The sequence below is a fragment of the Flavobacterium rhamnosi genome (assembly GCF_048286515.1).
Lineage (GTDB): Bacteria > Bacteroidota > Bacteroidia > Flavobacteriales > Flavobacteriaceae > Flavobacterium.
In genome coordinates this window covers 1-107737 of record NZ_JBLVPS010000014.1, presented here as the reverse complement: position 1 = coordinate 107737, position 107737 = coordinate 1, and the positions used below count along the sequence as shown (strand labels likewise).

At 33.6% G+C, this 107737-nt stretch carries 74 protein-coding genes and 2 pseudogenes; 29 read left to right on the top strand and 47 right to left on the bottom strand.

Annotated elements, in window-relative coordinates:
- Window positions 1-127: 127 nt before the first annotated feature.
- On the bottom strand, window positions 128-1564 hold the full coding sequence (locus ACNQGN_RS12460) for a hypothetical protein (RefSeq protein WP_417988158.1): 1437 nt from the start codon (window positions 1562-1564) through the stop codon (window positions 128-130).
- Window positions 1565-2487: 923 nt separating this feature from the next.
- On the opposite strand from ACNQGN_RS12460, the gene ACNQGN_RS12455 reads away from it, so the two are divergent.
- Window positions 2488-6654, top strand: coding sequence for a hybrid sensor histidine kinase/response regulator transcription factor (locus ACNQGN_RS12455; RefSeq protein ID WP_417988157.1), 4167 nt, complete (start codon window positions 2488-2490; stop codon window positions 6652-6654).
- A 126-nt stretch (window positions 6655-6780) separates the two neighbouring features.
- Here ACNQGN_RS12455 and ACNQGN_RS12450 read toward each other — a convergent pair.
- Window positions 6781-7474, bottom strand: a pseudogene (locus ACNQGN_RS12450) (transposase); the annotation flags it as partial.
- A 383-nt stretch (window positions 7475-7857) separates the two neighbouring features.
- On the opposite strand from ACNQGN_RS12450, the gene ACNQGN_RS12445 reads away from it, so the two are divergent.
- On the top strand, window positions 7858-10881 hold the full coding sequence (locus ACNQGN_RS12445; RefSeq protein WP_417988156.1) for a SusC/RagA family TonB-linked outer membrane protein: 3024 nt from the start codon (window positions 7858-7860) through the stop codon (window positions 10879-10881).
- Between the two features lie 18 nt (window positions 10882-10899).
- Complete coding sequence (locus ACNQGN_RS12440) at window positions 10900-12426, top strand: RagB/SusD family nutrient uptake outer membrane protein (protein ID WP_417988155.1); 1527 nt, start codon at window positions 10900-10902, stop codon at window positions 12424-12426.
- 702 nt (window positions 12427-13128) lie between these two features.
- Here the strand turns inward: ACNQGN_RS12440 and rhuM are convergent.
- The 15 genes and pseudogenes from rhuM to ACNQGN_RS12370 form a co-directional block, all read right to left on the bottom strand.
- Window positions 13129-13224: pseudogene (gene rhuM, locus ACNQGN_RS18930) on the bottom strand (RhuM family protein); the annotation flags it as partial.
- Between the two features lie 136 nt (window positions 13225-13360).
- Window positions 13361-15562 (bottom strand): alpha-galactosidase, encoded by a 2202-nt coding sequence (locus ACNQGN_RS12435; protein WP_417988154.1) that lies wholly within the window; start codon window positions 15560-15562, stop codon window positions 13361-13363.
- 57 nt (window positions 15563-15619) lie between these two features.
- The gene (locus tag ACNQGN_RS12430; RefSeq protein ID WP_417988153.1) at window positions 15620-16972 is read right to left on the bottom strand and encodes a DUF6055 domain-containing protein; all 1353 of its coding nucleotides are present in this window, start codon (window positions 16970-16972) and stop codon (window positions 15620-15622) included.
- Between the two features lie 103 nt (window positions 16973-17075).
- Window positions 17076-18287, bottom strand: a complete 1212-nt coding sequence (locus ACNQGN_RS12425) for a M24 family metallopeptidase (RefSeq protein ID WP_417988152.1) — start codon at window positions 18285-18287, stop codon at window positions 17076-17078.
- A 48-nt stretch (window positions 18288-18335) separates the two neighbouring features.
- Window positions 18336-20477 (bottom strand): family 43 glycosylhydrolase, encoded by a 2142-nt coding sequence (locus tag ACNQGN_RS12420; RefSeq protein ID WP_417988151.1) that lies wholly within the window; start codon window positions 20475-20477, stop codon window positions 18336-18338.
- A gap of 6 nt (window positions 20478-20483) precedes the next feature.
- On the bottom strand, window positions 20484-23174 hold the full coding sequence (locus ACNQGN_RS12415; RefSeq protein ID WP_417988150.1) for a DUF5695 domain-containing protein: 2691 nt from the start codon (window positions 23172-23174) through the stop codon (window positions 20484-20486).
- Between the two features lie 92 nt (window positions 23175-23266).
- A complete protein-coding gene (locus ACNQGN_RS12410; RefSeq protein ID WP_417988149.1) occupies window positions 23267-24958 on the bottom strand; it encodes a DUF885 family protein in 1692 nt (563 codons plus the stop codon).
- Window positions 24959-24996: 38 nt separating this feature from the next.
- Window positions 24997-28053, bottom strand: coding sequence for a beta-L-arabinofuranosidase domain-containing protein (locus tag ACNQGN_RS12405; RefSeq protein WP_417988148.1), 3057 nt, complete (start codon window positions 28051-28053; stop codon window positions 24997-24999).
- Between the two features lie 62 nt (window positions 28054-28115).
- Entirely contained in the window at window positions 28116-30368 is a 2253-nt protein-coding gene (locus ACNQGN_RS12400) for a S9 family peptidase (protein ID WP_417988147.1), read from the bottom strand.
- Window positions 30369-30705: 337 nt separating this feature from the next.
- Window positions 30706-32115, bottom strand: coding sequence for an APC family permease (locus tag ACNQGN_RS12395; RefSeq protein ID WP_417988146.1), 1410 nt, complete (start codon window positions 32113-32115; stop codon window positions 30706-30708).
- A gap of 102 nt (window positions 32116-32217) precedes the next feature.
- Entirely contained in the window at window positions 32218-34377 is a 2160-nt protein-coding gene (locus tag ACNQGN_RS12390) for a S9 family peptidase (RefSeq protein WP_417988145.1), read from the bottom strand.
- 266 nt (window positions 34378-34643) lie between these two features.
- Window positions 34644-35879 (bottom strand): NAD(P)/FAD-dependent oxidoreductase, encoded by a 1236-nt coding sequence (locus ACNQGN_RS12385; RefSeq protein ID WP_417988144.1) that lies wholly within the window; start codon window positions 35877-35879, stop codon window positions 34644-34646.
- A 75-nt stretch (window positions 35880-35954) separates the two neighbouring features.
- Window positions 35955-36965 carry a 4-hydroxyproline epimerase gene (locus ACNQGN_RS12380; protein WP_417988143.1) on the bottom strand — a complete coding sequence of 337 codons (1011 nt, stop codon included), beginning with the start codon at window positions 36963-36965 and terminating at the stop codon, window positions 35955-35957.
- Window positions 36966-36968: 3 nt separating this feature from the next.
- Complete coding sequence (locus ACNQGN_RS12375) at window positions 36969-38537, bottom strand: aldehyde dehydrogenase (NADP(+)) (protein ID WP_417988142.1); 1569 nt, start codon at window positions 38535-38537, stop codon at window positions 36969-36971.
- A 20-nt stretch (window positions 38538-38557) separates the two neighbouring features.
- Window positions 38558-39472 (bottom strand): dihydrodipicolinate synthase family protein, encoded by a 915-nt coding sequence (locus ACNQGN_RS12370; RefSeq protein ID WP_417988160.1) that lies wholly within the window; start codon window positions 39470-39472, stop codon window positions 38558-38560.
- Window positions 39473-39614: 142 nt separating this feature from the next.
- On the opposite strand from ACNQGN_RS12370, the gene ACNQGN_RS12365 reads away from it, so the two are divergent.
- Entirely contained in the window at window positions 39615-40457 is an 843-nt protein-coding gene (locus ACNQGN_RS12365) for an AraC family transcriptional regulator (protein WP_417988141.1), read from the top strand.
- Window positions 40458-40467: 10 nt separating this feature from the next.
- Here ACNQGN_RS12365 and ACNQGN_RS12360 read toward each other — a convergent pair whose 3' ends face one another.
- The 11 genes from ACNQGN_RS12360 to ACNQGN_RS12310 all read right to left on the bottom strand — a co-directional run bounded on the left by ACNQGN_RS12360 (window position 40468) and on the right by ACNQGN_RS12310 (window position 57395).
- Complete coding sequence (locus ACNQGN_RS12360) at window positions 40468-42063, bottom strand: M61 family metallopeptidase (protein ID WP_417988140.1); 1596 nt, start codon at window positions 42061-42063, stop codon at window positions 40468-40470.
- Window positions 42064-42289: 226 nt separating this feature from the next.
- Entirely contained in the window at window positions 42290-43579 is a 1290-nt protein-coding gene (locus ACNQGN_RS12355) for a BT_3987 domain-containing protein (protein WP_417988139.1), read from the bottom strand.
- A gap of 16 nt (window positions 43580-43595) precedes the next feature.
- Window positions 43596-44588 (bottom strand): hypothetical protein, encoded by a 993-nt coding sequence (locus ACNQGN_RS12350; protein WP_417988138.1) that lies wholly within the window; start codon window positions 44586-44588, stop codon window positions 43596-43598.
- Window positions 44589-44606: 18 nt separating this feature from the next.
- Window positions 44607-45263: a hypothetical protein gene (locus ACNQGN_RS12345; protein WP_417988137.1), complete on the bottom strand. Its 657-nt coding sequence runs from the start codon at window positions 45261-45263 to the stop codon at window positions 44607-44609.
- Window positions 45264-45300: 37 nt separating this feature from the next.
- A complete protein-coding gene (locus ACNQGN_RS12340; RefSeq protein ID WP_417988136.1) occupies window positions 45301-46815 on the bottom strand; it encodes a RagB/SusD family nutrient uptake outer membrane protein in 1515 nt (504 codons plus the stop codon).
- A 19-nt stretch (window positions 46816-46834) separates the two neighbouring features.
- Window positions 46835-50011, bottom strand: coding sequence for a SusC/RagA family TonB-linked outer membrane protein (locus tag ACNQGN_RS12335; protein WP_417988135.1), 3177 nt, complete (start codon window positions 50009-50011; stop codon window positions 46835-46837).
- 486 nt (window positions 50012-50497) lie between these two features.
- Entirely contained in the window at window positions 50498-50626 is a 129-nt protein-coding gene (locus ACNQGN_RS12330) for a hypothetical protein (protein ID WP_417988134.1), read from the bottom strand.
- A 101-nt stretch (window positions 50627-50727) separates the two neighbouring features.
- Window positions 50728-51060: a M61 family metallopeptidase gene (locus ACNQGN_RS12325; RefSeq protein ID WP_417988133.1), complete on the bottom strand. Its 333-nt coding sequence runs from the start codon at window positions 51058-51060 to the stop codon at window positions 50728-50730.
- A gap of 93 nt (window positions 51061-51153) precedes the next feature.
- A complete protein-coding gene (locus ACNQGN_RS12320; protein WP_417988132.1) occupies window positions 51154-52536 on the bottom strand; it encodes a DUF6055 domain-containing protein in 1383 nt (460 codons plus the stop codon).
- Between the two features lie 271 nt (window positions 52537-52807).
- On the bottom strand, window positions 52808-54403 hold the full coding sequence (locus ACNQGN_RS12315) for a RagB/SusD family nutrient uptake outer membrane protein (RefSeq protein WP_417988131.1): 1596 nt from the start codon (window positions 54401-54403) through the stop codon (window positions 52808-52810).
- Between the two features lie 10 nt (window positions 54404-54413).
- Complete coding sequence (locus tag ACNQGN_RS12310) at window positions 54414-57395, bottom strand: SusC/RagA family TonB-linked outer membrane protein (protein ID WP_417988130.1); 2982 nt, start codon at window positions 57393-57395, stop codon at window positions 54414-54416.
- Window positions 57396-57896: 501 nt separating this feature from the next.
- Between ACNQGN_RS12310 and ACNQGN_RS12305 the strand changes: the two genes are divergently transcribed.
- On the top strand, window positions 57897-58919 hold the full coding sequence (locus tag ACNQGN_RS12305; RefSeq protein WP_417988129.1) for a toxin-antitoxin system YwqK family antitoxin: 1023 nt from the start codon (window positions 57897-57899) through the stop codon (window positions 58917-58919).
- A 375-nt stretch (window positions 58920-59294) separates the two neighbouring features.
- Here the strand turns inward: ACNQGN_RS12305 and ACNQGN_RS12300 are convergent, their stop codons facing one another.
- Window positions 59295-60149 (bottom strand): leucine-rich repeat domain-containing protein, encoded by an 855-nt coding sequence (locus ACNQGN_RS12300; RefSeq protein WP_417988128.1) that lies wholly within the window; start codon window positions 60147-60149, stop codon window positions 59295-59297.
- A 179-nt stretch (window positions 60150-60328) separates the two neighbouring features.
- Between ACNQGN_RS12300 and ACNQGN_RS12295 the strand changes: the two genes are divergently transcribed.
- Window positions 60329-60811 (top strand): DUF1761 domain-containing protein, encoded by a 483-nt coding sequence (locus ACNQGN_RS12295; RefSeq protein ID WP_417988127.1) that lies wholly within the window; start codon window positions 60329-60331, stop codon window positions 60809-60811.
- Between the two features lie 53 nt (window positions 60812-60864).
- On the opposite strand, the gene ACNQGN_RS12290 is transcribed toward ACNQGN_RS12295, so the two are convergent.
- Window positions 60865-61143 (bottom strand): 4a-hydroxytetrahydrobiopterin dehydratase, encoded by a 279-nt coding sequence (locus ACNQGN_RS12290; protein ID WP_417988126.1) that lies wholly within the window; start codon window positions 61141-61143, stop codon window positions 60865-60867.
- Between the two features lie 96 nt (window positions 61144-61239).
- Here ACNQGN_RS12290 and ACNQGN_RS12285 point away from each other — a divergent pair, with 96 nt between their 5' ends.
- The gene (locus ACNQGN_RS12285) at window positions 61240-62388 is read left to right on the top strand and encodes an 8-amino-7-oxononanoate synthase (protein ID WP_417988125.1); all 1149 of its coding nucleotides are present in this window, start codon (window positions 61240-61242) and stop codon (window positions 62386-62388) included.
- Here ACNQGN_RS12285 and ACNQGN_RS12280 read toward each other — a convergent pair.
- Window positions 62381-63271 carry a diacylglycerol/lipid kinase family protein gene (locus ACNQGN_RS12280; protein WP_417988124.1) on the bottom strand — a complete coding sequence of 297 codons (891 nt, stop codon included), beginning with the start codon at window positions 63269-63271 and terminating at the stop codon, window positions 62381-62383. The genes ACNQGN_RS12285 and ACNQGN_RS12280 overlap by 8 nt on opposite strands.
- A gap of 64 nt (window positions 63272-63335) precedes the next feature.
- Here ACNQGN_RS12280 and ACNQGN_RS12275 point away from each other — a divergent pair, with 64 nt between their 5' ends.
- A complete protein-coding gene (locus tag ACNQGN_RS12275) occupies window positions 63336-64304 on the top strand; it encodes an App1 family protein (protein ID WP_417988123.1) in 969 nt (322 codons plus the stop codon).
- 29 nt (window positions 64305-64333) lie between these two features.
- Here the strand turns inward: ACNQGN_RS12275 and ACNQGN_RS12270 are convergent, their stop codons facing one another.
- Complete coding sequence (locus ACNQGN_RS12270; protein ID WP_417988122.1) at window positions 64334-66241, bottom strand: ABC transporter ATP-binding protein; 1908 nt, start codon at window positions 66239-66241, stop codon at window positions 64334-64336.
- A gap of 73 nt (window positions 66242-66314) precedes the next feature.
- Between ACNQGN_RS12270 and ACNQGN_RS12265 the strand changes: the two genes are divergently transcribed.
- Window positions 66315-66698 (top strand): DUF983 domain-containing protein, encoded by a 384-nt coding sequence (locus tag ACNQGN_RS12265; protein ID WP_417988121.1) that lies wholly within the window; start codon window positions 66315-66317, stop codon window positions 66696-66698.
- A gap of 11 nt (window positions 66699-66709) precedes the next feature.
- Here the strand turns inward: ACNQGN_RS12265 and ACNQGN_RS12260 are convergent, their stop codons facing one another.
- The 7 genes from ACNQGN_RS12260 to topA form a co-directional block, all read right to left on the bottom strand.
- Window positions 66710-67753, bottom strand: a complete 1044-nt coding sequence (locus tag ACNQGN_RS12260; protein ID WP_417988120.1) for an NAD(P)/FAD-dependent oxidoreductase — start codon at window positions 67751-67753, stop codon at window positions 66710-66712.
- Window positions 67754-67859: 106 nt separating this feature from the next.
- On the bottom strand, window positions 67860-68750 hold the full coding sequence (gene porN, locus ACNQGN_RS12255) for a type IX secretion system ring subunit PorN/GldN (RefSeq protein ID WP_417988159.1): 891 nt from the start codon (window positions 68748-68750) through the stop codon (window positions 67860-67862).
- A gap of 47 nt (window positions 68751-68797) precedes the next feature.
- Complete coding sequence (gene porM / locus ACNQGN_RS12250; RefSeq protein ID WP_417988119.1) at window positions 68798-70348, bottom strand: type IX secretion system motor protein PorM/GldM; 1551 nt, start codon at window positions 70346-70348, stop codon at window positions 68798-68800.
- Between the two features lie 45 nt (window positions 70349-70393).
- Window positions 70394-71044 carry a type IX secretion system motor protein PorL/GldL gene (porL, locus tag ACNQGN_RS12245; RefSeq protein ID WP_417988118.1) on the bottom strand — a complete coding sequence of 217 codons (651 nt, stop codon included), beginning with the start codon at window positions 71042-71044 and terminating at the stop codon, window positions 70394-70396.
- A gap of 55 nt (window positions 71045-71099) precedes the next feature.
- A complete protein-coding gene (gene porK, locus ACNQGN_RS12240) occupies window positions 71100-72512 on the bottom strand; it encodes a T9SS ring complex lipoprotein PorK/GldK (RefSeq protein WP_417988117.1) in 1413 nt (470 codons plus the stop codon).
- A gap of 127 nt (window positions 72513-72639) precedes the next feature.
- Window positions 72640-73791, bottom strand: a complete 1152-nt coding sequence (locus ACNQGN_RS12235; RefSeq protein ID WP_417988116.1) for a formimidoylglutamase — start codon at window positions 73789-73791, stop codon at window positions 72640-72642.
- Window positions 73792-73860: 69 nt separating this feature from the next.
- Window positions 73861-76377 (bottom strand): type I DNA topoisomerase, encoded by a 2517-nt coding sequence (gene topA / locus ACNQGN_RS12230; protein WP_417988115.1) that lies wholly within the window; start codon window positions 76375-76377, stop codon window positions 73861-73863.
- 479 nt (window positions 76378-76856) lie between these two features.
- On the opposite strand from topA, the gene ACNQGN_RS12225 reads away from it, so the two are divergent.
- The 10 genes from ACNQGN_RS12225 (at window position 76857) to groL (ending at window position 87549) form a co-directional block, all read left to right on the top strand.
- Window positions 76857-78431, top strand: coding sequence for a glycerol-3-phosphate dehydrogenase/oxidase (locus ACNQGN_RS12225; protein ID WP_417988114.1), 1575 nt, complete (start codon window positions 76857-76859; stop codon window positions 78429-78431).
- A 30-nt stretch (window positions 78432-78461) separates the two neighbouring features.
- A complete protein-coding gene (glpK, locus tag ACNQGN_RS12220; protein ID WP_417988113.1) occupies window positions 78462-79958 on the top strand; it encodes a glycerol kinase GlpK in 1497 nt (498 codons plus the stop codon).
- 19 nt (window positions 79959-79977) lie between these two features.
- Window positions 79978-80709, top strand: coding sequence for an MIP/aquaporin family protein (locus tag ACNQGN_RS12215; protein ID WP_417988112.1), 732 nt, complete (start codon window positions 79978-79980; stop codon window positions 80707-80709).
- A 114-nt stretch (window positions 80710-80823) separates the two neighbouring features.
- Window positions 80824-82269, top strand: coding sequence for a tRNA (N6-isopentenyl adenosine(37)-C2)-methylthiotransferase MiaB (gene miaB / locus ACNQGN_RS12210; RefSeq protein WP_417988111.1), 1446 nt, complete (start codon window positions 80824-80826; stop codon window positions 82267-82269).
- An 81-nt stretch (window positions 82270-82350) separates the two neighbouring features.
- Complete coding sequence (locus ACNQGN_RS12205) at window positions 82351-83610, top strand: sigma-54 interaction domain-containing protein (RefSeq protein ID WP_417988110.1); 1260 nt, start codon at window positions 82351-82353, stop codon at window positions 83608-83610.
- A gap of 44 nt (window positions 83611-83654) precedes the next feature.
- Window positions 83655-84158 (top strand): LptE family protein, encoded by a 504-nt coding sequence (locus tag ACNQGN_RS12200; RefSeq protein ID WP_417988109.1) that lies wholly within the window; start codon window positions 83655-83657, stop codon window positions 84156-84158.
- Window positions 84159-84285: 127 nt separating this feature from the next.
- On the top strand, window positions 84286-85137 hold the full coding sequence (locus tag ACNQGN_RS12195) for a tetratricopeptide repeat protein (RefSeq protein ID WP_417988108.1): 852 nt from the start codon (window positions 84286-84288) through the stop codon (window positions 85135-85137).
- 3 nt (window positions 85138-85140) lie between these two features.
- Window positions 85141-85473 carry a preprotein translocase subunit SecG gene (gene secG, locus ACNQGN_RS12190; RefSeq protein ID WP_417988107.1) on the top strand — a complete coding sequence of 111 codons (333 nt, stop codon included), beginning with the start codon at window positions 85141-85143 and terminating at the stop codon, window positions 85471-85473.
- A gap of 135 nt (window positions 85474-85608) precedes the next feature.
- A complete protein-coding gene (locus ACNQGN_RS12185; protein WP_007137725.1) occupies window positions 85609-85884 on the top strand; it encodes a co-chaperone GroES in 276 nt (91 codons plus the stop codon).
- Window positions 85885-85923: 39 nt separating this feature from the next.
- Window positions 85924-87549 carry a chaperonin GroEL gene (gene groL, locus ACNQGN_RS12180; protein WP_417988106.1) on the top strand — a complete coding sequence of 542 codons (1626 nt, stop codon included), beginning with the start codon at window positions 85924-85926 and terminating at the stop codon, window positions 87547-87549.
- 108 nt (window positions 87550-87657) lie between these two features.
- Here the strand turns inward: groL and ACNQGN_RS12175 are convergent, their stop codons facing one another.
- From ACNQGN_RS12175 to xrtF, 8 genes are all read right to left on the bottom strand, one after another.
- Window positions 87658-88338 carry a DedA family protein gene (locus tag ACNQGN_RS12175; protein WP_416853780.1) on the bottom strand — a complete coding sequence of 227 codons (681 nt, stop codon included), beginning with the start codon at window positions 88336-88338 and terminating at the stop codon, window positions 87658-87660.
- 270 nt (window positions 88339-88608) lie between these two features.
- On the bottom strand, window positions 88609-88977 hold the full coding sequence (locus ACNQGN_RS12170; protein ID WP_417988105.1) for a heavy-metal-associated domain-containing protein: 369 nt from the start codon (window positions 88975-88977) through the stop codon (window positions 88609-88611).
- Between the two features lie 70 nt (window positions 88978-89047).
- A complete protein-coding gene (locus ACNQGN_RS12165) occupies window positions 89048-91057 on the bottom strand; it encodes a TonB-dependent receptor plug domain-containing protein (protein WP_417988104.1) in 2010 nt (669 codons plus the stop codon).
- 74 nt (window positions 91058-91131) lie between these two features.
- The gene (locus tag ACNQGN_RS12160; protein ID WP_417988103.1) at window positions 91132-91545 is read right to left on the bottom strand and encodes an HYC_CC_PP family protein; all 414 of its coding nucleotides are present in this window, start codon (window positions 91543-91545) and stop codon (window positions 91132-91134) included.
- A 53-nt stretch (window positions 91546-91598) separates the two neighbouring features.
- A complete protein-coding gene (locus ACNQGN_RS12155) occupies window positions 91599-92954 on the bottom strand; it encodes an MBL fold metallo-hydrolase RNA specificity domain-containing protein (protein WP_417988102.1) in 1356 nt (451 codons plus the stop codon).
- Between the two features lie 42 nt (window positions 92955-92996).
- Window positions 92997-93827 carry an ATP cone domain-containing protein gene (locus tag ACNQGN_RS12150; RefSeq protein ID WP_417988101.1) on the bottom strand — a complete coding sequence of 277 codons (831 nt, stop codon included), beginning with the start codon at window positions 93825-93827 and terminating at the stop codon, window positions 92997-92999.
- 59 nt (window positions 93828-93886) lie between these two features.
- Window positions 93887-94330 carry an exosortase F system-associated membrane protein gene (locus ACNQGN_RS12145; RefSeq protein ID WP_417988100.1) on the bottom strand — a complete coding sequence of 148 codons (444 nt, stop codon included), beginning with the start codon at window positions 94328-94330 and terminating at the stop codon, window positions 93887-93889.
- Window positions 94308-94856 (bottom strand): exosortase family protein XrtF, encoded by a 549-nt coding sequence (gene xrtF, locus ACNQGN_RS12140; protein ID WP_417988099.1) that lies wholly within the window; start codon window positions 94854-94856, stop codon window positions 94308-94310. The genes ACNQGN_RS12145 and xrtF overlap by 23 nt, the downstream gene beginning before the upstream one ends.
- A 74-nt stretch (window positions 94857-94930) precedes the next feature.
- On the opposite strand from xrtF, the gene ACNQGN_RS12135 reads away from it, so the two are divergent.
- The 10 genes from ACNQGN_RS12135 (at window position 94931) to ACNQGN_RS12090 (ending at window position 107636) form a co-directional block, all read left to right on the top strand.
- Window positions 94931-95392 carry a GAF domain-containing protein gene (locus tag ACNQGN_RS12135; RefSeq protein ID WP_417988098.1) on the top strand — a complete coding sequence of 154 codons (462 nt, stop codon included), beginning with the start codon at window positions 94931-94933 and terminating at the stop codon, window positions 95390-95392.
- 128 nt (window positions 95393-95520) lie between these two features.
- The gene (gene rpsO, locus ACNQGN_RS12130) at window positions 95521-95787 is read left to right on the top strand and encodes a 30S ribosomal protein S15 (RefSeq protein ID WP_066079886.1); all 267 of its coding nucleotides are present in this window, start codon (window positions 95521-95523) and stop codon (window positions 95785-95787) included.
- Window positions 95788-95939: 152 nt separating this feature from the next.
- Entirely contained in the window at window positions 95940-98081 is a 2142-nt protein-coding gene (locus ACNQGN_RS12125; protein ID WP_417988097.1) for a polyribonucleotide nucleotidyltransferase, read from the top strand.
- Between the two features lie 198 nt (window positions 98082-98279).
- Window positions 98280-99023 (top strand): hypothetical protein, encoded by a 744-nt coding sequence (locus ACNQGN_RS12120; RefSeq protein WP_417988096.1) that lies wholly within the window; start codon window positions 98280-98282, stop codon window positions 99021-99023.
- Window positions 99024-101816, top strand: coding sequence for a TonB-dependent receptor (locus tag ACNQGN_RS12115; protein ID WP_417988095.1), 2793 nt, complete (start codon window positions 99024-99026; stop codon window positions 101814-101816).
- A 5-nt stretch (window positions 101817-101821) separates the two neighbouring features.
- Window positions 101822-103015, top strand: a complete 1194-nt coding sequence (locus ACNQGN_RS12110; RefSeq protein WP_417988094.1) for a DUF4249 domain-containing protein — start codon at window positions 101822-101824, stop codon at window positions 103013-103015.
- Between the two features lie 19 nt (window positions 103016-103034).
- Entirely contained in the window at window positions 103035-104252 is a 1218-nt protein-coding gene (locus ACNQGN_RS12105) for a DUF4249 domain-containing protein (RefSeq protein WP_417988093.1), read from the top strand.
- Window positions 104240-106009, top strand: a complete 1770-nt coding sequence (locus ACNQGN_RS12100; protein WP_417988092.1) for a hypothetical protein — start codon at window positions 104240-104242, stop codon at window positions 106007-106009. Before ACNQGN_RS12105 ends, ACNQGN_RS12100 begins: the two co-directional genes overlap by 13 nt.
- A gap of 203 nt (window positions 106010-106212) precedes the next feature.
- Complete coding sequence (locus ACNQGN_RS12095; protein WP_417988091.1) at window positions 106213-107154, top strand: C1 family peptidase; 942 nt, start codon at window positions 106213-106215, stop codon at window positions 107152-107154.
- Between the two features lie 173 nt (window positions 107155-107327).
- Window positions 107328-107636 (top strand): RNA polymerase sigma factor, encoded by a 309-nt coding sequence (locus ACNQGN_RS12090; RefSeq protein ID WP_417988090.1) that lies wholly within the window; start codon window positions 107328-107330, stop codon window positions 107634-107636.
- Window positions 107637-107737 lie beyond the last annotated feature (101 nt).

Below are 107737 nucleotides of genomic sequence, written 5' to 3'. Positions count from 1 at the left end.
CGCCATTGCTCAGCCAATGTGTACATCTGTTCTTGTTGATTCATGTCTAAAATTTTGAATCAGCAAATTTAAACTAGATGATTTATGAATCAAAGATGCTTTTAGTGGGACCAATACGTTAGTAGTTTTAATTTAGATTCTCGTTTGTTATTTCTGTAAGTTTGGTATTTAGATTAGTTTCCTTTTTTGTAACTGAAGATTTCTTAGAAGTTGATTTTTGTGCAGTTTTTTTGGGAAGAACCTTTGTTTTAGTTTTAGAACCAACAGTTTCAAGTTTAGCATTTTTATTTTTAATGGTCTTTTCTAATAGATTAGGATTCTTTTCTATTACTTCCCCGATTAATTCTTGAATAGGACGTTTAGGTACTTCAAGAACTGTGTAATCTTCTTTAAAAATTTCTTTAAACGTTTCTTTAAACTTATCTTCTTTTCTTAATTTATAAAATAATGGCCAAATTTTATAATGTTCCTTTATTACCTCCCCATTTTGACCAATTTTTTTCATCAGTAAATAAGCCTCATCAAATTTTTCCGTCAATATTAAATGAGCAAGTTTAAAATTGTCACTACTAGCACTCCAATCCTTACTCTCAATTATTTCTTTTGCAATATCCGTTTTTTCTTGTAGATATTTTGAAAGAGATTTATTAACTATATAATAATTTTTTGCTGAATCATTATGAAATTTCGTTTGTTTACAGGCAAAATCTAAAAGTATATCAGCAAGACTATATTGACCATTTGTAATTAGAGTGTAGCAAATTTCATTAAGTTGTTCGTCAGCAAATTGATAATCTTCTTTAATTAATTTTCTCCAAATTGTATGAGTTAGTTTAGTTGATAACTCATAAAGACATTTGTAAGCATTGTTCAAATAATCGCTAGAAATCTTTAATCTTTTGTTTAGTTCAATTCCTGTAAGGTCGCATTTATTTTCTTTACAAACCTTTAAATATTGATTAGAAACAATTCCATCACAGTGAACAAATAAATTTCTTCTTTCGGTAATCTCAATAAAAGTTTGCCATATTGGTAAATCTTTTCTAAGAGGAATTGTTAGTTTATTCTCTAAATAATCAAAGTGTTCACTATGACTTTTACGAAGAACACTTTCTACTTCTTTTTCAACAACATATTCTCTTGCTGTTTCAATAGAATCAAATTCATTCAATTGTGAGAACGAAAGTTCTCTTTCGGAATTATTAATGTATTCTGGTCGAATTTTAAATAAAGTTTTTAACAACTGATTTAAAAAAGCATCATATTGAGATATAAGTGAAACAAATAGGCTTTCAGGTATAATTTTCATTGCTAAATTTGAAATTTCAGAATTTTTTGCCAATTGGTCAAATATACGTGATTGTTCAAATTCTAGTGAAATAGACTTGTTTCCGTCTTCATCCTCAATTTCTTCAACATTTTTTTCAATAAATTCTTTAAACTTTGTATTTGCTTTTTTGTTATGAGGTTCAAGAAGTAAAAGAGTCATTGGTAGTGTATCTTTGATTGAATCTAGATGTCTCAAAAGTTTATGCAGATTTTTGTCTAATTCTTCTCCTTCCATTTTTATTAGTTTATGTTTTAAAATATTATATTATTTTTTTTTATTTGAGTATTTTAACGACAATATCCTACTATTTCCTGTAACTTGTATATATGCGAAACAAACTTTCGTGTATACACCAAAATTCGGATAGATTTGCGAAGGTTTATTTCGCTTTATATTTAATCAAATATATAATAATTATCTTATAAATATTAAAACGACATTTTATTTGCTGTAAACTTTTGGCACTCCAATATACATCTACTTTATAAAGCTAGCTTCTTTAAATCCTCTAAGAAATGGTTCGTAAATTGTTCCGTATGGATCGCAATTTTATTAATAATTTTCGTGATCGATAAGGTATTCTATACAATATAATTTACAATCTAACATCCTAATTCAATAATCCATTCTGCTTAATTTTCTCAAATCAGCTAAAAAATGGTTCAAAAATTTTCCCGACAGGATCAATATTTCATTATTATAGATACTTGTGAAATAAGATATTTAGATCACAATAATTTCAAAGCAAGGGTTTTTAATTTTAAAATTAACTTATTTAAAGATCATCATTAACACAAACAATTTTATAATAATCTTCCAGAAATTCATTAGATTTTTCAAGATTACCCGCTACTAGAGATGACCCATCAACATTTTGATGGGTTTTTTCATTTTTACTACCTTCCTCACCCCCAGTAAATAAGGATCAAGAATAAAACGGGTCAAGCATTATTTCTGGGGACTAGCGTATTTATGCATATAATTTTGTTACTCTGAATAAGAAGAATTTTGATTTGTCTAGCCTAAATTATTGTTACAGTTAATAGACAAAATTGTCATTAAATGTGATAATTTTAATTTGTTGTTATAATTTAAATGATTTACAAAATTTAAGTGTTAATTTTATAAACATTTAGTTTAAAAATGGGTTTTGTAATATGAAAAAATTTTTTTTTGTTTGTTGTTTAGTGTTGTTTTCCATAGCTGTTTGGTCTCAAAAACCAATTGAAAAGTATAGATTTGTTAATATAAAAGAAAGCATTTCCCAAATTGGTGTACCTACAATAATTCAAGACCATTACGGTTTTATTTGGCTAGGTACCAGTGGAGCTGGATTAAATAAATTTGACGGTAGTGATTACAAGACATATAAATTCAAACCAAACGATCCTACCTCGTTAAGTAATAATGTTATCAATTGTTCTTATCTTGACAATAAGAACAGATTATGGTTTGGTACAGATGAAGGGCTAAATTTATACGACTACAAGAATGATTGTTTTAAAAGAATTCTTTTATCTGAATTCAAAAAAAATAAAAGAAATGTTTTGGTTAAGAGTTTGATAGGAGATAAAAAGGGGAACTTATTTATTGGTACTTTAGAACTGGGATTATTCAAGCTGGATTTAAATAATTTTAAGGTTGAAAAAATATCATGTCAAGAATCTAACTTAACTTCAACTATTACGATAAATGCGCTTAAGGTAGATTCTAACGGAAAGGTATACGCTGGAACTGATAGAGGTCTTAAAGAGTTTGACGCTAAAACAAATACGCTTAAACGTTCTGTTTTTAAAAATAAAGAAAGGGTTAAGTCCATTAATGACCCTATTCAATGTTTATTAATAGAAAAAAATAATATTTGGATTGGAACTATGTCTACAGGCTTATTTAAAATTAAGAGCAATGATAATAGTAAAGATCATCTATTTGAGATAAATCATTTTCAAATTTCACAAAATCGACTTTTATCAATTATTAATTTACCCGACAAAACCGTAATGTGTGGTACAGAGAATGAAGGATTATTTCATATTGATGCCAATGGGAAAATTTTAAATCATTATCTATCAAGCAAATCCGAAAGAAAAAATATTCTATGTAATTCTATTTGGTCTTTATTTTTGGATCGTAATGAACGTATATGGATGGGGTATTATAATGCAGGAATTGGTGTTTATGACAAGTTATATGATAAGTTTGAAAATCTAGAAAGTATACCTGGCATTCCTAATTCATTACAAATAAGCTCTGTTACTGCTATTGTAAAAGATCGTTTTAATAGATTTTGGATAGCTATGGATGGAGGAGGTATTGATGTTTTTGATCCTAAATCGAGTCATTATACTCATATTAGTTCTGCAGAAAATAAGGTGTTTTCGGGGCTGACCAATGAATATGTAGAAGCATTACTTATTGACAGTAAACAAAATATATGGGCTGGTACTTGGAACGGAGGAGTATATTTTTTAAAGAATGGCGATAAAAAATTCATTAATTTCACTGTAAAGAATTCAGGTGGAGGTTTAACCTCTAATAATATTATAAGTATAGCGGAAGATTTAGAAGGAACTATTTGGTTTGCTAGTCGGGATAAAGGTCTGCATTCGTTCAATCCGGATACAGGAAAATTTATAAATTACAGATCAGGGCCATTTTTAAAATATGGTATTTTAGAGAGTTATGTGTCTAAAATATTGGTTGATAAAAAAGGTAATCTTTGGGTAGCGACAGCAAATATAGGTTTGTTTAAGATCAAAAAGTTACCAGGGAATACGTTTTCTATTGTGTCAATGGCTGATAGGATGTCTGAAGAATTTAAAAATTATGCAAAAACTAACGTTATTTTGTCACTTTATGAAGGAGAAGACGGTTCAATTTGGATTGGAACAAAAGGTGCTGGTTTGTGTAAATACAGTGGTAAAACAGATAGTTTTAAATGGTATAACAAACTAAATGGTTTAGAAGCCGATAATATAGTGGGTATTATTGGAGATTTAAAAGGGAATATTTGGCTAAGTTCAAATTCAGGGGTTGCAAAATTAGACGTTAAAACCAATACGTTTACTAGGTTTACAAAAAATGATGGACTCCTTTCTAATGATTTTAACCGAAATGCTACTTTTAGAGATGAACAAGGAATCATTTATTTTGGTAATTATTTTGGATTAGATTATTTCAACCCTTCAAATATTTTAGTTAATAATGTTTTACCATCGTTATATTTAACAGACTTTAAATTATTTAATAAAACGGTTACGACTAATCAGAAAGGGTCGCCCCTTAAAAGTGTTATTGGTGAAACGAAGAGTATTACTTTAAATAATACCCAATCTGTATTTACTATTGAATATACAGGTATTAACTATACCAGACCCGAAAAAAATCAATATGCTTATTATCTTGAAGGTTTAGAAAAATCATGGAATTATGTTGGTAGATTAAGAAGTGCCACTTATACAAATTTGGAACAGGGTAATTATATATTCAAATTAAAATCTGCCAATAGTGATGGTAAATGGAATAAAGAAGTATTAGAACTAAAAATAACTGTTTTACCACCTTGGTGGAAGTCAAATATGGCTTTGTTCTCTTATGTTGTTTTGTTGCTTTTGGGGGGCTATTATTTTAATAAGATGATGCTTATTAGGTTGAATAAAAATAAAGGAATAATTCTGGAACAAAATAAAAGAATGCAAGAAAAGGCTTTAAATGAAAAAAAGTTTCAGTTTTTCACTAATATATCCCATGAATTAAGAACACCTCTTACCTTAATTATGAACTCTATTGACGATATTATTAGAGATGATACCTTAAACCTTGCTACACGAACAAAAGAAAAGCTTAATATTATTCATAAAAACACCAATAGACTTTATAGATTGATTAACGAGCTATTAGATTTTAAAAAACTTGAATCAAATAAATTAAAGGTTAAAGCTGTGAAATTAAATTTAGTGGATTTTATTAAAGATGTTGTAATCCATTTTAGAGAAGAATTATCTATCAAAGGAATAGAATTTGATCTAGATTCAGATGTAGCAGATCTATCAATTTGGAGTGATGCAGATATGTTAGAAAAGATTATTTTCAATATCCTATCAAATGCTATTAAGGTAACACCAAATGGTGGGACAATCAATATCAACCTTCAATCAACAGATAAGTTATTCCATTTACCTTTAGTAAATAAAACTGAGGGGGTAAAAGCGGTAGAGATTATTATTTCTGATACGGGTCCGGGCATTGAAAAAGGAGAAGTGGAAAAAATATTTGAGCGTTTTTATCAAGTTGAAAATTTAAATAAAAGTTATTACGGAGGTACAGGAATTGGTTTAGAATTGGTTCGAGATTTTGTTAGGTTACATAAAGGCGAAATTGAAGTTGACAGTAAAGTAGGAGAAGGAACAACTTTTACAATCATATTGCCAATGGGCAAGTCTCATTTTGATGATAATGAAATACTTTTAAATAGTATAGCGGTTCAAGTTAAAAAGGAACAAGCACTTACAAGTTTTCAAATAGAAAAGAAAAAGGGAATTGATATAGATGAAAATCTACATAAATATACATTGTTAATAGTAGAAGATAATTACGAACTTAGAGATTATTTAAAAAAAGAACTTGAAAATGAATACAAGGTTTTAGTTGCTAATAATGGAAAAAGTGGAATTGATTTAGCTAATGAGTTTCTTCCAGATATTATATTGACAGATGTCATGATGCCAGAAATGGATGGGTTCGATTTTTGTAAAAATATAAAGAGAGATTTAAGAACAAGTCATATTCCTGTATTAATGCTTACTGCCAAAACTGAAATCGAAGATAGAATAGAAGGTATTGAAGTGGGTGCAGATGCTTATATGGTTAAGCCTTTTGATATGAGACTATTAAGGCTGCGTTTATCCCAGTTAATAACCAGCAGGCAGTTAATTTTTAATAAATATTTTAGTTTAATTAGTGAAGTGCCTGAGGGAATTAAAACATTATCCTTAGATAAAGAATTTATTGAGAAAGTGTTAAACTATATTAAAGAGAATATCAGTAATCCGGATTTAAATGTAGAATCACTTGCAACTCAATTAAAATTGAGTAGAAGCCAGTTTTATAGAAAAATTAAAGTGCTCACAAACCAGACCGCTAATGAGTTTTTAAGAAATGTTCGACTTCAAAAAGCAAAACAAATTTTGGAAATGGACAATGTAAGTATAAGTGAAGTATGTTATAAAACTGGATTTTCTTCCCCTTCTTATTTTACAAAATGCTTTAAGAGTTATTTTGAAATATTACCTACAGATGTTAAAATCAAAAAAAACGAGCTTTGATGATTGGTTTAGTCGGTTAGAAAATCAGTGTAGAATCCTCATTTTTAAACGCACCAAGTACACTATTTCAAAAAGGGTGTAAGTTGAAATGGATAAGTAATAAAAACGACACTTTGGATATGCAAACTAAAAGTTGTAAGTTAAAAAGTTAGGCTTCGATTTTATAATCGGGGCCTTTTTTTTTAATATAAGGGTAAATTGGTTTAAAACAATTCCCAATTTTGAATCTGCATGGACTATTTTTTGGTTGCTTCTCTTAAAGCCAAAAAAAATACTGGTTTTAGAACTGCCTCATCCGTGGGGAATGACAATTTATTTTTGGTTTATTTTCGGATTTTACCAGTAAGATTTTCAATTAAATTGTAGTATAAATGTTTTTTTGGATTACAATTGGAAAGTCAAAAAATACAGCGAGCTTCTCCCTGTTATCGTGCCAGGATTTGAGAACATAAAAATATTTATTTTCTCATTTGTCGGTAAAATCGTTTAAAGCCTGCTCCGTGGCTTGTTTGGTTGTAGCATTATGCTATTTTATATCGGCAGTAAATTGCTTACGGCCCTTCCAAGCGTTTCTAATTTCACGAACCACACATATTTGTGTTTGGGATTTCGGAAATACACCTCTGTCTTCAACAACACAAGTTTTTAAATCGGTTAAGACATCCATCCAAAAACTGCTGCTTTCGTATTTGCCGAACCGCATCCCCAAATCTTCTTTTTATCCTTTTCTGTTGGGGTCTAAGGTTAAAAAGATGGTTTTGTTGATGACTTTTGAGCCTTCTCTAACTTTAAAAACAATGCCATCCATCCAAATAATTAATTAAAGGTCTTCTAATGATCTATTGGATATATAAATAAATCAGTTATAGGATCGAAATATCATAGAAGGTCTTTTGTAAAGGGATATTTATAGTTAAAATGGAATTTAAGACTATAAAAATTGTTGCATCGACTATAAAAATATCGCTTAAAGGTTAGTTAAATACGTAATAGCTTTAAAAATTATAGTTATTGCTTTAAAATTGATATTTAAATTTTTGTATTTTCTTAACATTTGTCGAACTATGGAATTTATATTTTCTTAATGGAATTAATTTGTTGAAATACTACTATTTAGATGCTCTCCTTGCATTTTTATTATTATTCACCTTGATCTTTTTAAAATTAAATCTCATAGTACTAAAACTAACCAAAAAAAAAATTATGAAAAACAAACTGCTAAAAAAACTAATACTTCCAGTATTTTTATTATTTGGAAGCATTATTTATGCTCAATCAGTATCGGGTACTGTATCCGATAAAACAGGCCCTATTCCGGGTGTTAATGTATTGGTTAAAGGTACTGCTGGAGGAACACAAACAGATTTTAATGGGGCTTTTAAAATCAATGCTAAGAATGGAGATGTTTTAGTCTTCACTTTTATAGGTTTTAAATCTCAAGAGATTAATTACAAAGGGAATTCGCCAATTAATGTATTGTTGGAAGAGAATTCAGCTGTTTTAGACGAAGTTGTAGTTGTAGGTTACGGGGCTAAAAAGAAAAGTTTAGTAACAGGGGCAATTTCTAGTATTAGTTCTGCTGATATTCAAAATTCTTCGTCAGCACGTGTTGAGTCCGTGTTACAGGGTAAAACATCAGGTGTTACCGTTGTATCTTCTTCTGGGGCTCCAGGTTCTGGTTCTAAAGTTAGAATTAGAGGCGCTGGGTCTAATGGAAATTCAGATCCATTATATATTGTTGATGGAATGAAAGTAAGTTCTATAGATAATATTTCTCCAAATGACATTGCTAACATGGAGGTTTTAAAAGATGCAGCATCTTCTGCAATTTATGGTACACAAGGAGCAAATGGAGTTATCATTATTACAACTAAACAAGGTAAGCCTGGAGAAACAATAGTTAGCTACAGTACTCAATTAGGTACTCAATCCGTTAGGTCTAATATGAAGTTGATGAATGCGTCTCAATTTGTAACCTATTTCCAAGAGGCAGGAAGAACCCAGGTAGTTGATAACGGCATTAATACAAATTGGATAGATGAAACTTTTCAAAATGCCCCTACACAAAGACATGATTTAAGTATCTCTGGAGCGAACGAGAAAACTTCTTTCTATTTTTCAAGTTCATATATGGATCAAGATGGTGTTGTTGGTAAAGATTCAAACTATAAAAGATTTACAGGAAGACTTAATCTTAAAACTCAAGTCAATGATTGGCTAGAATTAGGTTCTAATATAACCTATTCAAATATAGGGTCTTCGCCTATTACTGAAGATAATTCAACAGCTGGAGTTGTAACTCAAGCTTTAGTTATGGATCCATTAACGCCAGTGATTTATACAGGAACTTTACCACAAAGAGCTTTAGCTGGAGTAGCTGCAGGAACAGCTATGACAGATAGTAATGGGAATGTTTACGGATACCCAACTTATGCAACGGGTGAGGCTGTCAACCCTGTGGGATTAGCAAATTACACATTTAGAGGAGGTATTGATACGGATAAAATTTTAACATCGGTGTTTGCTAAATTGAATTTAGCGGAAGGTTTATCATTTACCTCTAGATTCGGATATGAAAGAACCAATACGTTTGATAATAGATGGACCCCTATTTGGGTTGTATCGTCAGAAGCTCAAAATCCTACTGTAACATTAAACAATCAGATTTCAAGAAGTTCAAAATGGTTATGGGAAAATTTTGTGAGCTACACTAAAGAATTTGGTAATCATAATATAACAGGATTATTGGGGTATTCATCTGAGAAAACTAAGAGTCCATTTTATTCTTTACGCGGATCGCAAATTCATGATCAAACGGACCAATTTGCATACTTTGACTATGCAAACCGAGATAATGATGTAATTGGTGGTAGTATTGTTGAAAAAAGGGGAAGCTCAGTTTTTGGAAGAATTTCATATGATTATATGGGTAAATATTTATTAGAAGGCTCGTTGCGTAACGATACCTCTAGTTTTTTTCCGACTTCAAAAAAATCGGGGTATTTCCCGGCAGCTTCTGCAGGATGGTTAGTATCTAAAGAAAATTTTTGGGCAGAAGGCTCTAAAATTGATTATCTAAAACTACGAGCTAGTTGGGGACAAAATGGTAGTGATAACAATTTAAGTACTTACATAAGCAGTTTAATATTTCAAACTGTAGCAACAGAAACTGCTTTAACAGTTCCGGTTGTTTACGAAGGTGCAAGTGGTATTACTCCAGGGAATTTACCAAATACTAATTTAGAATGGGAACGTTCTGAACAATTGGATTTGGGCTTAGATTTACGAGCATTAAATAATAGGTTAAATTTTTCAGTTGATTATTATGTTAAAACAACTAAAAATTTACTTCTTGTAAATGGAAATATCATTGCGCCTCCATCTTTAGGTGTAGGAGTTCCTTCTATTAATGCAGGAACAGTTGAAAATAAAGGGTTTGAATTTGAAATGGGGTACAGTGATAAAACAGCGGGTGGTTTTAGTTATGGCATAGACCTTAATTTGTCAACCTTGCATAATGAAGTTACCGATATTAGTTATGTAGGTGATAATGGTTTTATAATAGGTGCACTTGCACCACAAAACAATGATGGTGTAACTCGTTTTCAAAAAGGATTACCATTATGGTATTTCTATGGATATAAAACTGACGGTATAGATCCTGCAACAGGAAAAATAAATATTGTAGACACCGATGGTGTACCTGGAATTACATCAAACGATAAAACAAAAATCGGTTCTCCACACCCTGATTTTCTTTATGGAGGAAATATTCAATTGGGATATAAGGGTGTTGATTTAAACATTAGATTTCAAGGTACGCAAGGGAACGATATTTTTGAAGCTTACCACCAGACTTCAAGACCGATTACCAATAAACCAATTCAATTTTTTAATGGTAGATGGCAACAGGCAGGAGATATTGCATCTTATCCTGCTGCGCAATATGCAACATCTGCATATGATACTGATTTAGTAGTAAATGATGGTTCTTATATGAGAATTAAACAAATTCAATTAGGATATAACTTCTCTAAAGAAGTCTCTAATAAGTTGAAATTGAATAAATTAAGAACTTATGTGTCTTTAGATGACTATTTTACCTTTACTAAATACAATGGTTTGGATCCTGAAGCAGGAAGTTTTTCTGATAATAGTATAGGGGTAGATAGAGGATTTTATCCAATAGCTGCTAAAATATTATTTGGTTTGTCACTTGAATTTTAATAAAATAAAACATTAAATATGAAAAAAATAATATATAGTGTTATGGTTATATTTTTAATAACTGTATCATGTAGTTCAGATTTTACGGAGGTAACTCCGGTAGGTGTGCTGGAGAGTACAACTTTCTTTAATAGTGAAAGTAATACGGAAGAAGCTTTAATTGGATTGTATGACCTTGTGCAATTTAATAATGCTCAGGCCTGGAATTCAGCTTTTATAATTAAAGTAATTCCGGGTGATGAGGCTAATGCCGGTGGTGGTAATGCAACAGATCAAAAACAATTACAAGAAATTGATGATTATACAAATATATCTATTTCTAATCCCTCTTTGGAAGGTGTTTGGAATAAGGAATATAGAACAATTGCACTTGCAAACACTATTATAGAAAAGGTTGAAGCAGGAAGCTTGAGCAATAAGACTTTTGCAATTGCAGAAGCAAAGTTTATGAGAGCTTGGTGTTATTTTGAGCTAACAACTATGTGGGGTGCTGTGCCTTTGCGTTTAGAAAATCCCACAACAATTAGCGCTGAAGCTTTTGCCAAACCAAAAAGTCCAAGAGCAGAAATTTATGCTCAAATAGAAGCTGATTTAGTTGTAGCTATTGCTGGTTTGCCAGATAAAAGCGCGGTTAAAAATAATTTTAGAGTTTCAAAAGGAGCTGCTCAAGCATTACTAGGGAAAGTTTTGGTTTTTCAAGGAAAAACTCTTGCTGCAATTCCTTATCTAAAAGCTGTAATAGATAATCCCGCTCATGGTTTAGAGTCAGACGTTTCAAAAGTTTGGTTAAAAGATTCAGAATTTGGAAAAGAGTCTTTATTCGAAGTAGGCTTTCTTACTACAAAAGGGTATGATGCGAGTAATGCAAACCTTGCTGGTCGTAATGAAAGTAACATATTTATACAGTTAATGGGTGCTCGTGGTGATGGTTACTTTAATTTGACGGGTACTGGATTGAGTAATGGATGGGGCTTTAACTTGCCTACCGCAAAAATATTAAATGCTTTTGATGCTGCAGGTGATGTAACTCGTAAGAAAGCTACGGTAATGAGTGAAGCGGAACTTAATGCATTTGGCGGAAGTTTAACTGGCAGCCCTTGGGACTATGAAGGAGGTATCAGAACAAAATATGCTGCACGTGCTTCAGAAACAAGCAGTACCGGCAACGCCTCTCGTAATTATGGTACAAACTTCAGATTATTTAGATTTGCTGAAGTATTGTTGCTTGCGGCCGAAGCTTATAATAAGGAAGGACAAGATGACAAAGCGAGAATAGAATTAAACAAAATTAGAAATAGAGCTGGATTAGCTGATGTGTCTTCGTCCTTAACAGGTGGAAATTTGTTTAACGCTATTGTAAATGAAAAATTCTTGGAGTTAGCTTTTGAAGGACAGCGTTTTTGGGATTTAGTTAGATGGGGAAGTGCTAATGCAGAGTTATCAAGTAAAGGATATACTGCTAAAAATAATTTATATCCAATTCCTGCATCAGAAATTGCTAAAAATAAGGCGCTAACAATTGCGGATCAAAATCCAGGTTATTAATATAATTTGTTAAGTTTGTTTGTTAATGGTGGCTGTCCGAAAATTGCTTTTCGGACAGCCTATTTCATTTCTAATACTTTCCTAAACCACTATAAACACTATGATTAATTCAAAAATACCGTTTACTTTTTTGGTTAGATATTCCCTATTTTCTGCCCTAATGGACAAGCCTTGTGGAAACACTATTCTTATTTCTTAATTACTTTTTCGTTACTTTCTTAGTCGTTATTTAGTCGTTTAACAGATAATTAATTCCTGAAACTTGTTTTCGGTTTCTTTTAATCGTTTTCACTAATATCGTAGCCTTTGACTAAATAGTCTTTCAAACGTCGGGTTGTACTATTGGCAAAATTGGGTGCCTCGTTTTGAATTTACTCGATAGCCTACAGAGATTTTCGGATCTAAATTATAATAGTCTATATTTCATAATTCATCTTCTCCTGCTTCATTTTGAACTGTTGCATTTTTTGCAACAGTGGCCTCAAATATCAATTCATTCTTATGCTAAATTTTTTATCGCCTAAAAGTTTATTGATGCGAAATGACTTATGAGTTTTTATAAAAAGTTTAAATAATCGCGTTATGACGGCGACTATCGCCGCCAAAACAATAATTTGTAAATTAAAAAATTACTTATTTAAAAGTCATCATTACTTTTAATCGTTTTTCGCTAATAGCGTAGCCTTTGACTAAATAGTCTTATAAACGTTGGGCTGCCCATTGCCGGAATTGGGTACCTTGTTTTTATTTTACGCGGTAACCAACGGATATGACTACATCGAGATTGTAAAAATCAACAGGCTTATCTGAATTTGCAATGTGCATTATTTGCACATTACTTTTTTAGGAGGAGCAAGATCCAAAGTTAATTTTTTAGATCCTGACAAAAGTCTATGGATTACCAAAAAAACTTTTTTTGATCAAAAAAATAATATTATTCAACTGCCGTAATTTCGAGGACAACACTATTTTCTTGTGTGGAAGACGAAACTTTTAATCCAATTTTCATTAAGAAATCACCAGAAAAAACAGTTCCTGACTCTTCAAAAGTGTTTTTGTTTTGTGGCATTAAATTGATTTCTTTTACTGTATATTTTATTGAAGCGTTGAGTCCTTCTAACCTTACCAAACTGTAATTCGGGTCTGTTAGTGGGTGCAAGGTATATGAAAAAAGTACCGACTGTGTTTTGTTTTCATTCACATACATCAATACTGCCCTACTACCCTCATAAGGCGAAATCAATCGATATAAATCACCCTGCCAAATCACAGGGCTTAATCGCTTGTAATTAGAAACGGCTTCTTTACAAAAATTTAATTCATTTTCCCGTAAACCTCCAACTTGAATATCAAAACCTAATTTGCCCATCATAGCTACATCAGTTTTAAATTTAATCGATTGATTTCCCATAGAAGTGACGTGATTACAAGTCGCTAGTGAAGGATAAAAATTAGAATATCCCCATTGTATAAGTACACGGTCAAAAGGATCTGTATTGTCGCTTGCCCAAAACTCGGTAAAATAGTTCAACATTCCGTAGTCAACCCTGCCACCGCCACCAGCACAAAGCATCATGGGAAGGTTTGGATATTTACTCTTTATTTTGTCCAGAACTTTATACAAACCTTTTGTATATTCTATAAACAAATGTGATTGTTGATTCTTTAAATAGGTCGAATAAGCACTTGTCATCATGCGATTGCAATCCCATTTAAAAAAGGTAACGCCCGATTCCGTTTGCATAATATCATCTACAACCTTAAAAACGAAATCCTGTACTTTTGGGTTGCATAAATCCAGAACCAATTGTGTTCGATAAATGCTCTTTTCACGATTTGGCAAGCTTAATACCCAATCAGGATGTTTCTCATACAATTCGGTCTTTTCATTGATCATTTCTGGTTCAATCCAAATACCGAATTTTACATTTGTTTTTTTAGCTTGTTCCATAAGAAAACCAATGCCATTTGGAAGTTTTGTCTTAGTAGCTTGCCAATCTCCCAAGCCTGATGTAGAACCACTTCTTGGGTATTTATTTCCAAACCAACCGTCGTCAAGCAAAAACATATCCACCCCTAATGTTTTGGCATCTTCAAACATCTTGGTCAATTTAACCTGATCAAAATCAAAAAATGTGGTTTCCCAATTATTCAATAAAGTCAGACGAGGTTTTTCTCCATCTTTAAGACCATATTTTCTTGCCCAAGCGTGTAAATTTCTACTTGCTTGACCTTTTCCGTGATTCGAAAATGTATAGATAAAAGCAGGCGTTTTGAATATTTTTCCGGGCTCCAAATTGTATTCTGAAGCAAATTCATTGATCCCCGAAATAATTCTTAATTCGTTATTATTATCAATATCAAAAGTGTACTTAAAGTTTCCTGACCAAGCTATTGAACCCGCAATGACTTCGCCGTTATTTTCTCCCGATTTCGAATTTAAAGAAAGGAAAAAACTTGGTGATGCAAACATATTCGTTCGTACTCCTAATTTTGAATCGATCACTTTACTGCCTCTAGTCAGCTGACTTTCTTCCATTCTCATCTCTTCGACAACATCGCTGTAAAATTGGGTTAGCCAATATTTATCAGCATCCAAATGCAAAGCTGATGAAGCATAATTATAAAGCGTCACTGCTTTTTTTTCCTGATGCTGAATTGCTGTCCACGACTCAATCACATTTTCCTTATAAAATATTTTATAATGAAGATTGACAAAAACAGGATATTGAGGATCTTTTAATTTTATAGTAATTTCTGTAGTATTGGCATCAATTTTTTGAGCAGTATGACTTTGATATTCTAATTCTAATGAAGGATTTCCGTCATTGTGCGTTATTCGAATAGCGGGCTCAAATAAATTATCTGTACCAAAAGTTGGGTAAGCAACATGACGCAAATCAATTAATGGATTACCATCATTTACTACAAACTTCTTTGTATTTTCTTTCGAAATCAATTCATATTCTAAACTGTTACTCAACTTTGTTCCAAAATACGTCTGATAAAGTTTTTTGTTTTTACCTACTTTTAAAACCAAAGCCGAACTTTCAGTTTCGATCCTAATCATTGCACTTTCTTGTGCCTGAGTAGAAGAGTATACAATGGTTAGTAATAACAGGAATAATTGCTTCATCTTTTATTTTTTAAATAATAATATCTATGATTTCTTAAACTAATAAATCTTAAATTATCAATTTTCTATTTTATAATTATCTAGTGTCGTTTCTGATAATTGAAACTGATAAGGCCATTGTTCGTCAGGAGTTTTATCTAGATTTTCATTCCATCTATCAGGTCGTGACCAATGTTCGGTGGGCGCTCCCAAAACTACTAGCCATAAATATTCTGTATTTTGAGGAACTTTAAAAGAAGCTTTGCCACTATTATTTTTGAAAGTTTCACCATACACACGCACTCCATTTTTTAACTGAGCTACAAAACCATACTGCCATCCTGCTTTTTCAACTTTCACTTTTGAAAAACCATCTGCTCCGGCTATTCCTTTAAAATTCAATTTTATTTTGGTCCCCCATTTTGGAACGTTCAGTTTAATTCCATTGTATCCGTAATTTTGAGGGCAATTAATAGTGTCAACCTCATACCATCCATTCTTCAATTGATTTACTTTGGTATAATGCTTATTAGCATATTGATTAGCTACAGAATCAATTCTTTGCAAATCCCAAGTAATAAATCTTCTTGAGGCATCAAACATTTCATCATTGAATTGCTCTTGCGTAAGCGCATTCAAACGTTTATATGTCATCACGGCATCTTCCCCTTTTTCATTATTACGCATCAATTTTCCAAAGAATTCTTTTCCACGTTTTTGTGACCAATATTCAATTACGTAAGGAGAATGATACATGTTGTACGGGTGCAAAAATCCGTAGTGAGTTCCTTTTAAATAATCCACTAAATGATAATTTTCAAAAGTCATCCAACCTGAGTAAACTTGCCAAAGCATATACTGAGCTGACATTTCCATGATCGCACCATTAGGCCCTTTTCCTGTATCAGTATGACTTAAATACTGAAAACTGTGCCCTAATTCATGAGCCAAAACTCCATAAGGCTCTTTATTTACACGAACCGCAGGTGCCCAAAAAATCCCCACTTTATCCTCATCGCCGCCTCCAAAAGCTGTTTTTTCATCACCTTTAAATATATAAACCAAAACTTTGTACTTATCAATAAGTGAATTACCGGATTCTACCAATTTAAGTTTGTTTACATAAGTATCGTAAATTCTTTCACTTTCACTCAACATTTTGTCAGGATTAAATTGCTCTGACTCTTCGGTATTAGACATCGGATTCTTCCCATAATCTTTATGCCAAAAGATTGCAATATTTTCTGAAGTGACCATATGTTCAAAATTATAGTTACTATTTGAATCTTTATAATCATTGTCTTCAGGTATCATCCACACCTTTTTAGGAAGATATAATTCTTTCTTTTTTATTTCCTGGGATGAAACAACAAAAAAAGCAAAGTGAATGATGGTAACTAAAATCTTTACAAGGGCTTTATTTTTCTGCATGGTTATGCGTTTTATTTGCTAAAGATGAATTGACGTTCTTAAAATAGAAAACCGCCTTCTTAATTTTAAGTTGAATAATCCTAAATACAGAATCCATCAACAATTAGTACCCAAAAGGATTGTCAACACTATGCATCGGCGTAGTAAACCATTTTGCTCCATTTTCAGTCATGTAAAAATGATCCTCATGTCTAATTCCAAATTTCCCGGGAATACATATCATAGGTTCGTTACTAACCACCATACCCTTCAGTAGTTTTATTTCGCTTCCTCGAACCAAATAGGGATATTCATGAATATCAAGTCCGGTGCCATGTCCCACTCTGTGCGGTAATCCTGGTAAATCATAATCTGGACTTAATCCTGCCTCAGCCAGCGTTTTTCGGGCTGTATCATCGACCGATCCGCAAGAAGAGCCAATCTTTGCGGCTTCAAAAGCAGCAAGTTGTACCTTTTTCTCTAAATTCCAAATGGCTTTATACTCTTCAGAAGCTACTCCGTATACATACGATCTTGTAATGTCAGAAAGATACCCTTCCAATTTACAACCTGTATCAATAATAACGGCTTCATTTTCTTTTAAAGTCTGCGGAACTGAAACACCATGAGGATATTGTGTATCATCAGCAAATAAAACAATACAGAAGTAGGAACCAGAAGCTGCTCCCGCTTTAATATGAGCTTTCTGAATAAAATCCATCACTTCGCTAACTGTAATTCCAGGTCTTAATATCTTGGCCGCAGCTCGTTGAACCTCCATCGTAATATCTTTTGCTTTTTGAATTATCGCTATCTCATTTTTAGATTTTTGCATTCGGCAAGCTGACGTAATCTGTTGCGCATTTATAAAATCATATCCATTATTTGCTTTTGAAATTCCATCAACTAAAAAATAAGGCGAAGACTCATCAATGGCAATTACGCTACCAATACTGTTTTTATCCTTCAATAACTTTCCGAATAAAACATAGGGAGACTTATGCTCTTCCCAACAATTAATGGTTGACTGAACTTGCCTATATTTTTTAAAAGTACCTTCTTCAAATTTTGGAACTATATATTCTAAAGAACCATCCTCAAATAATAAAGCACCCACCATTCTTTCTGAAGCATTCCAAAGCGTTCCTGTGAAATAATACAAATTCGTTCCAGCATTTAGATACAATGCTTTAACCGAAAGCGCTTTCATTAATCGCGTCGCCTTTTCTATTCGCTCAAAATATTCCTCTAGCAGAATAGGTTGTACATCATGAGTCCTATTTTCTATTTTTTCCAATTCAATGGCTTCATTGGAACCGCCTATACCTATTGTCATTTCTGTATCTACTTTTTACGTTAAACTGATAAATTAATCAGTCGTAATTTATTCTACCTTAGGTTTTGTCTGCTTCATAAGTTGAAGTAGATCTTCTTGATTAAGAGCATAATCATACATACGTAATGAGGCAATAAAACCAGAGAAATTTTCTCCAATATCTGATGCTCCAATTATAATTTTAGCTTTATCAATTGCCGAAGACAACAGCATGTTTTGCGAATTATCTAAAATGCCATCTACATAAACTTTCTCCACAACACCATCAAAAGTTAATACAATATAATGCCATTTCGCAGCTTCTGGAACTTTGTTAAATTTCATATCAAAATGACCGTCTAAATGTACTGCTGCACCATAATTCCCGCGATTGTAAGCCAAAGCATTATATGAGTTTGCTAAACTAAATTCCTGTCTATCACACCACGATGCTACAATTTCTCCTTCATTCGCTATTTCAGGGTTTTTAACCCATGTTGCTACTGTATAAGAGCCATTCCAAGCTAAGGTTTTTGGTACAGCTTTATCCAATGTTAAAGCTCCATTTGTAAAATTAAAAGCCCTGATTCCTTCCGATTTTTCTAAAGATACAGCACCGCTTTTTGTAAAAATCCCTCCAATAGATCCTTTATTATTTATAGTAGTTATGGTCGAATTGAAAATTTTACTGGCATCAAGGTCAACTAATAATTTCTTACTGCTTTTTACAGCAGGAATTCTGGTAGATTCCTTATTTTGCAATTGTAACGGAATATCAAATAATGAACTATACACTTTGATGTTCCAAACTGCTGCATACAATCCTGCTTTTTCGGTCGCTAAAACGGTTAGTTTTATATAACGAGCTCTTATATCATTGTCATCAATCATTGGACTACCCGCTGTACGATTTTTAGATTTATCAGCATATTCGTACCACTTGTTTCCATTCAAAGAATATTCCAATTTATATTGATAATAATAACTGGCAAATTCAAATTGTGTCATTACCCTTTTTATCTTTTTTTCTGAACCCAAATCGACAATTAGATGCTGAGGAGTTGTATTATCAGCTGCTTTCCACATCGTGGCATTATTATTATCAGTAGCAAAAGAAGGTTTATACTCATAATCATACTGAGTGGACTTTAAATGATAAAATGAAGAAGCAGTTGTTTTTGTCCTAAAAGCAATATCTTCCGGAACTTCAGATTTTACCAGATCTTCTATTCCTTTGCTTGAAGGAACAACCGTTTTTATTGTAGAGTCGTTCTCAAAAATCATTTTATCAATACAAACCTGTCTGGCAAGACCTCCTCTAGTCATAGGATAATCGTGCTTATGATACACGATATAATAATCATCATTCTCTTGTAAAACAGAATGATGACCTGGACCGTGTACGGTCTTATCTTCATTAGTACTCAAAATTGGATTGTTTTTTCCGGGAGTAAAAGGTCCATAAGGCGAATCTGAATAGGAATAGCGAACATTGTATGTTTCATCATGGCAAGATGCTCCGGAATACATCAAAATATACTTAGAACCTTTTTTCATCATATAAGCTGCTTCAAAAGGGGCCGGTGTTTGTTCTAATGGTATATTGGTTGAATTAATCATTTCACTCATGGTGTTTTTACTTAACTCCCCAACAGCGTATCCGCCATTGTAATGTACCCAAGTTCCCCAATACCCATATACTTTACCATCGGTATCTTTGAAAAACTGTGCATCTAGTGATGGAAAACCTTCTCTAGGATATCCATTTGAAATCACTGGAATATCCTTTTCACTTAGTTTTGTCCATGGACCAACAGGTGAATCTGAAACATAACCATAAATATTACATCCCATTTCACAGTTTCCAAAATACAAATAATATTTACCATCGTCTCCTTCTATTATATCGGGAGCCCAAAAATTAGTAATCGATTTTGCTGAAAAAGAAGGGATTTCCATTGTATAATTATACCAATTTTTAAAGTCTTTACTATACCAAACTGTTGGAGCACCCGATGCCAACATTTCATTATCGGTAGTGGCATAGATATAATAAATACCTCCAAACTTTTTAATGGTAGGATCAGCAAACCAACCTGGCAAAATGGGATTTTTAGCTCCTGGAGCATTTACATCAATATCTTTTTGGGCAAAAATAGTTCCCGTAAAAACAAGTATGATGAGACTGGAAAATAGTTTCTTTTTCAGCATTGCATATTATAGATTAATTTGAATAGCTTTACTTTTCAAAGGAATTTTGTAGGCGCCTCTAATTTTTTCATAAGGTAAATTCTCATCCTTATTTATTCTTAAATAGGCATTAGGCGTATAATCTGTTTTACTATCTAAAGTAATTTTAACTGTACCCGTTTTAGTATTGTAGCTTACCTTTTTGAATGTTCCTGCATCTAATGTCAGCCACATTTTTTTTGGTGCAATGAATATTTTAGATTTTGCCGCTGTTGTAATTTCTACTTCAACAACATCTCCTTTTTCTTTCAAATTACCTCCAAAAGCTAACCAACCCAACTCTTTTTCATTCGTAATAAAAGTGGCCGTATTTACAGCATAGCCAAAGAAACCAGAACCATAATCCCCTGATAAATAATCAATCCTCAAGGTTTCAGGATAGGAATGAAAAGCTGCAGGTCCAAAACCATCTTCTGTAATATTTGAAATCCCTCCTAATAATCCGCCATAACCTACTTTTAGTAAATGAAAATCATCAGGCGTTTTTCTGAACTGTTCCAAAACTGGTATCGCATTTAATGTTGAACCATAATGATGTATCTGGCGCTCTACTCTAGATAGTTTACCACCGTATAAAAAATCCCAATACCTACGGGCGTTTCCATTATAAGCCCAATGTGGCATCGTAGGCATATACGCTAAAATGGCATCCAGAGTTATCTTAGCTTTATCAGCATATCCAAAATAATCTGACCACATATATACTTCTTCTTGACCTGTAGAATCCCAAGGCATTTCACTTCCGAAAGGATAATTAAGTGTTCTCCAATGATCAGCTCTCGCTTTCATTTTAGCTTCCAAATTATTGGCCATTTCGGTATATCCTTCCGTTTTTAAATCTTTTAAAATCAATAAAAAAATAGTTCCCTCCATTTGTCCAAACTGAGCATAATATGGCGCCAATGTGGTCATAGCAATACTGGTATTATATGCGTTTTTTAAATACCAATCCCAAGTATGATTGCTAACCAAGCCTTCATGATATCTGGCTAAACGATACATTGTCCAATGTGCAGCAGCAACGTGAGGATAATTATAGGATCTTCCCGGATCATCAGAACCTTTTTTGTCCCATGCTGCCCAAGTTTTATAATTCACATCTTTGCTGTACGTTCCTTCCGGCATTAAAGTTGGTTCATAATAAAAAACACTTTTTTTAACTCCGTACTTAAGCGTATCAGCTGTATTATACTGAATACCTCCCCATAATGTTTCATCGACAAAATGCTGTAACTTTTCTATTTCTTCTTTGTTCGGGTCTATCAATTGTTTCATTATCGCCCCAAGCCAGCCACCTGCTCCACCTTCATCACTTAAACCTGCAATCCAGACACGACTGTCTTGACTTAATTGTTTTTTTGTTTCATAATCATAAGAAATCACCGAAGGATTTCTATGAAAAGGATCATTTTTTTGATCAAACCATTGGGCTGTTGTCAAAAAATGCCCAAAATCAGATACCGCATTTGTTTCTGATTTTATCACTTTATAATTGATCGTTTGCTCTAATCCATCATCATATACCAGTGTCAATCGAGCTCTTCCCCATTTTTTTCCATGCACAGCATACTGAAAATACCCATTTTTATCTTTTGATTTTTGCGCTACTACCAAAGCTCCTTCTGGTTCTATTTTAAAGGATTTGACTGCTTTTTTATATTTCAAAAAAAGTTGTCCATCTACATCCTGAGGTAAAACATATCCAGGAATGCCTATTGCTATAGGGCGTTCGTTTTGAATTAAAGTAGATTGAATATTTTTAATTTCATCGACCAATACAAACTTCAATGAAAAATTTTTAGCCTCCCCTGGTTGCAGTACTAATGAAGTTGGTGAATTCCATTGTTCAGCTGTTTTCCATTCCTGATTAGCATAAGCTTTACTTAATGGCATCCATTCGTGAAAACCTTCAAAAACGATACTTCTTGGTGTTTCATCGTCCAATAGCGGACGGTAGGCTTCAAAAGGCATATTTGCTTCGGGAAGTAATAACAATGCTGGCCCATGACCACTTAGTCTTTTAACTTCAAGATATCCAGCATCTTTACCAATATAAGGATCAAAAAATACATTTTGAAGATGCGTTTCATCTAGTGTTTTTCCTTCAAGAATGTTATTAAAAATCATCGGAACACCTAAGGCTCCTATTTCCTGAGCTGAATTAGATTTATTAGTGATTTCAAAACGCATTATTAAACTCCCTTCTTTTTCTTCATAAAAACGTTTTATAATTAAAGGAATTTCTTCAGGTAACGTATTAGAAAGGTTTGCTGCAGCCAAAACATTTCCCGAAACATTCAAGGCTGTAACAGCAGCTCGCTTAGCAGCAGTAGAATAACTTTTCCAGGTTCCATCTGCTGCTTTAATTCGGAGATTAATATCTCCTAATTGATACAGACCATCTTTATCCCGAATAGACAATCGATCTCCCGGTGTAAAATCGAAACTCTTATCTGCAATCGGAGACAAAGCCGCGACTGTTTGAGATGATTTCAATAATTTGAGTTCAAAAAATTTTGTGTTCAAATTAATAAACCCCTTTTCTATTTCAAGCGTTGATTTTTTCGCTTTAATTTTGTCCCAATATTCTTGTGCTTGTAAATTATTTGAAACAATTGAGCAACAAATCATCAAAGCCAATAATTTTATTTTTTTCATATTTTTTATTGTTTTATTTAACACTCTAAATAGACTCTTTTCAGCCTCTTTTTTTTTTACGTCTTTACGTGATAAAGTCTAAACTATTTTAATTATTTAAAATCGGTTGAGAATTTCCAAGTCGATTTATAATCTTCCGTAACTTCTAATTCTTCTAACAGTATTCTTAGCATTTCTACTGGCATCATATTTTCTTTTAAAACACGATCGTGAAATTGTTTTTCGGTCCAGCCTTTGGCAAGCATTTCGTTTCTTAGAGCATAAAATTGTAATCCTCCTGTCATATAAGCCATTTGATACAACGGAGCATCGCCACTTGCAAAAGAGCGTCTAACTTCGGCTTCGGCGTTTGCATACTCGTGCCCCACTTCATTCACTAGTAAATCGATACATTGTTGGGGAGTCATTTCGCCTAAATGATATTTTAATGAAAATATGATTCTGGCACAACGGTGTATCCTCCAAAACAACATTCCCATTTTTTGCTCTGGTGTTTGAGGGAATTGCTTATTCCAAAGGTTAATCTCCCAATACAAAGCCCAGCCTTCCATCCAAAAAGGAGTATCAAAAGCAGCACGATAAGACTTATTACGGCTGTTCATAAAAAACTGTAAATTGTGACCTGGCAGTAATTCATGTTGAACTGTAGCGCGAGAAAAATTAGGGTTATTTCCTCGCATACTCATTAATTTATCATTTTGATTCATTCCCTCCGTCGGATAAGAAATACTAATTTCCCATCCACCCGTAAAAAAAGGATTCACTTTTTGACGTTCTGGTGTCATCATAATCATTTGCCAAGTTTCCTTGGTCAATTCAGGTAAGGTGATCAAATCCCTATCTTCAATAAACTTGACGGATTGATTGTAAAGATCATTAATAGCCTGTGGTTGTTCCCCTGCAGGAACATACGTTTCTTTAACGTGTTCGAGAGCTGCTTTCCAATTATTGCCATGACCCATTTCAGATGATGCTTTAATCATTTCTTTTTTGCACCAATCAAATTGCTTTTGTGCTGTGGCAATAAGTTCTTCGGGAGAATATGGAATATATTCAAAGGCCAAACTTTTTAATATGGCATCTCTTCCGATAGGTTTGCCTATAATTCCACTTCCATCGTCTTTGATACTTGTTTTGGAGTAATTTGTTTTGAGGAACTCTTCATATACTTTTAATTTATCTGACAAACTTTTATATGGTTTTTCCATCCACCAAGTAAATTCCGGATCATAACTATAATAAAACTCATACGCTTCCTTCAATGCTTTTTCAAAAGAAACCACTGTCTTTGTAGCTTTGTCAGCTGCAAACCAATCCTTATAAGGTTGTTTTTTGAGGAGTTCCATTTTCTTGTCAATACTTAATTCAGCAATTCTAAAGTTTTTTGCTAATTCGTTAGAAACGGGACGTTTTCCCCTTCTTCTATCAGTAATAAAACCATCAATATCTGTTGCAAAATCTAGTACTGATGCAACCTCTTTAAATGCCTTATATTCAATTTGCAAAAAATAGTTGTCTTTGCTGACTAGATTCTTCAATAACAGATAATCTACTTTACCTTGTTGCGACAAGTTTTTAAAATCTAAAACTTTTACTTTTTGTCCCCATTCTTCGTAAAACTTTGAAAAACGCTGATAATAGTGTTCTGATTCATTATTGGTATAAAAGTTTTTCAAAGCAAGCTTATCTGCCTGATAGGTGTTAATTACATCGATGAATTCGCTTGCAAATAGTGTATTTACCATTGATAAAAATAAAATAAACGTTAGAATTGATTTTTTCATGTTACGGTTTGATCATTTTAATTACTTTAATGCCAGAACTATTTCAGTGTAACATCCAGATAAACAGAATGACGCCCATAGGTTTCATAAAAAGGCTTGAAAACAACTCCGTCGATACTAAATTGTAACTTCTTAGGATCTCCCTTTATCGATTTGCTAATATCCTTAACGTCAAAAGTTACTTTACGCCACTCTTTTCGCGGTTCAGACTCTTGGGCTGCAAGTAAAATTGGTCCGTAAAATAAACTGGCGATATTTTGCTGATCCATCACGGGCTCTAAATGAAATTGAAATGGCATACGCAACTCAATTGTATCTCCGTCTTTCCATTTACGGCTTAAAGTAAGGTAGCTTCCTGGTTGGGCCTTCACTTTTTCTTGTTTACCATTTATCGTAACAAAAAATCCTTTGGTTGCCCAATGTGGTACACGTACATTAATATCGAATTTCCCACTGCCGTTAATAGTCAATCGGGTATAATCTTCATTAGGAAAATCAGTTGCTTGTTCTATAATCACATTTTTTTCTGTCCATTTTAAGGTTGAGGGCACATAAAGATTAACATAAAGCGCATTATTATCAGCACTCTTAAAATAGATTGAATTCTGAAATTTTGTATTACTCTCAATAGCCGTACCGTTACAGCAAGTGAAGCCCGTCATATGCGCATTACCAAACTGTTTTACTGAACCCGGTCTCAAAGGCACATGGTAGGTATTGGCAGGACTATCTTCTGCTACAGAAGCAAGAATGTGATTATAAAGACCACGTTCATAATAATCCATTAACTCAGCACGCTGATCATAAAGGAACAGATCTCCAGTTAATTTAAGCATGTTATAAGTAGCACAGGTTTCATTTTGACCACCAGACGAAAAACCATTTTCATAAATTGTTGCCGGCTGGCTTATAAAACATTCCGCATTTGCAGGATTACGTGCTCCTGCAACTCCTCCGATGCTGTACATATAGTCATTTACAGTTTTATACCAAAAATTATCGGCTATATGATAATAGTCTGGAGTATCAGAATCACGATACATTTCAAGTGCTCCCATAATTTGGGGAATATGCTGGTTAGCATGCAATCCACGGAACGTATCTACATTCTTAGCCAGTCCGTGTGAATGTTGGGCATCGCCATAAAACACTTTGATATTGTCGAATAATTGCGCTACTTCCAAATAACGATTGTCGTTCGTTATCCTGTAGAGTCGTGCCATAGCTTCATTCATTCCTCCAAACTCACCGGCGATATACCTATTCCACATACTGATAAGCGTCTCCGTTGGTACTTTTTTCATACGAGCGTATACCCAGTCGCCCATACCTTTTGCAGTCTCAAGAGCTTTTTTATTGCCACTGACTTCGTAAACATCCATCAAACCAGCAAGAATTTTATGCAAAGTATAATAGGGTGCCCAAATTTGAGTCTTCTGCCCCCCATAAGTCGCTCCTTTTTCTAACATAATAAATTGATCTGGCGGATAGGCACTAATAAATCCTTTTCCCCAATTCCAATAATCAGTACGAATACCTTCTTCACTCAAATCTGAATCATAGCCTGATTTGCCAGGTCCAGCCGGCACGACCGTTGGATCTGACACAAACTTTCCTCCAATTTCTTTTGGCTTTCCCGACAGCTGCGATAATTGATACAGCGTGTTGACCATATAGTCCATTTTATCAGAAAAATTAGCTTGAAGGGATTTATCATAACCCGTACTCGCATATGCCTGAGCAATTGCTGTTAGGTAATGTCCTGTAGCATGACCGCGTAATTTTGTTTCCTGCGTATCCCATACACCAAGTGGTTCTGCTTCTTTTGGTTGTTCTTGACCAAAGGCATTACGGAACATATAAAGGAAAGAATCAGGATCTGTCGTGGAAAGCGTTGTTAGGAACTTATCGCGATTTTCAATAAATTTTGTGTGGTTTCCGTCAAGATCAGCATTCAGTGAAACTTGATCCAGTTTGAAAACTTCCAATTTACGTATTGGTGAAGCAGTTTCTTTAGCACCTTTAACAATCACTGTAGCATTTGGCTTTAAATCTGTTCCCGAAACACTTCCGGTTACTATATACTGTCCACTTTTAAGCACTTGACTATTATCTTTCGGCGAAGGCCAAATCACGCGCACCTCAGGTCCTTCTATACCATTGCGGTAAACGCCTTTTACATAACTCGGTAATCGTGGAAGAGATCCCACTACTGTCTCTACTTTAACATCTGACACACTCGTCAAGTATTCATTATAAAGTTGAGGATTTGTTTTAGGAAACAATGGAAGATCTGCTGCCTGCTCTTCTGCTTCCTCTTCCTCCTGATCCCCTTTCAAAGAATTATTATAAATTCTGGCAATTTGTTTATCGCTTAAAGGGATTCGATAGATTCGGAAATCGTGCAATTTCGCGTTTAGATAAGGATTTTCAGCTATCAGTGATTTTCCTATATAAAGCATGTTCTTTTCTCCTGAATTAGTATCGAATAATTGTGCTAACTCCAATTCTACATTTTTAGTTTCGCTTACGAGTAAACCATTTACGTAAGTGCTTATGGATTTGGAAGGGATATTAATAACAACCGCTACATGATTCCATTTGCCTGCTTCCAAAGCAGATGAACGTGTTTTATATTTACGTCCTGCTTCAATAGTAATTTCAGTCTGAATCCCTTCTTCGTTCTCTGTTCCTACTGGTGCAAAAAATAAATGTGACTTGCTGTTTTTTCCAAAATCAAAAAATCGCTGGCCTCTTTGTGCAGATCGCAAATAAATCCATCCGGTTATACTAAGTGATTCTTCTCCTATCAATCCTTCGCCAGGAATTGAAACAAAAGCTTTACTATCTGCTGGTAAAGAAAGTACTGTACCAAACTGTTCGTCATTTACGAACCTGGCTTTCACATCCTGAATCTTACCGTGTAAATTATTTCGTGACCAATCTTTTGCATCACCATCAAAAACATAGCGGGCAATTAATCCTGTTTCGCCAATTCCGTCTAAAATCTGATCGCCGTTTTGAGCACACACGGTGGTTGTACACAATGCCCAAAAACTTAGCATTACACAAATAAATAATTGATATTTTTTCATTATTAAATTCTTTTTCTACGATTTACAAAACCTCTATTTTCCTATTCTTTTTAGGAGTTTTTCTAATTATAAATTTCATCCCAAGTTGGCGGTATAACTCCTAATAAATGCTGCACAAAATAATCTCTGCGTTTACGCTCCCCAAAATCTCCTCCGGCAGAATGTCCCATTCCGGGAACCGTTACTAATTCGAAATTTTTATTGGCTTTTATCAGGGCATTTGCAAATTGCATGGTAGAAGCCGGATCCACATTGTCATCTAATTCCCCTACGATTAACATTAGATTCCCTTTCATTTGTGCTGCATTAGCAACATTTGAACAAGCCTCATATTCTAATCCAATCGGGTATCCCATCCATTGTTCATTCCACCACATTTTATCCATACGATTGTCATGACAACCACAAGAAGCAACTGCAACATCATAAAAATCAGAATTGAAAACCAATGCTGCTCCGGCATTTTGTCCCCCTGCGGATGTGCCGTGAATGCCTACTTTATCAATATTCATATACTTATATTTAGCAGCAGCGGCTTTCATCCAAAGTTTTCTATCCGGAAAACCACCGTCTTTTAAATTTTTCCAGCATACATCCTGAAAAGCTTTGGAGCGATTTGAAGTCCCCATACCATCAATTTGCACTACTATAAATCCTAATTCTGCCAAAGATGACATTGCCCAGTAGTATGGTTGAAAATTTTTAGGGACAAACGAATCTTGTGGTCCTGCATAAATATATTCTATGATTGGGTAGCTGCGATTTGGATCAAAGGCCGTGGGACGAACGATAACACCCCAGATATCTGTTTTTCCGTCTCTCCCTTTGGCTGTAAAAACTTCTGGGGCAATCCATCCTGTTTGCTGCAATTCAGAAATATCTGCCTGTTGTAATGGGACAATTGTTTTTTGAGTAGCTACACTTTTTAAAACCGTTATAGGTGGCATGTCAACTCTAGAATATTGATCTACATAATATTTATAATCGGGTGAAAAAGTCACTTTATGATTTCCATTTTCTGTAGTAAATCGTTTAAAATTCTTTCCATTAAAATCTACGCTGCAATACTGCAACAAATAAGGATCCTGATCAGAATCTAATCCACTGGCCGTAAAATAAATTTGCTTTTTTTCTTCATCAACCTTGATTACTTCTCTTATAGGCCAGTTTCCTTTTGTAATCTGATTTTTTACTTTTCCAGTAATAGCATCGTATAAATACAAATGATTCCATCCATCACGCTCCGAAGCCCAGATAATTTCCTTACTTTTTTTGGCATCATATCGGTATCTTTTTCCACTGTATTCAACAAATGTCGGGCTGCTTTCCTCTATCAAAACCTTTACTTTTCCACTAGTAGCATTTACCTCTAAAACTCTATATAACTGATGTCCTCGTTGATTGTATTCAAAAGTAAAAGCACTGCTGTCATCTTTCCATTTTATTTCTGAAACATCATATTGTTCCTGAAATAAATCAGCCGCAACAGGAATTTGCTTTTTTGAAGCTATAGTAAATAATTGCGGACTTTTGAACGGCAATTGATCTCCTGGTTTTAAATAATCACGGGTTTGTAGTTTGGGTTGAAACTGATCCTTTGGGCTAGATTCTACAAAATATATTTTATGTTCCTCTCCTGGTTTAACCTTATAAGCCATAATTTTATGACTGTCCGGAGACCATTGCATATAGGACGAATAATAAAATCCTTTGGATCCATCATAACTCAACTGAATTTCTTCCTTCGTTTTTGAATTTTTTATATAAAGATTATAGTTCTTTATAAATGCTATATGTAAAGAATCTGGAGAACCAACTGATTTATTTCCCAGTTCATCAAAATTTCCTCCCCAATAGTCCTCCTTCTTTATCGTTTTTTTATAACCGCCCTTTATCTCGCTCAATTGATAAGTCCGCAAATCACAAGAAATTTTAAGGGTATCAGTTGTAAATATTAATACAGATCCCTCTTTATCAAATTCCAAATTGTCTATAGGCAGTTCATTTGAAAGTATTTCTTTTCCTAAAATTTTCGAAAGAGATAATGCCAATCGATTATGATCAAAAGCCAATGATTGCTTTTGCTGCTTGGAATCTACCAAAAGGTATTCTTTCCCTTTCTTGCGATTGTTGATGTACCATAAATAGTCATTTCCTATCCAATGAAATTCTTTAGGAGAATTAATCACCTTATTCTTGAATAATGAATCTATGGCATTTGCCTTTCTATAATTTTCTAAAGTGCCTTGGGCATAGCCCATTAAACAGTATGAAAGTGTTAAAATTACACTTATTTTTTTACTAGTTGTCCCCATAATTAAAATATTAATAAAAATATATATAATTTACTAATGCTTATTGGCCGATATTATCTAAAACTAATATTATATTACCCATTAAGAGTAATTGCAAGAAAAATTCCGTCATTAAATACCAATAAATTAATACAATCATCTCATTTTTGGATACTAAAGATAGTGCTGAGCTCTTTATTCGTCCCTCAATAGTAAGTAGTTATACTCTGTTTCATAGCATTCAGAATGAGAATAGATATAGAATCTACCAATATACAACTGCTATTTTCTTAAATTTTATTCCACTTTTAAGATCCTATTAAAACAACTCAGAACTAGAGACCAAATTAAATAAAGATTATTGTTTTTCTTTTATCAAATAATAAATTGGGATCCCTATTAGCATTATAAAAACACCCCAACCACAAGTAGAAAATTTGGTAAATAATAATGATACACAAATAGCCGAAGCGATTATCATATACAACAATGGCAAATAAGGATAACCAAAAGCTTTGTATGGTCGCTCTACCTCAGGCCTTTTTTTACGAAGAATAAAAATACCATAGATCGTAAGGATATAAAAAATAAGTACAATGATGATAACAAAATCCAGTAAATCTCCATATTTCCCAGTTAGACATAAGACTGAAGCCCAAAGACATTGCGCCCAAAGTGCCCAAGCAGGAACACTTGCATTATTAAGTCTGGCAGCTTTTTTAAAGAACAAACCATCTTTTGCCATCGTATAATATACTCTTGCACCGGCCATAATCAATCCGTTATTACACGCAAATGTCGAAATCATAATCATAAGTGCAATAATTAAGGTGCCTATGTCGCCAAAAATATACTGCGAGGCAACTACTGCCACTCTATCGGATTTTGCCGTTGCAATTTCATTGAACGGTACCACTGCAACATACATGATATTAGCCAGTACGTAAATAACAGTAACAATCAATGTACCCAGAAACATACTCAACCCAACATTTCTTTTTGGATTTTTTATTTCGCCCGCAATAAAAGTTACTCCAGTCCAAGAATCACTGGAAAATAAAGTCCCCACCATTGCAGCCGAAATTCCAGAAATCAAAGCTGTCCCTCCAATTGGGAGCCAAGAACCGCTGTCTGTGTCTAACGTTTTTGGGCTCCAGGTATCTACCCAATTTGCATTCCAAATAGCAGCTTTAGCTGCAAGAATAAATCCAAAAATGATTAGTCCGATAATGGACACTATTTTAATAATAGTAAGAATGGTTTGCAAGATTTTGCTGCTTTTGACACCTCTGGTATTTAAATACGTTAGAAAAATTATGGTAACGATCGAAACAATTTGTGCCACATTAAGTTTGAAACTCCCGATTTCATAAATAATATTCTCATCGCTCACAGCTGGAATTAAATACGCTGTAAATTTTGAGAACGCTACACCAACGGCAGCAATAGTCCCAGTTTGAATAACTGCAAAAAAACTCCAGCCGTACAAAAAAGCAATAAGTTTATTATAAGCTTCTTTAAGATACACATATTGACCACCAGCTTTAGGAAACATGGCACTCAGCTCGCCGTAACTCACAGCAGCAATCATAGTAATTATTCCCGAAATAAGCCATATTAGTATAAGCCAGCCTGCTGATCCAACTTGACGAGCAATATCTGCGCTTACAATAAATATCCCCGAACCGATCATTGAACCTACAACTAGCATAGTTCCGTCGAGAAGCCCCAGTTCTTTTTTAAATTCTTCTTTGTTATTATCTTCCATTGTGGTTGTTTTGGTTTATTTAATTCAAAAAAAATAATAGCAACGGAACTATCTCTAAAATAAAAAAAGCGCTCTTTAGAATTAATCGCTCTAAATTCAAAATTATTTAGCCCCCGGAGGACTATGTTCTTGTATGAATTTCATAAAGATATTTGCTAAATGTTGGCTCGTTCCATCACCCTCATTGATACTGTGGGTTCGGTTGGGATAAATCATCAAGTCAAACATTTTATTATGTTTTATCAGCTCATCTATAAGAACTTCCGCATTTTTATAATGGACGTTATCATCCCCCGTTCCGTGAATATACAAAAGATGACCTTTTAGATTTTTGGCATGTGTAATAGGCGAAGCTTGTACATAAGCGGCTTCATTTTCTGTAGGTAAGCCCATATAACGTTCTGTATAAATATTATCGTAAAAATGCTGATCGGTTACTGCAGCTATCGCTATTCCTGTTTTATAAATATCCGGATACTGAAACATTAGATTTAATGTGACTGCTCCTCCACCGCTCCAACCGTGTACCGCTACCCGATCGGAGTCTATGAATTTCCACTTCAATATTTCTTTAGCAGCCATGGCTTGGTCATGTGTATTAATTATTCCGATATTTTTATAAATGGATTTACGCCATTCTCTACCTTTCATCACAGGCGTACCACGATTATCCAAGGCAATCCCTATATATCCTTTCGGTATTAAAGCTGCAATGAAAGAATTAAAATAAGGAACATCATTAGCTACCGAAGACATTGGTTCCCCATAAACGTAAAAAAATAATGGATATTTTTTGTTCGGATCAAAGTCAAGTGGCTTGGCTATTATACCGTCTAAATCTACAGTATCAATTGTTTTTATCTTGAATTTTTCTAACGTATAATCTCTTTTTGGAATTGAAAACAAATCCTCCTCTTTAGGAAAAATCCTCTCGTGATTTGACAAAGAAATCAAACGGGAATTTGGATTGCGATTGATATTGGAATTAGTATGTTTGGCAAAAGTCCCATCTGTCGAAAATCGGTAGCTGTTTGTTCCTTCAAATTGGGCTGGGGTATTCCGTTTTGTTATTTTGGTATCCAGACTCGTTTCATACAAATACCTTTGCGTGGCATCAGTAGGACTGGCTGAAAAATAGATATTTTTTGAAGCTTCATTATACGCTAAAAAATAAGCGTCAAAATTTTCTTTCGTAATCAACTCCTTTGTCTTTCCGTCGATCGCAATTTTATAGATATGCATCCAGCCATCGGCATCCGAGCTCCAAAGAAATGCTTTACCATTGTCTACGAATTTGCATGGAAAAACATCATATTCACCCGAAGAACTATCAAAAACATCAATCCAGGTACTGGAATTTTCTTGATAAATCTTAGTTGCTTTGCCCGTAGTTGTTTCACATTTATAAAGATTAACTTGGTTTTGGTTCCTGTTGAGTTGCACTGCCATTAATTCGCTATTGGTTAACCATTCCATTCTTGGGAGGTAATTATTGTTGGCTTCACCAAGAATTTTAATCCAATTGATCTGTTTAGTAATAATACTAATAACCCCTAATTTTACCGAAGATGGTTTTTCACCCGCCTTGGGATATTCCACAGGCACAGTAAAGGGATATAGCGAATCGGTATTGTTAATCATCAAATGATACTTCGTGTCCGTTGCATCCACTCGCCAAAATGCAATACTTTTGCCATCAGGACTCCATCTGAAACCGTCACGCGCATTTAACTCTTCCTCATAAACCCAGTCAAAAGTCCCGTTTATTATTTTGGCTGTACCATCTTTTGTTAATGGACTAATGCTCCCCGATTCTAAATTTTCCAGATAAATATTATGATTAAAAACATAAGCCACATTTTTGTTGTCATTCGAAAACTTGGCAAACATTAGCGAAGAAGCGTCCAATCCCTTTCCTATTTGCTTCCCTTTTCCAGTAGTAAGATCAAAAAACCAATAATCCCCTTTGGTATTGGCACGCCATACTTTTTTTGAATTGGTATAAATCAAAACTTTATTTTGGGTAGAATTCCAAATTAATTTTTCGACAGTTCCTACAAATCCTGATGTTTTGAGCTGTTCTCTACTTAAAACAACTTTCTTTTCATTGAGTGCTTCCATATCATAAACCAAAATATTATCCTGCTCATTTACCCAAAAAGAATGCGAATTGGGCAACCAATTGAGACTATTTATATCAATGAAACTCTGCGCAAAAAGAGTATGGGCAAAAAGCAAAAAAATCAAAAGATACTTTTTCATGCTATTATCTATTTATAAAATTTATTTATTTTACTGCACAAAACACTTTTGTCAAGAAAAAACATACTGTTATATTTCCCCCAAACTTTTCAACCTAATCAATTCACAATAAATAAAAAAGTTCTTGTTTTAGTAAAAGCTATTACATTACCTCCAGTACTGGACATCACCCCATTGGAGTACGACTGGAGAGGTTGTTTTCTATTCCTGTTGAAAAACTCTATTTCACCAAATCAATGAAAGGCATCTATTTAGATTTCATCGACTTATAATTGAAACATTTCTGTATTAACAGAAGTTGGCTTTCCCGAGATAATCTCAGAAACTATTTTCCCGGTCCCCGGAGCCAGACTTAATCCCATCATAGCATGTCCTGTAACTAAGATCAGATTTTTAATCTTTTTATCTCTAGCAATTATTGGCATTCCCGAAGGTGTACACGGTCTAAATCCAAACCAGGTTTCTTCCTCTTTTGGCCTACTAATTTTTAGGTCCGGATAAAAGTCATTGATTGAATTTACAATTCCCTGAATTCTGTTCTGATTAATTTTAGTATCATTTGTATGAGTAATTTCCATTGTACCACCAAAACGGATGTCATTATTCATGGGTGTTACAGCTACTTTACCTTCACATAAAATAGTTGGAATCGAAGGTTTATGACTTTGGTCGTTTAACGTAAAACTATAACCTTTTCCAGGTAAAATAGAAATATTGATATTTAATTTTTTGGCTATATCCGGACTCCAGGATCCTGATGCTAAAACAACCTCATCAGTTGCAAAAATACCTTTATCAGTAATGATTTCAGAAATAACATTATTTTTCAGAACAAAATCTTTTACCAATGTATGGTGATGAATTGTTACATTTAATCTGCTTAGTTCTCCTTTTATAAACTGCATAAATTTTTGAGGATAAACATGAGCATCACTTTTATAATGCACTCCACCTATCACATTTGTACTTGTACCTGTTTCTAATTTTGGAATTTCTTTTTTAGAAAGAAAATCGACTTCCAATCCTAATTCTTGCGCCAGTTTTCCTTCATGATGAATTTCTTCGGCCATTTTATCTGTTTTGTAAAGCATTAAAAGGCCTTTTTCTTCATAAAAAAAAGAATTGTTTTCTTTCGCAAAATCCTGATACAGCTCTTTACTCAAAAGAGATAAATCACAAAGTGCCGGCATTGCTTTTTCTACGTGTTGTATAGTAGCATGCTTATAAAATTGTAATCCCCATTTTATTAAATCCATACTTAATCTGGGTTTTACATAAAATGGACTGTGGCTGTCAAACATCCATTTTATTCCCTGGGCTATCATACCCGGTTGTGCCAAGGGAATAATGTGAGATGGTACAATCATTCCCGCATTGCCATAAGAACAGCCGTCATTCATATCTGATTTATCAAAAACAATTACTTCATAACCTTCTTTGGCTAAATAATATGCTGAACATAATCCGATTATTCCTCCACCAATTATACTAACTTTTTTCATATGTTCTAAATTTAAAAAATTCATTGGCAAGAGCGTATTCTACAAACCAATGAATTTCTTTCTATTATCATTTTTTTAAATCACTTGAAAACCGAATGCATATGGATCATCGTCTTCATCAATGATGATGTTATTGTAACCATATACTTTTGCCCAGCCTTGAATACTTGGTATAATAGCTTTAATATTTCCAATAGAAGTTTCTTCTTCAACTCTGCCGATAAACTTACTGCCGATAAAACTTTCGTGAATATAATCTTCCCCTTTTTTTAGTTTTCCTTTAGCATAAAGCTGCGCTAATCTAGCCGAAGTTCCTGTTCCGCATGGAGAACGGTCTATAGCTTTATCACCATAAAAAACAGCATTTCTCCCCGAAGAAGTAGGGTCGATAGGATCTCCGGTCCAAAGCATATGACTTACATCACGAATCGTATCATTTTCAGGATGAATAAAAAGATTTGGATATTTTTCATTGATTCGTTTGCGAACTTCCTGACTGTATTGTACAATTTTACCTGCCGTAAAGTCCTGAATGCCTGAAAAATTCTTTTGTGGATCTACAATTGCATAATAATTTCCTCCGTATGCTACATCAAAAATGATTTCACCTAATTCTGGACAATCAACAGTAAGGTCTTCTGCAGCCAGATACGATTTCACATTTGTCAAACGTACCCAGTCAACTTTTTTACCTGTTTGCTGGTACTCAATCTGAACCAAACCTGCAGGCGCTTCCATTTTAATTTTTCCAGGAATTTTAGGAATAACCAATCCTTCTTCGATAGCAATAGTAATGGTTCCAATCGTTCCATGGCCACACATAGGCAAACATCCTGAAGTTTCGATAAATAAGATCCCAAAATCATTTTCCGGATTAGTCGGCGGATAAAGAATACTACCACTCATCATGTCATGACCTCGTGGTTCGAACATTAGTCCTTTACGAATCCAATCAAATTCTTTTAAAAAGTGTTGTCGCTTTTCGCTCATGTTGTTTCCAACCAGATTAGGACCCCCACCGGCTACTACTCTCACTGGATTTCCGCAAGTATGTGCATCCACACAAAAAAATGTTTTTCTTGGCATAAATTATATTGGGTTCTTTGTTATTATATCATTTACAGTTCTATTAATCTCTAAAGGGTTTTTATCCTGTAACGCATTTGGTAGCAATTTATCTGGCCAATCCTGAAAAGTTACCGGGCGAACCCATCTTTTTACTGCTGTTAACCCTACTGAAGTAAACTTACTATCAGAACTTGCCGGAAAAGGTCCTCCGTGTGTCATTCCAGAACAAACCTCAACTCCAGTGGGAACATTATTATAAACTAATCGTCCTACTTTATTTTTAAGATTTTCGATTACTTCTTTGTATTGTTCGAGTTCATTTAATTCTGAATTTAAAACTGTACCCGTTAACTGTCCTTCTAAATTTTGAAGAATTGTATTGAGTTGCTGAATATCATCACATTTAACGACAACCGAGAAAGGTCCGAAAACTTCTTTATGAAATGTTTTATTTTCTACGAATGTAGTACCATCCACTGATATTACATTTTGCAATCCATAATTTGGTTTCACTTCTTTATCTAAACTTGTTTGTTGCGTATATCCCTTTTGTCCAAGAACTTCGGATTTAAGATTTTCATATTGAAGTTTAATAGTAGGGTGCAACATGCAAGTTGGCTCTAACCTATCGATCTCTAAAGCTAAAATAGTAATAAAATTATCGAGTTCGGTGCTATTTATTCCTAAAATAAGTCCAGGATTTGTACAAAACTGACCTGTCCCCGCAACAATTGACGCGGCATATTTTTTGGCCCAATCTTCACAATCTGCTTTTAAGGCAGATGGTAATACTACTACTGGATTAATACTTCCCATCTCAGCATAAACAGGAATTGGAATGGATCTGTTGGCCGCAATTTTACAAAGTGCAGTACCTCCTTTAATACTTCCTGTAAAACCAACTGCTTTAACTAACGGATGCTCAACCAAGGCCGTTCCAACTGCTATACCACTACTGTTAATATTAGAAAAAACTCCGTTTGGCATTCCGGTTCTTTTGGCTGCTTTTATAATAGCCGAAGCAACCAATTCTCCTGTCCCCGCATGAAGAGGATGCGATTTTACCACTACAGGGCAACCAGCAGCCAATGCACTTGCCGTATCTCCACCAGCGGTAGAAAAGGCAAGCGGAAAATTACTGGCTCCAAAAACCACTACGGGTCCAATTGGGATCTGCATTCTTCGGATATCTGGCTTTCCTTCTGTTTTATTAATGATCGCTTCTACCCAAGAGCCTTCTCTCAGCATGGTTGAAAATGCTCTTAATTGTCCTGTTGTTCTGGAACGTTCTCCATTGGCTCTACCAGTAGGAAGACCAGATTCCTGAACATAGGTGACTACTAAATTTTCGCCCAGAGCTTCTATTTCCTCTGCAATTGCATCCAGAAAATCGGCTTTTTTTGCATCCTCAATCGTTCCGTATGTTTTAAAAGCCTGATCAGCTAATACTACAGCCTGAGCAATCTCACCTTCGGTAGCTTCATAAAAAATAGTTTCATTCTCCGAATTTTGTTCTGGATTTACTGTTTTGTATGTCGTTTTACCTTTTGCGGAAAGCACGTCTCCAATATAATTTTTCCCTGTAGTCATACCTTTCTTTTGTTATTAAGTTATAGGCTTTTATAGGCTGGTAAAACCGGTCTGTTTTTCATTGCAAAATCAATGATTGCCAAAACACGCTCCCTTTCGGTCCCTTGCAAAGGAAGCCTAGGAGCTCTTACGTTTTCTGTTCCAAGTCCTGTAGCGACTTCTGCCAATTTAATATTTTGCACCAATTGCGGAGAAATATCCAATTCCAACAAAGGCATAAACCATCTGTAAATACTTAAAGCTTCTTGGATTTTTTCTGCTTTTACCAGTTTATAAATAGCAACCGTTTCTTCTGGATACGCCACTACTAAACCTGCAACCCAACCATCGGCACCAGCCACTAAACTTTCTAACGCCAGTGTATCGACACCGCAAAGTACTTTTAATCGATTACCAAAACGATTTTTTATTCTCGTTACATTACTAATATCTCTGGTCGATTCTTTTACAGCCTGAATATTCTCTAATTTTAAAAGTTCTTCAAACATGTCAAGTGTTACCTCAATTTTATAATCGACAGGATTATTATAAATCATAATAGGCAATGAAGTACTTTTTGCAATTTCTTTAAAATAGACAACGGTTTCGTGATCAGTAGCTTTATACCTCATTGGAGGTAATAACATTAAACCATTTACACCTAATTCCTCGGCGCGTTTTGCCAGAGTAATTGCCTCGCTGGTAGTTTGTTCAGCAATATTTACAATAACCGGAATTTTTCCTTCAACTATTTTTAAGGTAGTATTAATTAAAACTTCTTTTTCAGCTTTAGTTAATGTACTAGCCTCACCAAGAGTTCCCCCAAGTATAATTCCATTAACACCAGCCTCAATTTGTGCTTTAATATTTTTCTCGAACATTTCTAGATCCAGTTGACCTTCTTTGGTAAATTTTGTAGTTACCGCCGGCATAACGCCTTCCCAGTTTATCTTCATCATATTTATTATTTTTTAACAAAAATAAAACTTATACAAGGGGGTGTCTTTGTCATTATTAGCCATTATCAATACTATATTACCAAATATATTGCATAATCTGATTTTTTTGATAATATTTACATAACCAAAAAATATCCCATTGAAAATCTTACCTTTTAAAATACCAAAAACAGAAAGAGAAGCACTTATATATCAGGAAGATATTGAAAGTGTCTTTTATGATCAGCTGCATCAACATGAAGAAATTCAGATCAGTTATATTTTAAAAGGCTCTGGAACATTGATAGTTGGAGACTCGATAAACGATTACAAAGAAGAAGATATTTTAGTGATTGGCGAAAACGTACCTCATGTTTTTAGAAGCAATGTGAAAGCTAGTCCCGAATCAATAATGTTGACATTATTTTTTACAAAAACTTCTTTTGGAAAAGATTTTTTTAGTCTCAACGACATGAGTAGTGTTGATGATTTTTTTAAAGAATCAGAGTACGGTATGAAAGTTTTATCCAACCATAAAAAGATTACTCACCATTTTAATAAACTAAAGAAACAAAATAAAATACAACGAATTGCCTCTTTCTTAAAAATTATAAATATCATTATATCTTCTAAAAAAACACCACTTTCCTCTTTTGTTTATAAAAAGAAATATACTGATGACGAAGGAAGACGAATGAGTGCCGTTTTTGAATATGCAATCGAGTTTTACCACCAGAATATTACTTTAGAAGAGGTTGCTGAGAAAGCTAATATGAGTAAAAATGCATTTTGTCGCTATTTTAAAAAGCGCACCAACAAAACTTTTTTTCAGTTTTTAATTGAAATAAGAATAGAAAATGCTTGTAAAATTTTGCATACTAAAAAGGACTTATCGATATCTACAATTTCGGAACTTTGTGGCTTTCAGGATATTGCAAATTTCAACAGAAAATTCAAAGAGCTAAAAGGGGTTTCGCCTTCCATCTACCGCTCAAAATTCTGACCCCTTTTTTTTAAAAATTAAAAATGGACTTTCTAATCTCTAATTGCAATTTATTACCTTTTTGTTTTTCGGATAGTTTATAATTTCTTTTAATCAGTTTATCCTTTTCTATATCCGAATTAATAGGATTTAAATCAATTTGAAGTGCTGCGATGTCTAAATATCTCCGGTAATCAATTTCTTTTACCGTATAAACATATTCTTTGATTTCATCCATCGGTTTCCCAGAAATTTTTTCGCAAGCTGACCAAAATTCGGAATTCGTAAATCCCCTATTTTCTTTAAAATAATATTGATTGTACAAAAATCGCATTACATCATCCAGAGATTTTTGATTCATAGTAGCATTTCTGATTTCCAAATCTAAAAGAAAACCAATAACGGGTCCTTTCTCATAATAGGAAATCGTTGTTTGTTTTGCATTGCTGTCATTATTGAAAAAATTTAACCAAATATCAAAACTTGACTGCGAAAGAGACATGTGCTTATGCCCCTCACTGTTTTCATAACCTTTTATTGACTCAGTCAAATAATTCAAAGCTCCCTGCCCATCCAGTAAACCAGCTTTCATCATTATTATATATTCATAATAGACAGTCAATCCTTCGGAAACCCAAAGCATATCTGTATAATTTTCTTTGCTATAATCAAAAGGTCCTAATGCAATTGGTCTTATTGCTTTAACATTGTATAAATGGAAATATTCATGGGTAATAAAACTTAAAAAATCAGTATAATCTTCTTTTGATTTAAAATCAAATGACCCATTGGTAAAAACCGCTTGAGAGTTCCAATGTTCTAAACCTCCACCGCCGGCTTCCATCATTATGAAACTATAATAATCATATGGGACATTTTGCATTATAGAAGTTGTTGTGCCAATAATTTTTTTTAAGTCAGCCACAAACTTCGCTTCCTGTAAACCCTGTGGAGTAGCGATGGCTAAACCATATGATTTGCCTTCATGTTGAAAATCAATCGTCAGTTGATTGCCAATATATACCGGACTATCATACAATATGTCAAAATTATTGGCCCAAAAAGTATTAGCCCCTTCTTTTATTCTTTGCAATCCCGTTGAAATTTTATTCCATTTTTTATAAGGGTCAAAAGTGACTTGCACGGGATTATTTATCTGGTTTTCGATATGCATAAAGAGATTGTTAGGCATGATAAATGCTTTTTCACTGTCGATATGGGACTCGGCAACCGATTTTCGATTAGCAAAAAAACGATAGCTAATCGTAAACTTCTTCTGATTTCCATTTTCGACTACCCAACAATTTTTAGATTTTTTATGCCAAGCCAATTTATGCCCTTCGGCATCAATTACATCAAAATCTAAAATATGCTTTGGATTATCTAAAATCAAATAATACCCTGGAGACCACACCGGAAGTATAAAATTGGTTTGACTAGTAGTTACCCCCTCACATGCTAAACTGATATCCAGATAATGTGACTCCGGTTCTTCCATCGAAACGGAATAATCCATTCTCACTGTATGATGAGCCACTACTTCTTTATTGCTATTACAAGATAATAGCAATTGAAACACCAATATACTTGCAAATAATCCTATTTTAAACTCCAATTTTCTTTGCATAATTACTTTATTAAAAACTTACCCACAAACTTGAATTGAAGGATCAGGTAAGTACCATTCAAAATATTTATTTTTGATTAGCTTGATGCTATTTCAGACTCGTATTTGTTAGTTTTATTTTACTAAATTTCAGTGAAATATAGTTTTGTCATGTACTTAAAAAATTAAATAGGAATAACCAATACTGAAATTGATTACCCCTATTTTTTAAATTATTAATGAAAAATTAATTTGTGTTTAACGTAATATTATATTTCACCATCAATCCATTATATACTAACACTAATGATACTGTATAGTTGCCACCAGATGTTGCTGCTTCTGGAAATTGACCTACATAAAATTTACCTTCATCAATACTATAATTTACGTAGAGCAAACCTTTATCACTATAAAAATCTGGATTTTTATCTTTATTAAACCAAAAACCAGGAGCATCGGCGGTATACTCTTTTACGAAATTAATTCCATCTGTCTTTATCCCCCAAAGAGTAATATTATCTCTCAGTTCAGCTTCGGTAGTTTTTAAAAGAGTGGCAGCATTAGCTAAATCTATATCAACAGGATAAGCTGAATAATCATTAGTGGGAGGTTGATTTGTTACTAAATCAAAGACTCCTTCATATACTGGTTTTGTAGGATTAAATTTAATGTCTAAATAAATTATTGAATCCGGCGCAAAATCATATTCACTCGAAGAGAAATCTATAGGTAGCATATAAGAACCAGCAGGATCTATATCTATTAGTTTTGGATTAATTAGATAATTTATTGTTAATTGATGCTTGCTTTCGTCAACTACTATCGATTGATAGCTATAACTACCTAGAGGCAAATTCAAATAATTTGTATTATTAGCAGCATTATAAGTTGCTACTTTATCCATATTAGCTTGAATAGTTACTTTAGAAACATCCAAATTATCAAAATCATATTTAGCAGAAATTTGTACGACTGGTTTAGCTACCGTATCGTCAATGGCAAGATTTAATACATTTTCATCAAAAACAATTGTAGGCATTGATATAGCTACATGTACTAAAGCCTGACTACCAACATCGCTATTGACAGTCTCCACATTGTTTGATTTTAGTTTTATAGGAATAACATAATTTAAAGAAGCTTCTAAACCCAACTCATCTACAATTTTTTTAATATTCAAAACAATAGGTACACTAGTTTCTACTGCATTAAGATCTAGTGATTCCGTTAGATTATAATAAGCTGCAGGCAGCATTTTATAATCTGTTTTATGAAAACTATTGTACTCATTTAAAACCTGTTCGTCAATTTTTAAAGTTACGTGTAGAGCTTCCGAATCTTTATTTTTTATTTTCAGAATATATCTAAATTCATTAACTAAAGTCGTCGTTTTTGCCGTTTGGAATCCATAAGTTTCAAAATACAAATCGGCATTAAAACTAGTTCTTTCATTTACGCTTTCGTCTATCGAGTCGTTACACGATACAAATAAGCATCCAAGTAATATATAGGTATATAAAATTAATTTGTTCATCTTAATTGTATTTAAATTATTTTCTAGTTAATTTATTTAAATGCACTGTTATATCATAGGTTCCTTGTGCATAAAAACGAAAAGCAAAAGCTACCTGTATATTTACATCATATTCATTAAGATATCCTTTTGGAATTTTGAAATAAGAAAGAGCATCACCTCCTTGATCCCAAGACTGTCCTTCTACAACTAAACTATTAAAATAAGGAAATGTAAACCCAATTAAACCTGGCATTTGATGTTCTATTAATGTTTCCGTTAACTTAGGTGTAAAATAAGGATCCCAATTATCTATACATGGCCAAGTTGGTAGCCATCTTGTAATTTCGCCTGCTTTTGGATTAAAAACAACACCGTTTTTATCCATAAATTTATAAATACACTTTGTCTCCTCCTGTGTACCAGGAACAAAATTCACATCTATTGTTATATTTTCATCGTCAGTATTATTTAAAGTAGAACCCACAGAATAATCTCTTACTCTTTTGAATACCATTCGATAAGGAACTCCGGTTGAATTTGTCAATACAATTTTAGCGGCATCTTCAATAATTTTCTCTCCTTTTACATTGTTTACTTTTAAATCTATAGTGTAACTACCCCCTGGCAAAAAGGTCGTTGCTGGAGTAAACTCCATGCGTCCGCCTATAGGACTAATTTTAAAAGGCTGGACAACACTATCTTTAAATCTAGAATTAAGCAGTTCCATAGTTGAATCTAAATAGGTAACAGGTTGGTCATAAACTTTAATTTTCTGAGGTTCTTTAAAAATTACTGTTACATCATTTCCTACTGAATCTTTTACTTTAAGAAGCTCAACATTTAGAGGAGATGAAGAACCATTAGCTACTATGGGAGATGAATAAGTAGTTTTCCCTCTTTCAACATAATAGACACTATTATTGTAAAAAATGTTATCGCTTAAATGCCCTATTTCAGGTTTTTCGCAGGCTCCAACAATTAATAGTGCTACTACTACTATTGTTGATCTAATTATATTTTTTTTCATAATTATTTTATTTTTATATTAATTTTCAACCCCTTTTGAAAAAAGATTAAAAACGTGTGTATTATTTAAAACATGAAGCACTGTGCCTTTGCCATTTTGAGTTAAAATATCTGTAGTCTGGCATACTTCATTTGCTTTACCTTCCTTGCAGTAGTAAAGAAAAAACACTGGAGCATCACTATGCTCATAATAAACATTATCTAGGGTTTTAATTTTTTTTACTGTAATCAAAGTATCTGCCAAAGATTTATATTCCTGACCAGAAGTAGTTACTGTATTCAATTCTATCTTTTCCTTAAAAACATATTGCAGAATACTATGAGAAGTAACAGTTGGATCATTTAGTAAATCATCAAATGTATATATAGCCTCATCAGAATCAGTATTTGCACGCAGAGAATCTGTTTTAACCTTTAGAAAACGTCTTATACTATAATCATTAGGTGCAAAGAAAGTCCCAGAGGAATTAATAGTTTCTTTTAAATCGTAATGATCTATTAATGTTATAAGAGAGTCAAACATCTTATACTTATGTGCTTTTAAGTAATCATACGCCGTTAATTCAGTCTCAGCTTTTGCTAATCCACTATCTGTTAAGTAGTCATCCTTAGTACAAGCAGTAATGCTCATAAAAATGATTAAAACTATTATGCTGTTTTTTAAAAATAAATTCATACTTGCTGTTTTTATATATTTATTTATAATGATATTATTATTGCACCTCAGATTTCCAATATTCGGTTTGAGTAAACAGTATGTTAGTTTCTATCAATGTTGGTTGTATTGGCCAATAGCTTTTTCCGTTTTCGAACTGACTTGCTGTTATTTTATTAGAACTTGAATCCCCAAATTTATACACCTTCTTTTCACGAGCTAAACGCACTAAATCATAAAAGCGATGTCCTTCCATAAATAATTCTCTTCCACGCTCTTGAATAATAGCCTCAAATAATTTGTCATTTGCTGCAGTGGAATCTTCCAAACCAGCCATTACACGAATACTATTTAATGTTGTTCTAGCTTCTCCATATTTACCTTGGGCTGCTTGAGCTTCTGCCTGCAATAAAGCAATATCGGCTAAACGAAAAATTACTATATTATTAACACTTAAAGGTGATGTAGGACTAGTATAAATAACTTTGGAATATTTAAGCAAAATAGGCCAGTCACTTGAAAATTCAGCAAAGCCTTTCGTTCTTCTTAAATCATTAGCATCATCAAAGAAAGTTTGTTTTAGTGTCGTAAGATCAAATTGCCAAATTGTTTCTTTTTCATTCAAACGTGTTTTCAAATACTCCCCTCTAAGCAAAAAATTAGTAAGACTTTGACCATCACCTGCCTGAGCTTCTTTTTCTGAGTTTTGAGCAATTTCAAATATAGATTCTCTAGACTGACCACTAAAAATGTCTATATAATTATTGCGATCTATATAGCTATAAAAATTACTATCAATAACATTACCCGCAGCAATTTCACAGGCAGCATAATTACCAGACCATGCTTGAATATGAGCAAGCAAAGCCCAAGTAGCACCAGCATTAGCTCTAACAACTTTATCAGTATCAGTACTATAATTCCATGAAAGATGTTTAAGAGCTAATTGGCAATCTTCGGTGGCTTTAATCAGTACTTTAGCTACATCTTCTCGTTTATAATTTTTTATGTCAACGACATCGGGATCGGAACTATCAACAATTGGCACATTACCCCAAACACGAGCCATATAAAAATAAGAAAAGGCTCTTATAAAATATGCTTCTCCTATATATTGATTATACTGACTTTCGTAGTCAGTAAATTCATCTTTTGGAATTTCTGGAATGTGTTTAAGACACAAATCAGCTTGCTTTATCGCAGAATAAAATATAGAAAAATCCCTTACTTTATACATGGGTTTCCAAGTGTCTGTCACAGGAACAGATATTCCTAATTTAAATTTCATAATATCTGTAAATTCACTTCTAAGATCTCTTTCAGTCGAAAAAACATCGGTGCCAAGATCTCCATGCGCATAGTACGATAATCCTGAGTTCAAAGCTTTTCTTAATTGTGAATAACCTCCTGCAACTGCAGAATTAGCATCATCACCATTTCTCCAAAAAGTAACATTAGAGGGCTGACTTATTGGTTTTTCATCCAAATAGTCAGAACAGGAATTCAAGAATACAACGACAAAACAAAAGGTTAGTACTTGTGTTATATATTTATTTTTATAATCTGTTTTCATTTTTTGATTTTTTTGATTTTTAGAAAGTAGCTGATAATCCAACAGTAAACTTAATTGCCAATGGGTAATTATTCCCTGTAGTAAATCCATCTGCTCCAACAGCCTCTGGATCAGGTAAAGTTGATTTTGTGAACAATGCCACATTATCTGCCATTCCATAAAACTGTAATGCGCTTAATCCTAATTTTTTACCAAAATTTTCTGGTACATTATAACCCAATCTTATATTCTTTATTCTAAAAAAACTGCCGTCTTCAATAAATTGAGAATTAGCGATATGGAAACGATCTACATTGCTTTTGTTATTAAACAACGTTCCAAATTCAGCATCAGTATCGCCAGGCTCCTGATAATAATTTATATCTTGAATAGTACCAATGGTTGCACGTGAACCCCAGTCTGACCAAGGATTAGTTGTTTTTGATCCATTAAGTCTGTCTGAAACATAACCATTCCATATTTTGCGCCCATATACAAAGTTGCAAAATATTGACATTGACCAATTTTTATAACGAAAATCATTAGAGATACCTCCTGTTGCTTTTGGGTTAGGGCTACCTGCATATTTTTTATCTAGGTTGTCAATTATATGATCCCCATTTTGATCAACATATTTAGGATCTCCAACTCTTATTGTTTCTCCATAAAATTTCATTTTTTGACCTGTTAAAGGATCTGTAGGCACGTCAGCATCTGATGCATAAACCCCTTGTACATCCCATACTCTGTAATTAAATAATGGCATGCCTTCAGTTAAGGTATATTGTAACCAAGGAGCACCAACAGTTAGATCTTTACCACCATCCGGCAATTTGGTAACATAATTATCGTTGAAAGCAATATTAAACGATGTGTTCCATTTAAAATTTGAGCTACTTCCTAAGTTTACAGTAGAAAGTGTAAACTCGTACCCAGTATTCCTAATATTTACAGTATTACCGCTATAAAAATTAAAACCAGATGTTACTGGTGCTACTAAATTAGTGTAGAAAATATCCTGAGAATCACGTGCATACCAATCGGCATTAATTTGTATTCTATTATTAAACATAGTAAGGTCAATACCAATATTAACCTGTGGGTATTTTTCCCAAGTTATATCTTTAGATCCTGCAAAGTCACCATAATTTTGAGATACTGTTGGCACACCATTATATGTTGTTGCCTGAGCAGGATTATTTTGCCCAAAAGATGAACCATCGTAACTGGCATTTCCTGTATAAATATTATATTGAGCATAATAACTTGCAGGGTCATTACCAGTTACACCATAACTGCCTCTGAATTTAAGAAAACTAACAACCTCTTTAACAGGTTCAAAGAAAGCCTCTTCGGAAATAAGCCAACCAGTTGCCACAGAGTAAAAATCGGTCCAGCGCTTGCTTGTACTATAACGTGATGACCCATCTCTTCTATAACTACTTGAGAACAAGTACTTCTCTTTAAAATCATAACTAAAACGACCAAATATCCCCATTCGTGTCTTTGTTTCAATATAAGAATTACCGCTTAAATCTGCTCCCGGAGAAATATTATAAACAGTACTACCCAAAACGCCTTGACCTCGTAAATAGGAACTTTTGTTATCCTGTGAAGATACTTGATGTCCTAATATAGCAGAAAAATGATGTTGATCATTTAAGCTTTTTGTATACGTTAAATAATTTTCAAGTTCTTTTACATCAGTTATATAGTTCTCACTAACTGCAGCATCTTTATCCCCACCATAGATATCTGTACTTTGAAATTGGTCTCTTCTATTTTCAGAGAAATTATATGAAAACGAACTCGTAAATAGAAAGTCTTTTGACAAATTAATATTCAGCCTTGCATTTGACAAAAGCCCCATTCTCTTGTCCTCATCCAAATTTCCCGCCCGGCCTTGGTATGCCTTTTTTTGTTTATCTGTAAGGTTCCAAAAAGAACTTGGAAATCCCCAAGTACCAAACGGAAATGTTTCTCCATTTCCAAATCCATGATCTGTATCCATATAGGATGGCATAACATTTACAGTGAAATTTATTTTATCACTAAGGTATAAGGACAGAAACAATGTAGGTGAAAACCTTTTTAATCTGTAGCCAATAATAACACCGGTTTCATCATAATACCCAAGAGAAACCTTATATTGGTTTTTTCCGAAGGCCCCACTAACACTAGCATCAACATTACTAATTTTGGCATTTTGAATAAAAAGATCTTGCCAGTCAGTATTGTTATTAAATGACACATTCAAACTATCAGTCAAAGCCATATTGAAATTTTGATCTAAATCTTTATAGTTTTTACTGATAGCATCTAACTTTAGCTGACGTTCTAATCTTCCTACAGTCACTTTTCGTAAAGAAGGTTTCAAACCAATTCCCGCATATGCATTTACTCTAAAAGTAGGTTTTTGATTTTTAGATCCCGACTTTGTTTTAATTAAAATAACACCATTCGCTCCTCTAGAACCATAAATTGCCGAAGCGGAAGCATCTTTTAAAACATCGACAGATTCAATTTCGTTGGGATTAAGAGATGCTAATGGATTATTTCCATAAGAACTGGGCATATCATTAATATCATAAATTATACCATCAACTACATAAAGTGGGTAACTTACGCCTCCCAGACCTACACTATTTGATCCTCTAATATTAGTAACTGTTCTAGCTCCAGGCTCCCCTGATGTACTTAAGGACGTAAGACCCGCCACTTTACCTGCTAATATTTGATCAATAGAAGCATAAGGAACATTCTCAATATCCTTAGCTTTTACAGTAGTCATAGCACCTGTAACCGTTTTCTTTTGCACACTTTGATAACCAATAAGTACCACTTCCTTAAGAGTTTCTAATTGATCGGACATCACTACAGTAATATCACTTTTACCATTAATTTCGATCTCTTGGTCCTTCATGCTGATAAGTGAAAATATCAATACATTCTTTTTTTCTGGAACATCAATGGTAAATTCACCGTCTTTATTTGTTACAGTACCTCTAGAAGTACCTTTAACAATAACATTAACACCAGATAAAGGCGATCCAATTTCATTAACAACTTTACCTCTTACAATTTTGTCTTGACTTTGTTCAAATGAAATATCAAACGTTCCCGCTCTAATAATTTCCACTTTAAAAAGTGACATCACACATAGGAGTAAAATTATTTTTGAAAGTTTTACATTTTTACTTTCTTCTCTTTTCTTCATAAGTTACAACGCTTTTTGGTTAGTTAAAATCTTAGTTAATAATCGAAGCCTTTCCGCAATTCCAATGCAATGCTTATTTATTCTCATAATTTTAGTTTTAGTTAGTGTGTATTTTACACTTGTAAAGCTATGTTAATAAAGAGTTAACAAAAATGCTAATATTACCACATGCTAATACTATATTATCCTGTTTTAGATAAAACATCAATGTTTTTCATAATTTTTTATTTATTCAATAAAAAAATAGGAATATATACATATATAGTTAAATTTTAAGACCCAAAATAAGACTAAAACCAATACGCGATGAAACATGTAATATTTTCAATTGTTGAATAAATCTTACAAATACTAAACTATCAATACTTAACTAGTAAAACTTGAGTTGAAAAAGGAACATTCTATTTAATAACGTTAACATTCGATCAATCCAATTTGCTTGTTATTATAAAAAAGACAATGCAAAGGGCAAGTCAACTTATTTAGCTAAGCAATGATTTGATAGTTTACAGTTGTAGTACGCAATAATATCATAACTTTTTTATAAGGATTAAAAGTCACCTGCACGGGATTATTTATTTGGTTTTCAAAAGGCATGAAAATATTGTTAGGCATAATGAATGCTTTTTCACTGTCGACAAAGGACTTGGTAGCCGATTTTCAATTAGCAAATAAACGATAGCTAATTGAAAACTTTTTTTGACTCCCATTTTCGACTACCCAAGCATTTTAGATTTTTTTTGCCAAGGTAATTTATTTACATCGCCATCAATTACATCAAAATCTACAATATGCATTGGAGTATCCAAAATAAAGTAATAACCTGGAGACCATACCGGAAGTATAAAATTGGTTTGAGTAGTAGTTATCCCTGAACATTCTAAATGAACATCCAGATAATGTGCTTCAGGCTCATCCATCGAAACAGTATAATCCATTTTCGCTGCATGATGAGACGCTACTGCTGTGTTGCTCTTACAAGACAATAGTAATTGAAATACCAATATGCTTGCAAATAATCCTATTTTAAACGCTACTTTTCTTTGCATAATTGCTTAATTAAATAACTTATCCGCAAACTTGAATTATAAAAGTGAACGGGTAAGTACCATCCAAAACATTTATTTTTGATTAGTTTGATATTATTTTAGACTCGTATTTGTCAATTTTATTTTATACGAGAAATTTTCGTCGTTATCCGTTTTTTCATCCCAAATATGATTGGTATGTTCTGTTGGCGCACCCGTTACCACAAGCCACAATTCCTTCAAATCATCAGCCGCAGTAAACGAAACTGTCCCTTTTGAATCGCGCTTCATTTCGCCATAAATAACTTTTGAATCTGCTTTTACAGCAACAAATCCAAAACGCCATCCGGCTATCGACTTCCACTTATTATCGATTCCTTCAAATGCTATTGAAACGGTAGTACCTACTTTTGGTGCTTCCAATTCTATCGCATTGTAACCATAACTTTGAAGAATTTGGTCGGCAGAAATCGCATAATAATTATCCGTCGAAGGAATTAGTTTTGTTTTGTGTCTGTATTCTTCCTGCTGCGATTTTGGCAGTGAATTAATAAAATTAGTATTGTGTTTGCCAAGTGGATAATCCCAAGTTATATTCTTACAAGCATATTCAAAAATTTCATCATTCAATTGTTCTTGAGTACTATTGGTGATTCTTTTATATGCCTGCAAAGGATGTTCTGGATTTATAGCTTCTTTCCAAAGCTTTCCTAAAAATTCTTTTCCATGTTTTTGTTTCCAATATTCCATAAGATAAATCGATTCGTACCTTATATCTTCGTGTGAAAAGTTTTTATAGGTATTTTTTAGAAAAAAAGGCAAATCTTTAATTTTATCATCAGGATATAATTGCCATGACATATACTGTGCACATTGTTCCCAAAAGGTTCCCACATAATTTTGGTCTCTAAAACCGTAACTTCCATCACATTTTACCTGGTATTGAAATGTGTGACCAAACTCATGTGCTATTACATGACTCAACTCATTTGTAGTGGTAGATGGATTTACCCACAAAGCACCAATAACATCATCGTAACCCGACCCTGTTGCCAACCATTCGTTTTGATAAATCAGCATAATTATCATTCGATACTTGTCTGTATTTGAATTTCCTTTATTAACAAATTTCATCTCATCACGATAATAAACATAGAATTTCTCTGCTTTTGTAAGGAGCTCTTCAATATTAATTCTCATACTTTCTTTTTCGGCGATTGCTGGATTAGCTCCAAAACCTTCTTCCCAAAAAACAATGATATTATCGGAAGCAGCACTTCGCTGATAACACCATTTACTACTTTTTGAATCAAAATTATTGTCATTTAATTCTTTTGGAACATAAACTTGTTTCCCACCAACAGGCACTTTCCCAAAAATATAAGGAAAATTTGCGGGAGGTGTTATCACTTCTTCCTGATTATCTTTAGGCACAGAAGAGCTTTCTGAACAAGAAAAAAGAAGGAATGTCAATAATACTAAAATGCAATTTTTCATATGTGTTTTGTTTTATTTTTTAAAGGAATATCGTATCGCCATTCTTCATTTGTGTTAGTGATTTTTGAATCATGGCAATTTCATATTTGTTTTGTTTAGCTTTTTAAACAGGAAAGCCATCCCTAATAAAAGGACAGCTCTCCATACACTTACAAGTAACCAACTTGTAAAAAATTATTGTGAATCTCTAAATCTTTATAAATTAATTGAAAGCAATTCGCAATACAAATTTTATCTTACACCGCGAATTGCTTTTAATCTAAAGGGATAACTAATACCCTGGATTTTGAACCAGATTGTGGTTTGCATCCATTTGACTTTGAGGTATCGGGAAAACACTTCTGAAATCACCATTTGGTTTATGAGAGAACCATGATTTTTTAGTATAAACCCCAAAACGAATCAAATCTTGCTTTCTATGATGCTCTCCAACAAATTCCCAAGCCAACTCGTCAAGGAATCCTCCATACTGAATGTCAGAACCACCTTCTAATTTAGTGATTGTACCAAATGAATACTCCCCGTATTTATAGGTACTTCCACCGATTAATGTAGCTGCAGTTACTACTGCTTTAGCTGGATTTGATTTAAAATTCCTGGCTCTTACCTGACTTACGATACTGGCTGCCTCCCCTGCATTTCCAGTTCTTAATAAACATTCCGCTTTGATCATTAAAGCATCCGCGAATCTATAAAAAGGCACATCATTAGAGGTGTTAGAAATATTTTTTTCACCTATTTCATATTTAACCATTCTGTATCCTTCATTATACTCGGTACCATTAACCTCTGACATATAGTTTATGTATTCAAACTGTTTTCCATTTTCCATAATAATTGGCGCCCCTGATTTAGTGTATTGTAATCCCCCCAACCAAGAATCTTTCAATCTTGAATCGCTTGTATCATAAGTATCAATAAACTGAGGAATTCCACCGCTTCCTCCCCAAGGAGAACCTTCCAAATTAAAAGTGGCCTGACTATATCCGTTAAGTGTTTTATAAGGATAATAAGATCCTCCAGCACGTTTATTATCGAAAGGAATCGTGAAAATTTCTTCACCATTATTCTCATTTTCAATCGCAAATGCATCTGAATAATTTGTGTTTAAACTGAATTTCCCACTATTTATGACATCATCTACCTCTTTTAAAGCCTCCATCCATTTTGGCGTTCCTAAATAAACCCCCGAATTTAAATACAGCTTTGCTAATGTCATCTTTGCAGCCCATTTTGTAACGCGACCATAAGTTGCTCTGCTATTATCTTCTTTTAATGAAGGTATTGTTTCAGTAAGCTCTTTTTGAATAAAATCGTACACTTCCTGACTTGTATTTTGCTTAGGTAAAAACCCTACAGGATGCACAAAGTCAGTATCTATTGGAACATTTCTAAAATTATCATATAGTATATAATAATACATTGCTCTGAGTGCTCTTAACTCATTAATATAAACCTCTGGATTTTCTACATTTTTTAAATTTTCAATTTGAAAAATTGCCCTGTTAACATAGTTAATCCCAACAAAACATTGATACCATAATCCTTCGGCATGTTCCAGTGTAGGTCCCCATGTATGCTGATGCATCGTAATATATAAATCACCCCAGCCAATTCCATTTCTAAATGGAGTCACAATTAAATCTGAAGACTCTTCATAAACATCAAACAAACCATTCCAACCCCAATAAACATCTCTAAGTTGGGCAAATGGAGGCGCAAGTATGTTTGACAAATCAGCAGAAGTCAAAACAGTCCCTTCAGCAGTTACGTTACTATAAACAGTCTCATCTAAATTTGTACATCCTGTAAACGATAACACTAAACTTAATAGCGCTATTTTATATTTATTATTTAACTTTTTCATTTTTTTTTATTTAAAAGTTTACATTAATTCCCAAAGTAAATGTCCTTGTCGTAGGATATTTATCCCGACTGTCATTACCTGCTGTTAATCCATTCCCTCCTGCTATTTCAGGATCCAATCCTTTATACGCTGTAATTGTGGCTAAATTTGATCCCGAAGCAAATAATCTTGCTGATGTAATAAAACTTAATTTTTGAACATCTAAATTATATCCTATCGTTACGTTATCCAGCTTTACATAATCACCATCCTCTATATAATGACTTACATAGGTTTGAGAATAATTAAGTTGTGTTTTACCATAAATTTTATCATGAGCTGAGGATAACATATTATAGTTTATGTTTGGATTTTCATAAAACATACGTTGAAAATTAAGTATTTGAAAACCAAAAGATCCATTAAGAACTACTCCTAAATCAAATCGTTTGTATTTAAAAGTGTTACTCCATCCAGCATTAAATTTTGGAATACCGTTCCCTAAATACTGTTTATTGTCATCATTATATAAATCGGGGGTTAGCGTTTTTCTGGTTCCATCTTCGGTTTCAATGATCCATTTCCCATCAGTAGTAATATCAACTGATTTTAATCCCCAAAAATTACCTATTGACTGCCCTACTTCTAATCGATGTGTTGAAAATGAAATTGGATCACCGGCATCTCCAGTATTTATGAAATTCCCCTGAATTTCATACAAATCATTGGAAAGACTTGTAAGCTTATTTTCATTGTGAGAAAAAGTCATGCTTGAATTCCATTCGAAATTTTCTGATCTGACAGGAATGGTGTTTAAAAGAATTTCAATTCCTTTATTTTCCATTTTACCAACATTGGCAGTAATAGTAGAAAATAAATACGGAGGAGTTGGAACATTATAATCCCACAACATATCTTTAGTTTTCTTATGATACACATCTACACTACCACTTATGCGACTATTTAAAAATGAAAAGTCCACCCCTAAATTAATTTCTTGGGATTTTTCCCAACGTAAATCAGGATTTGGATTACTGGCAGGCACTAAACCTTGAACCCATTTTCCATCATTATAAAAATACCCCTGATAATTGAGTAATGTTTGCGACAAATAGGAAGGTCCTACAATAACTCCGGTCTCACCGTAGCCTGCACGGAATTTCAAATTCTTTATAAACGAAACATCTTTCAGAAAAGATTCATTACTGATTGTCCATCCTGCAGAAACTGAAGGAAATGTCCCCCACTTGTAATTATCCCCAAATTTAGACGACCCTTCTTTTCTAACACTTGCTAATAAATGGTATTTATTGTCAAATCCATAACTGGCTCTTCCAAAAAAACCAATTAACTTATTGTCTTCTTTTGAACTTCCCATACTAGCTTTACCATCCAAAAGAGCCTGACCTGCTCCTAAATTATTATAGGAAAAAGCATCGGTAGGAAAATCAAAATTATATGCAAAACCACCTTGCGACATACTGTACTGATAGCTATACCCTCCCAGAAAGCTAAAATCATGCTTATCAATTGTTTTGTTATATTTTGAAGTCAATTCAAGTATTTCCGTATTACTGCTGCTATCGGATCTGGAAGCTACGCCATTTCTACCCTGAAACGTATTGGAATAGTGTTTTTTAGTTTCTGAATAACCATTAAAACTATTATTTCTTAGAGATGACACCGTTAAATTACTGTCCCAACCCGGCAATAAAGTCAAAGTTAATCCTCCAGTTAATCTTGTGTAATCAGACTCCCCTAATTGATCTGATTCTCTAATAGATGCCAGTGGATTAGAATATTGAAATCTACCTGTTTGTGTCCATACTCCTGCATCATCTTTTGGTCTTGCAGTAGGATTTCTAATCAAAGCCTGTCTGTAAATATTTCCGTCAAAGGAACCTGTTTTATAAGTCCCTCTAACTATATTAAGGTTGAATTTTAATTTGTCATTAAACATATAATGATTGACATCAAAAGAGATTTTAAGTTCCTTATTATAGGAGTCTAAAAAAATACCCTGCTGATCTCCATAATTGATATTAGCCACGTAGTTCGATTTAGCAGTTCCGCCTTTCAATCCTATATTATGATTTGAAATATGCGCTGTTCTGGAAATTTCACCCAACCAATCGGTACTATAACCTTCATCTATAAAAGGTTTTTTCAATATAGTATTGTCTGCAAGCACTTTTCTATACCCTGCTGCATCTAAAAAATCAGCTTTTTTAGCAAAACTGGACATTGCCGTGTAATGGGAATACGATACTGTATTTGGAACATCACGACCGACACTTTTTGTTGTTATCAAAACAACTCCATTAGCTCCCCGAGTTCCATAAATCGCTGCAGCCGAAGCATCTTTAAGTACATCTACCGATGCTATTTCATCTGGAGCAACACTGTCAAATGACCCGGGAATTCCATTAATTAAAACTAATGGAGCTGTACCTCCCTTTAATGAAGCTACTCCACGTAACGAAATAGAAGGACCAGCTAAAGGATCCCCTGATCCATTTGAAACTTTCAAACCAGCGACTTTCCCTTTAATCAATTCCGAAGCATCCCGAACGGCGCCTCCATTAAAATCTTTCGCTTTAATTGTTGCAATCGCGCTGGTCACCTGGCCTTTTTTTTGCGTCCCGTACCCAATTACGACAACTTCTGCCAAATCATTAACCTCTGATTCTAAAATCGGGTTAATTGTGCTTTTACCATCTACCTTAATTTCTTTTGTTTTTAATCCAATAAAAGAAAAAACCAGGGTAGGATTATCTCCTTTGGTACTGATTTCATAATTCCCGTCAAAATCAGTAATTACTGAATTACTGGTTTTCTTTTCCAGCACAGACACTCCAGGTATTGGAATATTATTACTATCTTTAATTGTACCTTTTATTTTCTGTTGAGAAAATGAAGCACAAACTACCAATAGAGAAAGCATTGTAAAGAGTTTCTTTTTTTGTAAAGAATTGGTCTCTATAAGCCTAAAGTAATACATGATTAATTTCATAATTTAACATTTTGGTTAATAAGTTCAGTTAGTGTTTATTTTACACTTGTAAATTTATGTTAAATTAGAGTTGACGGAAAAGCTAATATTACCAGATGATAATACTATATTATCCTTTTTTTTTAAATTATAATAGATTGTTGTGCATAGCGCTAGTAGTATTCAGAAGCTAAGTATCCAACTCCGGATATCGCTATCTCATAATGCTTCTTCTTAAGAAATGATTTTCAGTAAATAAAAGATATGGGGTATCTTTGATTAGACTAAAATATAGCAGAAGTTTTAAAGGTCATTTTACTTTGAAGAGATAGAAAAAAAAATTAGGTAGTGTCTCCCGAACTGTGTTAGTCGAATGTAATTTCTTCAAATCAGAAATCGGACCTTTTAATCCTGACAAAACAGGTTTAGCTACTACTTGTCTTGGTTATAATTTTGCATTTTCATTTAGTCAGAATGCTTATGGAGAAAATAATTTACAAAAAACCAGTAATTAGCTAAACTATGAAAGATTTATTTATTTGTTTATTTATTTTAGTGATTCCATTGAATGGATATTCGTGTGATTGTGGGTTTAACCGTAGTTCATCTATTGAATTATTTAATTCAATAGATGTTATCTTTCAAGGGAAGGTAGTTTCAATTAAAAACGTACAACTTGAAGGCGAATTAAACAAAGAGATTGTTTTTGAAGTCTTTAATAATTTTAAAGGGGTACCATCTAAATATATTACAATTTACACAGACAATTCCAACTGTGCTTTAGGGATAAATAATACTGGTGAAAAATGGATAATTTGGGCTTACAATTACAATGGAAAAATTACAACAAACCAATGTACAGCTAGCATTTTTACCGATGAAATTGACAAGAATAGTTTAGAACAGCTGATTGATTTTAGCAAAACAGAGGGTTATAAAATATTTTATAATAAAGCTGGAGAAAAGATAGGAGAAGGTAATTTATTAAATCAAAATGCTGATGGAATATGGATGTATTATATTAATAATTTTATCGTATCGATTGGTTCCTATAAAGATGGATTTAAACACGGTGAATGGATTTATTATTATGAGCCTCTAAATGATATTCAAATGTTAACTCCTGAATGTAAATTTGCTTTTTCTGAAATTTACAACTCAAACAATTATAAGCCATCAAGGAAAATAAATAAAAAAGAAAAATATTATGAGGGGGAAAAAGATGGTTTATTTTACTATTATAATTTTAATGGTTCGATATATTACCAAAAAGAATACAAAAAAGGAAAATCTAATGGAATTGATATAAATTACTTTGAAAATGGATTACCACAACATCTTTATTATTATAAAAATGATATAGCAAATGGGGTCTTTATGGATTTTAATGTAAATGGTACTTTCAAAATGATTAGTTATTATGAAAATGGACTAAAAATGGGTGATTGGGAAATATTCGACAAAGATGGAAATCAAATATGCAAATCAAATTATAAGAATATTGTTTATGACGAAAAAACATATACTTATCGATGTAAAGAATAAATTAAAAGTAGTTACCGTCGTTTCCTATGAATCAAGAATAAAAACCTCTTACAATTGAGTAGACAGCTCCGCCAGGTAGTAACGGAGTGTGCCTCTCACCTATTATAGGGTTCCGGGGCAAAATGAATACCCAATTCCTGACAAAGTGGACACCTAATTCTGGACATTCCGCTATTCTTTATACTTCCACACTTTTTAGGATAGCGTCTAGTTTTAATCGATTCAATAATACAATGGTAAGAAGAAGCTTTTTTACACGAAAAAACCTGTGAAGCAAGCCGCACAGGTTTTCCCAACTAAATTTAATAAAATCAACTTATTTAAAAAAAAAACTAAACTCATTTTTTAATAATTAACCTATTTTTTTTTCATAGGCTAATCTTCAGAAGCGATTGCTGAATTTTTGTCGGTTGTTACGTCCAATAAAACGGCAATTCCTTTATCATTCACCATCGTCATATTTAATGTATCCAATGCAGCCAAATTTCTAGATACTAATCCATTAAACATATTATAAGAAATATTCATTTCTTTCAGGTTATTCAACTTTTCTAACTCTAATGGTACTTGCCCATTCATTTTGTTATCAAACAAACTAAGATTTTCAAGAGAAGTCATATTTACCACTTCACTGCTTAATCCTCCGGTAAGTTTATTACTACTCAATAGTAAGGTTTTTATTGTTTTTATATCATAAATCGAATTCGGAATTTGTCCTGTAATTTCATTGTTGAATAATGATAAAACCTCTAATTGTTTAAGAGCGCCAATTTGCAAAGGCAATTCTCCTGAAAGAGTATTCATGTAAAGTTCTAAATCTTTTAAATTACTCAATTCACAGAGAGATGAAGGAATCGTTCCTGACAATTTATTAAAAGAAAGGTTTAACACTTTCAAATCTTTCAAATTTCCGATAGAAGATGGAATCACTCCAGATAGTACATTTTTATGCAAGTCTAACTCTTGAAGATCAACCAGGCCGGCAATAGCAGCTGGAATTTCGCCAACTAAATTATTGTTCGCTAAATTTACGGAGACTACTTTTTCATCTTGCAACTTAACTCCATACCAGGTAGAAACTGGCGAAGATAAATCCCATTTTACACTCCATTGACTTCCATTTGTCGCTTGATATAATTTCACTAACGCATCTTTCTGAGATTGAGATACATTGGCCAACATTGAGAATGAAAATAAAAGGGCTAAAAATAGAGTAGTTATATTTTTCATAACAGGATTTTTTTTACTTTAACACAACTAAAATTACATACAATATGGCTAATCAACAAATAAAATCGATGAAATGCAATCTTTTATATTATTTATAGAGTTATATCTTACAAAAAATATTTATTAATGTTAAATATTAATTTATTAAATTTGATTTACTAACACTTAAAGTCAAAATAATGGAAATCAATTTTTTAGCCCTTTTAGTTGCTGCATTGTCAACTCTTGTTGTAGGTTTTGTTTGGTACAATCCGAAAGTCTTCGGAACTATTTGGATGAAAGAAACTGGCTTGACCGAAGAAAAGCTGAAAGGAGGAAATATGCTTCTGATATTTGGAACATCATTTCTGTACGCTTTTTTCATAAGCTTTGTACTTCAGTCTTTCACGATACATCAAACGGGAGCCTTAGGAATGATTGGAGGAGACCCAAGCATTGCAAAACCTTCCTATATGGCTTTCATGGCTGATTACGGAACCGCTTTTAGAACATTCAAACATGGCGCTTTACACGGTTTTTTGGCTGGATTGTTTTTTGCACTACCGCTTATAGGAACCAATGCTCTCTATGAAAAAAGAAGCTTTAAATACACCCTTGTTACTGGTGGATTCTGGATCGTATGTTTGACCCTTATGGGCGGAATTATTTGTGGATGGCAATAATCATATAAATACCTGTAACAAATTTGCCTTGGACCAATAAGGCAAATTTGTTTTTATAGTATAGCTTCAATAGCTTTTGCTAATTCCAAATCTTTATCAGTGACTCCATTAGCATCATGAGTGCTTAACCGAATAGTCACTTTATTGTACACATTAAATAATTCCGGATGATGATTCCTTTTCTCAGCCATCACTCCTACCTGAACTATAAAACCCAGGGCTTGAGTAAAATCTAAGAACTTAAACTTTTTCTCGATTCCATCATTCACAAACTTCCAGTCATTTAGCTCTTTTAATTCGGATTGAATTGTATCTTCTGAATAGGTTTTCATAATTTCCTTTTTTATTTATATAAAGTTAGTTAATTTCGAAACATAAGGAAATACTTTAACTTTATTAATTAATTTTGGCAAATATTAAAATTCAATTTGAATACACTATATTCTTTTAAAATTTACAATTCCACCGCGCAACTTCCAATAACTTGGAATGATTTAGCAGTTTCAAACATTTTTTTATCCAAAAAATATCTGGAAATTTTAGAACAGTCGTCTCCTGAAAACATGACTTGTCATTTCATTGGAATTTTCGAAAATGACACTTTAGTTGGCATTGCACTTTCCCAATTTTTAGATTTGAACAAATTGGAATCTTTTGGCGAACGCGACAAATGCATCAAAACTGCTGTCCGAAATTTTGTTTTCAGAAACTTTGGCGCTCACGTACTGGTTATTGGCAACAACATGTTGACCGGACAAAATTCATATGCGTTATCCGATACCATTAATAAAAAGAAAGCTTTTCAAGCATTAAATTTTGCTACCGCAGATTTAAAAAATATATTTAGATCAAAAGGTAAAAAGATTCACATTACTACATATAAAGATTTCAACAAAGAGGAAATTAATCAATTCGCGATTCCAGAATTCAAAAATGATTATAAATTTTCTACACAACCCAATATGATTTTTGCAATTAATAAAAATTGGAAATCAGAACAAGATTACATTGACTCTCTTTCAAAAAAATATAGAGATCAGTACAAAAGAGCTCGAAAAAAATCGGATATCATTGAAAAACGAAAATTGCATCTCGAAGACATCATTGCTCTTGAAGAGACTATTTACGACTTGTATCTTCATGTAGCCAAAAATGCACCTTTCAATACTTTCTTTCTACCTAAAAATCATTTTAGAACTTTCAAAGAAATCCTTAAAGACAAATTCCTTTTTTACGGTTATTTCATAGATGAAAAACTAATTGGTTTCAATACTTTAATAAAAAATGGTGGTGTGATGGACACCTATTTTCTGGGATATAACGAAAGTATTCAACGTGAAAAAATGCTGTATTTGAATATGTTATATGACATGATTGCTTATTCTATTAACAAAGGTTTTAAGGAAATTGTTTTTGCCAGAACGGCTTTGGAAATCAAAAGTTCGATTGGCGCTAAGCCTGTTAAAATGTATGGACTTATAGCACATAGTAACCAAATAGTTAATTTGTACATGCCAAAAATTTTCAGCTATCTGGAGCCCAAAACGATTTGGCAGGAACGAAATCCATTTAAATAATTTCACTGCTTAGATTGGGTATCGCAACTTTCATTTGTTTGGGTAAAATTTCAATATTCAGTTTCGTTTCTGTTCCGCAATATTCGCCGTCAATTTGAAAACTAACCGGTATATTTGTTGTAACGAAGGCTTTATCCGTAGAAATAATCTCAACATCATTGGTATCTATGGGCATATTTCCAGTTATGATCTTACCTAGTACCACGATATCCATATTTTTCAAAATAACCAACTCAAACTTTCCATCGTCCATCACACCATTTGGATTTATCGAAACTCCGGTGCCATATTTTTGGGAATTGGCTATCACAATCATCCTTGCTTCACATTCTATAGTTGGAAAATCACCGGTAATGGTCGCGATAAACGGATCGTCTAAATCAATTAAAGTAGTTACCGTTTGTAAAGCATACCCCCATTTCCCACGAATACTACTATTTTCGTAATTCTTAATCATTTCTGCATTTACACCCAAATCACTCAAATGGATACTTTTCTTTCCATTGATTGAAATCATATCAATTTCCATATAATCATTGCGAAAAGCGATTTCTAAGTTCTCTTCAATTGTTGTTGGCAAATTCAAATCCACAGCTAAACCATTGGCGGAGCCAGCTGGCAAAATCCCAATAATAACATCTTGTTTTTCCATTGCCTCAGCGACCATTTTTATTGTACCATCGCCTCCCGCCACGATAATTCGTTTCGGCTTATACGTTTTATAAAGTACTTTTATATTTTCAATATCAGCTATTCCTGAAGTATTATAAATCACCAGATTCACGTTTTCTTTTTCCGCAAAAAAAGTCGCAGCCTCAATAATCTCTGATTTATCAACATCGCCAGAGATAGGGTTTACAACCAGCATAATATTCTTTTTCAAACTTTCTCTTCTTTTATTGATTAAAAACCATTAAATTCAACATCTATCAAAAGTACTATAATATATGAAACCAATTTTAAAATTATATCGAGGTTATGCTAATGAACAAGAATTAATTGTCATGGGCCATGTTTTCAAACCAACATCGATTGAAGAGTATAATTTTCAAAAAAAGAATCTAAAAAACGCTACTTCTGTCATTAAAATGTTTCAAATAAAAACACAAGCAAACGCCGATGTCTATTTGGAACACAACAAAACCAAAATCCATACCAAAACACTTAACGATGGTTATTTTAAATTTTGCGTTCCCTTAGACCAGGATACTAATTATGGCTGGATTGATTATGAAGTGAGTATTATCCATGAAAACAAAACCCTAATAAGTAGAAACAGTTACATTCGACCGCACAAAGGAAATTTAGGAATCATATCAGATATTGACGATACTTTTTTAGTTTCTCACACACTTAATCCTTTGAAAAAATTATATGTTTTGTTATTCAAAAATATAAATAAAAGGAAAATTTATGAAGATGTTGTTAACCATTACCAGGCATTAAGCACCGCAGGAAGAGAAAACAAAGAGGAATTCAATGCGTTTTTTTATGTGTCCAGCAGCGAATGGAATTTATATCGATTCATTACTAATTTCACTGAGATTCACAAATTGCCCAAAGCTGTTTTACTATTGAAAGATATTAAAACAAGCTTAACCGATTTTTTCTTGACAGGCAGAGGCAATCACAATCATAAATTTGACAAAATAAAACACATATTAGAATTTTACCCCAATTTAGAATATGTACTTCTTGGGGATGATTCGCAACACGATCCGTTTTTATACGAAGCCATTTGCAAAATTTTTCCAGTCACCGTAAAAGCAGTTTATATTCGGCAAACGGGGCAATCCAAAAAGGAAAAGGTAATCACTGTTTTGAAAAATTTAGAAACGCTGAAGGTTTCTATTTGTTATTTCAAAAATAGTAGTGAAGCCATTGCCCATTCTAAAACGATTGGAATTATTTCATAAAAAAGAGTTCAAAATTGGACTCTTTTCTTTTATAAATTATCTATTTCTTCCTGAACTACTTCCCAATCCAGCAGTAGCTTGTCTAATTCTGCTTTTTTCTTATTATAAGCCGTAAAAAATTTAGCATCCTCAATGTGCTTGTCATAATTAGAAGCAAGCATTTTATCATCTTGTTGAATGTCTCTTTCTAATTGCTTGATTTGACTCTCTACTTTACTCAATTTATTCTGCAACGCTTTCCCTTTTTTCTGATCTTCATAAGAAGCTTTGTTGCTTTCTTTTGGTGCTGCAGCTTTTTGAGCATCTTTTTTCTCAACTTCACGCATATTTTCCATATTGCGCTGTTCTAAGAAATAGTTGATATCACCTAAGTATTCCTTTATTTTTTGGTCTTTGAATTCATACACCAGATTTGACATTCCCTGCAAGAAATCCCTATCGTGAGAAACTAGCAATAAAGTACCTCCAAATTTTTGAAGCGCAGCTTTCAAAACATTCTTAGATTTAATGTCCAGGTGATTCGTCGGCTCATCCATCAATAAAACATTGATAGGCTGCAATAACAATTTACACAACGCCAAACGGTTTCTTTCCCCTCCAGAAAGGACTTTTACCTTTTTCTCGACATCATCACCGCGAAACAAGAAAGAACCCAGCATATCGCGTACTTTCATGCGATTTGTATCCGCTGCCGCATCTTCCATCGTTTGAAGCAAAGTAATTTCACCATCCAGATACTCAGCCTGATTTTGTGCAAAATACCCCAACTGTACATTATGACCTAATTTAATATTTCCCTTATATTCGAATTCGTCCACAATCGCTTTAATGAACGTCGATTTTCCTTGTCCGTTTTGTCCAACGAATGCAATTTTACTTCCACGTTCAACCAATAAATTGATATCTTTCAAAATCGTCTTATCACCGTAACTTTTGGTAACATTCTCAGCTTCAATTACTACTCTACCTGGTTCTTTTGAAACTGGAAAAGTAATATTCATCACCGAATTATCATCCTCATCTACTTCGATACGTTCTACTTTGTCTAATTTCTTGATTAGAGATTGCGCCATCGAAGCTTTAGAAGCTTTGGCTCTGAATTTTTCGATTAATTTCTCAGTCTCTTCAATTTTCTTGGCTTGATTTTTTTGTGTCGCCAATTGCTTTTCACGAATTTCATGACGCAATTCCAAATATTGAGAATATGGTTTGTTGAAATCATAAGCTTTACCAAGGGAAATTTCTATAGTTCTGTTAGTCACATTATCCAAGAACATCTTATCGTGTGAAACAATTACCACAACTCCAGGATAATTGCGCAAGAAACTTTCTAACCAAATGATACTCTCTATATCCAAGTGATTTGTTGGCTCATCAAGTAACAAAACATCATTGGCTTGTAATAATAATTTTGCTAATTCGATACGCATTCTCCATCCACCAGAGAAAGTCTCGGTTTGATTATCGAATACTTCTCTCTTAAATCCTAAACCAAGTAAAATTTTCTCGGTATCACCCACGTAATTATACCCCCCCAATAATTCAAAGCGGTGTGTATAATCCGATAAATCCTCTATAATTTGACTGTATTCATCACTTTCATAATCCGTTCTGGTTACTAACTGGTGATTGATCTCTGCTAATTTTTTCTCAACAATTTTTATATCCGTAAAGGCTTCATAGGCTTCTTCAAGAACAGTCCGACCTTGTTCAAAATCAATATCCTGACGTAAGAAACCCATTCGAACTTCCTTTTCCTGAGCAATACTTCCTGAATCAGGAGCAAAATCTTTTGCCAAAATTTTTAGCATAGTTGATTTTCCGGCTCCGTTCTTTCCAACAAGACCAACTCTGTCTCCGGCACCCAATCGAAAGGTCACTTCTTCAAATAAATAAGAGCCTCCAAACGAAACGGATAAATTGTGTATATTAAGCATGTATTGTTATTTTATTCCTTTTTGAATGCGTAAATTTGTAACTCTAAAAAAGGAAAAATTAATTTTTTTGCAAATGTTAAAAAAAGGATCCAAATTATATAGCATTTTAACAGGAACTTGTCCTAAATGTCAGAATGAGAGTATGTATTTGGATAAAAATCCGTTGCATTTCAGTAAAATTTTAAAAATGCATGAAAATTGCAGCCATTGTGGTTTAAAATATCAAATTGAACCATCCTTCTTTTATGGCGCTATGTATGTAAGTTATGGATTGAATGTTGCCGTTGGAATTGCAGCTTTTATAGTCTCTTTTTTGATCTTTAACTCCAATCTGAAAGTTGCTTTCATTTCAATAATTGTCTCGCTTATTGCCTCATTCCCATTTGTACTGCGACTATCGCGAAACATATACATCAATATGTTTGTTTCATACGACCCAAAAACAAACCTAAAATAGCATTATTTTTTTCATTTAGGAAGAAATCGGTTAATATCAATTGCTGCATCTAAAGGAATCTGATGTTCTATATTGTCCAATAACGCTTTGGCCATTGCGGGCCCCAGCATTACTCCCCTTGTTCCCAAACCATTTAATATATGGATTGACTGATGCTTTTGATGTGTCCCCACTAATGGTCTTCTGTCTTTTACAGTTGGCCGAACCCCCGCGAAATGCTCCACAATTTCAAAGTCACAAGTAATAATTTCTTTTATTCTTTCTACTAATTCCCTTTTTCCTTCCTCTGTAGGCAAATCGGTTTTATCTCTCCAATTATAAGTTGCACCAACTTTAAATAAATCATTCCCAAGTGGTAAAATAAACACACTCGTATTTACAATTACGTCCAAATCTAATTTTGATGCCTTTATAATAAAAAGTTCTCCTTTTGTTCCGTCTAATGGCAAATGTTTAAAATAGGGATTTGCATGCATCCCAAAGCCTTCAGCAAAAACAATATGTTTGCATTGAATGTCTTTATAACAAATATAATTAGGCTCAATCTGCAAAGCATCGTAATCGAATGATTCTTCCCGAAATAGATTATTTTGCTTAAGGTATTCCCTGTATTTATTTAACAATAAAGCCGTGTCAACATAACCCGTTTGTAAAACTTCGCCATATCCATAAGGAGAATCAATTCCCGGATACTTTTTGGAAATTAATTCTGTAGATAAAAAAGGAGCTAGCGCCACTTTATCAGAAGCGGCAAACCAATTATTTTGTTCTTCGACAGAAAAAAACTTCCTTAAAATAGGTCTTTTAAAATCTACCTTACAATTTAACTTTTCCTCCAAAAGCATATAAAATTCATTCATCAGCACCAATTGATCTTGAGCTTGCCACACTTCACTAAAGCGCTTTAAAATAACCGGATTATATAAACCACCTGCAATTTTGGATGAATTTTGAGAATTATTATCCAAAACTAAAATCGACTTATCCCTTCGCAAAGCTAACTCTGCAAATGAAATTCCCGCTAAACCGGAACCTACTATTAAAAAATCAATCATTTTAAAAATTTCTTTTAAACTAAATACAAAATTAAACATATTAAAATAAAAAAACTCTCACCATTACAGTAAGAGTTTATCATTATATATTTTAGGTATTGAAAAATTAATAATTCCACATATCCTGTTCGAAATTGCGAATTTTTTCTTTTACCCTTTCAGATTCTAACAATTGATTTTGAGCATTATCTTTCATATACTCATCAATAGCTCTATCTCCATAAACATTTTCTTCTTTGTAAATAACACTATTGAAACGCCTTGAATTTAATATCTGATCAAATGAAACTGGCATCGCAGAATTTTTATCATTGAAAGCTTTTGCTTCATGCAAAACTTCTCTTGCCGCAGGAAAAAACACCCAAAACAACTCAATATAATCCTTTTCGTCACTATTCATTGTAAACACATCTGGTGTCATAGGACAAATACCAAGTAAACGATACTTCAATTCACTTTGGCGTTTGTCAAAATACCAATACCCCTTAATTTTATACTTAGATACATCTTGCGCTGTAAGATCTTGTTTTAAAATATACTCAGGCGATATTTGAGCACCTGCGTTAATTTGTTCTCTTCCAGCATCAGTAGTATCAATACGACTTAATGAACCTTGAATATCTTCAATAGATTTTTTGGTGTTAAAATAACTATCTGTGTATACTTCAGTAATCTTACCATTTTTTATTGCTTTAGTCAAAACATCGTACAAGGATCTTCTATCCGAACCAATATTTGCTGTATCAATTGGAAAATACAATGCGAAATTTATCTTTTCACTTAAATCTATTATTTCCCAAGTAGTTTTTCCCATTAAAACATCTCTGTCATGTACATAACCATAGACTAATGGTTTGTCATTATCAGAAATTAGCTGTGCAGCAGTCTTAAGCCCAATTTGATCTGGAGTTTTAGCATTCAGCAAATTAGATTGTGCTACAGCTGTAAAACTACACATTGCAGAGACAATAACTATTAAAAAATTTCTTACATTCATCATGGTATCATAATAAGATATTGAAGTAGGCTTCGTTATACGCCTACTTATTGTGTTATTTCAAAAATTACTGGAGCTGTTCTTGGCAATAAATAACTACCTGCACCAACAAGTTTTGTTTTAATTTCAGAAATGGTAACCTGATCTCCTCTAACTGCCTTAGAAAGAACGGCATTACATTGAGCATTCAATTTATTCCCTTGAACAACAACTGTAGGCTGACCTGTTACTTTCAAGTTAAAACCAACTACATTTAAACCAACTTCAAAGTCAAAATCAACTAATTTAGCTCCAATTGTAGCTATTTGCAAATTTGATTTTGGCCCTTTTACAACGCCCATTTCTCCTCTGATTGTTCCCGTAGGACCTGGAATACCCTTTATTCTAAAGGTTTTTCTATCCGAAACTTTAGAACCGTCAGGAAGCGAACCTGTTACATTAATAACTACTTCAGAACCGCCGCCTGGACTCATATTGTATTTTCCACCACCTGCAGAACTTAATCCAGGAGCACTAGCACTAACTTTATCAGCTGTTACTCCTGCAAAAGAAATAGTCATTGGGTTTACAACCCCTCTATAAACTACATTCATCTTATCCGCTGAAATTGTAGCCGATTTTGGTCTTGCAACAACAACGTATTTGTCTTTGATAGGTAAACTAACTACTTTTCCATTTTCATCAAAATTGAAAGAACCTCCTATTGCATGTTCTCCTATATTACCGGCTCCAAAAGAAAATTTAGCCTGACCGGCTTGAGCTTGCACACTTGATCCGTTAACAATAACTGATTTTGCCTTTAATGAAGGGTCAAATTTCCCAAGGATAATTTTACCCGTCACTGCTTCCCCTTGAAAGAAAACAGATTTATCAAGAACTACAATCGGTTGGTAAGCAGTAAGTGATGCTGCAGCAACTAAATCAGATTGAAACATTCCAGTCATTACGTCACTTTCTGTTGTTTTGATATCCGCTTGCAATTGAGACAATTTGGTAATTGTTGCAATAAGTGGAAATCCTTTATAATTATAATCTATCCAAGGTAATTTTGCTCCTGCTTTTTCAGAATAAACTGGATTAGTGGCAAATCTAGCCTCGATTTTTTTCATTTCTGAATCAGCAATTGAACTACCTCCAATTTGTTTGATTTGAGTTGAATAATTATTAATCTTATCTAAAAACGCTTTTCCTTCTTTCGACACTTTATCACCAGTGAAGAACATTCTATCAATTAAATCACCTTTATCCATTTGCTCATATGGCAAATTTCCTTCGGCATCTCTTACAAACTTCTTGGTAACAGTTGATTTAATATTTTCTAAGTAGTCATTAAACTCTTTAGATACTGCTCTAATTTTTTCAACTTTCGCTTTTTTATCACCAAATTGACCTGGCTGATCTACCGCCTTTTGTGCTAATTGTTGAAATGAACTTTCATTTCTAGTGTCGGTTATAGAGTTAGATTCTACAATTTTATTATTCAAAATTCCAAAAGCTGACAACACTTCTTTGGACATATTTAAAGCTAACATCGCGATAAAAACCAGGTACATTAGGTTTATCATCTTCTGTCTAGGGGTTAGTTTTCCTCCTGCCATATTTTCTACTAATTAGTTTGTTATTTTTATATCGTTTGAAACTAATTATCCTTTATTGTTCATTGCAGAAAGCATTCCTCCGTATACACTGTTAAGTGAAGACAAATTAGATGTCAAAGACTGCATTTGGTCTTTTAATTTTAAGTTATTCTCAGCAACTTCTTCATTGATCTGTGCATTTCTTGAAGCGCTTTGTAATTGAATTTTATATAAACTATTCAAAGATTCCATTTGGGCTGCTGCCAAAGTCAACTCTTCGCTATATTTCTTTGTTGAGGCAATTGAATCCACAGTTGGCGCAATTCCTTTTGCAGCTGATTCGAAATTTTTAATGCTAGTTCCTAAACTCGCCATTAATTCACCATCGATTTTGGCGTCTTTTAACATTGCATCAAGTTTTTGAGATAACAATCCCTGCGCATCAGAAGGAGTTTCTACCTTTACCTTTTTGTCTCCTGCAGCCTTACCATTAGCTAGTTCTGGATAAACCAATGTCCAATCTAAATCATCATCAACCGGTTCAAATGCAGAAAGAGCAAAAATTCCAGCTTCTACAATAAGTCCAATGGTTAGCATTAAATTTCCAGTTATGATACCGAATTCAAGATGTGTAATTTTGAATAAAGCTCCAATGATTACAACCGCTGCTCCCATTCCATATGCGAAATTCATTGTTTTTTTACTAAGTAATGCCATAATGTCTGTTTTTTTGGGGTTAGTTATTTAAAGATTTGGTTTCTTTTGTTATTTGTTATTTACCTCTTTTGTTGTTTCCGGTAGTCTGTAATCCCATATAATCTTGAACGGTTCTAAAACCAATAAAACTTCTTGCAGAATCTGCATATTCGAAATCTCTTGTGCTTACTTGTAGGAAATAAGCAACATCTTTCCAAGAGCCTCCACGGACCACTTTACGTTTATTCGAAGCATCCAGAACATTTGGATTCATTGAAGATACATATTCGTAAGCATTGGGGTCGTATGACGAATCCGTCCACTCAGAAACATTTCCCGCCATGTTATAAAGATTATAACCATTTGGCTCATATGATTTTGCTTCTACTGTGTATAGTGCTTCATCCGCAGCATAATCACCTCTGTTCGGCTTAAAGTTGGCAAGAAAGCAACCTCTGTCATTTTTAGTATAAGGTCCTCCCCAAGGATATGTTGCAGATTGTAAACCTCCTCTAGCTGAATATTCCCATTCGGCTTCTGTTGGTAATCTAAAAGAATTTATTAAGTCGTGCCCTTTCTTTTTAGATTTTATATAGGTATTTTTATTTAGTGTTCTCCAAGCACAAAAAGCTTTGGCTTGAGTCCATTTTACACCAACAACAGGATAATCACCGTATGCTTTGTGCCAAAAATAATCGTTATGCATTGGTTCATTATACGAATACGCAAAATCTTTAATCCAAACAGTTGTGTCAGGATATACATTCACTTCTTCCGTTTTAATAAAATCTTTTCTTTTCCCTACCTTAGCTTTTGCAGCAGCTTGAATATCCATCCAAGAATAACGGAATTTTAATTTATTTACATCTATTGTACGTAATCCATTATAAGAAGCCTCTAAAGGCAGGTACATGGAATCCATAACTTCGGTGTAATACTCATCGGGATACAACTTTGTATCTTTGATTAATTTTACTTTTTTATTAAGTTTTCTACCAGCATAAGGATCATCAGCAGTACCTACACTATAATAATTATCATACATATATTTATCATAAGCAGTCATCTTTTCCGGATCTGAATCATTAAAAGCAAAATCACCTATACTTCCGGCATTTTTACCTTTACCTTTAGCTTCTCCTGCACCACCGGTCTGCCCACTTTCATCTGCCAGAATAGCTAAACGAACTCTCATTGTGGAGTCTTTTACCCATTCTACAAATTGTCGGTATTCGCTATTTGTAATTTCCGTTTCATCCATATAAAATGAACGAACAGTAACAGTCTTCGTAGGAGCATCTTCAACATCAGCCAAGTCATCATCTGATTTACCCATAATATATGCACCACCAGGAACTAATGTCATTCCGTAAGGTTTCTCAGGATGCCATTTCCCGCCGTTGATTCCTACTAATTCTCCTTTGTCGCTTGATTTACCACAGCCGATTAACAGGGTCAAAATTGCCATAAATGCAATGAACTTCTTCATATAAATTTGGTTATCTATTCATTATTTTTAAGTATGTAAACCTATTTATTATTTTTTAGAAAAACAATTTTTTTGCACTAAACAGTGAGTTTTTTATAAAAAAATAATAAATAAGCAAAAAAAGATTCTATATGATGTTTTTCCTTTGCGCTTTCCACCATCTTTCCGGTAATTCTTGATTGCATGCCAATAAATATTCATCGTAGGAACATGGTAATAACGTATTTCTCTTTAATTTATTATTAACATTTGAAATAAATGGTATTTCTATCCACCACCTGTCGGTTTTATCGCTTTTATAAAAAACAAGCTCTTCTTCTTCCAACGGGACAATATATTTTAAATAATTTTCCTTGCTCCCAAACGGATACTCATTCGAACGATAATGAAATCCTTCTATAAAATACCAAATTATCTGAGCAATAATAACCGATTCCTGTACCGAATTATTGTGGTTAAATATTCCAAAAGAAGATACCTTGTCACTTATTCCTGCGTATCTGGATAAAGAACAAATTTCTTTACCATTGAAACCATTAGGAGCAAACGAAACAAAATTTCCTGAATCAGATGATTTAACTGAATTCAAATCAATACTTACTAAATCCGCATCTCTAAAAACAGGTTCAGAAAGAGTAATATTATTAGAAATTTCACCCAATCTGTAGCCATCAAAAAACAATTTTTCTATCAAATCTATTTCTTCCTGTGAATTGAAGTAAGTTTGATAACCAATATTACAATAATTAAAAAGATTATTAGGCTCGTCGATAATTATTTTTGTCAAATAAGAAGCAGCAGACACCGCTTCATTTTCTTTTCCGAAATCAAATTTATTATCAATAGAAACTAAATTAACCATTTGCTCCAAATCATCATAGGCTCTATAAAGTGCATACGTCAAATCTTGGGAGCCGCCAATAACTATAGGAGTAATTTTTTTCTTGATCAGACTTGCAACAACTTTTTTTAATGCAAAATAAGTATCCGCAGCCGAATTCCCTGCAAGAATATCCCCTAAATCTGCAATTGAAGCATCCCAATTTCCAGGAAACAATCCATATAACTCTTTCCTTAATGGTATTAAATCAACATCCGAAACTGCTTTTTTATCTCCGCGATTTTCCAAAACGCCTATTACGGCAATTTTAATCTTATTCAAATCAGGAAATTGTTCTTTTGTATGCAACACTATTTTACTTCCCAATTGCTGAGAAGTCAATCCGTTTATAAAACTAAGGATTTCGTCATCTACGGGTTTCAGAAAATCAAATTCCATTTTATTTCTTTTTATCCTCTCCCCAATCCTCTCCAAAGGAGAGGGGGAAGAAATTGAAATTAATTATTATTATTTCTTTTTAGCTGCGGGTTTCTTTGCAACGGCTTTCTTTGCCGGGGCTTTTTTAGCAGCTACTTTTTTTACTGGTGTTTTCTTAGCAATCATTTCCTGAACTTCCGCTAATGTCAATTTAGTGGCATCAACATCTTTACTCAATTCAATTTTGATTTTTCCTTTGGTAATAACAGAACGTCCCCAACGGGCTTTTTCAACTAAAATCCCCTCGTCTTCCCAATTATGCAAAACCTTATCAATGTTTTTTTGCAATTTATCCTCGATCAACTCTTCAACGTCTGATTGCGTTAAATTATCAAAATTGTATTTCTTGCTTACGTTTATAAATAAACCGTTCCATTTGATAAAAGGACCAAAACGCCCCACACCTTTCTGAACACCTTCGCCTTTATAAACCGCAATCGGCGCATCAGCTACTGCTTTTTCGTCAATTAATTCTTTTGCTCTTTCGAAATCTACATCCAAAGGATTTTCGCCTTTTGGTAAAGAAACAAAAGCCGCCCCATGACGAATATAAGGACCAAAACGTCCATTACTTACCTCAACTTCCTCGCCTTTATACTGCCCAAGATTTTTGGGCAACAAAAATAAATTTAAAGTTTCTTCTAAAGTAATATTTCCAATATTTTGGTCCGCCATTAAACTGGCAAACTTTTTCTCTTCATCATCTGCAGCTCCAATTTGAGCCATTGGACCAAATTTCCCTAAACGCACCGAAACTGGTTTACCTGTTTTCGGATCTGTTCCTAAAATTCTTTCGCCACTTTCTCTATCTGCATTTGCTTCAACATCTTTTACTATTGGGTGAAATTTATCGTAGAATTCTTGCATCATTTTTGTCCAAACGATATTTCCTTCCGCAATTTCATCAAAATCCTGTTCCACTTTTGCAGTAAAATTATAATCTAAAATATTTCCGAAATTCTTAACCAAGAAATCGGTAACAATAGTCCCAATATCTGTAGGGACTAATTTTCCTTTATCAGAACCAGTGTTTTCCTTCAACAACTTCTCTCCTACTTTCCCTGATTGTAGCGTCAGTTGCGTATAATTACGTTCCTGACCGTCAAGATTCCCTTTTTCAACATAATTCCTGTTGATAATTGTAGAAATAGTTGGTGCGTAAGTAGAAGGACGACCAATACCCAATTCCTCTAATTTTTTCACCAAAGAAGCTTCTGTATATCGTGCTGCAGCACGAGAATACCTTTCGGTTGCAGTGATGTAATTATTTTGTAATTTTTCGTTAACTTTCATTGCTGGCAACATTCCTTCTTGCTCTTCTTCATCGTCATCATGCCCTTCCAGATACACTTTTAAGAAACCTTCAAAAAGTAAAACTTCACCAGATGCTGTAAAAATCTCACTATGATTGTTCGCTTCGATTTTTACGTTAGTGCGTTCTAATTGCGCATCACTCATTTGTGAAGCCAAGGTTCTTTTCCAAATCAAATCATACAAACGAGCCTGATCTCTATCAATATTCACGGTATGACGCGACATATCCGTTGGACGAATTGCCTCATGTGCTTCTTGCGCTCCTTTACTTTTATTGACAAAAGTTCGGGGTTTAGAGAATTCCTTTCCGTATGATTTAATAATTTCCGCTTCAGCAGCTTCCATCGCATCTTTAGATAAGTTTACACTATCCGTTCTCATATAGGTTATAAGTCCGGCTTCATATAAACGTTGTGCAAGTTGCATGGTAATTCCAACAGGCAAATACAATTTTCGTGCGGCTTCTTGTTGTAAAGTTGAAGTTGTAAATGGGCCAGTCGGTGATTTTTTGGTAGGTTTAGTTTCTAAATCTGCTACCTTATATGCAGAACCAATATTTTTATTTAAAAAATCTTCGGCTTCTTTTTTAGTATTGAAATTTTTAGGCAGTTTGGCTTTGAATGCTTTTCCTGATTCGTTAGTGAATTCTGCCACAATAGAATACGTTGCTATTGCTTTAAAATTTTGAATTTCTCTTTCACGTTCTACAATTAAACGTACTGAAACTGATTGAACACGACCTGCTGAAAGTCCTCCTTTAATTTTTCTCCAAAGCACAGGTGACAATTCATAACCAACTAGTCGATCCAAAACACGACGCGCTTGTTGAGCATTCACTAAATTATAATCAATTTCACGGGGATTATCAATAGCTTTTAGAATCGCTGTTTTTGTAATTTCGTGAAAAACAATTCGTTTGGTTTTCTTTTTATCCAATTTTAATTCTTCGGCTAAATGCCAGGAAATAGCTTCTCCCTCGCGATCCTCATCACTTGCTAACCAAACCATTTCAGCATTCTTGGCTAAAGTCTTTAATTTGCTGACCAACGCTTTTTTATCGGCAGAAACTTCGTATTTGGGTTTAAAACCATTTTCTACATCTACGCCAATTTCTTTGGAAGGCAAATCGGCAATATGCCCATAACTTGACTCCACTTGAAAATCACTTCCTAGAAATTTCTCGATTGTTTTCGCCTTTGCAGGGGACTCAACTATAACTAAATTCTTTGCCATTGCTCTATTTTTCTGTGACAAAAGTAGAAGTTTTTTTTAAATATTGAGCTTTTGGAAATTTTAAAAATAATTTTTACCACTAAACAGCATTCAAAAAACAATCCAAATATCAAATAGTAAAAGCAAAAAAATTGAATTATTTAAACCCTCAACTAAAAGAAATTTTACGTCTTATCAGCAACCACAACATAAACTCCTAACGCTTCAAGCGAGGTTTTTGTTTCAGGATCAGTTCCAGCAATACCAGACAAATAATGGATGTTTTAACCAGAGCCTAAAATGAAATAGTCATTATTATCAATATATTTTCTTAACTTCTATTTATAATAGTCATTAAAGCCCTTTATATGTTTCCCTTTTTGTCCCTAAAAACACAACAATGATATAAATTCCATTTTATTTTATTGAGCTTCATTTGATTTCACTAAGTTTACTTTTCAAAAGTTTTTAAATACAAATAGCTCCAAATTAGAAACATAATGAAACGGACAGAACAATTATCAAAACTAAAACAAACACAGGAATGGGATATAATTGTGATTGGCGGAGGGGCTAGCGGACTTGGCACAGCACTAGACGCTGCAAGTAGGGGATACAAAACGATACTGCTCGAGTCTGTAGATTTTGCAAAAGGAACCTCTAGTCGCAGCACAAAATTAGTTCACGGAGGTGTACGTTATTTGGAGCAGGGTGACATTTCTTTAGTCAGAGAAGCCCTAAAAGAGCGAGGGCTAATGGCCCAAAACGCAGCTCATTTAGTAAAAAACCAATCTTTTGTTATCCCAAATTACAATTGGTGGGGAGCCTATTTCTACACTATAGGATTAACTATATACGATTTGTTAGCTGGAAAACTGAGCTTAGGAAGATCAAAATATATTACAAAAAGAAAAACTATTGAATTACTCCCTACTGTTGAAACAAAAGGCCTCGTAAGTGGTGTTATATATCAAGATGGTCAATTTGACGATTCCCGTTTAGCAATAAACATAGCGCAAACGGCAGTAGAAAATGGCGCATGCTTATTGAACTATTCTAAGGTAATTAATCTATTAAAAAATGACTCAGACCAAATTATTGGCGTACTGACAGAAGACCAGGAATCAGGAGAACGGTATGAAATAAAAGGAAAAGCTATCATTAACGCAACAGGAGTTTTTACTAATGCAATAATGAAACTAAATGACACGGTATATAAAAAATATATAGTTTCAAGCCAAGGAATTCACCTTGTCTTTGACAAATCCTTCTTGCCAGGTGACCATGCCCTGATGATTCCAAAGACAAGCGATGGAAGAGTTTTATTTGCAATTCCTTGGCACGACAAAATAGTAGTTGGAACAACCGACACCTTAATCAAAAAACATAGTTTAGAACCCATTGCATTAGAATCTGAAATAGAATTTATTTTAGAAACTGCCCAACGCTTCTTGGCAAAAAAACCGACCCGAGCAGATGTTCTATCTGTTTTTGCAGGCTTAAGACCATTGGCCGCACCCGAAAAAGAAGGAAAAAGCACGAAAGAGGTTTCCAGAAGTCATAAAATAATTGTTTCCACAACTGGATTAATTACAGTAACCGGAGGAAAATGGACCACGTACAGAAAAATAGCTGAAGATATTATAGACCAGGCAATCATAGTACGCCATCTGGAAAGAAAAGCTTGTAAAACAAAGCAGATTGCAATTCATGGAAATAAAAAAACAAGTACTGCAGACCGAGAAAATCATTTATACATTTATGGAACTGATGCTGCGGAAATCATTAAATTACTAAACGCCGAACCTGAACTGAAAGAAAAACTGCACCCAGACTACAACTACACTATGGCAGAAGTAGCATGGGCTGTCCGTCATGAAATGGCACGCACAGTAGACGATGTTTTGGCCAGAAGGGTACGTTTGTTATTCTTAGATGCCCGTGCTGCCATTGCTTCATGCGAAAAAGTAGCACAATTATTAGCAAAAGAACTAGATCATGACGAGATTTGGATTCAAAACCAGATAGCAGAATTCAAAAGTATTGCGACAGGATTTCTTTTGAAGGAACTATAAAAACTAATCAAAAATCTATAAATAGTAACCATGCAAGACAAATTAATTTTAGCGCTGGATCAAGGAACAACTTCTTCGAGAGCTATCATATTTAACCATGGCGGAGAAATAGTTAGCATATCTCAACAACCATTCGAACAAATATTCCCTAAACCGGGATGGGTAGAACATAGTCCAAATGAAATATGGTCTTCGCAAATTAGTGTTGCTATAGAAGTAATCGCTAAAGCAGGAATCTCTGCTAAAGAAATTGCGGCAATTGGCATCACCAATCAACGAGAAACAACAATAGTATGGGATAAAGAAACTGGTGAGCCAATATATAATGCAATTGTTTGGCAAGATCGCAGAACCGCAAAATATTGTGATGAATTAAAAGCACAAGGTCATGCGGAAATGATCCAAAAAAAGACTGGACTAGTTTTAGATGCTTATTTTTCCGGAACTAAAGTAAAATGGATTCTAGACAATGTAGCAGGAGCTCGTGAAAAAGCAGAACAAGGAAAACTTTGTTTTGGAACTGTAGACACTTGGCTTATATGGAAACTTACAAGAGGCGCAATGTTCCTGACAGATGTTTCAAATGCGAGTAGAACCTTATTACTAAACATTCATACTTTAGAATGGGATAATGAATTATTGGAATTATTCAATATCCCAAGAGCAATATTACCTAAAATAAAAGAAAGCAGTGAAATATATGGAGAAACCTGCACAACACTATTTGACGTAAAAATACCAATATCAGGTGTCGCGGGAGACCAACAAGCAGCCCTTTTTGGGCAACTGTGCACGGAACCCGGAATGGTAAAAAACACCTATGGCACCGGATGTTTCATGTTGATGAATACAGGAGAAAAACCCATTTATTCTACTCATAATTTATTAACAACTGTTGCCTGGAAAATAAAAGGAAAAACAACCTATGCTCTTGAAGGCAGTGTTTTTGTAGGCGGCGCAGCAGTACAATGGCTTCGAGACGGAGCAAAAATGATAGATTCTGCAGAAGAAATAGAAACTTTAGCAGCTAGCGTACCTGACAATGGAGGCATTTATTTTGTTCCTGCTCTAACGGGCTTAGGAGCACCATATTGGGATCAATATGCAAGAGGTGCGATTGTAGGTATTACCCGAGGAACAACAAATGCACATATTGCACGTGCTACTTTAGAAGGAATCGCCTATCAGGTATATGATTTAGTAAAAGCTATGGAAGCTGATTTTGGAACAAAAGGAAAAGAATTAAGAGTTGATGGCGGTGCAGTCGCAAATAATTTATTGATGCAATTTCAATCCGACTTGTTTGACTTTAAAGTAATCAGACCAAAAACATTAGAAACAACAGCTTTAGGAGCAGCCTACTTAGCCGGATTAGCTATAGGATATTGGAAAAGTGTAGATGACTTGCAACAGCAATGGTCAGTAGATCGCATATTTTTGCCTGAAATGCCTAAAACTGAAGTAGAAAAATTAGTAAAAAACTGGGACAGAGCCGTTGGCCGGGCTATTAACTGGATTGAAGAATAATCTCTAAAACTATGCATCTATGACTCCATTTATAGCAGAAATCATTGGTACAATGTTAATTATTTTATTAGGCAACGGTGTTGTCGCTAACGTAGTACTCAAAGAAACTAAGGGAAATAACTCGGGATGGATCGTAATTACTGCTGGCTGGGCGTTTGCAGTTTTTATTGGTGTTACTGTTGCTGGTCCAGTAAGTGGTGCCCATTTAAATCCAGCCGTAACACTTGCATTAGCTCTTACCGGGAAGTTCGAATGGAATCAGGTTTCAATTTATATTATTGCGCAAATGATTGGCGCCATGTTAGGTGCTTTTTTAGTTTGGCTTTCTCATAAAGATCATTTTGCACTAACGGAAGACGATGGTAAAAAACTAGCTTGTTTTTCTACTGGACCTGCTATTAGAAATACCTTTTCGAATCTAATCAGCGAAATTATAGCAACTTTCGTCTTGATCTTCACGATTTTCTATATTTCAGGTCCTGAAATAATCCTACATTCCGATAGCACCGCCAAAATTGGCCTTGGCTCAGTAGGTGCATTACCAGTAGCCATTTTAGTATGGTCAATTGGTCTTTCTCTAGGTGGTACAACTGGCTACGCAATAAATCCTGCGAGAGATTTGGGTCCCAGAATTATACATGCGCTCTTACCCTTTAAAGGAAACAGTGATTGGAGTTATGCCTGGATTCCCATTATTGGGCCTATAATAGGATCCTGTTTAGCGTCGGCCTTATATTTGCTCTTGTTCTAAAAAGCACGAAAGTTTTTTATTTAGGCTATAAATCCAAAAACATTGTTAATTCTTCGTCTGACATCTTGTCATATTTATTTGAATTGCGTTATCTTTGTGCTTTGAAATTACATGATGGAAAAGATTATTGAAGAAAGCAAACAAGGTGAAAGTCTTGTTTTAGAACATAAACCCGAGAATACAAAAAAATTATTTATAGAAAGCTATGGCTGCGCGATGAATTTTTCGGACAGCGAAATAGTAGCTTCTATTCTGTCTGGAAATGGATATAATACAACGCAAGTTCTTGAAGAGGCCGATTTGGTTTTAGTGAATACCTGTTCCATTCGGGATAAAGCCGAACAAACGATTCGCAAACGATTGGAGAAATACAATGCTGTGAAACGCATTAATCCAAAGATGAAAGTGGGCGTTTTAGGCTGTATGGCTGAACGTTTGAAAAGTCAGTTCCTTGAAGAAGAAAAAATCGTAGACCTTGTTGTAGGTCCTGATGCCTATAAAGATTTGCCCAACCTTTTGCAAGAAGTTGAAGAAGGGCGTGATGCGATTAATGTGATCTTATCGAAAGATGAGACGTATGGTGATATTTCCCCTGTTCGACTAATGAGCAACGGAATTACTGCTTTGGTTTCTATCACTCGCGGTTGCGATAATATGTGTACGTTTTGCGTGGTGCCTTTCACCCGTGGACGAGAACGCAGTAGAGAACCACAAAGCATCATGAAGGAAATTCAGGATTTGTGGGACAAAGGCTTTAAGGAAATTACACTTTTAGGTCAGAATGTGGATAGCTATTTGTGGTACGGCGGCGGATTAAAGAAGGATTTTGAGAACGCTACCGAAATGCAGAAAGCAACGGCAGTTGATTTTGACCAATTATTAGAAATAGTTGCGGTTGGTTTTCCTAAAATGCGCATTCGTTTTTCTACTTCTAATCCACAGGATATGCATGAAAGCGTGTTGCACGTCATCGCAAAACATCCCAACATCTGTAAACACATACACTTACCGGTTCAATCCGGAAGCAATAGAATCTTAAAAGAAATGAATCGTTTGCATACCCGTGAAGAATACATGGCTTTGATTGACAAAATCAGAACTATTATTCCGAACGGTTCCATTTCGCAGGATATGATTACCGGTTTTCCAACAGAAACTGAAGAAGACCATCAAGACACGTTGAGTTTAATGGAATACGTGAAATATAACTTTGGTTATATGTATTCGTATTCAGAACGTCCGGGAACTTTGGCTGGAAGAAAAATGGAAGATGATGTAACCGAAGAAACGAAAGCGAGAAGGTTGCAGGAAATTGTTGACTTACAACAAAAACATGCTTGGTTACGAAGTGAGGAATTCATCGGTCAAACTGTAGAAGTTTTGGTTGAAAAAGTTTCAAAAAAATCAACTGAAGAGTTTTCTGGAAGAAATTCACAAAGTATTACTGTAGTTTTCCCAAAAGAGAATTACAGGATTGGTGAGTTTGTGAATGTGAGAATTTTGAGTTGTACCAGCGGAACTTTAAAAGGGGAAGCAGTTGGGTTAAGTGAAATGAATTAGAAAAAGTTTAAAACTTAAGGTTAAAGTTACTTTAATTACTTGAAATCTTAAACGAGGAAAACTTGAAACAAAAGATAGAACATGGAATCAGTTCAAGCAATAAAACAACGCTTTGAGATCATCGGGAATGACCCGAAACTTAATCGTGCGATAGAAAAAGCCATTCAGGTTGCTCCTACTGATATTTCGGTATTGGTAGCTGGAGAAAGTGGTGTGGGAAAAGAGAATATTCCAAGGATAATTCATTCGCTCTCCCATAGAAAACACGGAAAATATATTGCTGTAAACTGTGGTGCAATTCCCGAAGGAACAATTGACAGTGAGCTTTTCGGCCATGAAAAAGGGGCTTTTACCGGTGCAACAAACACTCGTGAAGGGTATTTTGAAGTAGCTGACGGCGGAACAATTTTCCTTGACGAAGTTGGCGAATTGCCTTTGACTACTCAGGTGCGATTGCTTCGTGTTTTAGAAAATGGCGAATTCATAAAAGTAGGTTCTTCACAAGTGCAAAAAACGGATGTAAGAATCGTTGCCGCTACTAATGTCAATCTGTTTAATGCCATCGAAAAGGGGAAATTCCGCGAAGATTTATATTATCGTTTGAGTACGGTAGATATTAATTTGCCCCCATTACGAGAACGAAAAGAAGACATTCATTTACTATTTAGAAAATTTGCTTCCGATTTTGCGCATAAATATAAAATGCCTCCTTTGAAATTAGAAGAAGGTGCTGTTATTGTTTTGCAAAAATTTCGCTGGAGTGGTAATATCCGTCAGTTGAGAAACGTAGCCGAACAAATTTCGGTTTTAGAAACGAATCGCGAAATTTCGGCTGCCACTTTACAATCCTATTTACCTGCTGAAGGCACCAATTTACCATCAGTAATTAAAGATAAGAAAGGTGATAGCGATTTTAATACCGAAAGAGAAATTTTGTACAAAGTGCTTTTTGATATGAAAAGCGACTTACATGATTTGAAGAAACTCACTTTAGAATTGATGCAAAGTGGAAGTTCTAAAGTGCAAGAAACGAATCAAAACTTGATCAAAAAAATATATGGTTCACAAGAAAATGACAGCGAAATAGATTTTGAAGAAGAACCACGAACAGCTTTGATTACTACTCAAAATAAAGAGGAGCGCTATCAGGAGCATGACGATAGTTATCTCTTTGCAGAGACAATTGAAGAGGAAGAAGAAATTTTGAGATTAGAGCAGAAAGAAATTGAAATGATTAAAAAATCATTGGAAAAAAATAAAGGAAAGCGAAAAGCTGCTGCAGATGAATTAGGAATTTCCGAAAGAACTTTATACCGAAAAATTAAGCAATTTGATTTGTAAAAAAACGAATTGTAAATTAAAAACAAACATCCTTGAAATTTAAAATGAAAAACATAAAGTATATTTATATTTTGTTAATCGCAGTAACCTTCAATAGTTGCTCAGTTTACAACTTTACAGGAACAGGAAAAATTGATGCAAAAACCTTTCAGGTGAATTTTTTTCAAAATAATGCGGAGTTGATTGAACCTGGAATTGACAGAACATTTACCCTTGCATTACAAGATATTATTCAGAATCAAACCAACTTAAATCTGGTAAAAAGCGGTGCAGATTTAACTTACGAAGGTGAGATTGTAGATTACAGAATAAGTCCAATGACAGCAACTGCTGATCAACAAGCCTCTCAAAACAGATTAAAAATAAGAGTGAATGTTCGGTTTACAAATAAAAATAAAGAAACAGATGACTTTGAAAAAACATTCGAGTTTTATTATGATTATCCGGCCGATCAACAACTTGTAGGTTCAACTCTGAATAGCGCATTGAAAGAAATTTTCGAAAGAATAACCCAAGATATCTTTAATGAATCTCTTGCAAAATGGTAAAAGCCCAATGGCAATATTAACCTGGAATCCTGTTTTATAAATTACATTCCTTTTTAATACCTTTATGAATTAATTATTTTTTGAAATCTGGTCCCAAGCGATGGGGCTGAAATCTGGAATCTGAAAAATGAACGTAACCGACTATACCTATTTATTAAACAGACCTGATGCTATCAATGAGAAGCAAACGGAAGCTTTGGGAAATGTATTGGATGAATTTCCTTATTTCCAAAGTGCCAGAGCTTTACGTTTAAAAGGCCTTTACAATCAAAATAGTTTTAAGTACAATTTTGCTTTAAAAGCTACTGCCGCACACACAACCGACAGAACGGTATTATTTGATTTTATCACTTCCGATACTTTTACTGCGATTCAAAAAGATTTATACGATAAAAAAACATTAGAGCTTCTTGAGATTACTGTTGTGGATAGTGAAATAATTTTACACGAAGTAAAATCGGAACTAAAGGTAAATACTCTGGAACAATCGATTCTTACTTCCATAAGAGAAGCTTTACCTTTTGAAGATGATGAGAATTCAAAAAACGCAGCAGAAAAATTAGCGATTGGGACACCTTTGGACTTCTCTATAAGTGAAAAACATTCCTTCCAGGAGTGGCTTCAATTATCCCGAGCGCAGCCTATTGTTAGAGCAACAGAAAGTTTGACTATTTCTAAAGCACTGCCAATAGATGAAGACAAAAAGAAAAAAGCAGCAATAATTGACAAATTTATAGAAACCAGCCCTAAGATTTCTCCTGTAAAACATGGTGTAGCATCAACAGTAACTTTTGATCTTAATAAAGATGACAATTCCTATTTGATGACAGAGACTTTGGCTAGAGTCTATTTGGAACAAAAAAAATATCAAAAAGCGATTCAAGCATATGAAATATTAATTTTGAAATATCCAGAAAAAAGTAGTTTCTTTGCAGACCGTATATCGGATATTAAGATTTTACAACAAAACAATAATTAAACAATGAGCACATTTTCAATTTTTTTAGTTTTAATAACAATAGTTTGTTTCCTATTAATCGTAGTAATAATGGTTCAAAACCCTAAAGGGGGTGGATTATCTTCTGCTATAGGTGGTTCTCAAATGTTAGGCGGCGTACAAAAAACAACAGATTTTTTAGACAAAAGCACTTGGACATTAGCCACTATTTTAATTGCACTTATACTTCTTTCAAGTTTAAGCTTTACCGGAGCACTAAGTGATACTGATTCTAAAATTATTGAACAAACAGAAACTACTGCTACACCAGCAGCTCCTGTTCAAAATACACCTGCTGCAACAAATCCAGCAGAATAAATTAACACCACATATTCTGAATGCCAGCCTGTCAAAGCTGGCATTTTTTATAAGAAAATATGTCAGTTTAAATAGGATGGCACAATTTCTGAAATCCTAAAGGCAATCATAAAAATAACATAAAAACATAAAATCATGGCTTTAAACATCAAACCACTTTCAGACAGAGTTCTTATCGAACCAGTTGCAGCTGAAACTAAAACTGCGTCAGGGATTTTCATTCCAGATACAGCTAAAGAAAAACCACAAAAAGGAACTGTAGTTGCCGTTGGAAACGGAACAAAAGAGCACACAATGACTGTAAAAATAGGTGATTCTGTTCTTTACGGAAAATATGCTGGAACTGAGTTGAAATTAGAAGGAAAGGATTATTTGATCATGCGTGAAGACGATATTTTAGCAATAATATAATCGAATTAACAAATAACGAATTAACAAACAAACATTAAAATGGCAAAAGATATAAAATTTGATATAGAAGCACGTGACGGATTAAAACGTGGTGTAGATGCATTAGCAAATGCTGTAAAAGTAACTCTTGGACCAAAAGGTCGTAACGTAATTATTGGAAAAGCTTTTGGTGGACCAAATGTTACTAAAGATGGTGTTACCGTTGCAAAAGAAATTGAATTAAAAGATCCATTGGAAAATATGGGTGCTCAGATGGTTAAAGAAGTTGCCTCTAAAACTAATGATTTAGCAGGAGATGGAACTACAACAGCTACAGTTTTAGCACAAGCTATCGTAAAAGAAGGATTGAAAAACGTTGCTGCAGGAGCGAATCCTATGGATTTGAAACGTGGTATTGATAAAGCAGTTGAAGCTATTGTTGCTGACTTGGCAAAACAAGCTAAAGTTGTTGGAAGTGATTCTGAAAAAATCAAGCAAATTGCTTCAATTTCTGCTAATAATGATGAAGTAATTGGTGAGTTAATCGCCACTGCTTTCGCAAAAGTAGGAAAAGAGGGTGTTATCACTGTGGAAGAAGCCAAAGGAACGGACACTTACGTTGACGTTGTAGAAGGAATGCAATTTGACAGAGGATACCTTTCTCCTTATTTTGTTACAAATTCAGAAAAAATGGAAGTAGAATTGGAAAATCCTTACATCCTTTTATACGATAAAAAAGTTTCTTCTTTAAAAGAATTGTTACCAGTTCTTGAGCCTGTTGCTCAATCTGGGAAACCATTATTAATTATTGCTGAAGATGTTGATGGCGAGGCATTATCTACATTGGTTGTAAATAAATTGCGTGGAGCCTTGAAAATTGCTGCTGTAAAAGCACCTGGTTTTGGTGACAGAAGAAAAGCAATGCTTGAAGATATTGCTATCTTAACTGGCGGAACAGTAATTTCAGAAGAAAGAGGTTACACTTTAGAAAACACAACTATCGAAATGTTAGGAACTGCTAAAAAAGTGACTATCGATAAAGACAACACAACAATTGTAAGTGGTGCTGGTGAAGCTGATATGATTAAAAATCGTGTAAACCAAATCAAAGGTCAAATGGAAGCTACAACTTCTGATTATGATAAAGAAAAGTTACAAGAACGTTTGGCTAAATTAGCTGGTGGTGTTGCTGTTCTTTATGTTGGTGCTGCTTCTGAAGTTGAAATGAAAGAGAAAAAAGACAGAGTCGATGATGCTCTTCATGCAACTCGTGCTGCTGTAGAAGAAGGAATCGTTGCTGGTGGTGGTGTTGCACTTTTGAGAGCTAAAAATGCTTTAAGCACTATTAAAGCTGATAATGCTGATGAAGCAACCGGAATTCAAATTGTATCTCGCGCAGTGGAATCTCCATTGAGAACTATTGTTGAAAATGCAGGACTGGAAGGTTCAGTTGTTGTTGCAAAAGTTGCTGAAGGAAAAGGTGATTTTGGATACAACGCAAAAACTGACGAATATGTTGATATGCTTAAAGCAGGTATTATCGACCCAAAGAAAGTAACACGTGTGGCATTAGAAAATGCTGCTTCAGTAGCTGGTATGATATTAACTACTGAATGTGCTTTGATTGACATTAAAGAAGATAGCGGAGCAAGCCCAATGGGCGGAGGAATGCCAGGGATGATGTAATTCATTATCCATTTATATAATACTAAAAACTCCGTTTCACTTCTGAAACGGAGTTTTTTATTTTCTTGCATTGTCCACTTTTTCAAGACAAACAACTAAAATTAATTTTTATTTTATATGTACCCTTTTTTTCAAAAGCTTGAATAGAACAGGAACCGTAGTAATAAGAACAATTATTATTATAATATATTCAATATGCTCTTTCAAATCAATTCCAAAATTTTCCAAAAAGACGCCATATAAATAATGTCCGGAAAAAATTAAAATAAAAGCCCACAAAAAAGAACTTAAAACATTGAAGAACATAAACTTGCGTTTATCCATTGATACAATTCCAGCTACAATTGGCGCAAAAGTTCTAAAAATCGGTAAAAAACGAGCAAATATTATGGCTTTTCCACCATACTTTTCAAAGAAATCTTTTGATTGCAACAAGTATTTTTTCTTGAACCAAAAAGTATCTTCTTTTTTAAATAAATAATATCCACTTTTGGCGCCAAACCAATATCCTACCATATTCCCTACAATTCCGGCAGCAGCCACCATTAGAGACAATAAAGTAACATTTATAAATTCACTCTCTATAGACACCATATTTTGAACCAAATCTTTACTGTAAATCCCTGCAAGGAAAAGCAAACTGTCACCAGGAAGGAAAAAACCAGCAAAAAGCCCAGTTTCAGCAAAAATGATAAATAAAACTATGTACAAACCTATTTGAACTCCTGCTATTTTTAAGGTAATATAAAACTCTGGATCGAGTAATTGTGTCCATTCGAAATTATTCATAAAATCAATTTGTAATTTAATATATTCGTGCGTGAAAGTAAGGATAAATTACCTTAACCACAATTTATTGCTGTATTTTAAAGTTTAATTAACGCTTTAAAAACATAATAATCCTGATTGGAAATAGTTTCACACAGCACTATTTTTTTTTCAATAAAATCTTTTATTTATTTGGCATTTCATTTGTTATAAATGAAGATTTTTCTTTTGCTAAGAAAAATAAAATATAAAATATTGTAAAGCCCAAAATTTCATTTTGGGCTTTTTAAATTATAATCGTTCATACTTACAACAACTATGAAGGCTGTCATAATCATCTTTTGTGGCTTTGACCACATCTGTATCGTGTCCAATTTTCGCAACTGCTTTTTTCACATCTAACAGAGTACCTTTTTCTTCATTTAAAATCAAACTCAATTGATGTGTCTCAATACTCCAGTTTGCTGATTTAACTCCAGAAACCGAAAATGCGGCTTTTTGAATCCGCTTCTGACATTGTTCACAATTGCCATTTACTTCAGTCGTATACCGCGCATTCTTACTCTTTTTTTGATTTGTATGATTGCTGACACTTGAGTCTTGGGCTTGAGTCGCAAATCCTGTAAAACTCAGTACTAGTATTAAAATTATATTTTTCATGTTTTTATTTTTTTTATATTATCGCTTTTTGATTTATCAATTATAGAATAATTGATTTTTACCTCTAAGATTATTTTATTTTAAATCGCAAACCTGCATAATACATTTGTCCGAAAACAGGTGCATATGCAATTGAAGTATCAAAAGTGGAGCCAAAAGGAGTATCAGAACCAAGTATAGCTTTCTCTTGCTTATAATTCCCAATATTTTCGCCTCCAAGATACATTTCAAAAGTAGAAGAAAAAGTTCTTGTAATCTGAGCATTCATCAAAGAATAAGATGGTGAAAACTCCGGCAACCTATCATTTATTGGATTGTTCGCCGTATTGGGCAATCGTTGCCTCCCAATCCAATTAAAAGTCCAATCAAATTTCCATTGTTTCCCTTTCTCGCCTATGTGAGTTTCGTATTCCAAATTTCCAAAAAAACGATGCTTGGCCTGCAATGGCTTTTCGTAATTCCCAGAAATATAATCGGTTCTTACATCATAAAATTTATAGGCTGAACGTAGATTAAAATGTTTAAAAAATTCGTAATTGAACTCTAATTGCATACTATTGGCTACCGAATTTCCATTCAAATTATAGAACAAAACTTGTTGCGAACTTTGCAATACATCGACAACAACCTGATTGCGAAAATCAGTTCTGTAGAAATCAAAACCAATATCACCACTTTTGCCAAAGAGTAAAAAATTTTGTGCAAAACTTAAACCATAATTCCATGCAATTTCTGGATTCAAACCATAGATTTTTCCATCACTATCCAAAACATCAAATGTTCTTGAACTCGCAAAAAGCTGCTGGTTTTCTGCAAAAATATTTGCACTGCGCTTTCCTCTTCCTGCTGAAAATCGCAGAACGCCTTTTTCCCAAGGATTGTATCTCAGATGCAATCGTGGCGTAATGAATGTCCCTAATCGGTTGTGATTATCAACTCTTCCCCCCAAAATGACACTAAAATCCCCTCCATTATCATAGGTGTATTCAAAAAAGGCACCAACAGAATTATCTGTTCTGCTATGATCATTTACATTGACAAATTCTTGGTATTTATCATATGAGAAATTCAAACCAGCAGCAAATTTATTCATAGTGTTATTAATAATCGAATTGAAAATTAAGTTAGAATAATAACTGCTTTGTTTGATATTATATTGGTTTAAACCAAAATATGATTGCTGATTGTGACTATTAAACGCATTTTGAAAACCAATACTTTGATAAGGCATTTCGGGAAAAACATAGCCAACTTTTGTAGAAACGTCTAAACGCTCCGTATTGATTTCAGAACCCCAATAATTTGTAGTTCCTTTATCGCTATCGGGGTCAAAATCTAATTCACCTGTTTGTTTTTTATCATTCATATATCTGAAATTAACAAAACTCACCCAGCCTCTTTCGGCATCGTAATATTGATATCTATTAAGAATATTAATTTGTTTTGCCAATGGATTATCTAAAAAACCATCGTTATTCATATCGTTCTTAGCAACTCTTGTATTACCATGAAGAAACAGGCTACTGCTCCATTTATCCGATATTTTTTTATTGAAATGAGTATTTAATTCAAAACGAGAATCTGTTGAACCATAAGCATTCAGAAAAAACGGAATGTCATTAATGGGTTTCAGTAATTCAGTATTGATTTGCCCCGAAATACTTTCGTAACCATTCACCACGCTTCCTGCTCCTTTAGTGATTTGGATACTTTCGACCCATGTTCCAGGGGTAAAAGACAATCCGTAAGCTTGAGAAGCACCACGAACCGATGGGATATTTTCTTCGGTAATCATCAAATAGGGACTTGTCAGTCCCAGCATTTTTATTTGTTTTGTTCCAGTCAAAGCATCTGAAAAACTCACATCAATAGACGGATTCGTTTCAAAACTTTCGGCCAAATTACAACAAGCGGCTTTAAGTAATTCTTTACTCGTTATAAGAGTAGTATTGCCCGTTACTGTAAATGATTTTTGAATTCCTTTTTGCTTTTTGACAATTTTGACCTCTTCCAATTTTTCTTGAGAAAAAATAGGATTCGAAAGCAAAATCATTACAACAAGCGTTATTATTTTTTGCATAGCAAGGATTTTAATGTTAAAAAAAATATTTCAAACCACAAAAAAGAGGTTTGACTTTAAAAAAACATTAAAAATCAGGCGTAAAAAAGGTATTGGTTATAAAGTTTAAAAAGAGGCGGTGCATGACTATCACAATAAAAAGAAGTGCTTCCTAACCTTTTGAAATTTGATTTTGGAGAGAACACAACCGGATTCCATTCCGCTATTAAAAAAGTAAAAACAGCATTTAAAGAAAATGCTTTGGTAGTTAAATTATCGGACTTTTTTTGAAAATGGACTATTTTATTCTTGCAACAACTGTCTTTTTTCCCGACTTTTTTTTCGCAACATCCTTTTTCAACTGAATCCGAAGCTTCACCAGATTTCCAATAAGCTGGCTGGATTGAGGCTACTTTGTCTCCACAATAATGCACGTCAAAAGCAAATCCCACATTGGAAACCAGCAGAAAAAAGGCTAGAAAAAAAGTGATGTGCTTTTTGAATTTCATTTTGCAAAATTAGTGATTTAATCAATCTGTAAAATCAAATTTTCTGTTAAAAATTAAAGTTCAAATTCTTGTCCCATCAACGGAACTTTACAATCAAACCCATATTTTTCCTGAATCTTTATCCGAAGCACATCTAGCGGCTGATTTTCACCATGAACCAAAAACACTCTAGTAGGTTTATTTTTCAATTCAGATAACCAATTGAGCAAATCTTTTTGATCTCCGTGAGCCGACAAGCCTTCTATTTCAAGAATATTTGCTTTCACATCATAGTACTTACCATGAATTTTAATTTCAGTGGCGCCTTCTAACAATTTCCTTCCACGTGTTCCTTCAGCCTGATAGCCGACGATAATCACTGTGGTTTCAGGCAAACCAATATAATGCTCAAGATAAGTCAAAACTCTTCCTCCAGTAACCATTCCGCTGGCAGCGATTACCACTTTGGGTTGTTCATCAAAAACATGTTCGATTGTTTCCTGGTAATCAGAAACCAGCAGGAACATTTTACTCATTTCGGTACAATCGCGCAATGATAATTTATGCCACTGTTTATTATTTATAAAAATTTCCAAAGCATTAATCCCCATAGGAGTGTCAATAATATATGGAATATTGGGAATTCTGCCTTCCCCTTTAAGTTGCCATAATAAATACATAATCGTTTGTGCACGCTCTACTGCGAAACTGGGAATAATGACTGTCCCGCCTTTTTCAACTGTATTGTTAATATACATTTCCAGTTCTAATTTAGTATCGGTAGTAGGATGAAGACGATCGCCATAAGTACTTTCGAGAAATATATAATCGCCTTTTTCAGGTTTAGTTGGCGGATACATCAGGACATCATTATCACGTCCAATATCTCCTGAAAAAACCAAAGTCTTATTTTCTAATTGCAGTTCAATCGTACAAGCACCTATGATATGTCCGGCATTAGTATAAACTGCTGCAATTTCGGCATCCAAAGGAATCAATTCATTGGTTTTAATAACTCTAAAATAAGGAAAAACTTTTCGAGCCTGTTCCACTGTATATAGTGGCTCAGCCACTTCGTGTTTCGAAAATTTACCTTCATTAGCAATTCTTGCCTCTTCTTCCTGAATTTTAGCGCTATCCAGAAGAATTAACTTGGCAACAGCAGCAGTGGGACTTGTACAATAAATTTTTCCTTTAAAACCCTGATTGAGCAATCTAGGCAACCAGCCACAATGATCTAAATGCCCATGCGTCAATAAAACAAAATCTATCGTTGAAGGCAAGACAGGTAATGGCTCCCAATTAAGTTCACGAAGAGGTTTAACTCCTTGAAATTGACCACAATCTATCAAAATTCGAACGCCATTACTTTCAATTAATGTCTTAGATCCTGTGACAGTGCCTGCTCCGCCAATAAATTTAACTTTCATTTGATTTAAATTTAAAAATTAACAATCCAGAATCCACGATTTTTAAATAAACCTACACAGTTCAGAGGCTTCTTTTAACACATTTTTTATTCGATTTGAACTCAATCCAATTTTTTCTAAACAATCGGAACGGTTTATTATTTCTTTTACCAAAATCACATCTAATATCAACAACTTATCTTTTTCAGCGATAGACAAAGTGGTCAAACATGTTATAGGATATAGATAATGTGTATCATTTTTTGTTTTTAAATTATTATCCTCCGGATAATTCCAACTTAGTAAATTTAATCCTGAACATTTCGCAAAATCAATAGCATCGCTTGTAAACCTATTATTTGTAACTATCCAACACTTTGAAATAGAATCTTTTTTTTCAAAAATAGCGTGCTGCCTTTCCTTCAAATCATTGAATCGTGACAAAATATACATTGGCACTTTTACGTCAGAAGCAGCCTCCCTACCCGCATGATACTTGCATTCAATCATCGAAACATGCTCATTCTTCTTGACCAAAACATCAATTTCATGTAACACACATTTCCCCTGCAATGTTATATTTACTTTGGTTTCATAATGTTCTGATGCAAAAAGGCGTCCAATATATTTTTCGAAGAAAAAGCCAGCCGGACCTAACAAGCGGATTGCTTCTCTTAAATTATAACGCGCTGCATTAGAATTAGCCGTTTTTTTCAATAAAGAAAAAGCCATTTTATAAATTTGCTTCGTAGGAATGCCTTCATACATTTGCTTTCTTATAGCGTGTAGAATAGCATCTACAGCAATAGTACTGGCACCCGATTTTAGTAGTGATGTTTTTAATTTTTCAGGATTAAATTCTACAATGTCCCCTGAATGTTTTATTATTTTCATATTCTTAGTATGTTGATAATTAACGAATTAAATCCAACATTAAAGATATAAAAAAAAGATTACTTATATTGCTTTTGATAGTAAAATGCCGGAACAAATAACAGGATAAAAATGGGTTGAATCAAAAACCGACGTACATAAAAAAGAAATAAATTATTGTGATCTCCAGCATAGTACACTATGTAAAAAAAAGAAAAAATTAAAATCATAAAGAAAAAATAATACAGAACAAAGGCAAATTTCACCATCGCTATGTCTTTGAAAAGGACATAAATAATGCCCAATGAGATACCCGTATTTAATGTATAACGAAACAATAATCCCCAAAATAATTGAAATGAATTAAAATTAGGCAACGGCAAATTATTAAAATCCCCTTTAAAGTAATCCAAAAAAGGATCGTAAAACAATTGACCTTCAAATGCACGAACAAGCACTAACAATGCAACCAAAAAAACGAATTGCACTAGTCTAACTTTATTATTTAATATCTTTTGAAGCATATCTTGAAAATTTACGTACCCAAATTAACCACAAAATGAAAACCACACCATAAATATACAAAGGAAAAAGCACTCCGTGCAAAAATGGTTCTTGTTTTGGAAAATGAAACATCAGCACACTTAAAATTGCTATCCTAACTACATTCAACACATAAACAAAAAGACTCCCTCCAAAAATAAAAAGCAGTGTAGGCTTTAATTTCCCAGAAAAAGCAACTACAAAAGAGATAAACAAGATAACCACACTAACAGCATTACATCCCTCAATAATTCTTGCTACATATTTTTGGTTATAAATCAACTTTATAAAAGATTGCGATTCATTTTCTTCAATTCTAAAATTAGCGTCAAATAGTTGAAACAATTGATTTATATTTTCTCCAACCATTCTAGTTATAGCATCCAGTTTATTTTCTCCAAAACTACTAAGATATGCCTGATACAAAACAGTAAGAACAATATACACCAAAAAAAAGGTACCCAAAAAAATCAGAAAAGGTTTGTAGTGAATAAAATATTTTTTCAAAATCTATTTTTTAACAAATTTATATAATTTTTAAAACCGGCTTTAAATACTTTTGCATAAATAAAAATAAAAACATGAAATTTCAAGCATTACAACCAAAAGTAACTGAAATCACATCAAACGCAGCACTTTCAAAAGACGAAAAGCTTTTATCTGTTTGTCAGCTTCTTAGTGACTCTGTTGCATATTACAATTGGGTAGGGTTTTATTTTGCAAATCAGGAAACCAAAACACTACATTTAGGCCCTTATGTAGGAGCAGAAACAGATCATACTGTAATTCCGTTTGGAAAAGGTATTTGCGGACAAGTGGCCGTTTCTAATGAAAATTTTGTCGTTCCTGACGTTGCGGCACAAGACAATTACATCGCCTGTAGTTTTACAGTAAAATCAGAAATTGTCGTTCCGCTTTTTGTAAACGGAGAAAATATTGGACAAATTGATATCGATAGTCATGTATTAGATCCATTCACTCAAGATGACGAACGCTTTTTGGAATTTGTGAATCAGGAAGTAGCAAAACTGTATACCGTTTAATATGCTGAATATTAAATTCTTAAAGGTTAAACGAAATTTACCTTGCCGATTTAAAAATAAAGATTATCTTTGCACCCGTCTTACAATAGATGTATGACATACATAAAAATCATTAAACAAATATTGGAATGTATTTAACTAAAGAGATTAAAGAAGAAATCTTCGCTAAACACGGAGAAAAAACAAACACAGGAAAATCAGAAGCTCAAATTGCTTTGTTCACTTTCAGAATTAGCCACTTAACGGAGCACTTGAAAAAAAATCGTCACGATTATAACACAGAGCGTTCATTAGTATTACTAGTAGGTAAAAGAAGATCTTTGTTGGATTATTTGAAGAAAACAGAAATCAACAGATACCGTGAAATTATCAAAGTATTGAATATCAGAAAATAATCAATATAAAAGAGGTGCGAAAGTGCCTCTTTTTGTTTTTATATACAACAATAAAAAAGTTTGGTTTTTCATTGGGTTTTAGGCATTAACTACGCACAACAACAACTACAACACAACTAGAACCCATTGTTTAATCTAAGAGAATTAAAATTATGATTCCAAAAGTTTCAAAAGAAATTATCGATTTAGGAGATGGCAGAAGCATCTCAATCGAGACAGGAAAATTGGCAAAACAAGCCGATGGATCTGTAGTAGTACAAATGGGAGATGCTATGTTGCTTGCAACAGTTGTATCTGCCAGAAAAGCAAGTCCAGGAATTGATTTCTTGCCTTTAACATTAGATTATCGCGAAAAATTTGCTGCTGCCGGACGTTTTCCAGGTGGTTTCTTCAAAAGAGAAGCAAGACCTAGCGATAGTGAAATATTAACTATGAGATTAGTTGACCGTGTATTGCGTCCACTTTTTCCAAATGATTATCACGCAGAAACGCAAGTGATGATTCAATTGATGTCTCATGACGAAAATGTTATGCCAGATGCATTAGCAGGTTTAGCAGCTTCGGCAGCTTTATCTTTATCTGATATTCCATTTTCAACATTAATTTCTGAAGTTCGTGTAGCTAGAGTTGACGGTAAATTTATCATCAATCCAAGTCGTACCCAATTGGAATTGTCTGATATTGACATGATGATTGGAGCTTCAAAAGACTCTATCGCAATGGTAGAAGGTGAGATGAAAGAAATTTCAGAACACGAAATGGTTGAAGCGATCAAATTTGCTCACGAAGCCATTAAAATTCAAATCGAAGCTCAGGAAAGATTAGTTGCTGCTTTTGGTAAAAAAGAAGTACGAACGTACGAGCAAGAAAAAGAAGATGAAGCTATTTATACGAAGGTAAAAGAGGCATCTTACGATTTATGTTACGCAATTGCAAAAGAAGGAACGGCGAAACATGAAAGAACAGCTCAATTTGCTGAAGTAAAAGAAATAGTAAAATCTTTATTTACTGAAGAAGAATTAGCTGAAAACGGCGATTTAGTTTCTAAATACTTTTCAAAATCAAGTAAAGAAGCAGTTCGTAATGTAATCCTTGATTTAGGTTTACGTCTTGACGGAAGAAAAACGAACGAAATCAGACCAATCTGGGCTGAAGTAGATTATTTACCATCAGTTCACGGTTCTGCAATTTTTACAAGAGGAGAAACGCAGGCATTGGCTACAACTACTTTAGGAACTTCAAGAGAAGCCAACCAAATTGACTCTCCATCGCAACAAGGTGAAGAAAAATTCTACTTGCACTATAACTTCCCTCCTTTCTCTACAGGAGAGGCGAAACCTTTAAGAGGAACTTCCAGAAGAGAAGTAGGTCACGGAAACTTAGCACAACGTGCTTTGAAAAACATGATTCCTGCTGATTGTCCTTATACAATCCGTATTGTTTCAGAAGTACTAGAATCTAACGGTTCTTCTTCTATGGCAACAGTTTGTGCTGGAACATTATCATTAATGGATGCTGGTATTCAAATGATCAAACCAGTTTCTGGTATTGCAATGGGTTTAATTTCTGATGACAAAACAGGTCGTTTTGCTGTGTTATCTGATATTTTAGGTGATGAAGATCATTTAGGAGACATGGACTTTAAAGTGACTGGAACTGCAGATGGAATTACCGCATGTCAAATGGACATCAAAATCGAAGGATTGGCTTATAACATCATGGAAGAAGCATTAGCTCAAGCTCGTGATGGTCGTTTGCATATCCTTGGAAAAATAACAGAAACTTTGGCTACGCCAAGACCAACTGTTAAAAAATATGCTCCAAAAATCATCAAAGTAACTATTCCTGGTAACTTTATTGGCGCGTTAATTGGACCTGGAGGAAAAGTGATTCAAGAATTACAAAAATCTACAGGAACAACTATCGTAATCAACGAAGTGAATGAACAAGGTGAAGTTGAAATTCTTGGAACTGATCCTGATGGAATCGAAGCAGTTTTACGTAAAATTGACTCATTGACTTTCAAACCAGTTGTCGGTGACGCATATGATGTAAAAGTAATTAAAATGCTTGATTTTGGAGCTGTGGTTGAATACCAGGCAGCACCAGGAAATGAAGTATTACTTCACGTATCTGAATTAGCTTGGGAACGCACTGAAAATGTTTCTGACGTTGTAAAAATGGGTGATGTTTTTCAAGTTAAATACTTAGGTATGGATCCAAAAACAAGAAAAGAAAAAGTGTCAAGAAAAGCACTTTTGCCAAGACCTCCACGTGAGGAGAAAAAAGAGTAATCAGATCTTAGTTTACTAAAGGTTTATTTATAGAAAATCCCGTTTCATGTATTTGAAACGGGATTTTTGTTTTCTATTAATTACGCACCAAAAACGTTATAAAAAAATAAAACATTTTAACTAAAATATGTTGAATTAATCTGGTTTTTATGAATAAATTATGTAGTTTTGAGATTTAATTAAAATTAAACCTACAAAATGGAATTAAGAATAACATCAAATTATTTAGTATCATTTCTTACAATTCTTCTTTTTTATCCAGTTGCCCATAGTCAAACAAATGCAAAAACAAATCTGTACGATTGGTTTGATAATGCTATTGGAAAGGAAAATTTGAATATTAATAACGGTCCTCTTCATAGTAATCCATACAGAACAATCACTAATAAAAACAGGTATTATATTGACGAATTCAGCATTGGAAATATAAGTTACGAAAACCAAATTTATTTTGATGTTAAACTAAAATATGACATCCTTGAAGACCAGGTAATATTTAAACTAAACAAACAAACTGATAATTTAGCTATAAATCTCATTCGAGACAAAGTTGATTTCTTTTTCATTAGAAACAAAAAATTTATTAATTTGAGTTTTGAAGCAGATAACTTACCCGATTTTATTACTGGATATTATGAAGAAAACTTCGTTGGAAACGGTATGGAATTGTATATAAAACATCACAAAAACAGGAAAGAAATCTATTATTTTGATGGCTTTTACAGCGATTATATTGAAAACAATGAATTTGTACTAAAATACAAAAACACCTTCCAAAAAATTGATTCTGAAAAAGAAATAAAACAGCTATTCCCTGAATATAAAAAAGCAATCGGTAATTTTTATTACATAAACAGAGGAATAGAAAAATCAGATAAAAAACAATTCATGGAAAATTTAATAAAGCAAATCGATAGTTTCTCTAATAAAAACCTTAAATAAATGAGAAAGTTTTTACTCTTACTACTTGTATTAACTTTACAGCAATCTATACAATCCCAAGCTCTAACGGATAAAATATCGATAGAATTTAGTAATATCAACCGGAAAAAAGTTATAGAAAACATTGAAAACAAAACCTTATATAAGTTTTATTTCGATGCTGAATGGTTCGCAAATGACAGCACTCTGATTTCAGGACAGTATAAAGAGACAGCAATTAGCACTATTCTTTTTGATGTTTTTAACGATACAGATCTCAATTTTTTTCTAATTAAAGACAAAGTAATACTAACTCACAAGAGTATTATATATGATAAATTAGCTGAAAATTATTTTGGTTCAAACCCAGCAAAAAATTCGCAAGAACAAAAAGAAATTTTAGAAACACCTGTTTTTTATAAAGAATATGATGCGACAAAAAAGTTAAATGTAAAAAATGACAATACACAAAACAACAACATTGTTCTAATAGGTAAAGAATCTAAAAACAAGAAGAAAGAATTATATACACTTTCTGGATATATAAAAAACAAAAAAAACAAAGAAGCAGTTTCGAATGTAATCGTTAAAGTCCTGAACCAAAAAGAAACTGCTATTACTGATAAAAACGGTTATTATACTTTAAAACTGCCAGCAGGTTTGAATACTATAGAAACCGAAACTTTTTCATACAATAAAATTTCCAAGAAAATAATGACATACGGTGATGGGACACTTGACCTTATTCTTTCAGATAATATCAACCAACTTGACGAAGTAATTGTAAAAAGCAATTCAAATAAAAACGTAAGATCTGTCATAGCAGGCGTAACTACAATTGATTCTGAAGGAATAAAAAACATCCCGTTAATTCTTGGCGAAAGGGACTTACTAAAAGTGGCTATAACATTACCAGGGACAAAAACAGCTGGAGAAGGATCTGCAGGATTTAATGTTAGAGGAGGGAAAGAAGACCAGAACCTAATACTTCTTGACGATGCCGTCTTATATAATCCTTCTCACTTTTTTGGCTTTTTCTCCGCGTTAAACCCCTACACCACTAAAAAAGTTGACATTTATAAAGGGAGCATTCCAGCGGAGTTTGGAGGACGTTTATCATCTGTATTTGACATAGAAACTAAAAACGGAAGTTTAGACAAATTCAACGGAGAAGGCGGAATCGGACCAGTTACAAGTAACATCAGTATTTCCACCCCCATCGTTAAGGAAAAATCAAGTTTAATTATGGGAGCCAGAGCTACGTATTCAGGCTGGATTTTAAGAAGTTTAGACGAAGAGTCTTTAAAGAATAGCCAAGCCTCCTTTTATGATGGTATACTAAAATACAACCATAAAATAAATAAAAATAATGACTTCGAATCCACTTTATACTACAGCAATGACACCTTTAGTATATCTTCAGATTCCTTGTATAAATACAGCAATAGATTGGCTTCTTTAAAATGGAATCATTCGTTTAACGAAAAGAACAAAGGCACATTACTTTTTACAAATAGCGCATACAAATTCAATATCGATTACGAAACGGAAGAACCAAATTCATTTGATTTTGGCTATAAAATAAATGAAACACAAGTTATGTTAAAGCTAAATTATTTATTCAGTGAAAAACATAAATTTAATTATGGTATATCTAGTAAAGCCTACAGTATTAATCCTGGTTCATTAGATCCTAAAGATCCTGAATCATTGTTACTTCCTATAAACATTGACAAAGAAAAGGGGTTAGAATCTGCTATCTATGTATCTGATAATTTTAAGGTAAGCGAAAAATTATTGATTGATTTAGGCTTACGCTACTCTTTTTATGCTGCTTTAGGAAAATCTTCACAAAGAATTTACGAAAGTGATCTCCCAATGAATGACGCGACGGTTGTTGAAACCAAAAATTTCAAGAACAATGAAGTTATCAAAACTTACGGCGGACTAGAACCTAGAATTGCTGCACGCTATTTTATAACCGATGATTTTTCGGTTAAGGCCGGCTATGATAAAACGTTTCAATATATTCATCTACTATCCAGCAATACTACACAATCTCCAACTGACACCTGGAAACTTTCTGATTTGAATGTAAAACCACAAAGTGCTCATCAGTACTCCTTAGGGTTTTATAAAAACATGAACAAAGACATTCTGGAACTTAGTTTAGAAGGATATTATAAAAAATCGAAAAACATATTGGATTATAAAGTGGGAGCAGAATTACTTCTTAATGAGAATATCGAGACCGAGCTTTTACAAGGAGAAGGAAAAGCTTTTGGAATCGAAGTATTACTTAAAAAACAAGTCGGAAGACTAAATGGCTGGTTAGGCTATACCTACTCGAGAACATATATTAAATTAGACAGCCAGTTTAATGAAGAAAAAGTAAATAATGGAGACTACTTCCCTACAAATTTTGATAAACCACATGATTTTAGTGCTGTTTTAAATTACAAATTCACAAAGCGCTACAGTCTGTCAAGTAATTTCATTTATCAGACCGGAAGGCCTATAACTTATCCAATAGGTACCTATACTTACGGCAATGCTGAATATACGCTATATAGTGATAGAAATAAATTTAGAATACCCGATTACTATCGATTAGATATTGGTCTTAACATTGAAGGAAATCACAAATTAAAAAAATTAGCACATAGTTTTTGGAATATATCCGTTTATAATGTTTTAGGGAGAAATAATCCTTATTCTATCTATTTCGTGACAGACAAAGGAGAAGTGAAAGCTTACAAAACATCAATATTCTCTATTCCAATACCAAGTATTACATATAATTTTAAGTTTTAGAAACCATGAAGAAACCATTTTTATATAAAATATCTTTTTTACTGTTATTGAGTTTTATTATTAATAGCTGTACAGAACAATATGCATTACAAACCAATAACTTTGAAAACGCACTGGTTATCGAGGCCACTATAACTAATGAATTAAAAAAACAAGAAATAAAAATCTCAAAAACCTATCGACTTGAAGAAAATGGGCCAACTTTTGAATCTGGTGCAGATGTTAATATCACGGACAATTCGGGTAATTCATATGAATTTGAAGAACAATCTGGCACATACTTATCCAAATCAGAATTTCAAGCAGTACCGGAACGCGTATACCGATTAAACATTACTACAAAAGACGGAAGATCATACTCCTCATCATCTGAAACTTTAACCACAGTAAACAACATGGAAAATGTAATCGCGACCGTCACCAGTAAAGATGGAGAAAGGGGTGTACAAATAAATGTAAATAGCTATGATCCAACTGGTACTTCAAAATATTATAGATATGAATATGAAGAAACATATAAAATAGTTGCACCACAATGGGACTATGAAATGACCAGATTAACCCCACCGCTGCCTGGAGAAGCACATGAAGGTATTCTGATTCTGCCAAGAGTAGGTGAAAGTAAAACTTGTTATACAACAAAAAATTCTGACAATATAATTTTAAAAACGACAAGTGATCTTAGCGAAGACCGAGTAAATTACCCTATCCGCTTCATTAGCAATCAAAATTATATTATAACGCACAGGTATAGCATTTTAGTTCGACAATTCGTTCAAACTTTAAATTCCTATAGTTATTATAAAACTTTGAAAGAGTTATCAAGTTCAGAAAGCATACTATCTCCAAATCAACCTGGTTTTTTCTATGGCAATATAAAATCATTGGAAAACCCCAATGAGAAGGTAATTGGCTTTTTTGAGGTCTCCTCTGTTTCTTCAAAAAGAATCTTTTTTAATTATGAAGACTTATTTCCAGGGGAACGTTTGCCACCTTATTTTATGGACTGTTTAGAACGAGAATTTGTTTTTTGTTTTGGGGATCCACCTTGCAAGGGAGCTGCATTAATCTCTGCCATTGGATCTAATACTCTGGTGCATTTTGCGAGCGAAGGACTTAAATTTTTGATGGTCCCGCCTCCCTGCGGAGACTGTACAACTTTTTCGTCCAACATTGTTCCCCCATTTTGGATCAATTAAAAAACACGTTATTAAAACCATGAAACAATTATTTATATATAAAATTTTTCCCATACTACTATTGTGCTTTGCCATAAATGGCTGCACAGAACAATATATATTGCAAACGAATAACTTTGAAAATGCGCTTGTTGTAGAGGCCACAATAACTAATGAATTAAAAAAACAAAATATAAAAATCTCAAGAACTTTCCGACTTGAAGAAAGTGGACCAACATTTGAATCTGGTGCAGATGTATCCATAACAGATAATGAAGGAAACCAGTACCAATTTGAAGAAGAAGATAGCATTTATGTTTCTACAACCGAGTTTAAGGCCATACAGGGAAGAAAATACAAACTAAATTTCACTACAAGAGATGGAAGTTCTTATAATTCTACCTCGGAAACTTTGACTGCAGTTAATGAAATTGAAAATATAACTGCAACGGTACAGACTAAACAAGAACAAAAAGGTGTTCAAATTAATGTAAGCAGCTATGATCCGAACCGAACCTCAAAATATTACAGATATGAATACGATGAAACCTACAAAATAATCACTCCTCTATGGGATCCCGACACAGCCATCCTACTACCACCAATAGAAATTGGCGGGCATAGAGAAATAGGTCTTATTCCAAGAACAGGAGAATCAAAAACATGTTACAGCACCGATTATTCAAAGGAGATTCTTTTGACAACTACCAATGAACTTAGTGAAGATCGCGTTAATTTTCCGGTGCGTTTTATAAGCAATAAAAATTACATTATTTCCCACCGCTACAGTATTTTGGTCAGACAATACATTCAAAGTTTAGAAGCATACACCTTTTACAAAACATTAAATGAGTTATCAGGATCAGAAAGTATTCTTTCACAAAATCAGCCAGGATTCTTCTATGGTAATATAAACGCATTGAACAATCCCACTGAGAAAATTATAGGCTTTTTTGAGGTTTCCTCGGTTTCATCAAAAAGAATTTTCTTCAACTATAAAGATTTATTTCCTAATGAACCAATTCCTCCCTATAAAGAGGAATGCGAAATACGAAACTGGGTATTCTGTTTTGAAAGCGCAAATCCAGATTGCAAAGGGGCTATCCTTCTTTCAAACATTGAAACGAACCAGTTGCTTTATTTAGACAACTACCTATACACCAATAGTATTTATCAGGTTTATAAAATGGTTCCTCCAGCATGCGGAGACTGCACGACATTTTCTTCTAACAAAATACCTTCATTTTGGATCAATTAAAACACCTTTTCATTTTAGCTTTTCTGGCAGCTAGCAATTCTTTTGCGATAGCTCAGAACAACATTTCATTAAACGAGAGTAAAAGCTTAGATAAGTCAATGCGGGAAAGTATATTTCTTCATTCAAATGCTACAACTTTCATCACTGGAGAAACATTGCTTTATAAATTATATTGCCTAAATCCCGTTAATAATTCAACCAGTTCAATTAGCAAAATAGCATACGTTGAACTTATTGATCAAAACAAACAAACTATTTCTAAAAGCAAAATTTATTTAGAAAATGGAACAGGTCAAGGCGATTATTTTATACCTACAACACTAAAAACAGGAAATTACAAACTAGTAGCCTATACTAAATGGAATCTAAACAACGCATTAACAAATATCTTCAAAACTGACATTGCCATAATAAACCCATTTCAACCCTATCAAGAAGAAGGCGGTAACAAAAAAAACAGCACGGTTGTATCCCTAAAAAATAATGAATATGAAAAACAAACTTCCAAAAGTGCAAATTCGGTTTTTACGGAAAAAGTTGCCTTTGAAATAGATAAAAAAAGCTATCAAACCAGAGAAAAAGTTACTTTAAAAATAAAATCATTAATAGAAAAAGGTAATTATTCTATTGCCATAAGAAAAATTGACGAACTTCCTACAAAACTGCAATTGACCGCTGAAGAATTTGTAAAAGACAATTCCAGCATACCAAATCCAGCTACAACAAAAGACTCTCTTTTTTTTATTCCAGAACTTAGAGCGGAATTAATTTCTGGTTCAATTACCTCCAAAAAAGAAAATGCAGACTTAAATGATAAATCCGTTGCACTTTCATTACCTGGAGAATCATTTGCTTTCAAAATAGCAAAAACAAATCGGTCTGGAAAGTTTACCTTCCTCCTTGATAAAAATCCAAACCAAACAAACTGTGTTATTCAAGTTCTAGAAGACAATCGGGATGACTATACCATACATTTAGATGAATTGCCAAAATTCGATACTTCATCATTACTTTTTCCTTCTGAACTGATTTTAACAGCACATAACACTACTGCTATTGAAGAACGTTCTGTGGCAAATCAAATAGAAAATGCCTATTATCATCTAAAAAAAGACAGCTTAGCACCAAACGCTAAAACGACTCCCTTTTTTCATACCATAGAGAAAGCGTATATTCTTGATGACTACACCAGATTCCCCACTTTAAAGGAAACTATTATAGAAGTTTTAATTGAAATTTATTTTAAAAAGAATAATGATCTATACTCCCTGCATTTAAGAGATAATTCTAAAGATCTTGAAATTTATGGTCTCCCCCTAGTTCTGGTAGATGGATTAGCCATTAAAGATGTAAATGAACTTTTTGATATTAACATGAGTACTATTTATAAAGTTAGTCTTATAAATCAAGGATACGTATATGGACCAAATCTGTTTAGTGGTCTTATAAGTTTTGAAACAAAAAACAATAATTTTATATCAAAATCCTCCGGGGACTATATTAAAAAAATTGACATTCAAAGGCCAACAATTAAGAAGGTATATTTCAGCCCCGATTATGCTTCTGGTACTTTATCCCAAAGAATTCCCGATTACAGACACCAACTACTATGGATGCCTGAACTAAATATAGCAGAGAAAGAAAACACTGTATCATTTTACACTTCCGATGTTACTGGTAATTTTGAAATAGTCCTTGAAGGCTTTACGAAAAAAGGTGTTCCGATATCCCTAAAAAAAAGTTTCGAAGTAAAATAAAAAATAATCCTTCTTAAACTCCCAATTCATCTGTTGTATTGGGAGTTTTTATTTTTTTTCACGCAACCTTTTTAATTTATAGTGACTACTAATTATAAAGGAATATAAAATTAGATAAATACAAGCCTCTAAATCACTTTGTATCTAACACATTCCTGTACCATAATCATAGGCAAAATGGCAAAACATTAAATTCCAGACAAATGAGACATAGTGCAAACTTATTATTTAAAACAATTGTTATACTGCTTTTTATAAGCTGCGATAATGAGCCAGTCGGTTTAATTACAAAGGAAGTAAAAGAAGACATCTCCATTAATGATCCAAAATCAACGGGTTGTAATATTGGAACTTGTACAGGAGAGGCCGAAAGTCCCAAACTCCTGGATTCTATTCTTCCAGATCTAAATATACCCCCCAAATATGATCTATCGTCTCTTATGCCGCCTGTAAGAAGTCAAGGACACCAAGGTAGTTGCGTTGCATTTGCGACTACTTATTATCTAAAAAGCTATCATGAAAAAATACAAAACAGATATCAATTTCTAACTTATAGCGATGTTATGAGCCCGGCTTTTGTATACAATTATTCTAAAGCAGGAAAGGACTGTAGTGCCGGATCATGTATAGAAGATGCCTTGTATGTTTTAAAAACAAAAGGTACAAACACATGGGCTGAATTCCCCTACAATCCAGATGATTGCAGTAGGAAGCCACATCCAACACTGTTTAAATCCGCATTAAGACATACCATCTCAAAATCATACAGAGTTAATTCATTTACCAAGAACAATCAATCTTATACATTTTTAGATATAGTAAAAACTTTAATCCATCAGGAAAATCCAATAATTATAGCGATTAAGATAGATCAGAATTTCACAAATAATCTTCCAAGAAAAGCGGACAACCTGTACATCTATGAAAAATATGACTATACCAAAGCGTACGGAAATCACGCCATGTTGATTGTAGGCTATAATGACGAATTAAATGCTTTTAAAGTTGTAAATTCTTGGGGTACAAATTGGGGAGACAAAGGGTATTGCTGGATAAGTTATGATTTTTTTAAAGAGCCTACTGATTTGAAATTTCAATCTGGTGTTTCAGGAGCTTATGTTGCTTATGATCAAATAAATTTTTAGAAAATAATAAAAAAAATAAACCTTATAATTTCCAAATATGCAAAAGAAACCCAACGACTGATAGTGCTGAATATTATTTTTTAGTAAAATTACACACTCCTATTTAAAAATAGAAATTCACTATCGAATAAAGATTAATTGCTACATTTAAGACTATTTAACACTGTCGTTTATTGAATCTAGACCAACTTATAAAGGGTTGCATTAAGCAAAACAGCAAAGCACAAGAGGAATTATACAACCTGTATAAAAAGAATCTTTTTGTGCTGAGTCTAAAGTATTGCACAAATGAAGCGGAAGCAGAAGATAATTTACACAACGCTTTTATTGACATATTCACCAACATTAAGCAATTCAAAAAAACAGGTTCTTTTGAAGGTTGGATAAAAAGGATAACAATCAACAAAGCCATAAATACATATAAAAATAATTTTCAGCTTGTACCAATAAAAGAGGAAGTTGTGCAGTATTGGTCCCACTAAAAGCATCTTTGATTCATAAATCATCTAGTTTAAATTTGCTGATTCAAAATTTTAGACATGAATCAACAAGAACAGATGTACACATTGGCTGAGCAATGGCG

Coding starts and splice junctions, on each gene's coding strand:
- ACNQGN_RS12460 (WP_417988158.1), bottom strand. CDS start 1,564: ATGGAAGGAGAAGAATTAGACAAAAATCTGCATAAACTTTTGAGACAT.
- ACNQGN_RS12455 (WP_417988157.1), top strand. CDS start 2,488: ATGAAAAAATTTTTTTTTGTTTGTTGTTTAGTGTTGTTTTCCATAGCT.
- ACNQGN_RS12445 (WP_417988156.1), top strand. CDS start 7,858: ATGAAAAACAAACTGCTAAAAAAACTAATACTTCCAGTATTTTTATTA.
- ACNQGN_RS12440 (WP_417988155.1), top strand. CDS start 10,900: ATGAAAAAAATAATATATAGTGTTATGGTTATATTTTTAATAACTGTA.
- ACNQGN_RS12435 (WP_417988154.1), bottom strand. CDS start 15,562: ATGAAGCAATTATTCCTGTTATTACTAACCATTGTATACTCTTCTACT.
- ACNQGN_RS12430 (WP_417988153.1), bottom strand. CDS start 16,972: ATGCAGAAAAATAAAGCCCTTGTAAAGATTTTAGTTACCATCATTCAC.
- ACNQGN_RS12425 (WP_417988152.1), bottom strand. CDS start 18,287: ATGACAATAGGTATAGGCGGTTCCAATGAAGCCATTGAATTGGAAAAA.
- ACNQGN_RS12420 (WP_417988151.1), bottom strand. CDS start 20,477: ATGCTGAAAAAGAAACTATTTTCCAGTCTCATCATACTTGTTTTTACG.
- ACNQGN_RS12415 (WP_417988150.1), bottom strand. CDS start 23,174: ATGAAAAAAATAAAATTATTGGCTTTGATGATTTGTTGCTCAATTGTT.
- ACNQGN_RS12410 (WP_417988149.1), bottom strand. CDS start 24,958: ATGAAAAAATCAATTCTAACGTTTATTTTATTTTTATCAATGGTAAAT.
- ACNQGN_RS12405 (WP_417988148.1), bottom strand. CDS start 28,053: ATGAAAAAATATCAATTATTTATTTGTGTAATGCTAAGTTTTTGGGCA.
- ACNQGN_RS12400 (WP_417988147.1), bottom strand. CDS start 30,368: ATGGGGACAACTAGTAAAAAAATAAGTGTAATTTTAACACTTTCATAC.
- ACNQGN_RS12395 (WP_417988146.1), bottom strand. CDS start 32,115: ATGGAAGATAATAACAAAGAAGAATTTAAAAAAGAACTGGGGCTTCTC.
- ACNQGN_RS12390 (WP_417988145.1), bottom strand. CDS start 34,377: ATGAAAAAGTATCTTTTGATTTTTTTGCTTTTTGCCCATACTCTTTTT.
- ACNQGN_RS12385 (WP_417988144.1), bottom strand. CDS start 35,879: ATGAAAAAAGTTAGTATAATTGGTGGAGGAATAATCGGATTATGTTCA.
- ACNQGN_RS12380 (WP_417988143.1), bottom strand. CDS start 36,965: ATGCCAAGAAAAACATTTTTTTGTGTGGATGCACATACTTGCGGAAAT.
- ACNQGN_RS12375 (WP_417988142.1), bottom strand. CDS start 38,537: ATGACTACAGGGAAAAATTATATTGGAGACGTGCTTTCCGCAAAAGGT.
- ACNQGN_RS12370 (WP_417988160.1), bottom strand. CDS start 39,472: ATGAAGATAAACTGGGAAGGCGTTATGCCGGCGGTAACTACAAAATTT.
- ACNQGN_RS12360 (WP_417988140.1), bottom strand. CDS start 42,063: ATGCAAAGAAAATTGGAGTTTAAAATAGGATTATTTGCAAGTATATTG.
- ACNQGN_RS12355 (WP_417988139.1), bottom strand. CDS start 43,579: ATGAACAAATTAATTTTATATACCTATATATTACTTGGATGCTTATTT.
- ACNQGN_RS12350 (WP_417988138.1), bottom strand. CDS start 44,588: ATGAAAAAAAATATAATTAGATCAACAATAGTAGTAGTAGCACTATTA.
- ACNQGN_RS12345 (WP_417988137.1), bottom strand. CDS start 45,263: ATGAATTTATTTTTAAAAAACAGCATAATAGTTTTAATCATTTTTATG.
- ACNQGN_RS12340 (WP_417988136.1), bottom strand. CDS start 46,815: ATGAAAACAGATTATAAAAATAAATATATAACACAAGTACTAACCTTT.
- ACNQGN_RS12335 (WP_417988135.1), bottom strand. CDS start 50,011: ATGAAGAAAAGAGAAGAAAGTAAAAATGTAAAACTTTCAAAAATAATT.
- ACNQGN_RS12330 (WP_417988134.1), bottom strand. CDS start 50,626: ATGCCTAACAATATTTTCATGCCTTTTGAAAACCAAATAAATAATCCC.
- ACNQGN_RS12325 (WP_417988133.1), bottom strand. CDS start 51,060: ATGCAAAGAAAAGTAGCGTTTAAAATAGGATTATTTGCAAGCATATTG.
- ACNQGN_RS12320 (WP_417988132.1), bottom strand. CDS start 52,536: ATGAAAAATTGCATTTTAGTATTATTGACATTCCTTCTTTTTTCTTGT.
- ACNQGN_RS12315 (WP_417988131.1), bottom strand. CDS start 54,403: ATGAAAAAGTTAAATAATAAATATAAAATAGCGCTATTAAGTTTAGTG.
- ACNQGN_RS12310 (WP_417988130.1), bottom strand. CDS start 57,395: ATGAAATTAATCATGTATTACTTTAGGCTTATAGAGACCAATTCTTTA.
- ACNQGN_RS12305 (WP_417988129.1), top strand. CDS start 57,897: ATGAAAGATTTATTTATTTGTTTATTTATTTTAGTGATTCCATTGAAT.
- ACNQGN_RS12300 (WP_417988128.1), bottom strand. CDS start 60,149: ATGAAAAATATAACTACTCTATTTTTAGCCCTTTTATTTTCATTCTCA.
- ACNQGN_RS12295 (WP_417988127.1), top strand. CDS start 60,329: ATGGAAATCAATTTTTTAGCCCTTTTAGTTGCTGCATTGTCAACTCTT.
- ACNQGN_RS12290 (WP_417988126.1), bottom strand. CDS start 61,143: ATGAAAACCTATTCAGAAGATACAATTCAATCCGAATTAAAAGAGCTA.
- ACNQGN_RS12275 (WP_417988123.1), top strand. CDS start 63,336: ATGAAACCAATTTTAAAATTATATCGAGGTTATGCTAATGAACAAGAA.
- ACNQGN_RS12270 (WP_417988122.1), bottom strand. CDS start 66,241: ATGCTTAATATACACAATTTATCCGTTTCGTTTGGAGGCTCTTATTTA.
- ACNQGN_RS12265 (WP_417988121.1), top strand. CDS start 66,315: ATGTTAAAAAAAGGATCCAAATTATATAGCATTTTAACAGGAACTTGT.
- ACNQGN_RS12260 (WP_417988120.1), bottom strand. CDS start 67,753: ATGATTGATTTTTTAATAGTAGGTTCCGGTTTAGCGGGAATTTCATTT.
- porN (WP_417988159.1), bottom strand. CDS start 68,750: ATGAATGTAAGAAATTTTTTAATAGTTATTGTCTCTGCAATGTGTAGT.
- porM (WP_417988119.1), bottom strand. CDS start 70,348: ATGGCAGGAGGAAAACTAACCCCTAGACAGAAGATGATAAACCTAATG.
- porL (WP_417988118.1), bottom strand. CDS start 71,044: ATGGCATTACTTAGTAAAAAAACAATGAATTTCGCATATGGAATGGGA.
- porK (WP_417988117.1), bottom strand. CDS start 72,512: ATGAAGAAGTTCATTGCATTTATGGCAATTTTGACCCTGTTAATCGGC.
- ACNQGN_RS12235 (WP_417988116.1), bottom strand. CDS start 73,791: ATGGAATTTGATTTTCTGAAACCCGTAGATGACGAAATCCTTAGTTTT.
- topA (WP_417988115.1), bottom strand. CDS start 76,377: ATGGCAAAGAATTTAGTTATAGTTGAGTCCCCTGCAAAGGCGAAAACA.
- ACNQGN_RS12225 (WP_417988114.1), top strand. CDS start 76,857: ATGAAACGGACAGAACAATTATCAAAACTAAAACAAACACAGGAATGG.
- glpK (WP_417988113.1), top strand. CDS start 78,462: ATGCAAGACAAATTAATTTTAGCGCTGGATCAAGGAACAACTTCTTCG.
- ACNQGN_RS12215 (WP_417988112.1), top strand. CDS start 79,978: ATGACTCCATTTATAGCAGAAATCATTGGTACAATGTTAATTATTTTA.
- miaB (WP_417988111.1), top strand. CDS start 80,824: ATGGAAAAGATTATTGAAGAAAGCAAACAAGGTGAAAGTCTTGTTTTA.
- ACNQGN_RS12205 (WP_417988110.1), top strand. CDS start 82,351: ATGGAATCAGTTCAAGCAATAAAACAACGCTTTGAGATCATCGGGAAT.
- ACNQGN_RS12200 (WP_417988109.1), top strand. CDS start 83,655: ATGAAAAACATAAAGTATATTTATATTTTGTTAATCGCAGTAACCTTC.
- ACNQGN_RS12195 (WP_417988108.1), top strand. CDS start 84,286: ATGAACGTAACCGACTATACCTATTTATTAAACAGACCTGATGCTATC.
- secG (WP_417988107.1), top strand. CDS start 85,141: ATGAGCACATTTTCAATTTTTTTAGTTTTAATAACAATAGTTTGTTTC.
- ACNQGN_RS12185 (WP_007137725.1), top strand. CDS start 85,609: ATGGCTTTAAACATCAAACCACTTTCAGACAGAGTTCTTATCGAACCA.
- groL (WP_417988106.1), top strand. CDS start 85,924: ATGGCAAAAGATATAAAATTTGATATAGAAGCACGTGACGGATTAAAA.
- ACNQGN_RS12175 (WP_416853780.1), bottom strand. CDS start 88,338: ATGAATAATTTCGAATGGACACAATTACTCGATCCAGAGTTTTATATT.
- ACNQGN_RS12170 (WP_417988105.1), bottom strand. CDS start 88,977: ATGAAAAATATAATTTTAATACTAGTACTGAGTTTTACAGGATTTGCG.
- ACNQGN_RS12165 (WP_417988104.1), bottom strand. CDS start 91,057: ATGCAAAAAATAATAACGCTTGTTGTAATGATTTTGCTTTCGAATCCT.
- ACNQGN_RS12160 (WP_417988103.1), bottom strand. CDS start 91,545: ATGAAATTCAAAAAGCACATCACTTTTTTTCTAGCCTTTTTTCTGCTG.
- ACNQGN_RS12155 (WP_417988102.1), bottom strand. CDS start 92,954: ATGAAAGTTAAATTTATTGGCGGAGCAGGCACTGTCACAGGATCTAAG.
- ACNQGN_RS12150 (WP_417988101.1), bottom strand. CDS start 93,827: ATGAAAATAATAAAACATTCAGGGGACATTGTAGAATTTAATCCTGAA.
- ACNQGN_RS12145 (WP_417988100.1), bottom strand. CDS start 94,330: ATGCTTCAAAAGATATTAAATAATAAAGTTAGACTAGTGCAATTCGTT.
- ACNQGN_RS12135 (WP_417988098.1), top strand. CDS start 94,931: ATGAAATTTCAAGCATTACAACCAAAAGTAACTGAAATCACATCAAAC.
- rpsO (WP_066079886.1), top strand. CDS start 95,521: ATGTATTTAACTAAAGAGATTAAAGAAGAAATCTTCGCTAAACACGGA.
- ACNQGN_RS12125 (WP_417988097.1), top strand. CDS start 95,940: ATGATTCCAAAAGTTTCAAAAGAAATTATCGATTTAGGAGATGGCAGA.
- ACNQGN_RS12120 (WP_417988096.1), top strand. CDS start 98,280: ATGGAATTAAGAATAACATCAAATTATTTAGTATCATTTCTTACAATT.
- ACNQGN_RS12115 (WP_417988095.1), top strand. CDS start 99,024: ATGAGAAAGTTTTTACTCTTACTACTTGTATTAACTTTACAGCAATCT.
- ACNQGN_RS12110 (WP_417988094.1), top strand. CDS start 101,822: ATGAAGAAACCATTTTTATATAAAATATCTTTTTTACTGTTATTGAGT.
- ACNQGN_RS12105 (WP_417988093.1), top strand. CDS start 103,035: ATGAAACAATTATTTATATATAAAATTTTTCCCATACTACTATTGTGC.
- ACNQGN_RS12095 (WP_417988091.1), top strand. CDS start 106,213: ATGAGACATAGTGCAAACTTATTATTTAAAACAATTGTTATACTGCTT.